A 115343-nucleotide genomic window follows, 5' to 3' on the forward strand; every position below is an offset into this window, starting at 1 on the left:
TAGCCTTGGGGACGATATTCGTGAAGACACGACGATAGCGCCGGGACAGGGGCTTGTGGGCTGGATTATCAGAAACCACGAGCCGCTCTTGATCAACAACTTCGACCGCAAGCGTAGCAAACTGGGCTATTACGCCAACGACGAGGAGAACAAGGTCAAGGCCTTCATGGGCTGCCCCTTGGGACCCAGCGGAGGGGCGTTGTGCGTGGATAGCCGCCGATCGTACAATTTTAGCGGTAAGGATCAAAAAATCCTGCAGCTCTTTGCTGACCTTGCCTGCGACATCCATTGCGGTGCCTCGCAGGTGAAGAAGGATCAGGAAGAGCACCGCTTCTACAAAAGCCTGCAACTCATACAAGGGTTGCGGAAGCAGTTTCCGCGATGGGATGCATTTCTCCAGCACTTTTTGGAGATTGTTGTGGAAGCGACGCGTTTTTCGCATTGCTTTTTGGTGGCGAGGGACGAACGGGGAGAGTCGTACTTCGTCGAAGGGGCCAATATTCCGGTCATTTCCGGCCCGAGCAGCGGGTCCGGGCGTTTTCCCATACGCTCCGGGCTAGTGGGGTGGGTGTTTACCAATGGGCAGGCCGTCCACTCCGGTGATGGCGACGCCTCGGGTGCGCCCCAGCCTCTGCTGGGCAAAAATTCGGGCGCACCGGAATTTCGAAGCTCCATCTGCATGCCGCTTATTATCCACAAGCGGACACGCGGCGTTCTGGTCCTCGCCAATGAGGCCCCAATGGAGGTGACTCCGCCAGTCAGGGAATTTGTCGAGATGGCTACGGACCATCTGGCCCTGTTTCTGGAAAACCTTTTCCTCAAAGGCCGTCTGCAGGAAACCTAGCGGATGGCTGGGGAATCTTCCCCCGGGCGTTGCCGCCACGGGGGGAATCGAGTATAGAGTACCGAGCCTCACATGAGGCATGACGCGGATTCAACCTCTACTACGGCAAAAGAGAGCTGACATAGATGATTTTCAAACGCCTTTTCGGCTTCCTCGGCAAAGACCTCGCCATGGACCTGGGAACGGCCAATACGCTGATATTCTCCCCGAAAGACGGCATTGTCCTGAATGAACCCTCCGTTGTGGCCATGGACGCGCACAACGGCAGCATTCTTGCCGTCGGCAAGGAGGCCAAGGACTTTCTGGGCCGTACTCCGGACAGAATTCGTGCCATCCGCCCCCTGAAGGACGGCGTTATCGCCGACTTTGAAGTGACCAAGGAGATGATCTCCTTCTTCATTAAAAAGGTCATCACCGGCATGTCGCTGGTGAAGCCGCGCATCGTTATCTGTGTGCCCACAGGCATCACGCAGGTGGAAAAGCGCGCGGTTATCGAGTCCGCCCTGCAGGCGGGCGCGCGGGAAGTAAAGCTTATTGAGGAACCCATGGCCGCCGCCATCGGTGCGGGCCTGCCCATTGAGGAACCCATTGGCAACATGGTGGTGGACATCGGCGGTGGCACCACGGAAGTGGCCGTCATCTCTCTGTCCGCCGTGGCCTACGCCGAAAGCGTCCGCGTTGCTGGTGACGAGATGAACGAAGCCATTCAGCGCTATTTTCAGGATGAGCATCAGCTGCTCATCGGTGAAAATATGTCCGAGCGGGTCAAGATGACCCTTGGTACGGCCATGCCGCTGGATGCCCCGCTGACGGGTGAAGTCTCGGGCAAGAACCTTGTCAACGGCACGCCCAAGACCATCCAAATCACCGACGAGGAAATCCGCCACGCCATTCAGGAACCGGTGGCGCACATTGTGCTTGCCGTGAAGCGTTCGTTGGAGAAGACGCCCCCGGAACTGGTGGGCGACATCGCCAACAACGGCTTGCTGCTGGCGGGCGGTGGTGCCTTGCTCAAGGGGCTGGACCGCCTCATCTGCAAGGAAACGAACCTCAACGTCATCGTGGATGACGATCCGCTGACCACCGTTGTCCGCGGAACGGGCCGCAGTCTGGAAGAAGCCAAGCTCTACAGCAAGGTCTACATCAACTAGCCCGAAATACCATATTCATGCATTCTGACAGGCGGCCCAAGTGGCCGCCTTTTTCCTGACCAACGCTCAAGGAGAGAGCCATGTCCGATTATGTGACGCCACTCCTGTTGACCCGCACTCTCGCCGCCGTGCGCGAGGCCGGGCGCATCGTAACCGACGCGTGGAACACCCCGCGCAATATCACCTACAAGGGCCGCATCGACCTCGTCACCGAAACCGATGTGGCCGTGGAAAATTTGCTCAAAGAGCGCCTTGGCGAGATTTTGCCCGAGGCAGGCATGCTGGCCGAAGAAAGTGCGGAAAGCCTTGAACCGCAGGCGTTGACGTGGATTGTTGACCCCGTTGACGGCACCACGAACTTTGCCCACGGCATCCCGCTGTGCGCCATATCCGTGGCTCTGTGGCGTGATGGCCGCCCTGAGCTTGGTATTGTCTCGCTGCCAGTGATGGATGAGCTGTTCTACGCCGTGCGCGGGCAGGGGGCGACGCTTAACGGCGCGCCCATCAACGTCACCACCGAGGCCGACCCGGAGCGCGCGCTGGTGGCGACGGGCTTTCCCTACACCGTCAAGGAAGACCTGCCGCGTATCATTGCGCCGCTGGAGCGCGTGTTGGCAACGTGTCAGGGCGTGCGGCGCATGGGCGCAGCGGCGGTGGACCTTGCCTACGTGGCCTGCGGGCGGATGGACGCCTTCTACGAGCGTGGCCTCAAGCCGTGGGACACCGCGGCGGGTATGCTGCTGGTGGAGGAGGCGGGCGGCCGTGTCAGCGCCTTTGACGCGGGAACGCCCTATACCTTCGGCGGAGGCATTCTTGCCAGCAATGGCCCCCTGCACGAGGCCATGAGTAGCCTTATTACCGAATAGAGACGACAAGACGCGGCGCAGACTGGACGATGTGTCAGCCTGCGCCGCGTCAAAGAGCGCCGGACCACAGGTCGTGGGCCGCACGCGGTGTGGTGGAGAGTGTGAAGCGTGGGCGGGCGCTAGAACAGCATGCCCAGTTCCCAAAAGGTAACGATGGCGGGCGTGAGCTGGTCGCGAAAGTCGCGCACGAGCAGGGCGAGCTCTTCCTCGTCAACGTACATGCCGCCGGAGACTTCTTCGGGATTCGTCTTGAGACGCGCGGTGACGCGCCCGGCGGAGTACAGCGAGACAAAGGCGTAGCCCGTGGAGTGGCTGGCCGGAACATCGTGCACGAAGCGAAGGCCCGTCACACGGACGCCAAGCTCTTCATACAGTTCCCTGATGGCGGCGTCCTCTCGGGATTCGCCAACTTCAACATGGCCCGTGGCGGAGAGGTCCCACCGTCCGGGGTAGAGGGTTTTCTTGCGGGAGCGCTTTTGCAGGTACAGGCGGCCGCGCTCATCGTAGACCAGAACAAGGACGGCCCGGTGCCGCAGGGTCTGCTGGCTGGCGTCGGGCAGTGCTATCACACAGAGCGGGTTGTCGTGTTCATCCACGATTTCCACACTTCCGTGCTTTATGGGCGGGGTCGTATTCCCTAAGGAAAACAAAGTGGTGTTTTGCGTTGACGGCATACGCCGTGTATAGCAGGGGAGAGAGAAAATTCAACTTTCAGACAAGGTTTTTTCGTGACTGAGGTGAAATATGTTTTCGACAGGCTTGGCGCGGACGACGTAGACGCCCTTGTCGCGCTGGAATCCGAGTGCTTTTCCCATCCGTGGGGAGCGGAGCAATTTCGGCTGGGCCTGGAGCGAAAAGTCTTTTATGTATTTGGACTTAGGCACGGCGACGCCCTTGCGGCCTATTGCTCACTCTACCTCGTGGCGGACGAGGCCGAGATTTTGAACATTGCCGTGCGCCCTGGCCTGCGCGAGGCGGGTCTCGGCTCGCACCTGCTGGGTATGATATTGCAAATTTCCGCTAAAATGGGCATGAAAGCCGCGCATTTGGAAGTTCGCGCTTCCAATGTTCCGGCGCAGCGCCTGTACGCCAAGTTCGGCTTTGAGCAAGTGGGCGTGCGCCCCAAGTACTACCCAGATACAGGGGAAGACGCCTTTCTCATGACGCTGGATATGGAAAAATCATCCGGCAGGGGCTAAACTCATCCGGATGCCCGAGCCATACGTACAAAGAAATCTTTCAGGCAAGGAGAGATGCCGTGTTGAAATTTATCGATCAAATTGACCTGAGCGGCAAAAAACTACTTATCCGCGTGGACTACAACGTCCCCATCAAGGACGGCGTTATCGCCGACGACAACCGCATCCGCGCCAGTCTGCCCACGGTGCAGCATGCCTTGGAGCAGGGCGCGGCCCTTATTTTGTGCGCGCACCTTGGCAAGCCCAAGGGGCAGGTCAAGCCGGAATTCTCCCTCGCCCCGGTGGCCAAGCACCTTGGCGAACTGCTGAGCCGTCCCGTGAAGATGGCCCCCGACTGCATCGGCGACGAGGTCAAAGCCATGGTCGCCGACCTGAAGCCCGGCGAAGTGCTGATGCTTGAGAACCTGCGCTTCCATCCCGAAGAGCAGGCCGGTGACGACGCCTTTGGCCGTCAGTTGGCCGAGCTGTGCGACGTGTACTGCAATGACGCCTTTGGCACTGCGCACCGCGCCCACGCCTCCATGACGGGCATTCCTGCCCACGCCAAGGAAAAGTGCGCAGGCTTCCTGCTCAAGAAGGAGTGGGAGTTCCTCGGTGAATCCCTGGCCGATCCCAAGCGCCCCTACGTGGCTATTTCCGGCGGCTCCAAGGTGTCCTCCAAGCTGGGCATCCTGAACAAGCTGCTAGAGAAGGTGGATTCTCTCATCATTGGCGGCGCCATGGCGAACACCTTCCTGCTGGCGCAGGGCGTTGGCGTTGGGGCCTCTCTGGTGGAGAAGGACCTTGTGGACGAAGCAAAGCGCGTGATGCACACCGCCGAGGAGCGCGGCGTGAAGCTGGTTCTGCCCCTCGACTTCGTGCTGGGCGAAGGACCGGACGCCGCAGCAGCGGTGAAGACCGTGGACGCCGCAGACGGCATAGACGACGGCCTGATGGCTCTCGACGTGGGCCCCAAGACCGTCGCCCTCTACCGCGAGGTGCTTCAGGGCGCCAAGACCGTGGTCTGGAACGGCCCGGTCGGCGCGTTTGAGAACCCGGCCTTTGCCGAAGGCTCCATGGAACTGACCAAAATCGTTGCCGGACTGGCCGATGCCATGACCATCGGTGGTGGCGGCGATACTGGCTCCTGCCTCAAAATGGCGGGGCTGGCGGATAAAATGACCTTCATCTCCACGGGCGGTGGCTCCTTCATGGAATTCATGGAAGGCAAGGACCTGCCCGCATTCACCGCACTCAAGGAGTAGCGCAATGAAGCAACTGATGGCTGCCAACTGGAAGATGTACAAGACGGCCGGCGAAGCCCGCGAAGTCGCCGACGAGCTGGTGAAGCTGGTCGGCGAGGTGCCGGAAGGACGCGAGGTATTGGTTATTCCGCCCTTTACTGCGCTGTACGCCGTCGCCGGAGCCATGAACCATGGAACCGGATTCCACCTTGGCGCGCAGAACTTCTATCCCGAGGCCGAAGGCGCGTTCACGGGCGAAATTTCGCCGGCCATGCTGCGCGACGCATGCTGCTCCTACGCCCTTGCCGGGCACTCCGAGCGCCGTCACGTTATGGGTGAAGATGATGCCTTTATCGGCCGCAAGGTGGCCTACGGCCTGGAGCAGGGCCTGCGCATGATTTTGTGCGTTGGCGAGCTGCTGGAAGAGCGTAAGGCCGGCCGTGTGGAAGAGGTTTTGCGTTCACAACTGGAAAAGGGACTTTCCGGCGTACCGCAGGACGTTCCGGCGGAAGATATCGTCGTGGCCTATGAGCCCGTATGGGCTATCGGTACCGGAGAGGTTGCAGGTCCGGACGAAATCGTGCATGCTCACGCCTTCGTCCGGAGTGTCCTCGTTGACCTCTTTGGCGAAAAAGGTCATGAAATCCGCATCCAGTACGGTGGCAGCGTGAAGCCTGCCAACTGCTCGGAAATCATAGCGCTTGACAATGTTGACGGTGTGCTGGTAGGAGGCGCAAGCCTACAGGCTGAAAGCTTCAGCCAGATCGTCAAGGCATAAGCAACACGACCCGCCAAAGATGCGGGATTCAAGGGAGTTTGATTTGGAATCCTTAGTTCTTACTCTGCACATTCTTGCCTGTCTCATCCTTATCGTGCTGGTTCTGTTGCAGTCCGGCAAGGAAGGCATGGGTGTCATCTTCGGTGGCGGCTCCAGCACCGTGTTCGGTTCCTCCGGCGCAGGTGGACTTTTGACCAAGCTGACGGCGTTCCTCGCCGCAATCTTCTTGGTCACCTCGCTGGTCTACAACGTGCTCACCAGCTCCAAGCCCGGTGATGAGTCTATCATGACGAGCGTCCCCGCCGTGACCGAACCCGCTCCCGAAAAGGCCGCTCCCGCTGCCAAGCCGGACGACATCCCCGTCGCCCCGGCCGAGGAAAGCGCAGAGTAGTCTGACATAACGCCGAAGTGGTGGAATTGGTAGACACGCTATCTTGAGGGGGTAGTGGCCGAAAGGCCGTGGGAGTTCGAGTCTCCCCTTCGGCACCAGAGATTACAAAAGCCCGCAGCATACGCTGCGGGCTTTTTTGCGTCTGATGGCAGGGGGGCGTTGAGGCAGGGGGAGTGGAGGGAAGAGTGCCTTCGGCGACTTGAGCTCTTAGGTCCTTCGGCCTGAAAGGACGGAGGGTCTTAGAGATCAAGAGAGCAGAGCTAGTTAAGGAAATAATTTCCTTAACAATCCTTAGGATTTTCTGGGCGGAAGCCGCCCAGAAAATAAGGGTGGGGCACGGGCGGGAGTTGTCAGGGGTGGCGGCAGGCCTTTCTGCGCGCAAATGGGCTGTGCGCATGCAGGATTCTTAAGGACAGTCGTCCTTAAGCCCCCGGAGGGAATATAAGTGCGGCACCAGCACACGGCATCGGAACAGCAGGCTATGGATGAGTCCTCCCGCGCGGTGAATGAGCTTGTACCCCTAGCAGAGAAGTTGAGCGCGGTTATCGCTAACCTGCGCAATCAGTAGTCTGTGTCATACCCTAGGGCGATGCGAAAATCGCCGGATATTCTGCGCCCGTCTTCCTCGCTTGAGGAAGGTGGGCGCAGTCGTTTGGGGATTTTCCCCGTGCTGGGGGGGACTGCCGGGCGAGGGGCCACCGTGGCGAAAAAAGCCGCTGTTTGCCAAAGGCGTTATGACAAAGAGGACTTAGACTCTAGGGCGGTCATGAGCTAGATTCGCGCGTTCGGCAAGAGGCAACCTCCTTAAATGGTCACGGAGGTGTGGAAGTAATGCATAACCCGTTATCCTGGGGGGATGGCGGAGGCAGGGTGAAATGACGAAGAGAGATGGATTTACTTCAAACATTGGCGTGACCCTCGCAACGCTGGGGTCCGCTGTCGGTCTTGGTAATATTTGGAAATTTCCATACATGACGGGCATGAACGGCGGCGCGTCGTTCTTGATCGTGTATGTGCTGTGTACATTCCTCGTGGGCCTGCCGCTGATGGTTGCGGAGATTCTTATTGGCCGCAAGGTGAAGGCCAACGCCATCACCAGCTACAAGAGTCTGTCGCCCAAGGGCCAGCCGTGGTTCCTTATCGGCGTGAGTGGCGTGCTGTCGGCCTTTTTGATTCTGGCATTTTATTCCGACGTGGCGGGCTGGGTTTTCGCCTATATTTTCAAGAGCATCGTGCTGGCCTTTACCGGCCCGGCGACCGCTGACAGCGGAGCCGTGTTTGCCGAGTTGGTGGCCGACCCTGTGCGGTCCCTGCTGTGGCAGTGGTTCGTGCTTATCTTTGTGGGCAGCATCATTATGATGGGCGTCTCCAAGGGTATTGAGGGGACGGTGAAGCGCTTGATGCCCGTGCTGTTTGTGTTGCTGATTGTCATGGGCGTGCGGAGCATGTCTCTTCCCGGAGCCAGCGAGGGCCTCACTTTTTTGTTCTCCCCGGATTTCAGCAAGCTGAGCTTTACGGCTGTTCTTATGGCCATGGGCCTTGCGTTTTTTAAGCTGTCCGTCGGTATGGGCATTATGACGACCTATGGCAGCTACTACCGCGACGACCAAAACGTGCCCGTGACTACGCTGCGCGTGATGGTGGCCGACCTTGTGGTGTCGCTCTTGGCTGGTATCGCCATTTTCCCGGCGGTGTTTGCCTTTGGCATGGCCCCCGAAGCTGGGCCGTCCCTGTTGTTCGTCACCATCCCCAAGGTCTTTGAGTCCATGCCCCTTGGCGGCGTGTTTCAGGCGTTGTTCTTTATCCTGACGGGGCTGGCCGCCACGGGCGCGATGCTGTCGCTTCTTGAGGTGCCCGTTGCCTTTGCCACCGAGACGCTTGGTATGTCCCGCGCCAAGGGCACCGCCCTGACTGTTCTGCTGCTGGCCGCTGCTGGCGCCCCCGCGACGCTGTCCGAAAGCGTGCTGTCCGATGTGACCATCTTTGGGCTGAACTTCTTTAGCCTGTATGATTATATGACGCAGAATGTTCTGCTGCCCCTTGGCGGCGTGGCCGTTTGTGTGTTTGCAGGATGGGTGTGGGGAGCGGAGGCCTTCCGCAAGTGCCTCACCAACAACGGTGTACTGCCCCTTGAGAAGGTGGCAAATAGCTTCCTCTTCCTGCTGAAGTTTGTCACCCCTGTGCTCATCATGATTATCATGCTGAAGGGGCTTGGCATCTTTTAGCAGTCCTATGGAAGGACGCGGTATAAAAACTCGCCCGGCATAGCGCGGGAATGCAGTGGAGCGTTCTGTAGACGTGCGCTCACAGCGCGCGCTTTGCGGTGTGTTTTGCGTCATAAAAAGTCACAAAATTGTGACAATATCTCATAGCGCTTCATGCATGTGAAGTGGAGAACAAGTAGTGCATTGACGAGGGGTGTGGCAGCGTGCCGCGCCCCTCATTTTTGTATTGTACTTCGGGCGGTAAAGAAGTGTGCGTCCTGTAGTGTTGCAGTTGCACGGCGGAGTTATAAAGATGCATCTTTTCAGGGAGTTATGCGAGGCGGGTTGTTTGACTCCAGCGTTGTCCTAGGGTACAAGGCGCAGTTTACTCAAGGTAGGCTCCTTGCATGGTCGCTGGGAGCGTGTACGCAACGTTCAGTCCGTTGTCCGGGGGGGATGACGGAGGTAGGGGTGATATGAGCAACAGAGACGGGTTTACATCGAGCATCGGCGTGACCCTTGCAACACTCGGGTCTGCGGTCGGTCTCGGTAATATTTGGAAATTTCCCTACATGACGGGGATGAACGGGGGCGCGTCCTTCCTCTTCATTTACGTCCTCTGCACTTTTCTTGTGGGGCTTCCGCTTATGGTGGCGGAAATCCTCATTGGCCGCCATGTGAAGGCCAATGCCATCACCAGCTACAAGACCCTGTCGCCCAAGGGCCAGCCGTGGTTCCTTATCGGCGTGTGCGGCGTTATCTCTGCCTTTTTGATTATGGCGTTCTACTCGGACGTCGCAGGCTGGGTTTTCGCCTATATCTTCAAAAGCATCGGCATGCTCTTCTCTGGGCCAGAAAACGTCGATACCGCCAAGATGTTCACCGACTTGGTCAAGGACCCGGTCCAGTCGCTGTTTTGGCAGTGGTTCGTCCTCATCTTTGTGGGCGGCATCATTATGATGGGTGTCTCTAAAGGTATTGAGGGCACGGTGAAGCGCCTGATGCCCGTGCTGTTTGTTCTGCTCATCGCCATGGGCGTGCGCAGCATGACGCTGCCCGGTGCATCCGAGGGGCTGACCTTTTTGTTTACGCCGGATTTCAGCAAGCTGAACTTCACCGCCGTGCTTATGGCTATGGGCCTCGCGTTCTTCAAGCTGTCCGTCGGCATGGGGACCATGACCACGTACGGCAGCTACTACCGCGACGACCAGAATGTGCCCATCACCACGCTGCGCGTTATGCTGGCGGACCTTTCCGTGTCGCTGCTGGCCGGTATCGCCATCTTCCCGGCGGTGTTTGCCTTTGGTATGGCTCCCGAAGCCGGACCGTCCCTGCTGTTTGTGACCATCCCCAAGGTGTTTGAGTCCATGCCCCTTGGCGGCGTGTTTCAGGCGCTGTTCTTCATCCTGACCGGTGTGGCCGCCACGGGCGCCATGCTGTCGCTGCTTGAGGTTCCCGTCGCATTCGCCACCGAGACGCTTGGCATGTCCCGCGCCAAGGGCACCATTCTTACCGTGCTGCTGCTTGCCGCCGTGGGCGCGCCTGCCACGCTTTCCGAGAGTGTGCTGTCCGACGTGACCTTCTTCGGTCTCAACTTTTTCAGCCTGTACGACTACATGACGCAGAACATCCTGCTGCCCCTCGGTGGTGTGGCGATTTGCCTGTTCGCCGGGTGGATTTGGGGGGCGGATGCCTTCCGCAAGGCCCTCACCAACAATGGCCTGCTGCGCCTTGATGGTGTGGCCAAGATGTTCATCTTTGTGCTGAAGTTCGTCACCCCCGTGCTGACAGTGCTCATCATGCTCAAGGGCCTTGGCATCTTTTAGTCAGGCTCTGCCGCGGCAGTGAGCGCATCACGATGATACAACAAGGGGTACGGCGGTTGCTGTACCCCTTTTTTACTGATTCCCCATCTCGGCCAAAGGAAAGCGCCATGATCCGCGAATTCCGCACAGAAGACACCGACGCCGTCCTCGCCATTTGGCTTGATGCGTCCCTTGCCTCGCATGCATTCATCGACGCTGCATTCTGGCGCGGAAACGTCCAAGCCATGCGCGATGTCTACCTGCCCCTTGCCCGGACGTGGGTGTACGAAAAGGAAGGCGAGGTTGTCGGGTTCATCAGCATGAATGGGGAATATGTCGCCGCACTCTTTGTCGCGCCCAAGTGGCAGGGCAGGAGAGTGGGGACGACCTTGCTCAACCACGCCAAGACCCTTTCATCCGTGTTGCGCCTTGCCGTCTACACCGAAAACACCGCCGCGTGCCGCTTTTACGCGCGCCACGGCTTCACTCTGGTGCAGGAACGCCTTGACGAAACAACCGGCCACCGGGAGCAAGTGATGCGTTGGGAACAGCCCGGTTCTACCCGTTTTACGGCTGATGGCGGGAAAAATGACGTTGAACCATAAAAAATGATTGACGATATGCCGTCATATCTTATAGATACCTCTCCGTCAGCGGCGCAGAGCGCCACCTGACAATACCCCGTGCCGAAGTGGTGGAATTGGTAGACACGCTATCTTGAGGGGGTAGTGGCCGAAAGGCCGTGGGAGTTCGAGTCTCCCCTTCGGCACCATAGACGACAAAAGCCCGCAGCACACACTGCGGGCTTTTTTGCGTCTGATGGCAGGTGCGTTGGAGTGTGGAGAGGAAAGATGAGAAGAGAAGATGCCTTCGGCGACTTGAGCTCTTAGGTCCTTCGGCCTGAAAGGACGGAGGGCCTTAGAGATCAAGATAGCAGAGCTAGTTAAGGAAATAATTTCCTTAACAATCCTTAGGATTTTTTGGACGGAAGCCGTCCAAAAAATAAGGGGTTGGCCGAGGCGCGGGAGTTGTCAGGGGTGACGACAGGTTTATCCACACGCAACCGGCCTGTGCGCACGCAGGATTCTTAAGGACGGTAGTCCTTAAGCCACCGGAGGTAAATACAAGTGTGGCGTAACCACCCACAGGAGCGCCAGCGCGGCATCTGCCGCACGAAGTGTTACAGTTTCTTGACGGTTGCCCTGTCTCCGGCGTAGGAGAAAGGGCTTTTTGTTTGTGAATATCGGAGAATGGAATGAACAGCAGAATTGAGCGCATTGTCAATGCGACGAAATACTCCATGCAGGGGCTGCGGGCTGCGCTGGGCAGTGAGAAGGCTGTGCAGGAGGAATTTGCCATCTTGGTCCCGGCGGTGGTGCTGGGGCTATGGATTGGGGAGACGGGTGTTGAGCGGGCGCTTCTGATTGGGAGCTGGATGGTGGTTATCATCACGGAGCTGCTGAATTCCGCAGTGGAGGCCGTGGTGGACCGCTTTGGCTCCGAATGGAACGAATATTCCAAGCTCGCCAAGGACCTCGGCTCCGCCGCTGTGTTCATGGCATTGGCCCTCGCCGCTGTGGTGTGGGGTTGTATTGTGTTTGGCTAAGAGAAGAGAGAGTGAGAGAGTGAGAACCTTACAGACGTGGCTGTTTGGCCTGCTGTGCGCTGTGTCCGCTGCGGTATATAACCCGCAGATTTACAAGCTGGATGCCCTTGGCATTGGGTGGGATGTCGTGGTTGTGGTGGCTTTGCATGGCGCGCTGGCTATGCTCTTTGGCCGCATTCCGGGCGTACGCTGGGCGTACTTTACCCTGATGAACCTTGCTGGCTGCGCGACGACATATTTTTATACCGTATTTGGCGTAACAGTGAATTATGACTCCGTGGCGTGGCTCTTTGAGACCAACTCCATGGAGGTCAACAGCTTCCTGACGTGGCGGCTGTCGCTGCTCATGGGCGTGAGCTTTCTGCTGGGGCTTATACAGGCCAGCCTGTCAAAGCGAGTGCTGGGAGATGTTCCTCTCAAGCGGTACGCCGCCGTGTTTGGCGTGGCGCTGCTTGCCGTTGCAGGGCTGTACAAGGGCAGCTGGGCATTTTTTAAGTACATGGACTGGCAGCCGACGTATGAAGCTATCTCGCTGAGCAGGGTGTCGCCCATTTCCATTCCCAAGGCCATCCGCATGTATATCCATGAGGAGGGCGAGTCCGAAAAACTGTTGGATTTGCCAAACCCGGCTGATGCCCCGTCGCAGCTGGTGGTTGCAGAAGATGAACGTCCCACGGTGGTGTTTATCATCGGCGAGAGCGCTCAGGCCGCGCATTTTGGCATTAATGGCTACGAGCGCCAGACCACGCCGCGCCTTGCGGCCATGCCGAACCTGCTGAATTATGGCGTGTGCCGGTCCTTCGGCAATACCACCCGCGTGTCGCTTATCGGCATGCTGACGGACGCCCGTATCAAAGAGCGTAAGCCTCAGCATGCGTCGTTTATTAACTTATTTAATAAGCACGGCTATGAGACGTATTTCATTTCCCGCCAGAACAAGCTGGGCCGAAGCGGCCACCTGACGGACGCGCTGATTTCGTGCAGCAAGCATGTGAAGTACGTGAAAGGGCGCGATATCGAGCTGGTGCGGCATATGAACGAGGCCATTGGCGACACCTCCGGCAATCTTGTTCTGCTGCATATGGTTGGCTCACATTTTTCGTACAAGCATCAGTATACCGACCAGTACCGGAAGTTTGTCCCTGATGACTACGTGAACGAGGAGCTTTCCAAATATCACCAGAACGTCATCAACGCTTACGATAATTCCATCCTCAAGACGGATGATATGATTGCTTCGGTCATCGACGCGTTGCGGGATAAGAATGCTGTGGTCTTCTACACATCTGACCATGGCGATTCCCTTGGCAAGCGCGGCGTGTTCCTGCACGGCACCACCGTGGAGCAGGAGCAGTACGAGGTGCCGTTCCTCCTTTGGTATAGCGACGCCTTCAAGGCCGCGCGTCCGCAGACCGTGGCGCATATGCAGGCCGCTGTGGGCACGCCTGTGACGCACGACTTCATCTATCATACGCTGGTGGGACTGGCGGGTATCCGCTCCGATGTGCTGGACGCCTCCCTTGACCTGTCCGGTACTATGCAGTCCGGCGTTGCCGAGGTGGCGCAGCCTGAGGCCGCTGCGGCGGTGCAGTAGCGGGCGGCCTTGTGTCTTGCCCGCCGGACGTGGAACTGATACCACTCCCGCTGGCCAGACCTTGCCGGGACGGCGCTGTGGCGTGCGTTTCGGCTGAGATATACAGACAAGGCTCCGGTCACTGTGACCGGGGCCTTTTTCATGCGCGTGGCGGAATTGACGCAGCGCGCCGCGAGGCCCTTTCTCGAAGACTCTCCACCGGAAGGCGCAAGCCTCCTGATGCAAAGAAGGCCGTAATGCTCGATTTTTCCAAGATTAAGACGTTTCCCATCGCTGAACGCGAGAACAAGTTTCACCTTGGCATGATGCTGCGCGCCGGTGACGCCGCCGCGCCGGAGACGGTGCCCAATATGCCGGACCTCGTGGAGCATGTGCTCCGCGCCAAGGCGGAAGGCGGCAAGGTTGTGGTGATGATGGGCGGCGCGGTCATCAAGGAAGGATGCGGCGCATTGCTTATCGACCTGATGAAGCGGGGCGTTATTGATCACATTTCGGGCAATGGCGCGGTGTCCATCCATGACTTTGAGATTGCCCTCATCGGCCAAACCTCCGAGCATGTGCCAAATGGCCTGCGCGATGGCAGTTTTGGCATGGTGGAGGAGACCGGCGCGCTCATGAACCGCGCTATCCGAGAGGCCGCGGCAGAGGGAAAAGGCTACGGGTACGGCATTGGCCGCATCATCGAGGCCGAAAACCTGCCACATAAGGAAGAAAGTGTCCTGTATAATGCCTACAAGCTGGGCATCCCCGCCACCATTCATGTGGCCGTGGGGGGCGACATTATCCACCAGCACCCGGCGTGCGACGGCGCGGCGCTTGGGGCGACGTCCTTCAGGGACTTTGAAATCATTACAGAGACCATCGCCAGCATGGGCCGCGGGGCGCTCCTGAATATCGGGTCTGCGGTGCTTATGCCCGAGGTCTTCCTCAAGGCGCTGACCATTGCCCGCAACCTTGGGCACGACGTGTCCGGGTTCACCACGGCGAACTTTGACTTTCTTGATATGTACCGCCCGCGCACGCGCGTACTCCAGTGGCCCGAGGAGCTTGGCGGAACGGGCATAGATATTCGTGGCGGTCACAGACAGACCGTTCCGGCGCTGTATGGCGGTATCGTCAACCATCCTAGGGCGATAGCGTTGCGCGCCCGTGAGGGCGATGCGGCGTAAAGCGGGCCACTCCAGCCGGTACTTTTTCCAGGCGTATTGCCGCCCGTGACAAATGAAAAGACGGCCACAGCATTGCGCTGTGGCCGTCTTTTTTGCGTCTGGCGTGTTGAAAAATGACGGCTGGCGAAAGGGGCGCGGTGGGGGTGTCATGCTGCCAATTCCGAACTCTCCTCCGCATTTGTCTTTTTATCCTTTCAACAGGGGGGCTTGCCTGTCCGTCTGTGTGCTCCTGTGGACTGGTTCCTTCTCCCATTGAGGGGCCGCCCGCTCGTCTCATGCTCCTGTCTGCCCTCATGCTTTTGGGCTATGACGCCGCCTGCCGCATCTCTTTTCCGCCCCGTGCCGCTTACTGCGGCAACACAGTGCGGGCGTGTTTGACCACAAGCTGGGTCAGGATGTTTACGGCGTCCACGTCCAGCCCCCATGTATGCCAGTACAGGTGCAGTTCCAGGCATTTGTCCGGGGCGAGGTTGATGAGCAGGCCTTGTTCAAGCTCCCGCAGAACCTGCAATTCCGGCACAAGGGTGTAGGCCATGCCGCGTAGGGTTGCCTCTACAAAGGCCTCGGACGAGGGCATGATGTGAAAGGGGATGTCACCCACCCTGAGGCCGTAGTGCTGCTCCAGAAAGCGGAAATGCAGCTCGTCCTTGCGGTTGAAGATAACGGCGGGGGCGCGGGAAAGGGCGTTTTCGCTGACGCCGGCCGGGAACCACATCTGCGCGAAATCCGGGGCCGCGACAAGGATGTAGCGCATACGCCCAAGGGGAAAGGTCTGTCCGCCCTGCACCGGGGATGCGTGCGAGCCAACACAGCCCACCACTTCGCCGCGCTTGAGCAAGAGGTGTGTCGTCTCCTGATCATCCAGCACAAGGTCCAGCAGGATGCCGTGCCGGAAGGCCAGCGGCGCAACGGCCTCCAGAAACCACGTCGCAAGACTGTCGGCGTGCACGCCAATGGACAGCGTCACCGGCCCCTCCACAAGCTGTGGCGACAGCTCCATGAGCGTTTGTTCTTCCAGCAGGCGCACCTGCTCGAAATGCCGGAGCAGTTTATGTCCGGCCTCGGTGGCCGTGACGGGCGTCCCCCGGACCACAAGGGCCTGCCCCATGCGCTCCTCCAGCACTTTCACCCGCTGCGATACCGCAGACTGCGTGATGTGCAGAACTCGGGCCGCGTTGTCAAAGCCCTGTTCCCGTATAACCGTCGCAAGTGCCTCAAGGTGCTTGTAATCGAGCATTGGCGTCCTTCCGTAGTAGTATTAGCAAAACTTATAGGTGATGAAAAAAATGAGTTTTACTGATTTAAACAGGTACCGTAGAGATAGAGGCCAGTCAAACATTTGTAGGAGGACAAGGTACACCAATGTTCATTATGCCGTTTCTTCAGGGAATGGGGACCGGAGCGGGTCTTATTATTGCCATCGGGGCGCAGAACGCCTTTTTGCTGTCGCAGGGGATTCGCGGCAATTATTCCTTGCAGATAGCCCTGCTGTGCAGCATGTGCGATGCCATTCTCATTACGGTTGGGGTCTCGGGCCTAGGGACGCTGGTGGCCAATAATCCCGACCTTGCCCGCATTGCCGGGTGGGGCGGTGCTGCCTTTTTGTTCTGGTATGGCCTTGGCTCCCTGCGGAGCGCCTTTTCCGGCAAGGCGCTGGACGTCATGCAGGAGCAGAAAAAGTCCCTGCGGGCTGTTTTGCTTGCCACCCTTGGCGTGACCTTTCTGAATCCGCAGACCTATTTGGATACCATCGTCCTGCTTGGCGCCATTGGCGGCCAGTTTGAGGGGCACGGACGGTTTGTTTTTGGCGCTGGGGCCATCACAGCGTCGCTGATGTGGTTTTTTACCCTGTGCTTTGGCGCGCGCCTCTTGGCGCCGTACTTCCAAAGCGCCAAGGCGTGGAAGGTGCTGGACCTGTGCACCTGCGCCATTATGTGGGCAATCGCCGCGTCGCTTGTTCGGGGGCAAATCGTCCTCTGAGCGATGTGGAAATGATACAGTTGATTATGGAACCGGAAAGGGCCGTGGCGGACACCACGGCCCTTTCCTTTTGGGGCGTGTGGGTAAGGCGCGCTGGAAGCGGGACCCGAGACGCAAAGCGAACCTTCCATACGCCAAAGGCCCCGGCTCTTGTCGGTCCTTTTTCCGGAGCCGGGGCATATGGCGCCCGGCTGGTGCCAAGCTCCGCCTGTGGGGAGCTGTGGGCGTAACGTGCCTCGCTGGCTGGAGATGTGTCGCGCCAGCTTGACATCGTGGCGCATTCAGCGACACTCGCTTTTTTGCTCCACTCAATCCGCAGAAGGAATCCGTCATGTTCGACAGCACCATCTACGCCGCGCGCCGCGCGCGGCTTGCGCAAAGCGGCCTGTCCGGCGTTGCCGTCTTCCCCGGCAATGTTGAAGCGCCCATGAATTATACCGACAACTGTTATCCTTTTCGTCAGGACAGCACCTTCCTGTATTACTTTGGGCACGATCTTCCCGGCCTGTGGGGCACCCTTGACCTCGACACCGGCGAAGCCGTGCTGTGGGGCGAGGATGCCACCATGGACGATATTATCTGGACTGGCCCGCTGCCCAGCGTGGCGCAGCGGGCGGAGCGCGTGGGCGCGCAGGGCAGTGGATCCCTCCGCGCGCTGATGGACGTGCTGCGCGCGGCCGGAAAGGGCGGGCGGCAGGTGCACACGCTGCCGCAGTATCGCGCCGAAAACCGCGAGCGCATGGCCGCTATGCTTGGTGTTTCGCAGGACGCCGTCAATGCCGCTCCCTCGCGCGCGCTGGCTCTTGCCATCATCGACCAGCGTAGCTGCAAGGCGCCGGAGGAGATTGATGAGCTGGAAAAGGCTCAGCTTGTCTCGCGCCAGATGTATGACGTCGCCATGCGCATGGCGCGTCCGGGCGTGACGGAGCGGGAGATTGCCGGAGCGCTGACAGGCGTTGTGGCGCGCGCCGGGGGCCTGCACTCCTTCCCGACCATCCTCACAACCCATGGCGAGACCCTGCACCAGCACGCCCATGATGGCGTACTTGAAGCGGGGCGCATGCTGCTTATCGATTCCGGCGCGGAGTCATTGGAGCATTACGCCTCGGACATTACGCGCAGTTTCCCCGTGAATGGGCGCTTCGACACGCGCCAGCGCGAGCTGTACGCCATTTTGCATGATGCGCAGGTGGCCGCGTGCGAGGCCTGCGCGCCGGGCGTCAGCTTCCGTGATATTCACCTGAAGACGGCCCGGCGTATTGCCGAAGGGCTGACGGAGCTTGGCATCATGCGCGGTAATCCTGAGGATGCCGTTGACGCCGGAGCGCATGCGGTCTTCTTCCCCCATGGGCTGGGGCATATGATGGGGCTGGACGTGCATGACATGGAAGGCTTTGGCGAGGACCTTGTGGGCTATGGCGAGGGCGTGGAGCGCTCTCCGCAGTTTGGGCTGTCTGCCCTGCGTTTTGCCAGAACCTTGCAGCCGGGGCATGTGGTGACGGTTGAGCCGGGGCTGTATTTCATCCCCGCACTTTTGGACAAATGGAAGACCGAACGCCGGCACGAAGCCTTTATCGACTACGCGCGCGTGGAATCGTATATGGACTTTGGGGGCATGCGCCTTGAGGATGATGTGCTTATCACTGGCGATGGCGCACGCATCCTTGGCCCCGGCATCCCCAAAAGCATTGAGGACATCGAAGCCGCCATGCAGAGTTAACGGCTGGAGTTGCAACGAGGTGTTCATACAGACGCCGCCCGGACCACTGGTCCGGGCGGCGTTTTGCGTTGCGGTCTTTGTCTCGCGTCAAGGCGCAGGCTACAGCCCCGCGGCGGTGGCGGACATGGGGAAGCAGTGCGTGTTGTAGCCCTGCCGCAGGCGCTTCATGAGGATGTATTCGTCCTTGAGCATGGCGCGCAGGCGGACGGATTCCTTGGAGGTGATACTGACCTCAATTTTACTCTTGTTGTAGTTGCCGTTGCGCAGGTTGGTGTTGAACACCGTGGACAGAATGCTCAGCGAGCGTTCAATGTCCTCCAGGAAGAAGTACGCATTGAGCGAGCGGATGCGCTCAAAGGCTTCCTTGACGTTGCAGGAGGGCGAGAACATGTACAATTGCCGGAGCAGGTGCTCCTTGGGGATGTTGTCCAGAAAGTCCGAGAACGTGTCCCCCAGCCATGTGAGTTCCTTTTCCCGGTCCGGGTTGCCGTCCTCAATTTCGCGCCAGCGCAGCAGGTTTTTGTAGTGCGAGACCACACGCTGGCACGGGTCGCGAAAGGAGGTGAAGACGAAGGTCCGTTCGGGCAGTTCGATTTGGTGCAGGGGCGTGTGCGAGAAGGCGTAGAGGAACTTGCCTTCCTTCAGGTAGTTCAGGGTGTGGCCTGAGAAGATAAGGCCGTTGTAATAGACAACATTGCCTTTGTTGATTTCCTGAAACAGGAAGCCGCTTTCGTTGTCGAAGGCATTCAGAAAGATTTTGTTCACCGACGTTCCGCCGCATTTTCTGATGTGGCAGAAGTAGTACCGCTCGTATTGACCCTTGATGTTCAGATACATGCCAAGCCCTCCCGCATGGCTTCGACATTTCCGCAGAGCATTGTCCAAAACGCGCCGAACCGTGCCGCCTGATGGATGCGCCGTACAGGGACGGATTTCCCAGACGTTCACCAAGAATAGCATACGCATCCACGAAAGGGGAGCATCGTGGCGGACTTTTTGAGGAAAGCGCATCATTTCGCCCTGCCTCTTTGCGCCGCGGCTCCTCTATGAAAGCAGAATGCATATTCAGCGCCGGGTGCGTCTTTTCTTCCATATATCCATAGCCTGCGTGTGCGCGGCAACGCCACGCGTCTTTGGCGTGCTCTACGCTGCGCCAAAGCTGTGACGGGCGCAAGTTGACTTCGTCCGTCCTTTGTATGTTATTCTTGGCGAGTGTGTTGTGTGTTCGGGGAATGGGGCCGGTGCGGTGCCGATTTTTCCGGGCCTTGCGCCAAGGTGGCGCGCTGTGGTGAATGCTGGTGTTCTGGCTGTTTGGCAGGGGGATGCATGACAAAGTCCGGTCAGCAGGGAGCTTTTGGCGCCGCCGCGCAAGAGTGGAAGCTGGTTGTGGAGCAGATGCCAGCGCCAGTCTGTGTGGTGGATGCCCAAAACTGGCGCATTGAGTACGTCAATCCAGCGGCCAAGGCGGCCTTTGGCGGCGAGTGTGTTGGCAGCCGGCTGGACGAGGTGCTCGGCGCCCACCGCGCCGCTGACATGCTGCGGGCGTGGAGCGACGGCGATGACCAATCCGGCGTATCGTGGCGCCTTGCCGTTGGGGGTGAGACTTTTGCCTTTACCGCCGCCCAAAGCTCATGGCCGGATGGCCGGACGGTTCTCATTGTGACAGCCGTTCCCGCTCCGGAGGGGCAGGAGTGCGAGGATCCTGATTCGCCGGAAGCGGAGCAGGCGCGGCTGTTTGCCATGGCTGTCGACGCCGTGAAGGATGGCGTGTGGGACTGGCACCTGCCGTCTGGCAGGGCGTTTTTTAGCCCGCGCTACAACACGATGCTGGGGTACGACCCCGGCGAGCTGGAGCCAACGTACGAGACATGGAGTGGCCTGCTCCATCCGGACGACAGGAAGCGCGCGCAGCGGGAGGTTGAGGCCCATATTGCGGCGTCCAAAGCGTATGATGTGGAATTTCGCATGCGCACCAAGTCCGGCGACTGGAAGTGGATTCAGGCGCGCGGCAGGGTGGTGGAGACGGACGACACCGGGGCCGTGGTGCGCATGGTTGGTACGCATAGCGATATTTCGGAGCGGAAGGCCGCGGAACTGGCCCTGCAGGAATCCGAGCATCTGTTTGCACTCTTTATGGATCAGCTTCCCGCCCTTGTCTTCATGCAGGACGAAGACATCCGCCTGACGTACGCCAACGCCTTTTTCCGCGAAGCAACGGGGATAGACGCCCCCACGGGGCTGACCCCGTCGCAGTATTATCCTGAGGATGTGGGCCGTGAACTGGAGGCGCAGTCCCGCCGCGTCCTTGCTGGCGAGAGCATCCGCGGGCAAAAGCGTTTGACCACGCGGGAGGGGGTGTCCTTCGTCCATCAGGTGGTCAAGTTCCCCATCGAGCGGGACGGCCGTCCGCCACTGGTGGGCGGTGTGGCGTGGGATATAACGGACATGGTCGCCCTTGCCGAACTCATGCGCGAGGTGAACGCCGCGCCGGGGTTGGATGAGATGGTGAGTGCCATCCTGCGTTGCGTGAGTGATTCGTTTTCCGTGCCGTTTGTGATGATTCTCCTCAAGGAGAATGGCGCGTTTGTCCCGCGCGGAATGCATGGCTTCAGCCTCTCCCCCGACGCCGCGTCCGAAATTTTGCAGCAGGAGGGGTTGTGTCCGTGCCTTGCCGAGGCGGCGCGGGGCACGCCCGCGTTTATCAATGATGTGCCGTCAACACAGGATTGTACGGGACTGCTCTGTGCGCGCGAGGGGATTGTCTCGCAGGCGTCGCTGCCTCTTATGGAGCAGGGCGAGGTCATTGGCGTATTGGGTATTGGAAGCGGCGTTCCCCGCGATTTTGCGGCCAAGCGCGACACTCTTGAGTCCCTTGCCCTTGTGGTGACCCTTGGCCTTAAGCGTGCGTTTATGTTTGAGGAGCAGGTAAAGCTGGCGGATAAGTTGGACGCCAAGGTTGCCGAACGGACGCAGACACTGGAGGCCGTGAACCGCGAGCTTTTGGCGAGTTTGGATTTGCTGGAAAAGGCGCGTGTTGAAAATCGCTTTAACCAGCAGCGGCTGGAGGCGCTGGTGGAGCTGGCGCGCATGGAGACGGCCTCGGCGCAGGATATTGCGGACTACGCGCTGGAGCAGGCTGTGAGCATGACGCGCAGCCGCATAGGCTATTTGCATTTTGTGGATGAGGAGAGCGGTATAATCAACCTGCACTCGTGGTCCCAAAAGACCCGCGAGCAGTGCTCTATGGATATGAACGAGCACTATTCACTCGACCATGCCGGAATATGGGCTGACTGCGTGCGGAAGCGGAAGCCTGTGGTGCACAATGATTATCCCGCCGCGCTGCACCGGAATGGCTATCCTGAGGGGCATATCCCCATTACCCGGCATATGAGTGTGCCCGTTATTGTTGGCGGGCGTGTGGTGGCAGTGGCTGGTGTCGGCAACAAGGACGTGCACTATACGCCCTCGGACGTGAACCAGCTGTTTTTGTTCGCGGATTCGCTCTTTCGCATTATCCATCGCAAAAAGAGCGAGATGGCCCTCCAGCAGGCCAAGCGCGAGGCCGAAGAGGCCAACGCCGCCAAAAGCGAATTTCTCGCCAAGATGAGCCACGAGATACGTACTCCCATGAACGCCATCCTCGGCATGGCGGAAAACGTACTGCATACGTCGCTGAATGCGGAGCAGCGGCGGATGATGGACATCCTCAAGCGTTCCGCCGGGTCGCTACGGGGCATTATTGACGACATCCTCGACATATCGCGCATAGAGGCGCGGCGGCTGGTCCTTGCGGATGCGGACTTTTCCCTTGGGGACGAATTGCGCGAGGTCACGGACGCGTACCGCACGCTTTTTGACAACAGGGGTCTTAGGCTGACCGTGAAGGCGGAGTGCTCCGCCGCCCCTGTGGTCCGTGGTGACGCGGTACGCTTTCGGCAGATTCTGTCCAACCTGTTGGGCAATGCCCTCAAGTTCACCACGCACGGTGGCGTCACGGTGGTGCTGGCCTCGTCCGAGTCCGCAAGCGGCGAGGATGTGCACGTGGTGCTGGAGGTTCGCGACACGGGCATCGGCATTCCAAAGCACCACCTTGAAACCCTCTTTGATGCTTTTGTACAGGTCCGCAGCGATACCTCGGCGGCGCGCGAGGGGGCGGGGCTGGGCCTTGCCATCGTCAAGGAGCTGGTGACCATGATGCGTGGCACTATCGACGTGGACAGCACGCTGGGCGACGGTACCGCGTTTACCTGCTCTCTGCTTTTGCCCAAGGGCGATGAGGGGGCGGTCCAGGCGCGGCAGGCGGCAAAGCCAGCGCCGCAGGATGAGCCGCCGGTGACAGGACTGCATATTCTCCTTGCCGAGGATAACGAGGAAAATGTGCAGGTGGCGGGGCTTTTTCTCCAGCGCCTCGGGCATACGTGGGATGTTGCCGGCGACGGGGCACAGGCGCTGAAGCTGCTTACGGAGCGCGCCTACGATGTGGTGCTGATGGACCTTGAGATGCCCGTGATGGATGGGCTGGAGGCCACCCGCCGCCTTCGCGCAGGGGAGGCGGGTGAGGCCGCGCGCACGGTGCCTGTTGTGGCGCTGACGGCCCACGCCGTTTCCGGCTACGAAGAAAAGGCCCGCGAGGCCGGGATGGACCACTTTTTGACCAAACCCATGAACTTTCGGGAGTTTGATGCGGCGCTGCGCCTTGCTGCCCCTCATGAGGACGCCGTCAAAAAGGGTGCGGTTATCGACCGCGAGGCTGTGCTCTCGCACCTTGATGGCAACGAGGTGCTCTTTGGAGAATTGATTGAAATCTTCCTGCGGAATATGCCCCCGCGCCTTGCGGCGCTGCATGCCGCCTGCCGCGCGCGCGATGTTGAGGACGCCCTGCGGGCGGCGCATTCCCTTAAGGGCAACGCCGCGACCATTGGTGCGGGGCGTCTTGCGGAGTTGGCGGAGAGGGCGACGGGACTTATCCGGGACGAACAATGGGGAGAGTTGGAAACCGTTTTGCCGCAGCTTACCGAGTGCTTTAGCCATGTCCAGCTGAGCCTGCGGGAAGAAATGTGAGGGCAGGATGGGGCATGTTCTCATCGTCGATGACGACGAACTCATAGGGCATCAACTCTCACGCACTGTGGAGCAGATGGGCTGTACGCCATTTTGGGTGCAGACGCTGGCCCATGGGGAACGCGAGGTGCTGCGCGGCGTGTATGATGTGGTGCTGCTTGATGTGTCGCTCCCCGACGGCAATGGGCTGGAGGCGCTGCCCCGTTGGGTTGGGCTGCCTGCCGCACCAGAGGTGGTCATCATCACGTCTGCGGAGGGCGGCCGCGCGGCTGAGCAGGCCATTACCAGCGGCGCGTGGGACTATATCCGCAAGCCCGTGGACCTTGCCGAATTGCGCCTGACGGTGCTGCGCGCGTTAACCTACAAGGCGTCCAAAACGGCGCGGCGAAGTAGTGCGGCCTTTGGGCGTGATGCCATTATTGGCTCCAGCCCGCGGCTGCTTGCCTGCATAGAGCGCGCGGCAGAGGCCGCCAGCGGCGACGCCGCCGTGCTGCTGCTTGGCGCAACAGGGACGGGAAAGGAGTTGTTCGCCCGCGCCATCCACGACAATAGCGCGCGGGCGAAGGGGCCGTTTGTTACTGTGGACTGTGCCGCGCTACCGCCAACCTTGGTGGAGAGTACGCTGTTTGGCCATGCGCGGGGCGCGTTTACCGGAGCGCAGGAGCCACGGGAAGGGTTGGTGGCGCAGGCGGACGGCGGAACGTTGTTTTTGGATGAGGTGGGCGATTTGCCCATTGATGTACAGCGTCTGTTCCTGCGCGTGTTGCAGGAGCGCCGCTTTTTGCCCGTGGGGGCAGATTTGGAGCGGCGGAGCGATTTTCGTCTTATTGCCGCCACCAATCAGGACATGGACGCGCTTGTGAGCGCGGGGCGCTTTCGGGCCGATGTGCTGTTTCGCATACAGGGATTTGTTCTGGCCTTGCCGCCCCTCACGGAGCGCGAAGGCGATATTGAGGACCTTGCCGTGCACTGGTGCGCCGAGTTTTGCCGCCGCGCCGGGGTGGATGTAAAGGGGCTGTCGCGTGCTTTCATCGCGTGCCTTTCGGCGTACCATTGGCCCGGTAATGTACGCGAATTGGTCCAAACTATGGAGCGGGCGGTCTCCGCCGCGTACGACGCGCCCCAGCTTCGCCCACAGCACTTGCCGAGGCCTCTCCGCGCGGCTGTGGCGGGCAGGACGCATGGCGCGGAGCCGGAAAATGGCAGGCACCAAGGTGCCGAACGCAGCGCGTTGCCTTTGTTTGCAGAATTTCGGCGCGAGATTGTTAGCCGGGGCGAGAAGGACTACCTGCGTATGCTTGTGGACGAGGCACAAGGCTCGCTTGAGCGGGCGCTTGGCCTTTCCGGGCTGTCCAAGACCCGGCTCTATGAACTGCTTCGTGCGCACGGTTTGCGGCTGCGCCCTTAGCCCGGCGTAGCGTTGCCTAGCGCCGTGGGAGTGGTGCGTCATGGCGATACGCCTTTCCGATTGGAAAGTGCAGTCTTCCGGTTTTTTCGGAGTTTGTGCGATTTTCTCGTCCGTTTCCGTTTTTATCGCACTTTCGTCACACGAATGAAACACTGTGGAAGGCGCGTCACACGCGCAAGATGTTGACATTCAAGAACGTGTGGAAATGTACCGTGGACACGAAAAGTGGCACCGTTGTTGCTTTTTGAAAGATGATTGACCAGCAGTGCATGCAAGAGGGACAGCGCCATTGTGGTGCTGGTGAACTCTGAAGAAAACTGCAGATGGTAATGGATGCGCCGCAGGTCAGTACCCTTGGGAGGGGATCATGCTTAAGGATTTGTCGATTTCCAAAAAGGTAACAGGTGGTTTTGCCGTCGTTCTTGCCCTGATGGTCGTCATGGGCGTTGTGGCGTTGCAAGGGCTTGAACACGGAGCCAAGGGGTTTGAAACCTACAGAAACTGGGCGCGGAATTCCAACCTCTCCAGTGAGGTTCGCGACCATCTGGTCAACGCGCGCCTTGCTATGAAGGACTATGGCCGTGGCGAAGACGAGGTTTTGCCGACGTTCAGAGAAAACTGGGCGGATATGATGGAGCATCTTGGAGAGGCCCATGAGCGCATCACCAGCCCGGAGCGCGTTCGCCTGCTGAAGGAATTTGAGACCTTGGCCAAGCAGTATGCCGCATCTGTGGACCGTATGACCTCTGCCGCAACGCAAAGCGAGCGAGAAGAGATCCTTCACGGCAGTTTGGATGCTCTGGGGCCTCAGCTCCTTGACCGCATTGAACAAATTCAGACCAGTTATGTGAAGAATCAGGACGCCTTGGGGCCTGCTCTGCAGGCGCAGAACAGCCGCACCGTCACCCTCGCCACAACAACTGGCATCGCGGCATTAGTCCTCGGCATTCTGTTTGCCGTGATAATTTCCCTCGCCATCACGCGGCCTTTGCGCAAGTCCCTTGCGTTTGCCGAGGCCGTGGCCAAGGGCGACTTTCGGGCGCACCTTGATGTGGACCAAAAGGACGAGACCGGCCGCATCGCCGTTGCTATCCGTGACATTGCGAACACAGTAGGTGGCGTGACCGAGAAAATGGACGTGATGATGCAGGAGGTCTCGCACGGGAAGCTCCATACCCGCACAGATGCCAGTGGGTATTCGGGCGGATTCAAGCAGCTTGTGGATGGGGTGAATAGGCTTGCAGATCGCCTTGTGGGCCTTATTGACGACTTGCCGCTTCCGGTTATGGCCATCGACAAAAACTACAACGTTCTCTTTATGAACGAGGTAGGCATCAGCCTTGGCAATGCGGAGCGCGGTGATGTGGAAGGGCGGAAGTGTTACGACTTCTTCAAGACCTCCGACTGCAAAACAGCCAACTGCTCTTGCACCCGCGCCATGGATTCGCTGGAGTCCGCCACATCGGAAACGGACGCGCATCCTGGCGGCAATGACCTTGAGATTAAGTACAGCGCATCCCCCATCTTGAACGACGACGGCAACGTGGTGGGTGCATTTGAGGTCGTGGTGGACCAGACGGATATCGTGGAAGCCTATAGGCGTATGGAAAACATTGCAGGCCGTGCGCAGGCCATTTCCTCCCGTATGTCCGAACAGGCCGAGGATCTTGCCGTACAGGTGCGGCAGGTGACCGAGGGCGCAATGACCCAGCGCGACAGAATGACTGAAACCGCAACAGCCATGGAGCAGATGAATTCCACGGTTTTGGAAGTGGCGCAGAACGCCAGTTACACGGCGGAGAGCACAGGCAAGGCCCGCGAGCACGCCGAGGGCGGCGCAAACGTTGTTGGCGACGCGGTGTCTGCCATTAAGGAAGTGCACGAGTCCGCCTCGGAGCTGCAGGAGAGCATGCGTTCCCTCGGGCAGCAGGCCGAAGCCATCGGTCAGGTGATGAACGTGATTACCGACATTGCGGACCAGACGAACCTGTTGGCCCTGAACGCGGCCATTGAGGCCGCCCGCGCGGGCGATGCCGGACGCGGATTTGCCGTGGTGGCGGACGAGGTGCGCAAACTGGCCGAAAAGACCATGAGCGCCACCCACGAGGTTGGCGTCAGCATCAGCGCCATTCAGGACTCCGCGCGTCTGAATGCGGCCAGCATGGACCGGGCTGTGTCCAGCGTGGACCGGGCAACGAAGTTGGCCGGCGAGTCCGGAGACGCCCTGTCGCGCATTGTGGAACTGGTGGTGGATTCCTCCAGACAGGTGGACGGCATCGCCACGGCCAGCGAGGAGCAGTCCTCGGCCAGCGAGCAGATCAATCAGGCCATTGAGGAAGTCTCAACCATTGTGAATCAGACCGCAGACGGCATGTCGCAGTCTTCACGCGCCTTGGAGAGCCTGGCGGACATGTCCGGCGAGCTGAATGACCTCATCGCCGAACTGCGCACAAACGGTAAGAATTAGCCGCGCTCTTGGCGGCATCCCTTCCCTTCCCTTCCCGCACCCGCGCGGAGGGTGGTGCATGGGCACCGCTCTCCGCCGGGCAAGCGGCCCATGAAGACCTCGCAGGATGATGCATATGGCAGATTGTACCCCCCATATATCCATGAGCCGGTTCCTCGTTATTGATGACGACGAGATGAGCCGCCACCTTTTGGTCGCGGTACTCACGTCCCTTGGGGGCACGGTGCATGCCGTCCCCGAAGACGATGACATCCCCGAAAGCATATCTGAAGATGTGGACATTATTGTGATGGATGCCGCTATCGCCAGCGAGAAACGGGAGCACATTGTGGAGCATCTCCGTGCGCATAAGGGGGCGCATAACGGGGGCCACAACGGTGAACAATCCGGGGAGAATGAGGAGGAATGCGACCTCATCCATTCCCCGGGCCTTTTTATCACGACGGCCGTTGTGGATGACGAAACCCTGCGTCAGGCACTTGCCCTTGGCGCGGATGCCGTGCTGCAAAAACCGGTGAACAAAACCGAAATGTCGCTCCGCATAGACGCCGCCCTCAAGCGGCGGGCGGAGCAGATGGAACTGCTTTGCCTGCGCGGCGAGTGCGAGTCCCTCCGCCGCCGCGTGCAGGAACTGGAAAAGCAGCCCCGCGCGGCGGCCCCGGCTTCGCACCGGCCGTCCCCCGCCAACTGTATTGCTCCGGGCCCGTGGGCGCCGGAGGGGCTTGAATTGCCCGAGTCCTATGCCCATTCGCTGGAGCAGGAGCGCCAACGCTACAGCGCCATCCTTGCTTCATTGGACACGGGTCTGACACTCCTTGGTCAGGACATGCGCATTGAATGGGTCAACGATCATGTCCGCGCCATGTTTCCGAATCGTCAGCCGGAAGGCGAGCTGTGCTACCGCTTTTATTACGGCATGGAAAAGCCGTGTGCGACCTGCGGCGTCCGCGAGGTGTTCCGCACCGGTGAACCAACGACATTTGAGCGGTATTCCCCAGAAACGGAACGATGGTTTTCCGTCTATTCAGCCCCCGTTTTTGGCGAGGGTCAGCGGGTGACGCATGTGCTGGAGGGTGTGACGGACATCACCGAGCGCAAGACTCACGAACAGCAGCTCCTTTCGGCACTGCACAAACATGAGCAACTGGCGTTTATCCTGAACAATAGCCCTCTGTACGCCTTTGTGTGGAAAAATGAGCCGGGCTGGCCTGTTGAGTTTGTGTCGGACAACATCACGGACCTTGGCTATGCCCCGGAGGACTTTTTGGGCGGACATATTGCCTACGCCGACATTCTGCATCCCGATGATGTGGACCGTGTGGCCGCGGAAATCCGCCAGCATAGCGAGGCGAAGCGCTCCGAATTTAAGCAGGAGTACCGCGTTGTGGCACGTGATGGAGATATGCGCTGGATGGAGGATATGACGTGGATAATCCGCGACGAGCGGGGCGACATAACGCACTTTCATGGCATTTTATATGATGTCTCGCGCCGCAAGCGCGATGAAACCCAGCTCCGCAAGCTCTGGCGCTCCGTCGAAAACAGCCCCACCACCGTGGTCATTACCGATACGCAGGGCATTATTGAGTATGTGAATCCGGCTTTCACCACGGCAACGGGCTATTCCCGCGAGGAAGCCCTGGGGCAGACCACGGGCGTCCTGCGCTCCAATGTGCACGACGACGCCTTCTACGCCGACCTGTGGACGACGATATCCGCCGGGCAAACGTGGCGCGGCGAGATTTGCAACAAGCGCAAGGATGGCTCCCTCTTTTGGGAGCAGGCGTCCATTTCGCCGGTGGTGGACGACGCAGGGCGCGTCACCCACTATGTGGCGGTCAAGGAGGACATCTCCGACAAGAAGGACTTTGAGCAGTTGAAGCAGGACGTGGAGCGCATTATGCGCCACGACCTCAAAACCCCGCTCAATACCCTCATCGGCCTGCCGCAAGTACTGATGATGGACGAGAACCTCACCGAGGAGCAACTCGAAATCGTCCGCGCCATTGAGGACTCCGGCAAACGTATGCTGCATATGCTGGATATTTCCGTGGATCTGCTCAAGATGGAACTGGGCGAGTACGAGTACATCCCCGGCGATGTGGATATCCTCGCCGTTATCCGTAAGCTGCTCGGTCAGTCGCAGCAGAAGCTGGTGGTGAAGCAGCTGGAGACTACCGTGCAGTTGGACGGCGCACCCATCACGCCCGCCATGCGTCTCTATGCCTGTGGTGAAGAACGCCTCGTCTACACCATGCTCTCCAACCTGCTGGACAACGCCATAGAGGCCTCACCCCGGCAGGGGACCATCTCCATCAGTATTACGCAGGGGCAGGAGATACTCACCGCTGTTGTCCGTAACAGCGGCGCTGTGGCGCAGGAAGTGCGCACGCATTTCTTCGAAAAATTCAAGACTTACGGCAAAACAGGCGGCACAGGCCTAGGCACGTATTCCGCCAAGCTCATGGCCGATGCCATGCAGTATGACATCGCTATGGAAACGTCCGACACAACAGATGAAACATGGCTTACAATAACGATGCCCGCATCCTGCGCTGGCTTCATTGAGGGCGCACCATGACCAGACACAGCCATACCATCCTTGTGCTGGATGATGAACCGCACAACGTTTTGCTGCTTCGGGAGCTGCTGCGAAAGCAGGGCCATAAGGTGGTCGGCACAAGTTCGCCCATTGAGGCGCTCCAGATTGTGGACCGCACCTTCGACCTTGTGCTGTCCGACGTTATGATGCCGGAAATGAACGGATTTCAGTTTGTGGAGCAGCTACGCAGCAATCCGGAGACTGAGGACATTCCCGTCATTATCGTAACCACGCTGTCCGACAAGCCGGACCGGCTGCGCGCCGTGCAGTCTGGCGCCAATGACTTCATCACCAAGCCTGTGGACGCCTTTGAACTGGAGGTCCGCACGGCCTCCATGCTGCGCCAGAAGCGCCAGCAGGACGAGATCAAGCTCTTTCAGCAGGATCTTGCGGGCATGGTGGAGGAGCGCACTTCCGACTTGCAACGCACGCTGAACCAACTGCATACGTCGCACATCGAGAGCATCCTGCATCTTGCCGCCGCCGCGGAGTACAAGGACGAGGACACCAGTACCCACATCAAGCGCATGAGCCGCTATTCCGCGCTTATCGCCAAGAGTTTGGGGCAGGATGACCATTATGTGGACCTTATCCTCAGGGCCAGTCCCATGCACGACGTTGGCAAAATCGGCATTCCGGACGACATTCTGCTCAAGCCCGGTCCGCTGACGGCGCAGGAGTGGGAAACCATGAAGACGCACACCACCATCGGCGGCAAGATTCTTGGCGCGGGCAGTTCAGAGTATATGCTTATCGGCACCAGCATTGCCCTGACCCACCATGAAAAGTGGAACGGCACCGGCTATCCGGCGGGATTGTCCGGGGAGAATATCCCCCTGTGCGGGCTTATCTGCGCGGTGGCAGATGTGTTTGATGCGCTGACCAGCAAGCGTCCCTACAAGGATGCCTTCCCCGAGGACAAAGCCTTGAGCATTCTACGCGAGGGCAGGGGGGTGCACTTTTCACCGCGGGTGCTGGATGCCTTCCTTGATAACTTGGATGCGGTCCGAGATATCCGTGCCAAGTACTGCGACGACCACGCCAATTAAGACAAAAAGGCCCCTCCGTGTGCAGCGGAGGGGCCCAGAGGGGTTGTGACGCAATAAAAGAGTCACAAACTATAAACGAATCACCGTGCCGGGGGCGGCGTCGGTGTTTTCGCCATTTTGGACCACGGCCTCGCCATTGACGAAGACATGCGGGATGCCTTCAGGGTACTGGCAGGGGTCCGTAAAGGTGCCCTTGTCCTCGACGGTTTCGGGGTCGAAGATGACAAGGTCGGCAAAGTTGCCGGGGCGCAGGACGCCGCGCTCGGGAATGCTGAAGACGGACGCCGGGCGGCCGGTCATCTTGGTGACGGCTTCCTCAAGGCCAAGGCTGCCGCGCTGGCGCACGTAGCGGCCAAGGACGCGCGGGAAGGAGCCATACACACGCGGATGCGGCTTGCCGCCAAGCAGGCCGTCCGTGCAGACGTTCATTTCCGGGCGGCGCATAAAGCCTTCCACATGCTCTTCCAAACCGTAGAAGTCCACCATGCCCACGGCGTTATCTTCCTGCAGCAGCAGGTCAAAGGTGGCCTGATACGGGTCCATGCCACGCAGCTCGCCAATTTCCGTCAGGTTCTTGCCAATGCAGTCGGCGTTGGCCTCGGTCTTTACGTCCGTGACGTAGATGCCGTCCAGCCCGGCAAACTGCACAAAGTTGTCCCAGCCGTCGATGCCGTTTTCAATGTCCTGAATCATGCGCTGGCGGGCTTCGGCGTCCGCAAGGCGCTGGAGCAGGTTGTCCGTGCCGCCGTCATGCGCCCACGGGGGCAGAATGACGCCCAGCATGGTGGAACCGGCCACGTAGGGGTACTGGTCAAAGGACACGCGGATGCCCTCGGCCTTGCACTTGTCCAGCAGTTGCAGGACCTTTTCGTACTTGTCGGCGTTGTTCTTGCCGCAGACCTTAAAGTGCGAGAAGTGCACCTTGACGCCGGACTCGCGGCCCATGGTGATGACTTCTTCCATGGACTCCAGAATGGTGTCGGCCTCGCTGCGCTGGTGGATGACGAGGGGGCGGTCAAACTCCGCGGCGGCCTTGCACAGGGCGACCATTTCGCGCGTGTCGCTGTAGGCGCAGGGCATGTAGATGAGGCCGGTGGACAGGCCCATGCCGCCCGCTTCAAGCTCGCGGCGCAGGATGTCCTGCATGCGCAGCAGGTCATCGTCCGTTGCTTTGACGTTGCCAAGGCCAAGGGCCTCCATGCGCACGTTGCCGTGGGGGATGAGGTAGCCCTCGTTGGGGGCGCTGCCGTTGGCTTCCAGCAGCTTCAGGTAGCCGTCCGTCGTCTCGTAGGACCAATCCAGCTCCTCCACATCGCCGTCCAGACCGGCAAGGTTCTTGCGCCACGGGCTTTCGTACTTGGTGGGCATGGGCGCGGCGGAGATGCCGTCCTGTCCCAGAATCTCGGTGGTGACGCCCTGGCGGGTCTTGGCCGGGACGTGCTTCTGGCGGAAGATGAGCAGGTCGGAGTGGCTGTGGGTGTCGATGAAGCCGGGGCAGAGGACCTTGCCCTGCGCGTCCAGCTTTTCGTCAAAGTCGCCTTCCACGCTCTGGCCGCGCACCACGTCGATGATGCGTTCGCCCTCGGTGATGACGCAGCCGTCAAAGCGCTGCTGGCCGGTGCCGTCGATGATTGTGGCGTTGTGGATGAGTCGTTTCATGGTCGGTCTCCTTGGGCGGGTGGTCCCGCTTTCTGGTCCTTTGCGGCGCGTGGACATGCGCGGCCTGCAAGGGGAGGTGGTAAAATATGTCCGGCGGCTGCTTCCTGCCGCCGGAGGGTGCCGCCCCGGCGCGCTCTGGTGCGCCGGGGCGGCTGGCTGGGCCGGATGTCTGCCCCCGCTGTCTGGCCCTGATAGAGGGCTGATGCAGAGGAGACATTCCGGCGGGGTGGACTATTCTCCGGCTGCGGCGGCTTCTTCATGCTCCTTGGTGATGGCCAGCGGGGCGGGCTTGCGGCCCATGGCGATCTCTATCTTGGAGATGAGGAAGAACGACAGCGTACTGACAACGGAGCCGAAAACGATGGCCATGATGCCGTACGGTTCACCGGCCTGCTGCCACGCGATGGCGGCAACGGAGCCGAGGATGATGGAGTACAGGCCGCCGTTGACGGTGGCGTTGTTGTACATCAGGCCGAACACAAAGGCCGCGAACGGACCGGCCGCACGCATGGTAAAGGCCAGAATGAGCAGCGAGATGATGGAGTAGTTGCCAAGGGCGATGATGACGGAGCAGGTGCCGACGAACAGGATGGCGCCCTTGCTCCAGGTCATAAGGTCCTTATCCGTTGCATTGGGACGGATGTAACGCTGGAACACGTCCTTGGTGAACAGGGTGGACACGGCCAGCATGTTGCCCGAGGCGCTGGACATGGTGGCGGCGACCACGGAGGCCAGCACCACACCCGCGATGATGGTGGGCGCGAAGTGCTGCGCGGCCGTGGGCAGGGCGCTGTTGGGGTCGATGTCGGGGAAGTGGGACAGGGCCACAAGGCCGATGACCGCCGGGATAAAGCCATACAGCGCCATCAGGCAGGAGCACATGAAGGAGCCCATCTTGGCGACCTTGGCATTGCGTGCGGCAAAGTAGCGCTGCACGGCTTCCTGACCGGTGGAGAAGGTCATGAAGTACATCAGGATAAGGCCGAGGATGGTCTTCCAGCCAACGTTGGTTAAGCTCATCTGGTGTGCTGGCAGAGTGGACACCAGATGGTCCCAACCGCCTGCATTGTGCAGGATGATGGGCATTGCGATGGCCATGCCGATGGTGATCACGAGAATGTGCACGATGTCCGTGAACGCAACCGACATAAGCCCGCCCATCAGGGTGTAGGCGGTGACGACGCAGCCTGCAAGGATGATGACCTTTTGCAGTTCAATGCCCGTCACAACGTGGATGATGGTGGAGGTGGCGATGACCTGCGCCGCAGTGGCGAAGAACAACGCGGAGATGGACAAAAAGGTCGTCATAATGTGCGAGGTCCGGCCGTAGCGGCGGCCGAGGATTTCCGGCACCGTCGTCGCCATGGATTTGCGCAGGTACGGCGCAACAAAGGAGACGAGGAAAATGCCGATACCCGCGCTGACAACGTACCAGCCGGCGGAGAACCCCCACTCGCCATAGGCCTTGGCCGCGACACCCAGGGTACTGCCGCCGCCGATTTCGGCGGCGGCGAGAGTCCCTGCCATCATGGCCGGGCCAAGCTGGCGACCGGCGAGGAGAAAGTCCTCGGATTCACGAATCTTGCGCTTGGCAACCCACAGGCCGATACCGATCATGCACGCCATGTAGGCGAGGATGACATAGAAAGTGCTGGTCATGGCAGGAACTCCCTCTTAGGTGTGCAGCAGTGCGCGGCTGATGGCCATGTAGCCTTCAACGGCCTTGTGCAGTTGATCAAGCTCAATGTACTCGTCGTCGGTGTGGGCCAGCGTCTCAAGGGACGGACCGTAGCCGAAGGTCTTGATGCCCGCTTCACCGGCATAGTGACTGCCGTTGGTGCAGAAGGCGTAGTGGTCGATCTTCGGGCTTTGGCCGATGCCGCGCAGCGCCTCAAGGGTGCTCTGCACAAAGGCTTCGTCCTCGCTGTATTCCCATGCGGGGAAGAACCGCTCCGCGCTGATGGTCTCGCCGGTGTGGCACGGGGCCTCATCAATGGCGAGGCTTGCCGTGGCTTTGAAGTCCGGGTCTTCGGCCTTCAGGGCGTTGATGGCGTTTTGGATGGGCTCAAGGATGCTCTCCTTGGTCTCGCCCACCAGCGTACGGCGGTCGTAGGTGACGCGGCAGCCGGAGGGCACCACGGATGCACCGGGATAGGGGGACGACTTGATGTCCGTCAGGGCGTTGGTGCCCTTGCCGAGCATGGGATGCTCCGGCGGAGTCAGGGCTTCTACGCGGCGCACCAGCTCCATCATCTTGTGGACGGCGTTGATGCCTTCGTCCGGAGAGGCGGAGTGCGCGGGCTTGCCCTCGGTCTCCAGCACGATTTCGGCGCGGCCACGCTGGGCAATCTTGACGTTTAGCTGCGAGGCTTCGCCAATGACAACGTAGTCCGGCTGCACGTTCTTGCTGATTTCGCGGCCGGCCACACCCTCAAAGCACTCCTCGTGCACCACTCCTGCGACGTAGATTTCGCCAGCAAAGTTGCGGTTCTCGGGCTTGGCCATTTCGGCGGCGGCAACGGCCATGGCGGCGACAGCGCCCTTCATGTCCGAGGTGCCACGGCCGTACATGCGGCCGTCCTCAATCTCCGCGCCAAAGGGCTTTTTGGTCCAGCGGCGCTCGTCCACGGGCACGGTGTCTATGTGGCCGTCAAAGAGGATTTTGGGACCGGGGGCGTTGCCCTTAACGCAGCCGATGATGCTGCCGTAGCGGTCGATGGTGACTTCGTCGAAGCCCGACTCCTTCATGAAGGTTTCAAGGACGGAGACGACGCCGGCTTCCTCGCCGGAGACGCTGGGCTGCTGGATAATATCGGCGCACAGGGCGACGACGGCGTTTTTTGCTTCCTCGTGTATCACGTGCCTCTCTCCTTATTCGTCCACTTCGGGGTAGGCGCCGTACCAGGTGATGCGGCGGTACATTTCGGGGTCGGTGTCGCCTTCCGTGCTGATGACCAGAACGCGGGAAGATTCGTCCAGTTCCAGGTTTTCACGGATGGCGGCAAGCTCGGGGCGGTGCATGATGCACTCCACGATGCCGGTGGTCACTGCGCCGGACTCGCCGGAGATGACCTTGGGGTCGCTCCCCTTGGGCGCGGCCAGCATGCGCATGCCGTTGGCGGCAACCCAGTCCGGGCAGGAGATGTAGCCGTCGCTGTAGTCGCGGAGGATGCCCCAGCCCACGGTGTTTGGCTCGCCGCAGGCAAGACCGGCCATGACGGTGGCCATGTCGCCCGTGACAAAGTGCGGGTCGCCGTCTGCGGCCTGCGCAGAGCGGAAGATGCAGTCCGCAAGCTCCGGCTCAACGATGACGGTCTTCGGCCTGTCGTCGCCGTAGCGCGCGGCCAGAAGGCCCTGCACGCCGCCGGCAAAGGAACCGACGCCAGCCTGCAGGAAAACATGGGTGGGACGCGCGCCTTCCTGCTCCTCAAACTGCTCCAGCGCCTCAAAGGCGAGGGTGGTGTAGCCCTGCATGATCCAGCCGGGAATCTTCTCGTAGCCGTCCCATGCGGTGTCCTGCACCATGACCCAGCCCTTTTCCTGCGAGTTCTGCCAGGCAAGGCGCACGGCGTCGTCGTAGTTCATGTCCGTGATGCTGGCGTCTGCGCCTTCTGCGCGGATGTTGTCCAGACGCGCCTTGGCCGAGCCTTTGGGCATGTAGATGACGGACTTTTGCCCCAGCTTGTTGGCGGCCCAAGCGACGCCGCGGCCGTGGTTGCCGTCCGTGGCTGAGACGAAAGTGATTTCGCCTACAGCCTCGCGCACTTCGGCGGAGCAGAGCTTTTCCATGCTCATCTCGGAGATGGGCGTGTCCAGCACTTCGCAGATGTGGTTGGCAATGGCGAACCCGCAGCCCAGCACCTTGAAGGCATTGAGGCCAAAGCGCTTGGACTCGTCCTTCACGTGGAAGCTGGCCACGCCAAGGTCGGCGGCGAGGGCGGGCAGGCCCACCAGCGGGGTGGGGGCGTAGCCGTCAATGGTGCTGAAAAAGTCGCGCGCCACTTTGGCATGCTTGACGGACAGAAAATCGACATCGACCTTCTGTGTGGCCGCACGGGCCGTTTTGTTGGCAATGAAACGTGTTGTGCTCATGTGTCCTGAATCCTTAAAGGTCCGCGATGACTTCAATCTCGACCAGTGCGCCCTTGGGCAGCGCGGCAACCTGAACGCAACTGCGTGCGGGATAGCCGCCGGTGAAGTATTCGGCATAGATGTCGTTCATGGTGCCGAAGTCCTTCAGGTCCTGCAGAAAAACGCCCACCCGGCAGACGTTGTCACAGGTGGCGCCAGCCTCGTTCAGGATGGCCTTGACGTTTTCAAGGCTCTGCCGTGTCTGGGCCTCGATGCCCTCGACCAATTCGCCCGTGGCGGGGTCGACCGGAAGCTGGCCGGAGACGTAGAGGGTGCCGTCCTTGATGACGGCTTGGGAGTAAGGTCCGATGGCGGCGGGGGCCGCATCGGTATTGAGTACGGTTTTCATTGTACCTCCTTGGATTTCAACGTGATGTGAAACTCTCTAAGGCAAGGAGGGTGCCAACATGGAGCGATTTCTAAAAAGTGTATGTATTCCAGAGCGTTGCTGGATTATGCCGCATCTGAAGGCCCTACGTTGCTGCGGTTTTGCTTCTCAAACTGAAAAATAATTCTCGTATCGAGAATAAACTTTTGCTATAGCCAAAATGCCTTGTTTGACAGGGCTTTTCATCCACTACCCCGAGGCGGAAGCCTCCATCCAGCAAAAAATGTCGTGAAAGCTATTTTCATTTTGAGAAGCGGAGCCAGAGCATGATTGAGACCATTGAGCCATCCATCCGCCGCATTGCGGAAGTTATATCCATTGTTATCGGGCTTGATGTGGAGGTGGTGAACTCCTCCTTTACCCGTGTGGCGGGGACGGGGCGCTACGCCCAAGGGGTGGGGACCAGCATCATTGATGCCGGGCAGGTTTACCGCACGGCGCGGCGCTCCGGGCATCCTGTGTATGTGGAGAAGCCGCGCTTTCACCCCATCTGCAACGGCTGCAAGAAGCGCGATACCTGCGAGGAAAAGCTCACCCTGTGCGCGCCCATCATGGTGGACGGCAAGGTGGAGGGTATTATTGGCATTATCTGCTTCAATGAGCAGGACAGAGCGCGGATTCTGGAAACACGGGATTCGTTCCTGACCTTTATTGAGCTGATGTCCAACATGGTTGCGGGGTCCATTGCGGATACCAAGCGTCTGCAAGCCATGTCGCAGACGGTGGAGATGCTGCAGGGCGTGGTGGATGCGTATTCCGATGGGGTGTTCGTGTTCGGCAGGGACGGGGAGATTACGTATGTGAACTCCCACGCGCGGCGCATGATGAAGCTGCGGCAGGACGTTTTGCCCCGCGCGGTGGACATGACGCCCACCGGCAACACCGTGGAGGACGCCGAGGAATACGACCTGCGCTGTAACGGCGTGGAACTGACGGTTATGGCGCGGACCGTGGAGCTTGTGGGCGACGATGCGCGCTTTGCCAAGCTGGTGATCTTTGAAAGCCAGCGCGACTATATGCGCCGGATGTCGCGTATCAGCTCGCAGCCGCACGGTGAGGGGCTTGGAGCCATCCTTGGCGAGTCTCCGGTCATTACCAAGTTGAAACAGCGCGTGCAGAGCATTGCCACGTCGTCTTCAACGGTGCTCATCACGGGCGAGAGCGGCACGGGCAAGGAGCTGTTCGCCCGCGCCATCCACAAGGAAAGCGACCGCCGCGACCAGCCGTTTATCGCCATCAACTGCGGGGCCATTCCGGATACGCTGCTGGAAAGCGAACTGTTCGGCTACACCAGCGGCGCGTTTACCGGGGCGCGCTCGTCCGGACGCGTGGGCAAGTTTGAACTGGCCAACGGCGGCGTGCTGTTCCTTGATGAAATCGGCTCCATGCCGCTGTATTTGCAGGTGAAGCTGCTGCGCGTTTTGCAGGAGCGCACCGTCATCCGCCTTGGCTCCAACAAGCTCATCAACATCGACATCCGCGTTATCGCCGCCACCAACGACAATCTGCAGGAGCAGATTGCCAACAACACCTTCCGGAGCGATTTGTTCTACCGCCTCAACGTCATCCCCTTTGAGATTCCGCCCCTGCGCGACAGGCTGGAGGACGTGGACATGCTGACGGAGCACTTTTTCCGCAAATACGGGGAGCGCTTCAACAAGCGCCTTGAGCACATCTCGCCGCAGTGCATGGAGATGCTGCGCAGCTACCCGTGGCCCGGCAATATCCGTGAGTTTGAGAATGCCATTGAATTTATTGTCAATATGATGCCCGCCAGCGGCGAGGTGACGCCGGACTGCCTGCCAGCCTTCCTGCACGCCATCAAAACCGACGCCCCGCGCCTTGAGGTTGCCGATGATATCCGCCCGCTGGACGAAGTGGAGCGCGAGGCCATAGCCAAGGCTTTGGAGCGTTTCGGCACGTCCACCAGCGGCAAACGCCTCGCCGCCAAGCGCCTTGGCATCGGTCTGGCGACTCTCTACCGGAAAATTCAATTGTACGGGCTGTAGGCGGGGATCTATTTGTTTTTGTTAAAGAAGGCTTCTATAATAGTCTTTTGGAGGTTTGGACCGAGTCTACATGTCACGCTATTTCTATTTGCTATTCTAAAATAACATCTGGATGATTTTAATTTTAGATGAGCATACAATTTATTCTTGCACATTTTGTCTTCTGATAAATTCTCGATGAAGAATTCCATCTGTTTATCTTTAAAATCCTCGATCGAGAGCATTGCAAAAGATTCATCCATAGGTTCTATTGTTGTGCATAAATTTTGAAATTGAGGTCCGTTTGTTTTTACTATGGCATGCTTTTTCCTGAAAAAACCAATTGAATAACCATATGTTACTATTCGGGCTTTTTTCTCACCAAGGTTGGCGACCTTAATAAGGAGTACCTCTTGAGGTTGTCTTCCTCCAGATAGTGCATACCTAATATCGCACGTGCCCTTGAGGTGGGGCGACAATTGTCTCCATACAGTCCATGCCGCAATGGAGGTTGCCCCTACCGTTCCGAAGGCAGTGAATACACCAGTGATACAGTTGATGAGTTCATAGGATGGCATCTCTAGCTCCTTTGCTTTGTGTCTTGACGCAACAAAAAACCCCTTCCGCCGAAGCGAAAGGGGTTTGATAATCATGGTAGCGAGGAGAGGACTTGAACCTCCGACACTGCGGATATGAGCCGCATGCTCTAACCACCTGAGCTACCTCGCCATTTTGTTGGTGTGACGTGTTCCGTCACCCGCGGAGAAGACGTCTACGCACTTCTCAGGATATTGCAAGCACTTTTCGGGAAAAAGTCCAAAAAAGTTAGTCCAGTGCCCATCCTTCGCCGTTCGGGCCGCAGGTCATGACCTGAGCGCCGGCGGCGGTGACGGCGATGGTGTGCTCAAAGTGGGCGGAGGGACGGCGGTCCTTGGTCACGATGGTCCAATGGTCCGAGAGGGTCTCCACGTCCTTCACGCCAGCATTGATCATCGGCTCAACGGCGATGACCATGCCCTGCTTGATGCGGAAGTCCGTGCAATTGCGCGAGAAGTAGTTGGGCACCTGCGGCGGCTCCCACATGCTTTCGCCAATGCCGTGCCCCACAAGGGATTCCACGACGGAGAAGCCGCAATTACGTGCGTGCTTGGCCATCTTCTTGGCGATTTTGCTCCATTTTACGCCGGGGCGGATGTCTTTGATGGCGATGCGCAGGCACTCTTCGGTGGCGTCCATGAGCGCGCGCTTTTCGTCGTCAATGGTGCCAATGGCGTGGGTGCAGGCGCAATCCGCGCACCAGCCGTTAATCTTGAGGCCGATGTCTACGCTGATGATGTCGCCCTCCGCCAACTGGCGGGACGAGGGGATGCCGTGCACAACTTCCTCGTTCACGGACATGCAGCACGTCGCCGGGAAGGGCACTTCGCCGGGAACACCCTTGAACAGGGGAACAGCGTTGTGACCGATGATGAACTTTTCAACCTCGGCGTCGATGGCCTCGGTGGTGACTCCGGCCTCCGCCATGTCGGCGGCAATCATGTGGGCCTGCCACAGCAGCTGACCCGCCTCGCGCATCAGCGCGATCTCTGACTTCTTCTTGAGCTTCAAAGTAGCACTCCGGTTTTTTCCATACGCAAAGGGCAAGCTCATACTCCAACGTGCGGCCATGTCAACCATAGGCGGCATGAAGCCTGTATTCCCAGCCTCGCCCTCGGATTTTTGCTCTTGCGGGCCGCTGCCCGCGTTGCGCCCCTATGGTACGCGCACAAGCGCCAAGACGCCATGCCCGTGCGGAAGCGGCAGCGGACGCCGGGCCGTGTTGACACGGCGCAGTGGATGCCTATAGTTCTCGTTTGCTGGCAGGGCATACGTCACGTTGGCCGCCAAAGTTGAACCTGTAACGTAAAGAGATAGTGCCTCATGAATCTTGAAGAACTCACTCCGTCCGGCGCGGCCCAGTCCGCGCAGGAAGCCGATACCGCCAAGGTCTTTGTCCCCAAGGGCGTCTGCTCCAAGATGATCCGGTTCGAGGTTGAAGACGGCAAGCTCCATAACGTGGAATTCACGGGCGGCTGTCCCGGCAACCTCATCGGCATCGGCCGTCTTGTGGAAGGCATGCCCCTGACCGAAGTGGCGGAGCGCCTGCGCGGCATCCGCTGTGGCCGCAAGTCCACATCCTGTCCCGACCAGCTCGTGGAAGCCATTACGCCCTACATCGAGGGCTAATGCGCCTCGCGCGCTGCTGACGACGTGTCTCCAAGCCCCCGGTCTCCGGGGGCTTTTTTTTGCCCAATGGCGCGGAGTGAGGGCGAGTGCAGGGGGCAAGCTCACGCCGTTTCCGTGGCGCAGGAGCGCGGAATCTGCTATGTGTGGAGAACGCCCCGGCGTGCGCGCAGCGCCTCCCGGCGGCGGAAACCTCCCTCAAGCACAAGGAGAAAGCGCCATGACCATCCTGACCGGCATTTTGATGCTGTTTATCCTTGTCCTTGTGTATGGCTCGCGCAATGTTTTCCTCGCCGTTGTCGTCTTTACGGGCGGCGTGGGCGCGGGGAGCATACTGCTCATTGGCGTTGGCCGTCTGTTTTTGGAGTTTGCGGGCACGGCGGGGGAGACGAATTTCCTGTCCATCACCCTGTGCGCCGCTTTGGTGATGCTGCTCGCCGCCTCGGGAATAGGGCTTTTACGGCGCTTGCTACGCTGGTAGCGCCTTTTTTCAAGACGTATCCATAGCCATTCATTGGCCGTAAAAATCCGCCTCCGGCACTGCTGGAGGCGGATTTTTGCATTCATGGCCGCTCCTTATCCGACGCATTGACTCTGCGCCGCTTGGCGCATCCACCAAAAAAAAGCCGTTTTTCGCCATGCTGGGGCGTGTTCGCCCACAGAAGGAACATGGGCGCATCTGCCCGCCCTTGCTTTTGATGCACGGATTTGCATGCGCCGCTTTGCGCGCCGCTGTTCGGTCTTTCTGCATACCCACCGTGGTGAATTTCCCTACACGTCAGTGTGTTGCCCTGATTGCCGCTGTGGCGTGGCGCAGGGTATAGGCCTGTCTATATCTCGGGGTTCCAGAAATTGCACGACGGATATTTAATGCAGTCAGTACGGCACATCAATCCAGAGGCGCAATACAGATATGCAGAAAAAGAACTCACATCACAATCGAAGATGGACCCGGCTGGAGGAAGCAGCGTTTCGCATTATGAATGCACGGGACGATGAGCTTTCTCAAATGACAGTGCAGAGCCTTGCGGATGATATCGGCATTACGCCGACGCATCTCTGCCGCCTGTACAACAAGCGGTGCGGCGAAAAGAAAAGACACCTCGCGCGGCTGTCCATTGAGTGGGAAAAAATGCGCAGGGCGCGCCGTCTTTTGGAGTGCAACAGGGAAATCCGCGTGGAGCAGGTGGGAAATCACTTCGGCATTGCCAAGGAAGAGGACTTTTGCCGCAAGTTCAAGGAGCACTTCCACGTCACACCCGGACAATATCGAAAACACTATTTTCTGCAGAAAAAACGAGTGGAGGAGATGCAACAAGGAGAGTGCGTATGAAGTGATACCCCCATGCGGCACGTGGAGCAAAAAGCAACCGAAGGCAAATGACAACAACCCTACAAGGAGACAACACCATGCAGTATTCCATTCAGTTCGTGAACAATTCCACCAACAGTGGCGACTTCTGCGTTTTCCAAACGCCGCCGGACATGAGCAACTCCAACATTCTGTCCTTGGCGTGGCTGACCAAGCGCTGCCATCCCAAGAACTACCGCCTGAAATTCACGTGGAGCATCGACTACAACTTCACGTGGAGCGAAGTGGGCGAGCTGATTCCCGGCGTGGTCTTTGACGCCCAGCAGCTGTGGCCCGCCGACCTCGTCACCGCCAACCATGTGGACTTCACGCGTTATGACGGCGCGTACACCTTCCTGGACCAGCGCAAGGGCGCGCAGGCCGGCAACCTCTACATCCATCAGGACGACACTATCCCGCTGCGCGAGGCCTCCGTTGGCATCGCCATGGGTGGCAAGGCGTCCTTCGCCGTGGAGGCGCAGCCCAACCTGACGGAAGTCTTCATCCCGCATCCCACCTACTGGGTGGCCTTCGGCGATTACGTGGAAGGGCAGGTGCTGGACGTTGAAACCATCACCAACAAGGCCGTGGTTGAGTTCCCGCCCAACGTCTACAACATGACGGCAACCCTTGGCGCGGACAACGCGTGGACCATTACCCCCGCGAAGTGCTAGCAGCCGCCGCGCGGCCCGGCCTGTACCGGGCCGCGCTTTCCAACACGTCATAATGCCGGAGGCGCGCCACCCGGCGTCAGCGCCGGCTTGGAGGGACCATGCGAAAACTCATCGGGAGTCTGCTTGCCCTGTGTGCGCTTCTGGCGGCCTGCTATGCGTCGATTCAGGCGCAATGCTTCGATGTCGCAACCCGGAATCTGTACCCGCCGGCTGTCATCCTCGCCTACACCGAGGGCAATGGCACAAAGCTGCGCACCGCGCTCAATACCTTCATCCATCAAAACACAACATTTGGGAGCTATGCTTCAACGTGGAATTCGCTGTTCTGGACGGACGGCTATCCCAATGCCACGGTGCGTCTTCTCTATAGCCGCAACATCCTCCCCACAGGCGACAAGTGCAGCGATACCTACACCAGTCCGTACTGCTGGAACAGAGAACACCTCTGGCCAACCAGCAAGATGCGCAATGACAACAAAAAAAGGAAGTGGATTGAAGGGCATGTTAAAGCCGCGGTGGACCTGCATCACTTGTATCCCGCCAACAGCAAAATCAACCGCGACCGTGATAGCCACGATTTTGCGCCGGGCGGAACCAGCTTTGTGTTCAACGGCACAACGTACAAGATGACGGCAACGACCTTTGAGCCGCCTGACGAGGTCAAGGGCGACGTGGCGCGGGCACTCTTCTATATGGATGTGATGTATGATGGAGCATTCGGCAACACCGGCAACCTGACGCTTGTGGACTCGAATGCAACCAGCACCAATGACACCAATCTGGGCAACCTTGCCGAGCTTCTCACGTGGCACACGCAAGATCCCGTCAGCGATTGGGAGCGGACACGGAACTCGCGGGTCCACTTCACGCAGGGCAACCGCAACCCCTTCATCGACTGCCCGGAATTCGTCAGCATCATTTGGCCACCTGCAAACGCCACCAACTCCACCCCCTAAGCGCCTTGGCTCCCAAGGCATCCCAAACCGGGCAGACATATGTCTGTCCGTTTTGGTGCTGAGGTGGGGCCTTGAGCGAAAGGGGCAGGGCAGGCGTATTCTCGCGCCTTTGCCTCGCTTGTGAGGGGGCATGGGCGCGTTGCGCTGGAGAGGGGAGGAGGGACTGGGCACCCAAATACAGAAAAAGCCCCTTCCGCTTTCGCAGAAGGGGCTGTGCAATCAGTGGTAGCGAGGAGAGGACTTGAACCTCCGACACTGCGGATATGAGCCGCATGCTCTGACCACCTGAGCTACCTCGCCACTTTATGGGTGCCGCGCTGTGAGTTTTGCCTCACCGCGTCGGGAATTGGCTTATAGGGAGTTTCAAAATTGAATGCAAGGGAAAAATACGATTTTTTCAAAAAATCCCCATCTGCCAGCAGACAAGAACGATTGGCGCGATGGCGAGACGGTACCATGCGAAGGGCCGCAGTGTCACCTTGCCAAGCAGGCTGATGAAGACCTTGATCGCCAGCCACGCGGAAATGAAGCTGACGACGAAACCAACGGCCATGAAAGGAATATCCGCCGCGGTGAACAGGTCGTAGCTTTTGAGCAGGTCGTAGCCGGTGGCCGCGAACATGATGGGCACAGCGGCGATGAAGGAGTATTCTGCAGCAACGGTACGCCGCGCCCCCAGAATCATGCCGCCCATGATGGTGGCGGCGGAGCGCGAAAAGCCCGGCCACAGGGCAAGGCACTGAAACGCGCCAATGCCGAGGGCCAAGAGTGGCGTCACCTCGTCAAGGGTGTTGGTATGCGCGGGGCGCTGTTTGCGCTCCACCCACAAAATGGCCAGCGCGCCAACCCCAAGGGCGAGGGCGACGGTGTAGGGGCCAAAGAGGTGGGTTTTTATGAAGTCGTGGGCGGCCAGTCCGGCCAGCCCTGCGGGCAGCGAGGTCAAAAACAGCAGCCACAGGCCGTATATTCCGGAAAACCGGCGCTCCTCGGTTGGGCGGACAAGCCCCCAAAAGCGCTCCCAGTACAGAACAACCACCGCGAGGATGGCGCCAAGCTGGATGACCACCTCGAACGTGTTGGCCTTTTGCCCCGTGAATCCGAGCAGGTGCCCGGTGATGATAAGATGCCCTGTGGACGAGACGGGCAAAAACTCTGTCAGCCCCTCCACAACGCCAAGGATGGCGGCTTGGACGATGGATTCCACATTCGTCTCCTTGAGAGTATATGTTATGTGCGGCGGTTATGCGCCGTCACCAGCGCCTAGCCCATGCGTGGACAAGTTGCAAGCACCCCGGTGATGGTGTAGATGCCAGTGAACCCCGCAACCCGGCGGGAAGGAGGGACTATGACGACGATTATGCCCGAGAGTGAACTTCTGCGCCGTGCGGTTCGTTGGTTGAGTGAGCAGCTTGAGGATGAGCCAAAGGACATTCACGCCCTTGTGCAAGAGGCCTCTATGCGGTTCAACCTTGGTCCAAAGGACGAGGAACTCCTCGTGGAATTCTACAGAAAGAACCTCAAGAAACAGGACGACTCCCCTGCGTAATCCGCTATTTCCATCACTTTTGCAACGACAGATGTTCAAGGAACTCGCCACGCTCTTTGCGCTGTGTGCGGGGTCGCTTCTGTCGCTTCTTCTTATAGGCAGACTGCTTCAACTGCGGGATATCCTTATCAGTCAGAGCCTTGGTTTTGTGGACATCCTCAAAATGTTCGCCTACCTCAGCCCGTTCTTTCTGCTGTTGCTCATACCCATCGCGTGCATGCTGGCCGTGTTCCTGACGCTGCTGCGTATGAATACGGACCTCGAAATTACGGCGTTGCGCGCGTCCGGCGTGAGCCTGTACCAGCTTTTGCCCGCGCCGCTGCTTCTTGCGCTGCTGTGCACCGCCGCAACGTTTTGGATATCCTTTTCCGGCCTTGCTTGGGGTATGGAGAACTTCCGGTCCACTATGCTGGAGCTGGCGCGCTCCAAGACGCAGCTTGTTCTGCAACCCGGCGTCTTTAATATGGATTTTCCGGGGCTGACCCTCTATGCCCAAAATGCGGACACCAAGAGCGGCAAGCTGAAAACCGTGTTCGTCAAGGACGCCTCCAGCGGCGAGCGCGCGTCAACCATCCTTGCGCCCACAGGCGTTATCAAGACCAACAAGGATGAGGGCGAAATCGTCTTCCAGCTGGAAAATGGCAAGATTTACCGCCACGAAAAGGATGGCCTGAGCGTTATTGGCTTTGGCACCTATCAGGTGCGCATGGACCTTTCGCGCATGTTCCATGGCTACAAGCCCGGAGACGTCCGCCCCAAGGAAATGTCGTGGACACGGCTGCATGAGCTGGATGACAAAAACATCAGCGAAGGCGTGGACGACAACTGGGCGCGTAAAATTCGCGTGGAAATCCAGAAGAGGGTGGTTCTGCCGCTGGCTTGTCTGGTGCTTGGGCTGTTCGCCATTCCCATGGCGTCCATGTTCAGCGGCCTGCACAGACACTGGGGGCTGCTCCTCGCGCTGGGTTTCTTCCTTGCGTACTACACGCTGTTGTCCCTTGGCCTGTCCCTTGGCGAAACCGGTGTTTTGTCCCCCGTTGTGGGGCTGTGGCTGCCGGATGTGCTGTTCTTCTTCGCCGGACTCTACGGCCTGCGGCAAGCGGCCAATGAACGCTCCATCCCCGTGGTGGAGTGGATGCGACACCTGAGAACGCTGGGACGGAAGGCCGAACATGTTTCATAAGACGCTCAATACCTATCTGCTGCGGCAGAACATGTTCTATATCCTTACATGTCTTGCCGTTGGTGCGGGCCTGTACCTGCTGACCGACGTGTTCGACAGGTTGGACGACTTTCTGGAGGCGGGCCTTGGCCTGTCCACCATCGCGACGTACTTCGGGGTGAAGCTGCCGCTGATTATCTCGCAAATTCTGCCTGCGGTGTTTTTGCTGTCCGTGGTGTCCCAGCTGTGCCTGATGGCGCGCCACCGCGAGCTGCTGGCCCTGCGGGCTGGGGGCATTTCTTTTGGCCGCCTGTCGTCGTTCTACATTGCCTACTCCCTGCTGTGGTGCGTGATTCAGCTTGTTTTCGCGCAGTTTGTGGGCGTGTATGGGCAGCAGATGTCCAGCCGTATCTGGGCCGAGGATGTGCGCGGCAATGTGGTGGAGGAAACCACCATGCGCAACCTGTGGCTGAAAGAGGGCGATTATATTGTCGAAATTGCCGAGGCCGTGCCCGCGCTGCGTCAGGCGCGCGGCGTTCACATCTATCAGCTGAGCGAAGACCGCCGCTCCCTCACCCATCAATACGACGCCGCTTCCGCCGAAGCCAAGCCCGGCCACTGGGTACTGCAGGACGCAAGCGTGCTGAACCCCCAGACCTTCCGCTATGAGAAGCACCCGGAAGTGACCGTGCCCATCAAGCAGGACCTCAAGGCCTTTTTGGCGGTGGACCCGGACATGGACCCGGCCCAGCTTCCGCTGTGGCAACTGAGCGATACCATCTCCAAGCTGGAGGAATCCGGCTCCAATGTGGAGGTGTTGCTCACCTCGTGGCACAGCAAGTGGTCGTACGCATTCTCCATCCTTGCCATGGGACTTCTTGCCATGGCGCTGGTGACTATGTCGGAGAATATTTACCTGAACATTGCGCTGTCGCTGGTGCTGACCTTTGCGTATTATGTGGTCTTTATGATTGGCATGACGCTGGGTCAGAACGGCGTTTTGCCGCCTGCCATCGGCGCTTGGCTGGGCAATATTGTCTTCTGCACCCTTGCCGGGGCGCGCCTTATATGGTGCGCTATCCCCACACGCCAAAACGCGTAGGGCGCGCCGTACGATGAACCAACAAAAAACGCTGCCGGAGTGATGCTCCGGCAGCGTTTTTTTATGTCGAATTGCGCAGTGGTGTCGCGCGGCGGGGTGGACTACTCGTCCTGCGCGGCCTCGCGGAGGGCCGTCCAGATTTGGTCCTGTCCCATACCGGTCTTGGAGGAGCTGATAATGGGCTTGGCGCCGCCAAGAATGTTCTGCCACTGATTCTGGCGCTGGGAGCGCTCCTTCTGCTTGACCTTGTCGGCCTTGGTCAGGATGGGGATGATGTCGATGCCCAGTTCCTGCAGGTAGCCCACCAGTTCAAGGTCAATCTTCTGCGGAGTCAGGCGCGAGTCCAGCAGCACGGCCACGGCGCGCAGCCATTCGTTGCGCTTCAGGTACGCGTCGATGAGCTTGGCCCATTTTTCGCGCTCCGTCTTGGAGCACTTGGCGTAGCCGTATCCCGGCAGGTCCACGAGGTAGAAATCGTCGGGCTTGACCTTGTAAAAATTCAGACTACGGGTTTTGCCGGGAGTGGAGCTGATTTTCGCCAGCTTCTTGCGCCCGGCAAGGCTATTGATGAGCGATGATTTCCCAACATTGGAGCGTCCGGCCATGGCGACCTGTGGCGCGGGCATTTCCTCCAGCTGGTTCATGAGGTAGATTGTCTTTTCAAGTTCGAGCATCGGGTGCATATGGGCTATCCTGCGCGTGGTGCGCTTTCGTTAGGTTCTATGGTTTGCGGCCAGTCGCGGGGCGCGAGTATGCCCGGATTCTTTGGATTTGCCAACCACAGGGGAAACATATAATACAGAGGCGCTTAGGACGGACGCATCATGCGGCCGTCATTGTCGTTTTCCAAAGGATACCCGAACATGGCAAAATATTCGATACTCGTGCTCAACGGCCCGAACCTCGGGCATCTTGGCGTGCGCCAGCCCGAAATCTACGGCAGCCACGGCATGGACGACGTCCCGGACCTTGTCGCCTCGCTTCTTGGCCCAGCGGCCAGCGAGGTGGAGCTGACCTTTGACCAAAAAAATGGCGAAGGCGAACTCATCGACAGGCTGGAGGCGGCGCGGGAACAGGGTATTGACGGTGTGGTGCTCAATGCCGGAGCGTATACGCACACCAGCCTTGCTTTGGCGGACTGTCTGGCGTGGATTGGCATCCCCTTTGTCGAGGTGCATATTTCCAATGTTTGGGCGCGGCAGGAACCGCTGCGCCACACGAGCCACATTGCCAGACACGCCCTCGGCATCATCGCCGGTTTCGGTATCGAGTCCTACGCCCTTGCGGTGGCAGCCGTCGTGCGGCGGCTCTCGCAGGGTGATGTCTAAAATTTTTTGTGATATTCCGCTATATTGGGAGGATGAATGTACTCAACGACTGATTTTAAGAACGGCCTGAAAATCGAAATGGACGGAACCCCTTACGAGATTCTGGAGCACCAGCACCACAAGCCCGGTAAGGGGGCCGCCGTCATGCGCACCAGACTGCGCAACCTGCTCAACGGCCGCGTTATCGATAAGACCTTCCGCTCCGGCGAAAAGGTCGCCAAGCCCGATCTGGAAACCCGCGGCATGCAGTTCCTCTACCGTGAGGGCGCTTCGACGCTGGTCTTCATGGACATGACCTCCTACGAGCAGATGGAAGTGCAGGCCGACCAGCTCGGCCCCAGCGCTGGCTTCCTCGTGGACGGCTCCGAAGTGAAAATCATGGTCTACCAGGGCCGCGCCATCGACCTCGATATGCCTGCCTCCGTGGTGATGGAAGTTATCGAGACCGAACCCGGCATCAAGGGCGACACCGTCAGCGGCGCAACCAAGCCCGCCACGCTGTCTTCCGGCGTTAACGTGCTGGTTCCGCTGTTCATCAACATCGGCGATTCCATCAAGGTTGACACCCGCTCCGGCTCCTACATCGGCCGCGAATCCTAAGCAAAAGGAATGAAGCGGCGCGCCGTGATGCCATGGCGCGCCGCCCCCCGCATATATCATGGAGGAACGCACACAAAACGGCGCCAAGCTCCTGAAGGAGATTATGGCCCTCGCACTCGCCTTTTGGGCGCTGTTGCTGTTTATTTCCCTTGCGACCTACAGCCCGCTGGACCCCAGCCTGAACCACGCGGTGAGCAGTGGGCACAAGGTCCACAACGCTGCAGGGCTCATTGGCGCATATCAGGCCGATTTGCTGGTCATGCTGTTTGGCGTGGCAAGCTACCTGTTCCCCATCGCCTTAGCCGCCTTGGCCGCAGGCAATTTTGTCCATCGGCTGTTCCCTGTGTGGTGGCGCTGGGTCGGGGTTTATCTCTTCTTTGTGGCGCTCAATAGCTTTGGCGCGTCGGACTGGGCACGCGAGCACATCCGCATCGGTGCCATTTCGGGCGGCGGCCTGCTTGGCGCCGTCCTGTATAACGAAGCCCAATACTATCTGCGCCCCCTTGGGGCGTTTCTTGTCTGGCTGTTCACCTTTTTGGTGTCGCTGCAGCTTATGGCCGGCCTCACGTGGGCCGGATTTGCCAAGCGCATCCGCATGCGCTGGCTGGACGCCATCGCCAAGCTGACCGAACGCGCCGCGCGCCGTCGCCGCAAGCGTGAAGACGACGCAGCGGCAAAAGCCGAAAAGGCCGATACAAAGGCAGAGAAGAAGAGCAAGGGCCGCAAGTTGCTGACGCCAAAGTTTGGCAAAAAGAAAAAGGCCGAGGCTGAGGGCGAGGACGAGTACATCCCGTCCCTGTCCGCCACCCAAGCGGAGGCGCAGGGTGAGCCGGAAGCGCAGGCGAAGCCTGCGACCAAGGCCACTGCGGCCAAGAAAGCCCAGCCTCAGCCCGTTAAGAAACCTATCGACACCTCCGGCCCGCCCAAGGTGGACTTCCTCAAAGCGCCCCCGGCGGACGCGGAAGTCATCCCCAAGGACGTGCTGGAAACCAAGGCCAACGACCTTGAGACCTGCCTCTCGGACTTCGGCATTCAGGGCGAAGTGAAGGGGGCCGATCCCGGACCGGTGGTCACGATGTTTGAATACAAGCCCGCCCCAGGCGTAAAAATCAGCAAGATTGCCAACCTTTCCGAGGACTTGGCCCTTGCCCTGCGCGCCAGTGCGGTGCGCATTGAAGCGCCGCTGGCCGGCCGCGACACCGTGGGCGTGGAAATCCCCAACGAGAACCGCCAGACGGTCTTCTTGCGGGAAATTATCGATTCCAAGGCGTTCAAGTCCTCCAAGTCGCTGTTGACCCTTGCCCTTGGCAAGGACATCTACGGCAAGCCCTGCGTGGCCGACCTCGCCAAAATGCCGCATTTGCTGGTGGCTGGCGCGACTGGTCAGGGTAAGAGTGTGTGCTTGAACTGCCTGCTCCTTAGCTTTTTGTACAAGGCGTCACCGGAGCAGTTGAAGCTGCTTCTGGTGGATCCCAAGCGCATTGAGCTGTCTGTGTACTCCAAGCTGCCCCATCTGGTGCACCCGGTGGTCACGGACATGGCGCTGGCCAAAAACGCCCTCGACTGGGCCGTGTACGAAATGGACAAGCGCTACGACGCCATGGCGCGCCTTGGCGTGCGCAATATCGAGGGCTACAACAACAAGCTGAAAAAGCTGGGTACCGAGCGCCCCGAGGGCTGCGAGGACCTAGAGCCCATCCCGTACCTCGTTATTGTCATTGACGAGCTTGCGGACCTGATGCTCACGGCGCGTAAGGAAGTGGAAACGTCCATCGTGCGGCTGGCGCAGTTGGCGCGTGCGGCGGGCATTCATATGATTCTGGCAACGCAGCGCCCCTCCGTGGACGTTGTGACCGGCCTCATTAAGGCGAACTTCCCCAGCCGTATTGCCTTTACCGTGACCTCGCCGCAGGACTCGCGCACCATTTTGGACAGCGTGGGCGCCAACCATCTGCTGGGCAAGGGCGATATGCTCTTTAAGCCCGGTGGCGGCAAGCACAACCGCGTGCATGGCGCACTGGTGGACGAGGACGAAATCGGCAATATCATTGAGTATTGGGAAGCCAAGGCCAAGCCCGAGTTTGATCTCGACTTCGGCCAATGGTCCAAGGACGGCGACGCGGCCAACGGTGGCGCAGGTGGCAACGGCGGCGGTGGCGGCGACGGCATCCCCGACGACCCCATCTACGCCGAGGCCGTGGAATTCGTGATGGAGCAGGGCAAAGCGTCCATCTCCCTCATTCAGCGCCGTTTCCGCATCGGCTTTAACCGCGCGGCCCGCTTTGTCGAGCAGATGGAGCAGGACGGCGTGGTTGGTCCCGCCGACGGCAGCAAGCCCCGCAAGGTTATTGTGGGACGCGAATAAGCGCGCCGCCCCGCGGCGGAGCTTTGGAAAACACATAAAACGGCCCGGTCACCCTTTGTATGGTGGCCGGGCCGTTTGCTGTTTTGGAGGGGGCGCTTGGCGCATCAGGAGCGGGGCGACTTCCCACAGTGTGGGAGCCGCTGTGCATGCTGTGTTGTGTACGGCGCGGCGCTTTGGCTCCGGGCTGTTTGGGATGGGTGCTCAGTGTCCTGCCGGAGACCGCCCGTATGGGCCGCGCTTTCGCCTAGCTTGCCGGAGGCGAGGACGAGGACGAAGCCGCGCGCGTGGGCGGGACCTCGTCGCTAAAGGTGCGGTCCTCGGTCCAGACATAGCGGAAGGGACACATGCCCCCGCCCGTGCTGATGGTGGTGGCGCGGGCCAGTTGCAGATGCGGGGAATAGCCCTTGGCAAAGGCAAGGTCGCGACGGCACGAGATGGTCCATGCCAGCTCCGGCGAAAGCCCCATTTCCTTGATGTACATGTGCGCGTATTGGCAGCGGGTGATGTCCAGCGCAAAGACGTCGCCTTGGATTTCGCGCCTGTCGATATCCAAGGCATTCCCGGCGCGCATAAGGTCGATGAAGGTTGCAAAGTGCTCAAGGCTGGGGCCGTTGGGCGCGGCGGCGGCGAAGCGCTTTCCGGCGGCTTCCGCCTCGGCGTCCACGGCTTCTCCGATGAGGGCGAGGGCCTTTTCGTCCCCGAAGCGTTGTGACAGCACGGCAAACATGCGCGCCATCATTTGGGCCTCCACCCGGCGACGCTCCAACTGGGATAGCGGCGGATGTGTCATGGATTCCCTCCGGTTGCAAATGCACAAGACCAATCGAAGTGGCGCGGGCCACCGTCCTTGCGCCATGCCACGTGGTGTGGCATCTGGACATTTGGACGAAACCCGTGCATTCCTGTCGGGAAACACACTGTAATTTTTACAGCTTTTCACTATGAACTGCAACAACTCAACGAACTTCGGAGGACACATGCGCCAACGCAGTATCGTGGCGATACTGGTCGCGCTGATGCTTTGGGCATCGGGCGGGGCCGTTTGTGCACAGCAAAGCGCGTCCGCTGACGATGCAGCGGAGATAACCGCACGCATGCAGGAGAAATACGAGGCCCTGACGGGCTTCTCTGCGGACATCGTGCAACGCCTTACCAACGCGGCAAACGGTTCAACGCAAACGCGCACCGGCGCGCTGGCCTTCAAGAATCCCTCGCTGGTGCGCTGGCAGACGGCCACCCCGGAGGAGGAACTCCTCGTGGTGGGGCAGGACGCCGTGTGGGATTATTTCCCCGAGGAAGGAACGGTCTACCGCTACACGGTGGAGCAGGTGCTCGGCTCCAAGACCATGCTTCGCTTTTTGTCCGGAAAGGCCCGGCTGGACGAGGAATTCTACGTGACGCCCCAAGGCCGCGAGGATGGCTACATTAAGCTGGAGCTCATACCGCACACGCCGGAATCCAACCTTGTGCAGGCCTATCTGTGGCTGACGCCGGAGAGCTTTTTGCTGCGCCGGGTGGTTATTGTCGACTTTTTTGGCAACGAGAACGACGTTACCCTCACCAAGCTGCATCTGAATCCAGATTTCCCGGACGGACATTTTACCTTCACGCCGCCGGAAGACGTGGAAATCGTGGAGAACAGCAAGCCATAGGACGGTGCGCCCCTGCGTGTGCAAACTTGATTTGACCACGGCCTATCCGCAGTACTACTCGGCGGAGCCTCGCCCGCATTTGGTTGATTTTCCGCCTGCTGCCTACCTGTGCGTCAATGGACAGGGCAGGCCGGGCGGGCACGAGTTTGAGCGGATGGCCGCCGCAGTGACGGCCCTTGCCTACGGCGTGAAGCATCTGGCGCGCGAGGAAGGCCGCGATTTTTACATGCCCAAGCTGGAGTCCCTGTGGTGGGGCGATGGCGGGGCGGATGTGCTGGAAACCCCGCCGGAGCGCTGCAACTGGAAACTCCTGCTGCGTATGCCGGAGTTCGTTTCCTCGCCCAGTGTGGAGGCCGTGCGTCCGGAGGTCGTCCTGCGCAAACAAAACTCGGACATCCTCGACGTGCGCTTCGAGTACTTGGAGGAGGGGGCATCAATGCAGATGCTCCACGTTGGCCCGCCGGACAGCCTGCCACAAGCAGTGCGCGCCCTGCGCGCCGCACTTGCTGAACGCGGTTTTACCCCATGCGGCCCCTTGCACTGCCTCTACCTCTCAGACCGCAAAAAATCCTCCCCCCAGCGCCGCCGCATCATCATCCGCTATCCGGTGGGGTGAATTGTGTGCGGCGCCGTTTCGCAGAACGTTTTGCATAAACAAAAGGCACCCATTCCGGGTGCCTTTTGTCGTTTGGATGCGTGAAAAGTGAGGAGCGGACGGGCTAGCGTTCGCCGGAGCGCTTGCCTTTGGCCGGGCGTGTAGGGCGTCCGCCGCGTGGGCGGCCACCGCCAGAATCGCCGGGGCGGTCTGCGCCGCGCCAATTTTCTGTGTTTGGCCTGCCGGAGCGTGGGCCTGCGGGACGGCCTTTGCCTCCGCGTGGGGCGTCGCCATACGGACGGCTGTCTCCTGAAGTGCGGCGTGGTTTGCCGCCTCGGGGACCTGCGCCCTGTTTGCCGCCGTGGCCGGACTTTTGGGGCGACGGCGTACCGGCGGGAGAGCCGCCCTGAGCCGGGGCCGGGGCGGGCATGTCCACGGCTGTCAGCAGGGCCGTGCGTTCGGCGTGGGTGAGTTCGCGGGCCTTGCCCTTGGGCAAACGGCCAAGGCGGACCGGGCCCTGTGCAATGCGCTCCAGCCGGAGGATGGTCAGGCCAAGGTCGCGGCACATACGCCGGATTTGGCGGTTTACGCCCTGAATGAGCGTCATGGTCAGCAGAATTCCCTCGCCGCCGTCGCGGCTGGCCTCAACAGGCACTGGCGCAAGGCGTTCGCCTTCGGCCAGCGTCATGCCTTTGCGCATCACGTCCAGCTTGTCTTCGGTAACGCCGCCGCGGACGCGGACGTTGTAGACCTTGGGCAGATGCCAGCGGGGGTGCGTGAGGCGGTTGGTCAGCTCGCCATCCGTGGTGAGGAGCAAAAGTCCCTGCGAGTAGTAGTCCAGCCGGCCAACGGGAAACACGCGGCGTCCCCTCTGGGCCGGGGGCAGCAGGTCCAGCACTGTTCGGCGGCCCTGCGGGTCGCGCGCGGTGGTGACGACCTCCACGGGTTTATTCATGACGAGGTAGACGTGTTCTTCCTGTCCGGGAACGGGAATGCTCACGGGGGATCCGTTGACCTCCACCACGTCGGTGGCGGGGTCGATACGCAGACCGGGCTGGTCCGCGGGCTGACCGTTGACGCGCACGGCTCCGCTGGCCACTAACTCGTCGGCGGCGCGGCGGGAACAGACTCCGGCCATGGCTAAGGCGCGGTTGATGCGCAGCAATGTCGGGGAATCGGAAGAGGGCGTCTCCGCAGAGGCGGGACGCCCGGAAGATTTCGGGGTGTTCTTGGGCATGCCCCGTAACTAGACGTTAATGACCTTGGTGGCAAGCTGAAGACTTGTCACCACGTCCAGCATGTTGGTGGTTTCGCCTACGGCCTTCTGACTCAGCAGGCCAAAATGGTCCAGACAGGTGCCGCAAACCAGCACGGTTGCGCCCATCCGTTCCAGCTCCTGAATCTTTTCGCAACACGGATTGCCGGCGATGGCCAGCTTGACGCCGCCGTTTACGAGCACTACGCGCCAGAGTTCCTCGCCAAACTCAGGCAGGGTGGCCAGAAAGTTTAGCATCAGCTTGGAGCCAAGCTCGTCGTCACCGCCGCCCAGCACGTCGCGCTGGATGAACACCGTCACCTTTTGGTCCACGGCGGCAAGCTCGGCGGAGCTCATAATCTGGCAGGCTTCGCATTCTGCGCCATCCTGCGCGGCGGCCTCAAGGCGTCCGGTAATCATCCAGCCACCCTCGGTCTCCGAGACGGAAGCCGCATAGCCTTTGGTTCCAATGAACCGGCTTACGTTCTCCTTGGCGGCTTCATTATCAACAATAACGGAGAATTCGGCCGGAGCTTCGGCTTCTATGTGCTTTTTGGCGGTCAGGACAGGTTGCGGACAGGGTAGGCCTTTGCAGTCGAGTATATTCTTTGTCATTATGCGGGGTCTCCTTAATCCATGTATGGAAACGCGAGAAAGCCAGCGGGTCAAATTGATAGTTCCGATTGCAATACGCCAAATGCATAGACAAACCTGCTAACAGCGCCAAGCCCTACGGCGCGGGCGCTTGTCTGAAACTCTGAGTGGTTGGGCGTGGCGAAGCCGCCCTACGCACCAACGCGTGACAGCCCGGAGGGCAGGGCGCGAGCACGCGTAGGGGGACACGGGGCAGGGATATCCCCGGCTGGCGGCGGATGCGCCGGTTGCGCCGCGAAGCCTCTTTTATCTAAGGACATGCCCGCTACGCCCTCGCGTGGCCCCTCGCGCACAAGCTCGCACCCCAAAATGCCCGGGCGTAGCGGGCGTGCTCCGGAATTTCCTCTGGATTTCGGGGCGGGAATCCTTTATCTGTACGCGTTTGCGCGCGTTGCCGCATCCTGCGGTTCTCGCACAAAGACAAGATCATCCTTCGGGAGTATACGTGGCAAAGCAATACGATAGAAAGGTCAAGAGCATCCCGCTTCTCAAGCGCTCTCTGGGATATTTCACCCCATACAAATTCCGCATTTTTCTGGCCGTAATCTCTATGGCCATCGTGGCCGCCTGTTCCGGCGCGGCCGCATATCTCGTCAAGCCGGCCTTCGACGATATCTTCGGCAACAAAAATGAGCAGGCCCTGCTTATTATCCCCGCTGCATACGTTGCGGTTTTCCTCATTAAGGGTGTTTTCCGTTACCTGCAGAACTTCGAAATGCGTATGTGTGGCCTCAAGGTGCTGGAAACACTGCGTAATGAGCTACACGACAAGATGATGCATCTGCCTGTTGGCTTCTTTGAGGAACAGCAGGTGGGCAACCTGATGTCGCGCATCACCATGGACGTCTCCATGATTCGCAACAGCCTGCCGTCCATCGTCATGCTTATCCGGCAGGCGCTGGAGATGGTGGGGCTTATCTGCGTGGCGTTTTATCAGGAGCCGTTTTTGGCCTGCATCGCGCTTGTGGGTTTTCCTCTTGCCGTTTATCCGGTTGTTTTCTTTGGTAAAAAGCTGCGCAAAATTGGCCGCAAAAACCAGAGCAAAATTGCGGATATCAACGTCATCCTGCAGGAAATCTTTAACGGTATCCGCGTGGTCAAAGCCTTTGCCAACGAAGAGCGCGAAACCGAAAAGTTCGCCAAGGAAAATAACAGGCTGGTCAAGATTGCCGGAAAGGAAGTCGTGTTCAGCGAGCTGTCCTCCCCGGTGATGGACCTTGTGGGCGCTGTAGGGACCGCATTTGTTATGTGGTACGGCGGCACGCAGGTTATTGAAGGCGCGACCACGCCGGGTTCGTTCTTTTCCTTCCTCGTCGCGGTGGGCCTCATGTACGCCCCGGTAAAGAAGCTGAACAGCGCGAATATGGAGATTCAGCGCGCCCTTGCCGGCGCAGAACGCGTATTCGACATCCTCGATTCCCCGGAGTACACCATTGAGCAGGACGGCTCCGCCATTTTGGAGGGAGACTTTAAGGAACTCCACCTTGAGGGCGTGACTCTGCATTACCCCGGTTGCGAGGCTCCTGCGCTGGACAACGTGACGCTGTCCGTGAAGGCGGGCGAGCAGGTGGCCCTTGTGGGCCCAAGCGGCGCGGGCAAGACCACGCTGGTCAATATGATTCCGCGCTTCTACACGCCGCAGTCCGGCCGCATTATGTTAAATGGCCGCAATGTGGACGAATACACGCTGGCCTCCCTGCGCCGGAACATTGGCATTGTCAGTCAGGATACGTTCCTGTTCAATGCCTCGGTCTTGGAGAACATCGCCTACGGCAACGATTCTCCGGATCCGGACGTGGTGCGAAAGTGTACGGAGATGGCCTATGCCGACGGGTTTATTCAGGAGTTGCCCTCAGGCTACGATACCGTGCTTGGCGAGCGCGGCACCAAGATTTCCGGCGGCCAGAAGCAGCGTTTGACCATCGCCCGCGCGCTCTACAAGGACCCGCAGCTCCTCATCCTTGACGAGGCCACCAGCGCGCTGGACACCCACGCCGAGCGCAAGGTGCAGGCCGCCCTTGAGAACCTGATGCATAACCGGACCAGCATCGTCATTGCCCACCGTCTGTCCACCATCCTTGGTGCGGACAAGATTGTGGTGATGGAGAGCGGGCGCATTGTGGCGCAGGGCACCCATGCCGAGCTTTTGGAATCCTGCGGCCTGTACGCCCAGCTCTACAACATGCAGTTCAAAAACGCCGGGCCTTCCGGCGAAGCCCCGGACGAGGCCGAATAGCCCATGAAAATCCCTCTCAATCCTGAAGTCGTCTCCCTGCCGTTGTCGTGGCTGTACCGTTTGTGGACGGCCACCATTCGGGTGCGTACGGAGAACATTGAGCCGCTGCAGGACATTTGGGAGCGCGAAGGCTCCATTGTGCTGGCGTGCTGGCACAACGAGCTGTTTATCTTCCCGAAGTTGCGCGCACGTACGCGCAGCAGGTGGGTGGGCATTGTCAGCCTCAGCAAAGACGGCACCATCGCGACGCGCATGCTGAACCACCTTGGCGTGGACATTTGCCAAGGCTCATCCAGCCGCGGCGGAGTGCGCGCGCTGATGGGCGCATGCCGCATGGTGCGAAAGCAGGGCAGGCAGGGCTTTATCACCGTTGACGGCCCGCGCGGTCCCCGGCACGAGGTGAAAGACGGCGTGTTCTATCTGGCCCAAAAGGCGCGCTCGCCCATTGTTCCGGCGCGCGTTGTCCCTTCCCGGGCCAAGGTTTTTGACCGCTCGTGGGACAAATTCATTCTGCCGCTGCCGTTTTCCAGTTGCCGCATCATCTTTGGCGAGCCGTATCACGTGTCCGAGGCCAAACTCACCGACGAGGTGCTGGCCGAGGAGCGCCGTAAACTCAAGGAAAAACTGGATGCTCTGGTCTAAGTGTGTTGGGCGTTCCTCCGTGCCGGTGCTGTGCTATCACAATATTGATGGCAACGGCATGCCGTGGGCCGCATTTATGCGCCAGATGCTGTGGCTCAAGGCGCATGGCGTCCGCACCATCAGCTTGGACCGGCTGGAGCGCTTTTTGGATGGCGAGGCGCTGTCTGCGCCATCGGTCTGCGTCACGTTCGACGACGGCTTTCGAGACCTGTACACCCGCGTCGCGCCGTTTTTCCGTGAACATGACCTGCACGCCACGGTTTTCATCATCAACAACCGCATCCGCCCGGAGGATGAACCCGGAACGGACGAGCCCATTACCGCCCACGAGGCGCACCGGGAGTTTTTGGTCTCCGGCGCGCGCGGGGCGTGGATGAGCGAGAGTGAAATCCGCTCCATCATAGCGGACGGCACCTTTGCCATCGGGAGTCATTCCACAACTCACGTCATGGGCGTTATGCCCCCATGGCAGAAGCCGGAAAAGCCCGACCACTGGGCCTATGCGCGCTGGCATGCCGGGCTGGAGCAGGGCGAGCCGCCGCGCATGGTGCCGGAGTTCACCGCCCATCTGTATCTGGCGGACAAGGAGCGTCTGGAAACGGACGACGAATTCTTCGCGCGCGTTCAGGATAACCTCAGCGCCAGCCGTGGCGACCTTGAAAAGCGCTTTGGCACGCAGGTGACATCCCTTGGCTGGCCGTGGGGCGCCGCGCATCCTATTGCAGTGGAAGCCGCGCAGGCCGCAGGTTTTCGCCTGCTCTTCACGTTGGAGAATGGCCCGGTCGCGCCCGGAACGTCGCCCGCGCACATCTGCCGTTTGGAAGTTCGCCGCAAAAAAGGCCCTAGCTGGTTCAAAAGCCGCGTTGCCATCTACAGCCGCAAGACCATAGCGGCCCTCTACGCATGGATGAGAATCTAGATGAAAGAGATTGTTTACCAGGGGCTTGCCCGGGCAGGGCAGACCATGAGCTTTGAGACGGCGGCCCGTGCAGGAGAGCGTCTTGGCGACCTGCTGTGGACCGTGCTCCCCGAGCGCCGCAAAATGGCGACGGAAGGCATGATGCGCCACCTCGACCTGCCGCGCCCCATTGCGGAGGCTACAGCGCGCCGCAGTTTCCGCAACAGTGGCCGATCGTTTTTGGAGATTTTCCTCTCCAGCCGTGTGGATTGGCGCTTTGTGCAGGACCGGCTGAGCATCGCCACGCCCGAGTCCTTTCAGAAGATTCGCGATCTCGACAGGCCTGCCATCGCCGCTACGGCCCATATGGGGGCCTGGGAGCTTCTTGCGGGCATTTTCCAACTCTTTATACGTCGTAGCCCCAAACAAATCGTTGTGCGGCGTCCTAAGGACGAAGCTCTGCATAGATTGATGACGGAATTGCGCAGCAAGCCCGATGTGGACGTGCTGGCGCACCGCATGGCGGCGCCTAAGGTGCTGCGTTGTCTGCGGCAGGGCGGAATGACGGGTTTTTTGGTCGACCATAACTGCAGTACCAGCGAAGCCGTGTTTTTGCCCTTCCTCAAGGACTTCGCGGCGGTGAATATGGGGCCGGCGCTGCTTGCTGTGCGCGCCAAGGCCTGCATTTGTCCCATTTTTATGCTCCGCGATGAGAAAGGCGGCTATGTTATCCACACTGAGGATTACCTTGATACCCGCGACCTGAAAGGGTCCAGAGACGAGCGTGTCCAGAAAGCCGCAGAGTTTTACACAGGCGCAGTGACGCGGATTATCCGCAAATTCCCCGATCAGTGGTACTGGATGCACCGCAGATGGAAGACCCAGCCCCCGGAAGGCTGGCAGTACTCCGGACCACTGCTTCAAAGTTGAAGTTCCACTTGAAAGAAAAGTATAAGGCGGCCAAATGGCTGCCTTTTTTTGTGGCACAGCGCGGGCGAACGGTTGTGATGGGGCGTTTGCCGCCGACGAAGGCAACGCCTCCTGCTCTCCGAGCCAAGGGGTGCCCTTTGGCGCGGGGAGTGGTATGCTGAGGCGTCTTGGTCTGTTGGGCGATGGCACTCGTGGACTGACGCCACTGTGGCCTGCTGTCACTGCCGGATGGACGCCGCATTGGCTGCGAAAGCCCTCAGGGGCTTGACTCCTTGCGTGAGGCAGTGGACCCCTGCGCGAAGACAATGCCTCCGAGAATCGCCACAAGCCAACGTTTTTCACCTTCACCCCAGTCGATGAGGGGGCATCATGACCGAGAAGGGGCGCTTCAAAACGGTGCTGAAACGTCTGCTGGGCGGGCGGTTGCCCGTTTTTATCACAGGCCTTGCGTTTTCCGTGCTTGTGGCGTGGCTGTACGTGCGTCAGCCGTATTTTCTTAAGCTGCTCGATCTTAAGCTTTATGACGCCATGCTCCAGCAGACGCATACCCCGGCGACAACGGGTGTGCCGGTTGTGGTGGACCTCGATGAACGGACGCTATCGAAGTATGGCCAGTGGCCGTGGCCGCGTTACCGCGTGGCACTGCTTTTGGCGCGGCTGCGTGATGCCGGGGCGCGGGTGGTGGCACTGGATATCCTCTTTGCCGAGGCGGACCGTACCTCCCCCGTGGTGCTCAAAAAGGACCTTCGGCGTGATCTGAATGTGGAAGTTGAGTTCTCGGGCATGCCTGAGGCGCTTATGGATAATGACAGGGTCTTTGCCAGTGTATTGGGGCAAGGGCCCTTTGTTTTGGGCTATTTCTTCAATTTTGCCGGGCAGGCACAGGGTGCGGGCTCGCAGGACTGCGCCTTGCACGAACTGTCCCGCGCTGTGATTCGCTCCTCAGGTGCCGGCGAGTATGAGCAGTACCTGACGGGCGCGCCGTCTGTGGTCTGCAACCTGCCTGTTCTGGGCCGGGCCGTGGATATGTCCGGCTTTATCAATACAACAACGGATGCTGACGGCGTGGTGCGCCGGATTCCTCTTTTGGTGCATTACGCGGGAGAAATTTATCCGAACCTTTCCCTTGCTGCGCTCATGAAGGCCTCTGGCGTGCGCCAAGCCACACTCAAGGTAGGAGCAAACGGCCTTGAGAGTGTCAAGATAGGGCGCACCATTGTCCCCGTGGACACATCCGGGCGATTTTTGTGCAATTATCGCGGGCCGCGTCACACTTTCCGCTACATCTCCGCCAGCAAAATTTTGGACGGAAGCCTTGGAAAGCATGAACTGGAGGGGAAAATCGTTTTTGTCGGCACCAGCGCCGCAGGGCTTTTGGACCTGCGCGCCACCCCTTTTGACGCCACGCTTCCGGGCGTGGAGGTGCACGCCAACGTGGTGGACAACATCCTTACGGAGGACTTTCTGCATGTGCCGGAATGGGCGCGCGAGATGGAGCTTTCGCTAACGTTTGGCGCGGGCGTGTTTGCGGCTGTCCTGCTGACGTGGGCCAGCGCGGCCCTGAGCGTTATCCCCCTTGGCGTCTGCGTGGCCGGGGCGTGGTATGGGGCGCTGTGGTCCATGGGTGAGCGTGGGTTTTCCATATCGCCGCTGTATATCTTTCTCGCCATTGGCGGGAATTTTGCCCTGCTGACGCTGATGAAATATTGGCGCGAAGAGGGGCAGAAAAAGTTCCTGCACAGCACCTTTGCCAGCTACCTGTCGCCCGAACTTATCGACGAGATGTTCGAGAACAAGGAAATGCCGGAACTCGGCGGCGAGGCACGGACAATCACGGCGTTTTTCTCCGATATTCAGAGCTTTTCCACGTTTTCCGAGAAGCTCTCCGCCCCTCAGCTTGTAGAACTGCTGAATGAATACCTCACCGCCATGACGGATATCCTTATCGCGGAGCGTGGCACCCTTGATAAGTACGAAGGCGACGCCATTGTGGCGTTTGTGGGCGCGCCTATGGACGTGCCGGATCACGCGCTGCGGGCGTGCCGCATTGCCGTGCGCATGCAGGCCAGCATTCTGGAGCTACGCGCCAAATGGCAGGCGGAGCGCATTTTGCCCGGCGAGCCAGAGCGTAACCTCAAGGGATTTCCGCCTGAAGAGTGGGCCCCCGGCGATAAATGGCCCCGCGTGGTGCACGAGATGAAAACGCGCATCGGCCTCAATTCCGGTGAAATTGTGGTGGGCAACATGGGCAGCACCATGCGCATGAACTACACCATGATGGGCGACGCCGTGAACCTGGCAGCGCGTCTGGAATCTGGAGCCAAACAGTACGGCGTGTATAATCTCATCAGCGAGTTTGTGCTTGAACAGCCCGCAGGGGAGGGGGCTGTGGTGCGCGATATGGTGGAGGTGCGCTTTATCGACACCATCGCCGTTGTGGGCAAGGACGAGCCTGTGAAAGTGTACGAATTGTGCGCCATGAAGGGCGAATTGACGGAGAAGGAGAAGCGCCTGTTTACCCTCTTTGACGAGGGAATGGAGCTTTATTTGAATATGGACTGGGAACCCGCAAAAAAACGCTTCACCGAGGCGCTGGAATTCGAACGCGTTCCGGAAGGCAAGACCACGCCCTCCGAGGTGTATGTGAAGCGCTGCGAAGAGTACGCGCACAATCCGCCTGTTCCGCCTGGTGAAAGCTGGGATGGCGTGTATCGCATGACGAAGAAGTAGCCCAGAGGGGGGTCTGCGCGGCTTTTGATGCTTAAAGTTTTACTTTAAGTTGGTCATATCATTCTGGGATATCTGTTTTTTTTGAAGCAGCTCCGAGTTCCTGACACCCAGAAGGGCTCATGGAGTAACGAAGGTGCAAGGAACTGAGCAGTGTTTGCGTGGCGGACTTGTCGTGCTGTCGCAGCCGAATATGCGCGCAGGAGATGTGGCTTGTGAAGGAGCTTGGTCCACTCCCGAGGAGTAAAGCAAAGTTTACGCTTGAAATATGCCATAATATTCAAATATTCCTCAAGAATAACGTGTAGAATCAGAAATTCAACCGAAACTTGGAGAACATCGCAAGAGTTTGTGATCATAAACAAAGGCATGCGGTATCCTCTTTATTGTGGCAATGAGCAATCTCCGCCCGAACGCTTCGTACGAGGACGGCTGAGCATGCTGGAAGGGGAGTGGAGCGAGAGGGCGTGAAGCGGGTGTCTGTGCAGTGTGAGTGATGAATAAAAACCAGTAGAATCGAGGCCTTATTGGTCTTGCTTTAAGTAGAACTTTAAGTTTTGAAAAGCGGTACAAACCGCCACCATGCTCCTTGCAGACTGAACGGCTTTGCAAAGAAGAGGTTGTGCAACTGGCAGCGTGGAGCACTGCTCGCATGACCACGACATCCCCTCCTTCTCGTCCTATCTGACCATCCTCCCTTAGGATAAATTCGCCTGCCTTATCGACCAGTCTTTCCTTCATCTTTTGTGCGGAGAGCGCGTGCGAGGCGTTGTAAAGCCGTAAGGTGTGCTCTGGCCGTTGTTTGAGCCTTGAGAGGCCTCCCACTGGACTTCGAGTGGCTCCGGCATGGGGCGAGCCGAAATGCAGAGTATTCCCGCTTGCGTGGGGCTTGGAGACGCAAAGACACAGAGAGCGGACACAGAAGGAATGTTTGCCTGACCCTGCCGTGTCTTTGGCTGGGAAATAACTCCGTCACCGGGGTGGAGATGTCACGCCTGCCTCTCGTCTCGGCGTCGTTCAGGGCTTGCGTATGCGCTTCATATGGATTTGGAGGGCTCAAGGTGCCTAGAGGGTTCTGGCGGCTCCTGAGGGGCTTCATCGCGCGGAAACGGGGCGGAGTGCCGCCGCGGCTTACCTCCCTTTGTCCAGCCGCTGAAGAAAGCTCCACGCATAGTGTGGGGTGACGCCGAGCAAGAAGGCAAGAGCATCGGTTCGCCTACGCAGAGGCCGTCTTGCGACAGGCGGGATTAAAAGGCGTGTTCCTGGGTAAAAAGGGACTCATCCGAGCGCGACTTATGGCTCCTGCTGGAACTGTGAGGAGGCCGTGTTTCACACCTTGATCAGTTGGGAAATGCGTAGTGATTCCGCTGGCTGAGGCGGGAGGTCTGTGCATTGCTGACTGCGGTGAAGCCAGGGGAGAGAGCCTGAAAGGAAAGCGATCTCCTAACGCTCTGTGGGAGAAATCGAGGCGCGACTCCCGTGCATGTGGCCTCAACGTGTGGCTAAAAGAAATGCGCATCCAGGCAGGAGTCCTCAGGCGAAATATGCCTACTCCTGGCGGCGTAAAAGACGAAGCCGCAGAGGTGTTGGAAGGGAGATGGGTGTCGAATTCGAGTGGTGTTTCTGTCCGAATGGCTGGTGAGGCAGGTCAGCACTTAGCAGGTTTTCCGTCCGGGGCAGTGGCTGCAGGACCAAAAATCCTTCAACCTCAAGCGAAACGTGTGAAAAGTGTTTCACGAACAGGGCCAAAAGTACAAAACCCGCATGAATAAAAGGCTTCCGCATTTCCTTCCGTTTATTAAAGTTAACATAATTTACATTATGAGACTTTTATTCAAGTCGAAAACGGGCCTCGTTCGAACTCTCACCCTGGCATTTTGCCCCCGTATTTAGCGGCTTCGTCAGGCGCGTTTTTGCCATGATTCGGTCCCTGAGTTTCAGGTCTTTGACTTCGGAGAGTTTCTGATCGAGGGCTTTTCCTGCTGAATTCCACAGCTTTCACAGCATTGATATGCGACTTACTAGGCGGATTACGCCCAGAACCTGGCGGCTCTTTCTCGCCGGAACTCCGCGCCATATTGGACCGTGGTGCACAGCCTTGCAGACTTGTGCGCCTCGTTGTTCAGAGGCGCGGCTTTGCCACTCAATGCCGCGTGCTGTCTCATCTTTCTCGCTTCACAGAAGGTGTCCTTTACGTCTTTTGCGCCGCCTTTGGTGGTCGGTCCTAAGTATGTTTAGGCCTCCTTTCACCATAATGTTTCACGGCGTTTTTGAGGCCTTAGGCAAGCAGCGCCGAGGTGGTTTTGTGACTGTCTTTTCCACGGTTCGTCGACAGGTTATTCACACGCCTTGAAGGGCTTCGAGGTGCTGATTTGATGCAGCTCCCCTTTCTTTGACGGCTTCGTGGCGCTGCGTTGTTGCCTCTTTGCCGCATTGGCATCGGGTCTGCGTCAGGATTTCCTTTTGCTGACTGTGAATATGTCGCCTGTTTCTCGTTAGCGTGTGCTTTCCTACGCCTTTTGCGCTGTAATGTGGTTTCTTGTGATGATTACTGCCAGCTCTCAATGGCTGTTTTGTGTTGGTATCATTGTGCCTTTCGCTTTTTCGTTGCTTATTGGACCTTTGGTCGTCACGTTGCACGCATTCTGCGTCAAGAACACTCGAATTGGGCCACTAGTTGGTGTTCTGAGCCATGTTGCCCCCCTTTTTTCTGGCGAAAGGCTTTGGAACGGCGGTTGTTCGCCCTTTCGAGGCTGCCTCCCCTCCCCTACTGGCCTGTCTGCCCATCCTTTTTTGACTTTGACGACGTTCTTTGTGCGTCGTGAGTGCTTGGTGCAGCTCAAAACGCGCAAATTCGCTTTGTGCGGCGTTTTCAACGTCTATGTGACGTGTTCCTTGCTGCGGGAGGGAAAAAGCCCGCACAGGCGTTGCTGGGCGAGTGAGGGGGGATGGTACGGGGACTCTTTAGTCTGTTTCTGCTTTGGACGCAGAGGGAGGGAGTCAGGAGAGTTCGTTGTACTGTTTGGTGAGGTTGCCGCCGTCAACTCTTCGCACGTTCTCTGCCATCAGTGTCCATTGGCGACACAGATTCGCCGCATGCACCTCTCGCAGCATGGTCTTTTCTTGCTTCTGCTGGCACAATGCATAAAAGAGCATCGCAATTCAGCAAATTATGCGTATGTATCGGCTATCGCGGGAGGAAATATGATTCTAGGAGTAGAAGGAAGCCCCAGAAGAAAAGGGAACTCGCACGCACTGCTCGACGCCGTTTTGAGCGGTGCGGCCGACAAAGGGCGGCATATTCATTCAGCGCATCTGCGTGATTACCGCTACGAATCCTGTGTCGGATGCGAAAAATGCCGCAAAGACAAGATTTGTACACGCCTACAGGATGGAATGACCCTTTTGTACCCACGCATTCAGGAATCCAAAGGGCTGGTCCTCATCTCGCCAGTGCATAACTACAATGTTACCGCATGGATGAAGGCCTTTATTGACAGGCTGTACTGTTATTATGACTTTGAGGACACCCGCCCGCGCGGTTGGTCCAGCAGGCTCGCAGGACAGGGGCGCAAAGCCGTCATCGGTATCATTGGCGAGCAACCCGACGAAAAGGAACTCGGCTTCGCCCTTGACGCCCTGCGTTTGCCGCTTGAAGCGCTCGGCTATGACATCGTCTCCGCCATGTCCGTGCCCTCGCTGTTCGATCGTGGCATCATCTCCTCACACCAAGACCTTATGGAAATGGGCTACAACGCCGGCGAAACCCTTGCCGACGCGCTCAAAGGGTAGCGAAGGGGTGTCTTGGGGCAGGCCGGGTCGTCGTGCCGGGGTCAAGAGGATATCTCCGATGGCTTAAGGACTACGTCCTTAAGAATCCTTAGGTTTTCGGGCTGGAAGCCCGCCCGAAAAAAGGGGTTGGGCGGCCTCTTCCATGCTTAGGCAGTTGCCCGCGGAGGCGTGGCGCCAACGCCGGGGCCTGATAGAGACCGCTCGTCTGAAACGCATCACTGGCGTATAAACGGGATTGTTGAGGCCCACGGCCCTTAACCCTGCGGAGCCTCTTCTTTTTTGCCGGGGTGGTCGTCGCGCTCGCTCCCCCACCCTCCGCCTCTCTCTGATCCTGCCACACATAAAAAAGGACGCCTCCGCTTCGCGCGGGGGCGTCCTTTGCTCGTTTGTATTCGCCACTCGGGGCGTTAGGAAGCTCCGGGGGCTTTTTTCCAGTCTTCGAGGAACTTTTCCAGCCCGATATCCGTGAGTGGGTGTTGGGACAGGCTCTTGAGAACCTTGAAGGGGATGGTGGCAACGTCTGCGCCCATGAGGGCGGATTCCACAATGTGCATGGGGCTGCGCACGCTGGCGACGAGCACCTGTGTTTTGAAGTCGTAGTTGCGGTAGATGGTGACAATCTGGTTCACCATTTCCATTCCGTCGTAGGACATATCATCCACACGGCCGACAAAGGGGCTGATGTAGGTCGCACCGGCCTTGGCGGCGATGAGCGCCTGAGACGGCGAAAAGCATAGCGTGACGTTGGTGGCGATGTTCTCTGACGACAATTGAGCCACCGCTTTCATGCCTTCGAGGAGCATGGGAATCTTCACCACCACGTTGGAGGCGATGGAAGCGAGGTCGCGCGCTTCTTTTATCATTTCTTCAGCCGTTGTTCCGACGACTTCGAGACTGACCGGACCGTTGACTTCCTTGCAAATTTTCTCTGCCAGAGTGCGCCAGTTTTCGGACTCCTTGGCAAAGAGCGACGGGTTTGTGGTAACGCCGTCAATCAGGCCATAACGCTTGGCCTCCCGGATTTCCTCAAGATTTGCCGTATCAATAAAAAAACGCATGTATGGCTCCCTTGTGAGGTTAAAAAGCGGAAACTTCCCGCCAACCTAGCATAAAGGGCGCGGTTTTCAAATGCAAAACGCCCCGGCCGGACGCTGACCCCGTGGGGCGTCGTCTGGTCGGGGCGTTTGAAGGCCTACGGGCGCGGCGCGCGATGCCCTCTCGGGCGCGCAGTCGCACGCGCTATGTGTTCCCTTCACGCACGGGGTGCGATGGAGGATACGAGTAGAATTGGCACGGGGCGCGGAGGCAATGCCCTGCCCGCGCGGATGCCGTGGCGGCGTTAGTCGCCCTCGGGCGCGCCCTCTTCGCCTTTGGCGGCGCTGGACTGGGCCGGAGTGGCCTCAATCTGCTTGAGGTACTTGTCGCGGCACTCGTAGCTGCAAAAACAGTGAACGCCGCTGCCGTCTTTCACGCGGATGTTGGCGTCACTAGGCACATACGTGCCGCAGATGGGGTCTTTGACGGTCTCGCCAGTGGCGGACATAGTCTCCTTTTCCTTCTGCTCCTTGGCGACCTTCTTTTTCTGGTCGCCCTTGATGAGCTTAAAGAGGAGAAAGGCGCAGACGATGACGATGAGGAATTTCAGCATGTTCGCACCACTTGGCCACAACGCGGCCTGTCGCTAAAGGGGTTGAAAAAGCGCGCAGCAGGAGCGCGGCGGCGCTAGTCCTGCCAGATTTTGGCTTCATCCACGCGGTAGTCAAGGCGCCCCAAGGCGTCGCGCAGGGTGTCGCCATCCGGAAAGAGCAAGTCGCCTGCCAGTTCCGCAAGGGGAACCAGAACAAAGGCGCGGTCCTTCATACGCGGATGCGGCACCTCAAGCGTGGGAGTGATGAGCACTTCATTGCCGTAGAGGAGCAGATCAATGTCGATGATGCGCGGGCCGAAGCGGACTGCCGCCTCGCCGCGCTCACGTCCAAGGTCCTTTTCCGCGGTCAGCAGTGCATCAAGCAGACGATGCGCCGAAACATCCGGCTCGCATACCACGCGCACAACCTGATTGGCAAACCACGGCTGTTCCTTCACATTCTGCGGCTCGGTAAAGAAGACCGACGAGGTCTTGTCCACGCGAACACCGGAAATCTCGCCCAGGCGCGTGATGGCCCGGGCGAGGTTGTCTTCGGTGTCGCCAAGGTTGGAACCGAGGCAGATATAGGCTGTTACAGGCTGGAGATACGTGATGCCGCCTCCTCAAGCCGCTCCGTGGGCACGGTGAGGGAGATGCGGAAGAAGCCTTCTCCCGGCTCGCCAAAGCCGCTGCCGGGGGTGATGACCACGCCCTTCTCCTCAATCATCTTGGTGACGAATTCGGCGGAGGTGTAGCCTTCCGGCACCTTGGCCCACAGGTAGATGGTGGCGTCGGGCACGCGGCATTCAATGCCGGCCTTTTCAAGGGCCTTTACCATCACGTCGCGGCGCTTGCGGTAGACCTTGCGGTTTTCCTCAACGGCGGCGTCGCCCTCGTTCAGGGCGAGGATGGCGGCTTCCTGTACGGCCTGGAAGCAACCGGAGTCCACGTTGGTCTTGATGTTGCCAAGCGCGCCGATGAGCTGCGGATTGCCCACGGCCATGCCGACCCGCCAGCCGGTCATGTTGTAGGTCTTGGACAGGGAGTGGAATTCCACGGCAACGTCTTTGGCGCCCGGCGTCTCAAGGATGGACAGGGGCTTGTTGTTGTCGTCGTAATAGATTTCCGTGTAGGCGGCGTCATGCACGATGATGGTGTTGGTCTCGCGGGCGCGGTCCACCAGCTTCTGGAAGAACTCCGGCGTGGCCATGGCGGCCGTGGGGTTGTTCGGGAAGTTGACGTAGATGGACTTGGCACGCTGCCACATCTCGTCGGACACGGAGTCCAGCAGGGGCAGAAAGTTGTTGGATTCCGGCTGCGGGATGAACACGGTTTCGCCGTCGGCAAAGTCCGTGGCGATGGGGTACACGGGGTAGTTGGGCGTGCACACCAGGTTCACGTCGCCGGGATCGGTGACGGCCAGCGCAAAGTGGGCGATGCCCTCCTTGGAGCCGATAAGGTTCACCACCTCGGTTGCGGGGTCGAGGGAGACGTTGAAGCGGCGGCCATACCAGTTGGCCACGGCGCTGCGGAACTCGTCCAGCCCCTCATAATCCGGATACCGGTGGTTGGCCGGCTTCCGTGCGGAGCGGCACAGTTCGTCGATGATGAAATCCGGCGTCGGCAGGTCGGGGTCGCCGATGCCGAGGCTGATGATATCTACGCCGCGGGCGGCAACTTCCTTTTTCACCTTATCAATACGGGCGAAAAGGTACGGCGGAAGGTCGGCCACACGACGGGCAAGCTTGAATTCAGACACGAGATGTCTCCTTCAAAGGTGTTTTCCAGTTCAAGCGGTATCCAGTTATTCCCTGTGGTAAAGGGCGAAAAGTAACCGCCCCCCGCAGGCTATGTCAACTGCGCCGCGCGCCGCAAAACCCGCGAGTGCTGAAAAGACGCCCCTTTGCGGGCCAAGACATGCGCAAATTCTGCCCCGCTGCGCTGTATTGCGCCGTTTTCCGCGCCAACGCGGCCTGCGTGATTGTCATCGTCGTTTTGTGACGGACAGCCGCCGCTTTTCGGGTGCGCCCTCCCCTGCGCAAAAGCTCCTGCCGCCACTTGAGGAGCGCCGCGCGTGTGTGTATCGTCGCGGAGCACATGGGAAAACCTGCAACCACAACGAAAATTATGACCTCCACACCCTCCGAAACCGCCCCGCGCCGTACGGCGCATCCCTGGCTGGACAGCTACCTTGAGCACCTGCTGGTGGTTCGCGGCCTGTCCGAGAACTCGCTCAGCGCCTACGCCGCTGACCTTACGGCATTTACGGACTTTTTGGATGAGAAAAAGGCTCCCCTTGAGGGCGTGACACAGCAAAGTCTGTCCCTGTACCTCTTCCACCTGCGGCGAAAGGGCGTGAAAAGCCGCAGCCTTGCGCGGTATCTCTCCACCTTGCGCGGGTTCTTCGCGTGGTTGGAGGACGAAGGGCTGGTGCAGGGTAATCCGTCGCAGTATCTGGAAAACCCCAAGCTCCCCCGCAAACTGCCGGAAGTGCTGTCCGTGGAGGAGATGTCCGCCATTCTGCAGCGCCCGCGCACCGAGGAAAAGCTGGGCTACCGCGATAGAACCATGCTTGAACTGCTCTACGCGGGCGGGCTGCGCGTGAGCGAGCTTATCGCCCTCAAGGCTTTTGACTTTGACCCGCAAGTGGGCGTGTTAAAGATATTTGGCAAGGGCGCGAAGGAGCGGCTGGTGCCCATTCATTACGCCGCGCAGGAGTATCTGGAGACATATCTGCGCCATTGGCGCCCCCAGTTTTCGCCAAAGCAGGATTTCGTTTTCCTGAACCGCTCCGGCAAGGGGCTGTCGCGCCAAGCGGTGTGGAAATGCGTAAAGCGCTACGCCCTTGAGGCAGGCATCACGCGCGATATTTCGCCGCATACGTTCCGGCATTCCTTTGCCACGCATTTGTTGGAGGGGGGCGCGGATCTGCGCACTGTGCAGATCCTCCTTGGGCACTCCGATATCACGGCAACGGAAATCTATACCCATGTGCAAAGTGGCCGCCTGAAGCGTATGCACAGTCAATTTCATCCACGTTCCGGCATGAAAGCGAAAAAATAGAGGGCTTTGCGACAGCCCCCGTGGTGTGGTACGGTCCTCCTGCGCTGGCTACGCCAATCCGGGCGGGCCGAGACCTGCCACACCTCAGGGAGGAGAGACATGGCCGTAGCCTTGACGTTTGATGCGGATTGGGCACCGGAACCCGTGTTGGAATACACGGTGCGCCTTGTAGAGTCCTACGGCATCCCTGCCACGTTTTATGCCACCAACGACAGTCCCGCGCTGCACTGGGCAGCCAAACAAGGGCACGAGGTTGGCCTGCATCCCTTCTTTGGCCAGCCGGACGCGTCAGACCGCGACACCTTGCATCATCTGCTGGACCTGTACCCGGACGCCGCCGGCGTGCGAAACCATCGCTACCGGATGGACAGCACCAGCATCTATCTGTTTGCCAAGGCTGGGTTGTCCTACGATTGCAACATCATGGCGCACGATTCCCCCGAAGTGCCGCCCTACGTCCACCACACCGGGCTTGTCCGGTTTCCCATCCACTTTGGCGACGGCGCCAGCCTGCAATATGGCCTGCGTACTCCGTATGACCTCCTTGCCGACGCCGACAGGCAGGATCCGGTGGTTCTGCTCTTCCATCCCATCCATATCTATTTGAATACGCAGAGCATGGCGCATTATGCCTGCGCCAAGAAGGACCAGCACGATATGGCCGCGCTCAATAGGCATGTTGCTTCGGGCAAGGGGCCGGGCGTGCGGGAGTGGTTCCACGAGGCCTGCGCGGCGGCGCAGCGCGGCGCGGTGGTGATGCGGGATGCGGCGGACGCCATAACCAACGGCCAAAGCAAGGCCGAGGCCCTGCCCTCAGACGAAGCGGGCGCGTACACTGCGCCGCAGTAGCGCTTTGGCCTCGGCAGGCGTTTTTCCTTCCATACCGGCTTCTTCAATCTCCACCATCTGGCGGGAATCGCCGCAGGCGACGACGGGATTTTCCCCTTCCACACGGCACACATGGCCGGGCACGGCCAAAAACGGCTGGTCCGGGCGGTGTGGCCGTGCGCGCCATACCGTAACGCGTTCGCGCCCTTCGTATAGGCTAAAGGCTCCGGCAAAGGGGCGCGATGTCGCGCGGACAAGGCGGCAGATGGCCTCGGCGGACGCTGTCCAGTCGATGCGGCCATCCTCGGGGCGGCGCGGATAGCACCGGAGCGCCTGCCCAGGGTCCGCCGGTTGCGGCTGGGGCGTGATGTCCCCGTGCAGGAGGCCCGTAGCGGCATTGGCGAGGAGGTCCGGCGCGCACGCCTCGTACCACTGCATAATGTCGCCGATATAGGTGCCATCCGAGATGGGAAGGTATTCCTTGAGCAGTATGGGCCCGGCGTCAATGCCGTTGGCCATCTGATGCACCGTCAGCGCCACGGACGTCTCCCCCTGCAAAATGGCCCAGTTGGCGCACGCACTCCCCCGGTAACGCGGCAGGTCGCCGCCGTGGCAATTGAGGATGCCGTGGGGAAACAGCGCCCGGACGGCCTCCGGGATGCGGTAGAGATAGCCCATGGAAATGGCGACATCGCACCGCGCCGCGGCAAGGGCCGCCTGCGCCTCTGGGGCCATAAGGTCAGGGCTGAGGCGGTAATCCGCCCCGGCTTCGCGGGCAAAGGCGGCAAAGGCTTCTGGCGGCGTGCCTTCGTAGTCCTGCGGGGGACAGGTCCAGACCACGGGAATCCGCGCGCCCTGTTCGTGCAGGCGGCGCGCCGCCGCAAGGAGTTTCCCGGTTCGCCCAATGACTGCAATGCGCATGCGGTGCCTCCGGAGCAAAGGTGAACAGCCTGAAATGCGGGACAATTCTGTGCCATACTAGAGGACGGGCGAAGCACAAAGCAAGGCCGTGGCGCAAAAAGTTTGCCCTTAGGTGCTTGAAAAAAAAGCTGAAATCCATAACCCTCGGCAGGTCTCCCCTTTTCCGGGCGTTTGGTGGCTTCTCGCCCCGAAGCGTGTACGGTAAGGGAGTCCGCGCACCCTCCCCGCGCGCCTTATGTTTTGCGTGGACGCGGCTGCGCCATCCCCGCATCAAAGCCTTGCAGCAACGTATGACAACACCGCGCCACTGCCGCGCATGAAAGCAGAACCACAGGATACCATGTCCAATAAAATCAGCGCCCCAACCATCATCACTACGCATATGAATGCGGACTTTGACGCCCTTGCCGCCATGATAGCCGCAAGCCGTCTGTATCCCGGAGCTACGCTTGTCTTCCCCGGTTCGCAGGAGCGCAACCTGCGCAATTTTTACATCCAAAGCGCGATGTACATGTTCAACTTCCGCAACGTGAAGGAAATTGACCTGTCCACGGTGAGCACCCTTGTGGTGGTGGACACCCGCCAAAAATCGCGCGTGAACCACGTGGCCCCGGTTTTTGAAAACGAGGGCTTGATTGTCCACGCCTACGACCACCACCCGGACACTCCGGACGACGTGGAATACTCGGAAGGCATCGTCAACAACTGGGGCTCCACCGCCACCATCCTCTGCCACGAGCTGAAAAGGAAAGGCATCACCGTGGAGAACCGCGAGGCGGACATCATTGCCCTTGGCATCTATGAGGATACCGGCTCCTTCACCTTTAATTCCACCACCGTACATGACTATATGGCTGCGGCGTGGCTGCTGGAACAGGGCATGGACGTCACCTTTGTGTCGGACCTCATCACCCGCGACCTCAGCGCCGATCAGGTCGCCCTGCTCAACACCATGCTGGAGGCCGCACAAACGCACGACATCCGCAACACCGCCGTGGTGGTCACGGAGGTCAGCACGGAGGAGTACGTCAACGACTTCGCCCTGCTGGCGCACAAGATGCTGGACATGGAGCACATCAACGTGCTGTTCGCCCTTGCCCGCATGGGCGACCGTATTCAGCTTGTGGCGCGCTCGCGCAGTCCAGAGGTAGACGTCAGCCAGATTTGCGCATCATTCGGCGGCGGCGGACATGCATCCGCGGCGTCTGCCAGCATTAAGGACAGAACGCCCTCGCAGGTGAAGGACGAGCTTTTCGCCCTGCTGCTGTCGCACATTGCCCCGCAGGAACGGGTCCGCCAGCTTATGTCGCACCCGCCCATCCTCATCGAGAGCGACAAGACCATCACCGAAGCCAGCGAAATCATGACGCGCTTCGGGCTGAAGGCCGCGCCTGTGGTGCAGGCCGAAACGCGGGAATGCCAAGGGATTTTGGAGCATCAAATCGCGGACCGCGCGGTTGCCCACGGCCTTGGGCATCTGCCCGCCACGGACTACCTGACCCGCAGCAACGCCACCGTCGCCCCGGAATCGGACCTGTACAACGTGATGGAAATCGTGCTGGGGCAAGGGCAACGCCTTGTTCCCGTCATTGAAAACGGGCTGGTGATTGGCGTGCTGACGCGCACGGACCTGATCAACATCCTTATTGAGGAGCCTGCGCGTATTCCGGAGTCCCTGCAGCCGGAGAAGCGCCGGGAGCGCAATATCCGCATCATGATACGCGACAGACTGCCCAAGGAACTCTTCTCCATCCTGCGCCGCGCCGGTGAACTTGGGCGTGACATGGGCATGGAGGTCTACGCCGTGGGCGGCTTTGTGCGCGATATCCTGATGCATACGCCCAACTCCGACCTTGACCTTGTGGTGGAGGGCAACGGCATCGACTTTGCCCGCGCCCTTGCGGCCAAGCTGGGCGGGCGCGTCCGCGCGCACCATAAATTCCGCACCGCCGTGGTCATCCTTGAGGACGGCCAGCGTATCGACGTGGCCACGGCCCGCCTTGAATACTACGAGTACCCGGCGGCCTTGCCCACGGTGGAGCTTTCCTCCATCAAAATGGACCTGTACCGGCGCGATTTCACCATCAACGCCCTTGCCGTGCAGCTCAATCCGGACCGCTTCGGCAAGCTGGTGGACTTCTTCGGCGCCCAGCGCGACATCAAAAACCGTGTCATCCGCGTGCTGCACTCCCTGTCCTTTGTGGAGGACCCAACGCGCATCCTACGGTGCATCCGTTTTGCCAAGCGCTACAATTTCCGCATTGGCGGCCAGACGGACCGCCTTATCCGCAACGCTATGCAACTGGACATGATCCCGAAGCTTTCCGGAACACGCCTTTTCCACGAAATGAACCTCATCTTTGACGAGGAAAACGCCGTGGAATGCCTCAAACAGATGCGGCATTACAAGATTCTGGAGACCATGCACCCCCTGCTGACGCTGACCCCGGCGCAGGAAACGCTGCTGGAGGAAATCAAAAAGGTGCTGGACTGGCACCGCTTGCTCTACCTTGGCGACCTGCCGCACAACTGGATGCTTTTCTTCATGGCGATGCTCAACGGCATGCCCGAGGAGGACGTGCAGTCCGTTGCCACGCGTTTTAACCTGACCAAACGGCAGTCCACGGAGCTTTTGGCCCTGCGCACGCAGGTGAACAACACCGTGTACGCCTACAAAAAATGGAAGCACCGGGGCGGGCCTGCCAGCGAACTGTATTTTATGCTGGAGACGTTGCCCCTTGAGGGCATCCTGTACATTATGGCGCGCTTTAATCAGGAGGACATCCGCAAGAGCATGTCCTTGTTCCTGACCCAGCTCAAGACGCAGGAGCTGGAAATAGACGGGCACGACCTGCTGGCCATGGGCCTCAAGCCGGGGCCGGAGTTTGGCACTGTGCTGAAAAAACTGCGCGCCGCCATGCTGGACGGGCAGGCCTCGTGCCGCGAGGATCAACTGGCCCTTGCCCACCGCTTGGTGGACGACCCGGATTATCTGGGCCTTGAAATGGCCCCCGCTACGCCGGGTGGCTCACAATCCGGTGAAGTTGCCGCAGGGAATTCCTCATCAGCAGGTGACGCTGAGGGGGCACCTGAGGGCGAGCCGGAGGGCAAGTCAGGGGAGAACACGTCAAAGGATGCGTCAGACAGTGCGGCAAAGACCGACGCGGAGTAATCCGTGCGGCGCACGGGGCAATATGGCCGGCGCGGCGCATGCCTCATGCAGGGCGCTGGCAACGACGCCGCAGTGTCGCGCGGCGGACACGCTGGACACGCCGCAGGTGCGTGGTGCATTTCGGTCTGTGCCGGGGAGAGTGTGGTTTCTCCACAGTCTTGATGCTGTTCTCAGGTACTTTACGCCGCCTCTCTGGCCGGGGACCACAGCGCGCCCCTTGCCCTTGCGGCCTATGCCGTGTAAATGTTTCGCTTTCACGGCGTATGTGACGCACAACATGCCGGTAGGATGACAAGACTATGAAGCGCCGCCCACGGATTTCCGTTATAGGGTCCGGCCACTGCGACGAAACCACCGCCGCAGTCGCCCGCGAGGTTGGCCGCCGCATCGCTGATGCGGGGTGCGACCTTGTCTGTGGTGGCCTTGGCGGCGTGATGCATGCCGCCGCCAAAGGCGCACAAAACCTCGGTGGCCGCACCATCGGCATTCTGCCTGGGAATAGCCCGGACGATGCAAACAGCGCCATCGACGTGCCCATAGCCACCGGCCTTGGGCAAATGCGCAACGCCCTCGTTGTCGCCAACGGGGACGTGGTCATCGCGGTGGAAGGCGGCAGCGGCACTCTGTCCGAGGTGGGCTTTGCCCTCAAGGCCGGCAAAGCCGTCATCGCCATTGGCACCTACGCGGACATGGCAGGCGTCATAGCCGCGACATCGGCGCGGCAGGCCGTGGACCTCGCTTTGCGGCATATTGCGGACGACGCCCACTAACCGGGCGCAATCACAACCAAGAGGTACGTCATATGGAAGTACTATGGGCCCCGTGGCGGCTCGATTACATCCTCGGCCCCAAGCCGGACACCTGCCCTTTCTGCCTGCCCAAGCACACGGACGAAGACGCCGCGCGCCGCATCCTGTACCGGGGGCGGTATTCCTTTGTCATCATGAACATTTTCCCTTATAACAACGGCCACCTTATGGTGACGCCGTACCGCCACGTCATGAGTCTGGTGGACCTGCGTCCGGAAGAACACCATGAAATGATGGACCTCATGCACGAATCCACCCGCATACTCACAGCGCACTTCTCCCCCCAAGGCATCAACATGGGGGTCAACATGGGCGAGGCCGCAGGCGCTGGCATTAAAGAGCACCTGCACTTCCATCTCGTCCCCCGATGGGTCGGGGATTCCTCCTTCATGGCATTCGCCTCGGAAACCCGCGTCATCCCAGAACATATTGATCACACCTATGCCAGCCTCAAACCCTATTTTGACGAGTTTAAGACGAAACAATCCGCCAAGGAGGAGGAAAGTTAATGCGTTACTTGAAAGTTCTGGCCCTGCTTGTCCTGTTTTTCCTGACCATGGTGCTGTTTGCACAGAACATGGAGTCCCTGTCGCAGCAGGTTGAGCTTGGCCTGACGCTGTTCGGGCAGGATTTGTTCCTGATCCATCAGCCCATCTATTTCATTCTTCTGTCCGCTTTTGTGCTGGGTGGCATTCTGTGTACGCTGTACTTCCTGTATGAGAAGTTCCGCACCTGTGCAGAGCTGCGCCGTTGCCGCAAAAAGCTCAGAAACCTTGAGAAGGAAGTGACCTCCCTGCGCAATCTGCCGCTGGAGGACAAAAACTTCCCGGCAGAGACCCCGGCCGCAGAAGCCGAAACTCCCGCAGCACAGTAAAAAACGGCCGCAGCGGCCAAGGGATTTGCATGAACTGGCTCACTCGCCTCTTGCCCTTGCGTGGTGGCAAGAGCTTCTCCGGCGGCACCGAGGTCGCGGACCCCGGCAGCTTTGCTCCGGTCTCTCGTGATACTCAGGCCGCCATTGCGGAACTGAGTCAGGTTGCAAAGGACAATCCCGACGCCGTTGAAATATATCTGGCTCTTGGGAATCTGTACCGCTCGCACGGCGAAATTGAGCGGGCGGTACAGATTCGTCAAAACCTCATCGTCCGCCCCGGTCTGGACGACGCCGTCAAGGCCAAAACATGGTACGAACTGGGGCTGGACTACAAGCGCGGCGGCTTTATCGACCGCGCCCTTGGCGCCTTTGAGCAGGCGCGCAAAATTTCCGGCGACAACCCCGCCATCGTTGACGAACTGGCCCGCATGACAGCCGACACAGGCGACTTTGAACGCGCCTCGCGCTATTATGCCCAGCTTGGCAACGACATTGCCGAGGCTCACTACATGGTCCGCCTTGCGCAGGACCACTTCGACGCCGACAACGTCGCAGCCGGGAACAAGTGGCTCAAAAAAGCCCTCAAGACCTACCCCGGCTCCGTTGAAGCGTGGCAGGCCCATCTGCTGCACGACCTCGCCAACGAGGACTGGCCCACCCTGTCAAGGCACCTGCACAAGGCGCTCAGTAAGGTGGACGACAGCCTCGCCTTTGTCCTGTTTGAAGGCATCCTCGCCGCCGCCCGCCAGCACGACGCGCTGGAAGGCGAACTCGACACGGACAAACCCTTCAGTTATCACCCGCCTAGAGAACTGTGCGACGCGGTTCTCTCCGTTTTGGAAAAACGCGACCCGGACCTCTTGGCGCAGTTTTACGCCGCATGGATGGTCTGTAGCCACGACAGCGAAAAGTCCCGCGCATGGCTGGAAAAAACCCTTGTGCTCAATCCGGACTTTTGGCCCGCACGCCTTGAACTTTTGGCCATTAGCATGGACGATCAGCCACTGTCCCCGGCGTTTCGCCAGCAGCTTGAGTTCTTCGTCAAACATGCCCGCGGGCTGAAACGCTTTGTCTGCCGACGCTGCGGCCTGAAACGCGAGCAGGTCTTCTTCCGGTGCCCCCGGTGCCAGAGCTGGCACTCCATCACGTACCGCACCCTCATCAACGAATAACCCGCGTCCGGCTCCTCCCGTCCCGGAGTGCGCCGGGCATATAGAAAGAGCACGTGAGCAAAACAAAACTGACGCCAATGCTCGAACAATATTTGAGCATTAAGGCCGAATATCCCGATGCCCTGCTGTTCTACCGCATGGGCGACTTCTACGAGCTGTTCTTCGAGGACGCGGAGATCGCCGCGCGCGACCTTCAGATCGCCCTCACCTCCCGCAATCCCAACGCTGACGCGCCCGTGCCCATGTGCGGCGTGCCCTACCACTCCTGCGACGGCTACCTCTCCAAACTGCTGGAAAAGGGCCACAACGTCGCTATCTGCGAGCAGGTGGAGGACCCCAAGCAGGCCAAGGGCCTCGTCAAGCGCGAAGTCACACGCATCCTTACTCCGGGCACCGTGGTGGAGGACTCTAACCTCACGTCCAAGACGCACAACTATCTGACGGCCCTCTTCTGGGACGCCAAGGCAGGTGCCGGCGGTCTGGCGTGGGTGGATTTTTCCACGGGCGAATGGTCCGGCATCCAAAGCACCAAAGAGGTCGAACTCTGGCAGTGGATGGAAAAGACCGACCCGCGCGAAATTCTGCTCACCCGCGAATACGACGTGCCAAAGCGCTTTACCGACCTTGAGTCCAAGGTCCACTTCGTGCCGCTCCAGTCATTCTTTGACCTGCCCGGCTCCAAGCGCCGGGTTATGGATTCGCAGGGCGTGGCCGACCTGGACGCGCTGGACCTTGACGACAAGCCCCAGCTGACCCAGTGCTGCGGAGCCATCCTCGCCTACCTGCGCCAGACCCAGAAGCACGACCTCACCCACCTTGCGCCATTCCGGCCGCTGAGCCTCAGCAAGCATCTGCTGCTGGATGAAGTCACGGAACGCAATCTGGAGATTTTTCGGCGTTTGGACGGCGGACGCGGGCGCGGCACGCTGTGGCACGTTCTGGACCGCACCATGACTCCCATGGGCGGACGCCTGCTGGCGGAGCGCCTGCAACGCCCGTGGAAGGACGAAAAGCCCATCATGGCTACGCAGGAGGCCATCGCCTTCCTGTTCCACGGCGAAGAGCTGCGCGAGGACCTGCGCGAAAAGCTGGACAGCGTGTATGACCTTGAGCGCCTGTCCACGCGCATTTTCCTCAACCGCGCCACGCCCAAGGATTTTCTCGCCCTGCGCAACTCCCTTGCGGTGCTCCCCGATGTGGAAGACCTGCTGGAGCAGGCGCGCGGCACCGAAGGCGACGCCCTGCCCCGCGTCATGGACCAAATGCTCAAAGGCTGGGACAGCCTTTCGGACTGGGCACAGCTTTTGGCTACCGCCCTTGCCGATAATCCGCCCCACCTCATCACCGAGGGCGGCCTGTTCCGCTACGGCTACAATGCCGAGTTGGACGAGCTGATGGACCTGACCGAGCATGGCGAAGGCCGCCTCAAAGCGCTGCTGGAGGAAGTGAAACAGGATTCCGGGCTGGAACGCATCAAAATCGGCTTCAATAAGGTTTTCGGCTACTATTTCGACATTCCGAAGACCCTGTCCGACAAGGTGCCCTACCACTTTGAGCGCAAGCAGACCCTTGTCAACAGCGAGCGCTATATCACGCCCCAGCTCAAGGAGCTGGAGGACAAGCTCCTGTCGGCCTCGGACCAGCGCAAGATGCTGGAATACCGCCTGTTCAACGAGCTGCGGGAAAAAGTCGCCGGCGCGCGGCACCGCTTCATGGACATGGCCGGGCGCATCGCCGCGCTGGACTACTGGCAGGGACTGGCCGAAGCCGCCGCCCAAAACGACTGGAACTGCCCGGAGATGCATGACGGGCTGGAGCTGTCCATCACCGCCGGACGACACCCCGTGGTGGAGGCCGTGCAAGGTAGCGCCAACTATATCCCCAACGACGTGCGCGTGGACGAAAACAAGCGCCTGCTGGTCATCACCGGCCCCAACATGGCGGGTAAGTCCACAGTGCTCCGTCAGGCGGCCATTATCACCATCATGGCGCAGATTGGCTCCTTCGTCCCGGCGCGCAGCGCCCGCATCGGCATTGCGGACCGCATTTTCTCCCGCGTTGGCGCATCGGACAACCTTGCGCAGGGCCAGAGTACCTTTATGGTTGAAATGATGGAGACGGCGCGCATCCTGCGGCAAGCCGGGCGCAGAAGCCTCGTCATTCTCGACGAAATTGGCCGCGGCACCAGTACCTTTGACGGCCTCGCCCTTGCCTGGGCGGTGGTGGAGGAGCTGTGCGCGCGCGGCAAGGGCGGCGTCCGCACCCTTTTCGCCACCCATTATCATGAGCTGACCGTGCTTGAGAGCAAAATGCCGCAGGTGGCCAATTTCAACATCGCGGTCAAGGAACACAAGGGCGACATCATCTTCCTGCGCCGTCTGCTTCCCGGTCCGTCGGACCGAAGCTACGGTATCGAGGTTGCCAAGCTCGCAGGCGTGCCCCGCGGCGTTGTTGCCCGCGCCAAGGACATTCTGCATGACCTTGAACGCCGCTCGCGCGAGTCCAACGGCAACCGCCCGCCCCAGCCGGAGACCAAAAGCGTCCTGCTCCCCGGCCTTATCCCGGCGGATGCGCCCATCCCCGACGAGGAATGCGGCCCGGGCATAGAGCCGGAGCGGCTTGCTGTTCTCAATGAGCTGGACGGACTGGACGTGAACGCCCTGACGCCCCTTGACGCCCTGAACCTCTTACACCGGTGGAAGGCCACCGGTACCAACAAGGACTAACCCCATGCGCACGTCTCGACTGCTTCTCGGCCTGATGGCCGCCCTGCTCTGCGCCGTCATGCTTGGTGGCTGCGGCAAAAAAGTTTGGCCCGAGCCGCAGACCTCTCAGGACACCTTCGCCATCGAAAATGCCACAGCCACGCTGAAAAACGGCTGCGTTACCGTCAAGGCCGACGTCACCGGCAACTGGCGCAAGGTCGCTGCCGTGTATCTGGAGGTCTCCTCCGCAGACTGCCCGGGGTGCCCTTTTACGCCCGAGCGCCGCATCGAATTTACCCGTGCTTCCAAGGACATGACCCTCAGCGGTGGCAGCCTCACCCTGCGCGCCTGCGGTATGGGCGACCAGCCGCTTTTGTGGCGCGTTACCGCCGACAATGTCCACACAAGCATCCGGGGCACCTCAACCAAGGTCCAGATGGTTCCGTAACCGGCGTCTGCCGCGCCGCACAGGGCCGCTTGCCACATTGGAAGATGTGCGCCATCCTTTCGCAGTGGCGCACGATGGCGTTCGATGCCGGCGGAGAAGCCGGGGCGCAGCCCCGCCACTGGCACAGCAACACCGCCATGACACTGCTTCTTTGAATCTTCAATCGTTATAGGGATATCAGGAGAACGGCATGCATTTCTTCACTCTTAAGGACGGAGAACTCCACGCGGAAGACCTCAAGGTCGCCGACCTTGCCAAGGAGTACGGCACCCCGCTGTACGTCTATTCCGCCGCCACCCTGCGCCGCCATTTTAAGGCGTATGATTCGGCATTTACCTCGCTGCGGCACATGACGTGCTATTCCGTCAAGGCCAATTCCAACCTCTCCGTGCTGAAGCTGCTGGCCGAAATGGGCGCTGGCATGGACATTGTCTCCGGCGGCGAACTGCACCGCGCCCTCGCCGCTGGCGTGGACCCGCAGAAAATCGTCTACTCCGGCGTTGGCAAGCGTACTGCCGAAATCCGCGAGGCGCTTGAGGCAAACATCCTCATGTTCAACGTGGAGTCGCAGCAGGAGCTGGAGCGCATCGGCTCTGTGGCGCAGGAAATGGGCAAAACCGCCCGCATTTCCGTACGCATCAACCCCGATGTCGACCCCAAGACCCACCCCTACATCTCCACCGGGATGAAGAAAAACAAGTTTGGGCTGGACCTTGAGACCTCCCTTGCCACCTACCGCCGCGCCAAGGAACTCCCGGCTGTGGAGGCCGTCGGCATCGACTGCCATATCGGTTCCCAGCTCACCACCGTGGAGCCGTTCCTTGAAGCGCTGGAGAAGATTCTGAGCTTCTATCAGCAGCTGTGCGACATGGGCCTGTGCATCGAGTACATCGACCTTGGCGGCGGCCTTGGCATCACCTACGACGAGGAAGAGCCGCCCCACCCTGCCGAGTTCGGCGAAGCTCTTGCCAAGCGCCTTGCAGACCTGCCCATCACACTCATTTTGGAGCCGGGCCGAAGCATCGCGGGTAACGCGGGCATCCTTGTGACCGAGGTCGTCTACACGAAGCAGACGCCCAGCAAGCACTTCGTCATTGTGGACGCCGCCATGAACGACCTTGTCCGTCCCTCGCTGTACGGCTCCTTCCACCGCATTGCCGAAGTCGCCCCGGCCGGGCGTCCGGAGGAAGATGTGGACGTGGTCGGTCCCATTTGCGAATCCGGCGACTTCCTCGCGCGCGACAGGCAGCTGCCGCGTGTGGAGTCCGGCGAATTCCTCGCCTGCTTCTCTGCGGGCGCATACGGCTTCACCATGAGCTCCAACTACAATTCCCGCCCGCGTGCGTGCGAGATCATCGTAGACGGCGAAAACGTCACCGTGGCGCGCCGCCGAGAGACCTACGACGACCTGACTGCGCTGGAGCGCTAAACGCCTCCACGCACAATGTGAGCCACAAAATGAGGGCGCGTCTGCGAAGAAGCAGGCGCGCCCTTTGTGTTTTGATGAAGGACTGTAGGGCACGAAACGCGAAGCCCCGGCCGCTGGAGTCCCGATGCGGCCGGGGTATTCACGCTTTCGGCGGGCTGGAACGCCGAAAGCAGGGAGCATATGCCCCCCTGCCCACTTGTGGACCCAACCTGCGAACGCAGGATGGGGAGTTGGTCACATACTACACGCATCCTGCCGGAAGGAATACCCCTTATGCAAAATTCCCAGAGCGTCACATCCTCCCGGCACACAAAGAATTTTACCGAACTCCCCACGACCCCCTTGCCAAATCTTGAAAAGTCCCTATATTCCCCCTAGCTCTTTGATTGGGGGCGACCTGGTTTCGACGGGGATGGTTGAAGCCAAGGTTGCAGGCCGAGGCGCCGCTGGCCTCGTAAAAAAGCGGCAAGGCTATAAATGCCAATGATACCGAATACGCTCTGGCAGCTTAATTAGCCAGCACTTAACCGATGGATGCCTGATAAATCGGAGCGGTGACACCCCTTTCAGGCTGGCTACTGATTCGTGTTCGCCGGAATCAGGGCGAGAACCAAGGTGAACTGGCCGTGCGCAAGCCTGTCCGTCGGCGGGCAATCGGTAAGACACAAATGATGGACTAAGCCTGTAGACGCCTTGTGTGGAGCATTCTCGGACGGGGGTTCGATTCCCCCCGCCTCCACCAGATACCCCAACAAAATCAAGCCCTTGGATCCGTCCAAGGGCTTTTTTTGGTGGTGAATCGGTGGTGAATGGCATTTCACGTAAGTTGAAAAAACGAAAATCAACTTACGTGCATTTCGACTCCCAAAATGAAGCGAGCCGAAGCTCCTCCGACTCGCCTTCACGTGCCCTCTGAGTGATCACTCATTCAGGGCTATTCCTCTCCCCTTGCACTTCTCATCATATTATCAAAAAGGTTTTTTTCTTGGTGTCAAACATTGCGTAAGCAATGAGTTGGGAATTGATATAGCGTTTCAAAAGATATATCGTCCTTAACTGGTACGGGAAGGCCATCCCGTATAGCCTTGCTGACGCAACTGCCCGGCAGTCTCTTCGTCGAGGAGCTGAGACTGCCCTTCATTCTGATTCTCCTCGCAAGGACCAGTTCATGCCGACCCGACGAGACGCCATCAAGCTCTTCACCGTTGGCGCCATAGGAGCACCAATGACCTGCACGTCTGCGCCGCTTCCTGACGGCGTTGCCGCCACCCTTTCAGAGATCACCCTGTCTGAACTGCATGCCAAAGCACGTGAGCTTCAGAGCGGAGACCGAATTCTTGCCGCTCCAAGGGACATTTCCGAAAAGCTCCTGCTTCGGACCTATGGCTTTGAATACATAGATGACGCCGACCAAGGGCTTCTCTTCCAGTTTCTGCCAGCCAGAAACAACAGCATCGAAACAATCTCGTCCATTCTTTACGACGACTACAAGGTCGCCACATACAAAATCGCCCTACTTCGCGCCCTCGTGGACATCGCATCGGGCCTGAGCAGCGAGCTTGTCGAGTTCCATACCGAGGATGGGCAGGACTATGCCTTCATCCCCTACGGACTCGTCTGTCTTCAGTGGATCAAGTATTACTGGCCACTCGTGGAGAAAGGCATTCCACAGATTACCCGCAGAACGAACATGGCCTTTGAGGATGAACTGCGCGAAGTAATGAAGCTTGCCAAGTCGCAGTTCGGCCTCTGCCCCATGACGCAGTTCATCGCGGAGTTCAAGAAAGGATTTGAGAAGTCCTCACCGTTTTACGGCCTTACGCGTGAACTCATGACCAGCCTGCGCACCGTCATCATGACGGGCCCCGTGCGGCACGCCGGAAGACCGGAAACTTTCATCAGCTCCGACAAGCATTTCTACGCGAGCCCCTGCAATCTTTCATCATTTGCCGATTATATATCCACCCGCGGAGCCATTCGGGTGCCCGTGGATCTCTTCTTCGAGATGAAGGTCTTCGGCAATATCCTGTCCGACGCAATCGCCGTAAAATGGGCTCAGGAGAGCGTTCGCCTCTCAGCGCGACGTGATACCCCCAAAAGCCTTACGGACATCCTCCCGGCGATTCTGACCGAGGAAATCGAGTCCAGAGACCAAAGCCTCGCCCGTGAAGTCGCCCTGGAGTACCTCGACCGAACCGGGCAGCTTAGCTGCGTCTACTCAAATGCCCAGCTCCGGGCGAGCACCTTCGCCATGGACCACATCCTGCCCTACTCCATCTTCTACAATAACGACCTCTGGAACCTCATGCCGGCCAAACCCAGCATAAACACCCAGAAGTCCGACAAAATCCCCAGTATCGACACCCTTAAAGCTGCGCGCACGCACTTTAACTCTTTCTGGGACTTCGCCGCCTCGGCCAAGCCAAGAATCTTCGCCGGAGAGCTGCGGTCTACGCTTGGGATTAAGGTAGGCGATGGAGACTGGAAAGAACCTCTCTTCGGGGCTCTTGCGCGGCAGGCGGACATAACCGCGGAGCATCGGGGGATGGAGAGGTGGGGACTGCGTCCAGGCTGAATCTACCTTTCGTACCTTCAAAACGTAGTTCATCAGGCATCGAGAGTTTTCAAATAGGGAAAAAGCCCAAGAGGCCTTCTTTGAATATATAAAGCATATTGCAACAGTCGAAGAAGGCCCTCCGGAAACAGGTAAAGGCATTGCCAGAATTTTAAACACGTTAGCTCATGGAGAAAGTGGCTTAACTGACTATCCACTTTTGTGTGGCAGGATTATTTCGGTCGACTTGGCAAGAAGTAATGTCACAAAGAAACACTTAAATCGCTCTAGGTGAAATAGTATGAACGATCGCGACTTCAAGGCTTTATGTGATAAAAGTGAAAGCTTTCAATTAGACTTCAAGGCCGAAATGTACGATTTTTCCGGTGCAGACAAAAAAGAGAAGCGGTACAAGCGATCAAAGTTTGTTAAAGATATTCTCAGCATGGCCAATACGCCTAGAGACTCTGAGTCCCGAATCATTCTGGGCGTAAAGGAGCACCCAGATGGTAGTAATGACCTCTTGGGAATTGAAGATTACATCGACGATGCAGATCTTCAAAGTAAGCTTCATAGATGTGTGCATCCGATGCCGCAGTTCGCATACGAAACGGTCATAATTGACGGATGTACTTTTGGAATAATCACGATTCCTCCGTACCGCGATCATGGACCTTTCTTCTATACGGGGAGAGCAAATAACATCCTCAAAGAAAGGACTTTGTATCTACGGAGGGGAACTCAGAATGACATCGCAACATATGAGGAAGAAAAAGATGTGTTCGCGTGGTTTTTGCATAACTCAGAACCACTAGAAGCCTTGAGTCAATACGCTTCCAATACATGGGATCCATTTGTAAATGCTGTAGACTGCTTCGACCCTAGGCGGTCATACATATTGACCACAACAGCACTTTCCCCACAGGAAGCAAACGGCCACCTGTCATATTTAGGGTCTATCAATTGGGCTTTCGTTGCAGATTTTGACCACAAGAGCTCCTCTTCCGGAGCCTTAAAACACGTCAAGACAGATTTTGAAAAGCGAAGAGCCTTACACCAGATGACAATTGAAGACGATGTGAATTACTGTCCGACCACTTCAACATATTGGTATTACACACGAGGAATCGATGGTCGGGACAGCACGATTTCGATAGGTCGATGGATCGACTGGAAGGCGAAATACGTTAAAGATATCAGACTCAAAATGTCCAAGGTATCTAATGTCGTAAACAGGCCAATTACTATTGTTGTCTTACTGTACGACGAGCAAATGCACGAACATATGAGGTCTTTTCTCGAAATTGCATACGAAGAGTTATCGGACGGTCTCGATGTTGTTATTGTATCTAATAATTCTGATGAAGCAAAAAATATTGCCCAATTGTTTGATGCTATCCATTTCTCCTTACCTCTTCACCAATTACTTGGAGGATTGCATCAATTTCGACCTAAGGACGCATTAACAGAAGATTCGTCCATACCGTCGAGCTCAGGTGCTCCATTGGTATTGGATCACGAAGAAATAGCTTGGCTTAGTGAAGAATTAGAAATTGTACACATGGGGATAGGGAATAGCCCTGAACCAGAGACAGAGACAACCAATGATTATAGGCGTGGAAAAACTGTCTCATGGTACGACTTAGCTTTGAGACTTGATATAGATCGAGACCTGTCAAGAAAGCTTGAAAGAAAAGTCCGTGAATCTTTAACGCGAAGAAGGGCTGAAAGAATTAATTTATACCATGAGCCAGGAGCAGGCGGCACGACCATTGGTTGCCGGTTGTTATGGGACATGAAACATGAGTACCCTTGTGTACGATTGAACAGCAGTTCTTCCTCACAAAATACTGCGGAACGTATTGGGAAATTGTATTCAATTTCTAAGTTACCTGTTTTAGTCCTGATTGATGGGAACAAAGTCTCACAGGCACAATCGAACGACTTAAACAAGATTCTTGCGTCAAGAAATGTACCGACAACTTTCGTTATCGTTCAAAGGCGTTACGAAAAAACAACAAGGGGCGACAACCTCCTTTTTCTACCTGCGGAACTGTCAGATAGAGAACTGCCCATTTTTACGCATGTACTATGCCGAGATGTTCCGAAACGAGCGGACGACATACAGCGGGCCGCGCAAGGCTCTCAAAAAGCTGAAAAAACTTTATTTTATCTGGGTCTAGTTGCTTTTGAAAAAGAGTATGTTTCACTTGAAGATTTTGTTCGCCGTCATTTAGCTAAAATGAACGAGAAACAAAGAACCATTTTGATTTGCCTGGCGATGGCACATTATTACGGCCAGACCTCAATGGAAGCACAATTTTTTGCGGATTATTTAGGTCTCCCTCCAAACAAACCGGTCGATCTTCAAGGTGTCTTTGATGCTGCTGCGCTTAACCTGATTACATATGAAAAGGGCTCTAAATGGCGGCCTTTGCATTACCTTATATCTGAAAAAGTTTTAGAAATTGGAATGCAGCCAAAGGGTTTTGAAGGGCGAACGTGGAAACAGTTCATAGTTATTTGGGCAAAAAAATTTATATCCATCTGCTCGAGAGGGGAAAAGGCTTGGGCACATATTATGGAGCTGTTACAGCAAGTTTTTATCTATAGAGATAACAACACTATGCTGGGAACTGAGCAGTCCGGTAGGGAACTGTTTTCAAGAATAATATCCGATATTCCAAACGATGAAGGGAAATTAAGCATCTTTAAGCGTTTGACGGAATCATTTCCTGAAAACCATCACTATTGGGCTCATTTGGGTAGATTCTATAGTCACCACATGGGAGACTACGCCAATGCTATAGCCGCCCTGGAGCGAGCTTTAGAAATTGATGATTCTGACCACGTGATACACCATATGAAAGGTATGGCTCTTCGACGTCAACTAGACGATATGATTCAGCAGGGAAGTGACATCAAGGAGGTTGTGGAAAAAGCAAAACAGGCCTCTGATAGCTTTACTGAGTCAAGGGAAATCAACCCTGAAAATGAGTATGGCTATGTAAGTGAATCGCAAACGATTATTAGACTTTTGGATTATTGTGGAAAAGAGGCTTCTAGCAGGCCGCTACTTGCCGCTGCAAATTCGAGCGACGAGTGGGTGAGGGGGGCTTTTGAACGAGCAGAGAATCTTTTGTCCGAACTGAGACTCCTGCGACAAACTGAGCAACCAAGCGATCACGAATTACGATGTCGAGCTAACCTTGATGCCCTTTATGGCGACCATGGGGAGGCGTTGCAAGCGTGGCAGAACTTGCTTGATAAGCAAGTGACATATGCTCCGCCGATACGCCGTCAAATTGTCTGGACATTGTTGTCCAAACACAAGCGAGACTGGGGAACCATGGCAAAGCGAGATGTAGACCGCATCGTTAATCTTTTGAAAGCCAATATTGAGGAAGAACCTGGCAAAGCTAATAACTTGCGACTTTGGTTACAGGCTGTAAGGGAGTTAGATCTCCCCCCTTCCATTGAGACAGTCATTGAAAAAGTTGCATACTGGAGCGCGGTCAGCGACGACTTGGATGCATCGTACTATTTATATGTTTTGTATGCGCTTCAAGCCTTTTCTGGTTCTACCGTTGCTGTGAGCAAGTCTTATGAGCACCTTGAGAAGTGCAAACATCAAGCACAACGCAGGCGGGATCGCCTGAGAAGTTTTGAGTGGGCCGGAAGTGGGGCAGGAATCAAACAACTGGTCCATCAAAGCTCACTGGGAGAGTGGAATCGCGACTTAGCTTTTTGGCGCAACACAACTAAGTTAGTGAAAATGGAAGGTGTTATTTCGGAAATCCGGGGACCAGAAAAAGGGACAATCGAAGTTGGTGGGATGAAAGCATTCTTTGTTCCTAGTGTTGCTGGGTATTCAAGTGGACAGTCCGAGAATCTGCGAGTTAGATTCTACGTTGGGTTCAGCTACGATGGCCTTAGAGCATGGGACGTAGAGGATGCTTGATTGTTGCTACAATGTAGGACCTAGGAGGTAGTTCCTACTACCTCCTAGAAGGGGCTTCACTTCGGATACTCATATGCATACCCCGGTCAAAATGGGGCCTACTTCAGTATGAGCCAGTCTGCAATCAAATCGTTTTCAGCCGAGAGTTTCGGCTCATAGCGATAGCAGGTCTGGCTGATGTCAAACGCCTTAAGAATCCCCAAGATCTGCGAGTCTGTGTAACGCGATTTCTTCATGTCGAATCTCCTCGGTTAGTTTTACGAGAAAATTCTACTTTTCAGAACCACTCTTTTCCGGGGGGATTACCGGTCCAGTTTGACTCAATTTAACATAGTTTCTGTCAACCATTGATTCTTACGCCGTCACAGGTTAACAAGCGCCAAAGCGGTAGGGTATTCTCTTCTGAATTCCAGTCTTTCCCTTTTTACAATTATTCGAAATTTATGGAAAAAATAAAGATTATTGATCTTTTTTGTGGCGCAGGCGGCAAAACTTTGGGCTTTGTCGACGATCGGTTTTGCGGCAATTTTGAATCAATTTTTGCCGTAGACTCCGACAAATCAGCAATTGAAACCTATAATAAAAACTTTAAACATAAAGGTATTCTTGCTGAGATAGAAGAAATTCTAACGAGTGGCGTCTCAATTCCTCAAGCCGATGTGGTTATTGGTGGTCCACCTTGCCAGGGGTTCAGCCTATTAAATCGAAACCGTAAAGAAGATCTTAGGCGAGCGTTATGGCAACCGTATCTAGAAATTGTTGAAGCTTCTGGTGCGTTATGCTTCGTTATGGAAAATGTTCCAGCCCTGCTGAAGTCCATAGAGTTCGAAAACATAACAAATCAAGCTCAAAAGATTGGTTTTTCAATTAAATCAGGAGTATTAACCGCGGCAGACTACGGAGTACCCCAGCTGCGAAAACGAGCCTTTGTTATTGGTTGGAAAGCCAACAAACTAATGCCACCTCTTTTCCCTCCTACTCCCACACATGCAGCTCCGGAAAAAAATTCCACCTTACCCAAATGGCCAACTGTCAAAGAGGCTATAGGGGATCTAGCCCCGCCTGTCGGCACGAGTATTCGCGATGTACCTCCCCCTTATGATTTGCAGTTTGGTCGTAATCCCACTGAGTTGAGTTTAAAGCGCTACAAGGCTGTACCTCCCGGAGGAAACCGTTTTGATTTGCAGCGAAATGCTCCTGAAATCACTCCGAATTGCTGGTTGAAAAAAAAATCTGGTGGGACTGATCTTTTTGGACGAATGTGGTGGGACAGGCCTTCTCCAACGATTCGTACTGAATTTTTCAAACCAGAAAAAGGCCGGTATCTTCACCCAGCCCAAGACAGGCCCATTACACATCGAGAAGGAGCTCGGTTGATGGGTTTTCCTGACGACTTTGTTTTTGAAGGCTCAAAAATAGAAATTGCAAAGCAAATAGGCAACGCGGTTCCGCCACGACTTGCTGGCGCAGTTGCTAGATGTCTTTTTGATATGCTCAAGAAGTCTAAATAAGAAGTTCACAGAACCCCTCGAGAGTGCAGTTCAAAGGGGCGCCCGCTGTGAAATATGACTCTATTCATCGCATTCTTTCTTCAAAATATTTTGAAGAAAACGGATTATATCCTTCTTGTTATCAAATTTTGATTGCAATTTTCTATTGATAGCATCGGGGATTGGCAACATTGTAATTACACCAAATTTTTCAGGAAAAGCCCAAGGGCATTGCTCACAATCATCAGTGCACTCCGCGCAAGCTTTCCTTTTACCAACGTTACAAACATTGCATAACGGTTGCCAGTTCCCTAAGCTATGCTTTCCTCCCCGAATAAGTGGAATTTTATGATCAGCTTGTAGTCCTCTTACGCCAGCTTCTATCCACTTGCCACATATGGCACAAGTATACTCATGTTTTTGAAAGAGAAATTTCTTTTCTTTTTCGCCAAGATAAGTTCGGATATGTGCATTTTTAAGAATGCTGGATTTTAATCTGTAAGAATGCTGGCCATTAACAGGTTGACTTTCAATGTCACACCCATTTTCATCTCTTAATTCTCTAATTCTACGATCAAAATATTTTTGAGATGTCAATTCGAGTAGCTCTGAGCTCGCTACCCAACTCTTGGGGAAGGCATCATCACTCCCCCAAAGACTTTTGATTATCGTTTTTTTTACAGCACTTAATTTTTTTGAATTTTCCTCAATCTGCTGGATATACTGTTCGTAAGTCATTCCCTCTTGCCTCGGTTAAATTCAATAAAGGCAAGAGGTTATTACAAGAAGAACAAGCTATTGTAAACATTAAAGCATTTCAAAATATTGCAAACCATCCACGATCATATGATAACCTAGGTGTGTTTTTTGTTGGAGATTACTGTAATATTGAAGCGATGTTGGTCAAGTTCTTAACTTGCTCTCTATTACTTGGTCCATTTATCGACAATATAGAAAATATGATTTGGTTTTTTTATTCCAATAAAACTTGTTCTTCTTTGATTCATGATAACTCTCTCCCGCCTTATGCACACTCAGTAACAATGTTCCAGTGTCTGAATCTCATCTTCATACGTGAGCACAAAATGCAAGTGCGCTAGTCTATACAAGGAGTCCCCCTGACGCCTCCTCTCGCATCCGAACATGCTTCACCTCCCCCGCACCAACCCCGGTAGCGGCTTGATCATGAACTGCTCCTTCCCGGCCTCGTGCATGCGCCTGTTCCATTCAAGGCGCTCGCGCATGGCTTTGCGTCGTGCTTTTTCGTCGCCTGATCTGACGGCCTGTAGGTAGTCGTAGACGAGCTGTTTCTGTTTGCTTTGCCGGAAGTTCTTGAGGTCTTCGGCTGTGGAGTAGGCGTCCCAGCTTTTGGCGCGGCTGAGGGGTTGGAAGCCGATGGCTTGGGCTATGGCTTCTTCTGCGGTCAGGCGGTGGGCTTTGGTTTCGCCGGGGAGTGCTATGGGGCGGCCTGAGCGGGTGTAGGCGCCTTTGGTGGTGAGGCGGTGGGCCTTGAGGATGTTGGCGAGGCCTGCGGGGAGTATTTCTTCCAGCGCCCTGCCCGTATTGCCCTGGCGCAGGTATCCTGCAGCAAGGCCGATGTCCTCTATCAGCGCCACGGGGACGCCGAGGATTTCGAGGCTGTTGTCGAGGACCTGATCCGTGAGCTGTTGGTCGTATTCGATGCGCTCAAACACCGGCAGTTCCATGCCCAGCGATCCGGACAGGTTGACGCCAAGCAGCGCGGGCACGCCGTAGGTGGCCGCGTCGCGCGCCTCGGGGCTCTCGAAGTGGCTCCGGACCATCTCTGTCGGATCTTCTCCGAAGAACTGGCACGCGATGGACGCAAACATCTTGTAGAGCGGCAACGCCGTGACACCCCCGAACAGCGCCGTCGCGCCAAGGGACATGGCCACTGCCCTTTTCCCTCGCCAGCCCTTCTTCATGAGGAGATTCCGCCACAGGCTCAGCAGCCCGTGGGTGAACGTCCGGAAGGTGTACGCTGTGCTCAGAAACTTGTTGCCGGTGCCGCCCCGAAACAGCTCCGGCCGGTTGGATTTGCCGTAGAGGAAATGCGAGTCCAGCACCACGGTTTCTGCGTATTCACGGGCATCCTCGTAGCGCCACTTCTGCCCTTTTCTGTACCCTGCCGCCTCCAGCACATCCTTTGCCCGCACCTTCCCATCCCGCGCGATGCGGTACGCCGCCAGCGCCAGCGAACACCGGTTGAAGCGCTCCGCCACGGACATGGGCAGGCCCGCCGTCTGCACGATTTTTCCGTAGAGGCCATACGCCTTCCCAGCCACCTGCCCGCGCAGTTCACGCATCATGAGGTCATTGGTGATGCCGGTGTAGTACAAGTCCTCAAGGAGCTTGCGCTCATCCTGCTTGAGCGCTCCAGCCCGCCCGACCTCCTTCACAACGTAGTCCATGGCCGACGTGAAATACGAATGCGCCGTGGCAAACGACGTATCCGCCGACAGCCTCGGAACGCCAGCCACCATGTTCTGGGTGAAGTTCAGTGTCGCGGTTTTGAGGTTGTAGCCGAGGTACTTGAGGAAGATGAGCGACTTCACACCCTGAATGATGTGGTCCACGCGGTCGGAGTTCTGGAGCATGTCCTGCACGTACCGCGCGGCGTAGCCGTAGAGCCGCGGTTGTTTGGCGGCGTCGATGTTGTACAGCGCATCCGTAAACGCCCGCGCCGCATCCATTTTGGTGAGCCAACCGTACAGCCCGCTCTTGTGCTCCCACAGAATGCGTTCAATGTCCTGCGTTTCAAAGCCCGGAATATCCATGCGGCGGATGGTATGCCGCCCCCACCCGCGCATTTTGAGGACGTCGGACACGGACTCATGGAGCAGTGAGCGCAGTTCGTCCTGCTTGTCCTTGTCCGCGCCCGTGCGCTGGACAGCGGCCCCAATGACCTGCTCCATGGCGTCCACCGGGATAGCGTGGTCGTACACATCCTCCGGCAGACTCTGCGCCTTGCCATACTCCCACTTTGCATTCGGATATTCGCGCGTTACCTGACGCATGAGGCGTGCGGCCTTAAAGTCCGGGAGCAGGCGCGCATAGAAGTGCTTTCGGTACAGCGTCTCCCCGGTTTGCGGGTCGGTGGCGCGGATAAAGTGCGTGCCTCGCCGTACGTGCGGGAAATAGTTGTGGATGCGGCCCATGGTCGTCCGGTAGCCCTCGATGGACTCAGGGGCGCTTTGCATCTCGCGCATAGCGCGCAAACGGTTGTAGACCACGAGCTGGTCGGCGTCCAAGGACCGGCGGATCGCCACCACAGCTTGCGCAATCTTCATGGGCACGCCCCGGTTGATGAGCACCTGCCCGAGCTGGCGGTAATGCTCCGGGTTCTCGCGGCGGATATCGTGTCCGTTTTCGTCCTTGCCCACCACCTGCGTGCGCGGCTTTGTGACGCCCTTGAGCTTGCGGCCCTCAATGGCCCAGATAACGCGCGAGAGCAGCTCCCTGTCCTTGCGGCCAAGCCCTGCGAAATGCTCGCGCACGCCCTCCCAGGAACGCAAAACCGCCTCGCTGCGCGCCTCCTCCCGGCGCAGTTCAATCTGCATGAGGGGCTTAAACTCCGGATGATCCTTAGCCACCCAGTATGGCTGGCGGATGACGCGCTCAAGCAGGCCCATGTCCTTGTCATCCAGAACCCGCTGACGCCGCAGCTCCCGCGCCGCCTGCCAGAAGCTCCCCTCCTCGGCCTCCGCAACATGAAAGACAAAGTCCTCAGCTTCGAACGACCGGGAAAAGCGGTGCGCCCCGCTCATGCCCATCGCCTCGCGCGGGCCATGCACCGTCCAGCGCACGGCGTCGGCCACAATCTGCCCCATCTCGCCTTCGGAAAGCGGCATCCGGTGACGGCCCACCAGAGCCCGGACGGCGCGCCTTAGCGCGGCCTTCACGCGTTGCCACAGGTTCTTCTCCTGCTGAGCGAGGACCTCGCCAAGGCTGACCCGCTCCGCGATGCGCGCGAGGTGTTCCTCTGCGGCTTCCCGGCGGCCGCTGGGCGTATTCTCCAGCCCGTGCTCCTGAATGATGCGACGCATGGCATCACGCGGCGCGGAGCGCGCTACAGCGTTGAGCATGCGCCGGAGCTGTCCGGCGTCCGGGAACAGGCCGCGTAGGCCGTGGTGCAGGCCCTGTTCGTGGAGCCACAGCGCCAGCGCGCGGTTCTCCGAGGTGATGTTCTCTGCGATGAAATAGGTTGTGCCCGCCTCCCCGTCATACACGGCCTCTACAAGTCCTAAGCCGCGCTCACGCCGGGCTTTGGCCTGAATATCCTCCGGCAGATCCGAAACGCTTTGGACGACCTCAAGGGGCAGCGCATTCACGGCCCTCGCCTGAAGAGCAACCACCGCCCGCCGCACGCGCCGCGCGCCAATGCCCTTGCCCGCGGCAGGATCCCAATGGCGGCGGCTGAAGCGTTTCTTCTTGTCCCCGAACTCGCGTTCAAAGGATTCCTCCGCCGTGGGCGTCTCCACGCCGGGCAGTCGCCCCTGCCCGCGCACACTGGCGACGGCATCCTTGGCGTACCGGTCCCATGCGGCCTTGAACGCCGTGGGTTTCATACCGTCGAGGGCATACGCCAACCGCACCACATAACGGTCGCCCTTGGACGTATCATCCTCCAGCAGGCTCCCGGTGGCGAAATACTGCCGCAGGTCCGCCATGCCCTGCGCGCGCATACGCACGATTTGCCGCAGCGCGTGCTTAAGCTTGTCCGAGATGTCCCACTCGTCGCCGCGCACCTGCACCTTGGCGACGGCGGGGAGCACCCGGTCTATCTTGCTCAGGGCGGCCGCCGGCGCGGCGTCCAGCAGGTCGAAGTCGTCCACGACGCGCCCGCGCAAGGCCAGCTCCACCTGCCGCTTGCCCTCGTCGCTCAGAAGGCCCGTTTCCTTATTCAGGATGCGCCCTCTTTGGGACGCCTCCAGAACGCCGTCGGCCTCAAGGGATTCGATGAGCTTTCGCGAGCCGGGCTGATTCAGGTACTCCCGGAGCGTAGCGTGCCCCTCCAGAGCTTGGGCCAAAATACCCATGGAGCGCTCCGACACCATGCGCCCACGGCTGACGCCCTCGGCCTTGGCGTCCAGCCCCTGCGTGAAGGCCTGATTGTACAGCCGCGCCCGGCGCGCCATGGTCTGCGCGTCCATGTCGCCCTCCACAACGCGCACGAGGACGGGCCGTTCAAAGCCGTCCACGGCCTCAGGCTCCAGCCCGAACAGTACGGCCTTCTGCCGCAGGGCGTCGCGGTACGTGGTGGCACCGCCTGCGTCGTAGGCAAGCTGGATGGACATGGCGCGGGAGTTGCCGCCAAGGACAACGCCCGCATCCGTGACGATGGGCGGGCCATTTATGGCGTCGGGATTGTCGGAGACCACAAAGCGCGGATCGAGGCTGGCGGCATTCCGCCGGACCTTCTGCTGCTCTGCCGGGTCCAAATGGTAGGGGCGTTCCTGTACGCCGTCGGGATAGCTGGGATTCTTTTGGAAATTGTGCAGGGCACTATGGGAGGGCACGATGTCCGCGGCGTCGCGAACCTCGTAATGGGCAGGGTCTTCACCCTCAGCATGAAGGACTGTTACTGCTTCGCCTTGGTGGGCGGCTCGGCGTCTTCCAGTTCCTTCTGCTGCCTCAGTTCGACTTTCTTCTCGTCCTTCGCGTCGTGAAACGACTGGTACAGCGCGTCCGGGCTGCTCCAGTCGATCGACTCCATCAGGTCGAGAAACTCGTCGCGTTCCTTTTCGTCCTTGAATCTGCTCATGGCCGGAGTCTACCACCGGATTTTCCACGCCTGCAACGCTTTTCGCCACTTCAAGGGCGCGCGGGGAGCGCACGCGCTGCCACGCGCCAACGCTTCGCGCCCAGCGAAAACCGCTACGCTTCAGCCGGCCACGCATCTCGGCGTCCGGCTTGTCGTCAAAGAAGATTTGCACGCGGTTGTCTTCGGTACTGTCCACGATGCGCCCGCCGTCAAAGCTCCATTCGCCGCCGGGGGTGCTGTCCGAACGCTGGAGCGACGCAAGGCGCTTTTTGGCCTGACGGATCTTTGCGGAGTTGTTGCTCAGGGCGTAGCCGGGGAAGGGCTGGTCGCCCTCCCAGTCCCGCTTATTCTCCTTCCACTTGCGCACCACGGCCCGCATGCTTTCAGAAACATCCATTTTCGCCACGTCGCCCTTGGCGCGGCGGTAGGCCTTGTTGATGGTCTTCATGCGCTCCTGCAGGTCCTCAAGGGCGGCAATCTTCTCCTCCAGCCGCACCAGCGCTTCCGGGTCATCGGACGAGATGGCGGTGTTCGCCTGAGCGGATGCGGCTTTGTCCGCGTAGTAGTCCGCCTTGCGCCCTTCGGCCACGGCCTTGTCCATTTTGAGGCGCGAGCGCTCCAGCGTGCGCAGATGCCCCTTACGGGAATGGTGCCCCACCGGCTGTACGGGCTGACCAAGGGGAATGCCCGAAACCAAATCGCTGGACGCCTTGAAGCTCGCCTCGCTCCGGTCCTTGGCGCGCTCGGCCGCGCGCTCGTACTTCTCTATGCGGGCCTCACGGCGGTAGTGGTAGTCGGCGCGGCCTCTGGATGGTGGGGTGTCCGAGGCGTCGTCAGCCTTGATGCGCACTGGCGCGGTTCTCTTGAGCGAGTCCACGGCATCCTCAGCGCTCTTCCCGCTGTAGAGGGACTGCGTGAGCTGCTGCAGCACGGCCTTCAGCTCGGGGGAGTTGGCCGCCTCCACGGACAGCACCAACTGGCCCTGCCCTTCCTCTCGTGCCTTGCGCGCAAAGAGCTCACCCTGCCCCTTCTCGGCGTTGTAGCCGTAGGACACAGTAAACGACCCCGGCGGCAACTGGTGCGGATGGATAGTGATTGCCTCTATCTCAGTCACAGCCTCCGGCTTATCCAGCACCACAAGGTGTGTGGAAACACCGGTACCGCTCTCCTTGAATGCACCGTCCGGCAGCGCCTCGTGAATGCCGCCCTGCTCCTCCAGCCAGTCCCGGAAGGCGGCGTCGGCCTTCTGCTCGCGGAAGAAGGGGCCAGAGCTCATGACGGACACCAGCCGCCCGCCGGGCTTCAGCAGGGAATAGGCGTGGCGTACATGCTCGCGTTCCTGCCCGTTTTCAAAGGGCGGGTTCATGATGATGCGGTCATAGGGCGCGCCGCTGTGCTTGAGGAAATCACGGCCAACAAGGGTGTGCCCTTTGCCTTCAAGAATGCTGCGCAGCGCGTCCACTGTCTCCACCACGTCGAGGTGGGCATCCGGGTGCGCCGTCTTCACGGCGTCGGCGATATTGCCCTTGCCCGCGCTTGGTTCAAGCACGCGCATGCCGCCCCTGATGTCGGCGGCCTCCAACATTTGACGCACCACCGGGGCGGGCGTTGGGAAGAACCCCGGAATCTTGCGGCCGACCAGCTCGCGCTCGGCGCGCCGCGTGGGGCTTTCCTGTCCCGGCGGCACATAGTGGCTGAGGAATTCGCGCAGAGTCGCCCGGAGCGCCTCGTCTGACGCAATGCCCATACCGGAGAGGCGCTTTCGCACCTGCAGGGGCTCGCGGAGCTGCCAGCCGAGGTACTTGTCCCCAAGCGGGGCCAGCTTGGCTACCACCTGCCGGGCAAGGTCCAGTTCCTGTTCTCCCGCAAAAGTATAGGTACCTTGGTCATCGGTGCGCGCAGCCCGCGCCCGCAGGCGCTTGGCGAGGCCCTTGCCACCACGGACGCCGTTCAGACGCTCTGCGAGGCTTTGCAGGATTTCGCGGTGCGCCTGCACCTTGGGAAGCTCGGCAAAGGTGATGTCCTCAGCCTCGAACCGTTCATCGCTCCGGTCGGAGCGCTTTCCCGACGGACGTTTGTATGCGGCGCGTTTTAGCGCGCTCACAAGGGTCTGGACCTGCACCTTTTGACTGATGCCCCCCAAATGCGTGGTTTCGCCCCGCTCTATGGCGTCCGCGATGCTCTGCATGGTTGCCGCAAGGGCCAGTTCGCGCCGTGCGGAATCCTCCTGCGCGGCGGCCTCGCGCGCCCGTTTGGCGGTGTTGGTCCTGCGCTCTGCGGCAAGGGACTGCGTCGCCGTTTCATGCAGCCGCCCTGCGACCTCGCGCAGGCGGGACGCCCGCTTGGCGCTGGCTGGCGGCGCTTTCTCCTCCTGTCTCTCAGCCTTTGGCGCGCCCTCCTCCGGCGCTCTTCCCTCTGCGGTAGCCATGAACTGCTCCGCCGCATCCTGCGTCTTGAACTGGAAGCCGGGAATTGCGCCGCCCTTGGCGTAGCGCGAATACCATCCGCCCAGACGCTTGGCCCGCGCGAGGAGTTCCCGATACGCGGCGCGGTCCACGCGGCGGTCAAGGCGCACTACAAAGAGGTCGTAGCCGTCGCGGGTGTGTTTGGTGCGCTGCATGGACATCTGCGCGCCTTGCGTCCCGGCGGCGTCTTGCACGGATTGCGGGCGCGCTACGCCCCGCTTTTCGCGCTGGGCGCTTGCGACCAATTCGTCGTATCGCTCACGTTGTTCTGGCGTCATGGCCTCCTCGCCGCGCAGGCGAAAGAGCATGCGGAAGTCGTCCAGCGTCTGCGGGTCGTCCATGGCGCGGCGATAGCGCTGGTAAAGCTCCTGCCCTTCCTCGCGGCGCTTTTGCACGCGCTGTGCGTAGGCGGCCACGTCCTCATCGGTATAGTTCGCGGCCTTGTCACGCAGGGCTGTGGCCCGGCTGGTGGGCATATCGCCAAGCACCTGATAGCTCAGGGAGCCGTCCAGCGCGTAGTCCATGAGCATATCGCCATACACAGCCTGCACCACGTCGCGCTTGCGGCGTGCGCCGCGCCGGGAATTGAGGCCAAGGCGCTTGCGCAGTGTCTCCACGGTTTGGCGGCCCAGCTCCGCCTTGATGGCCTCCTCCGCTTCAAGCAGCCGGTTCACCTGCCCGCGAACATCCTCCGCCGAAACCTGCCCCTCGCGCAGGCGCTGGAGAAAGGCGTCATGGGCGGCCACGGTGTAGGGCGTGGCGTCGTCAACTGCCGGAGCTTCCGGCGTGGGGGATGCTTCTTGAACCGGCAATTCCGCCGGAGACGTTTCCGGCTCAACCTGCGTGGGCCTCGCTTGCGGAACGCCTTCAGCGTCGCCAAGGGAAAGCGGTTCAGGTTGTTGAGGCGTCTCCGACGTAGGCGGGACGGGCATGTCCGCAGGCACGTCCTGCACCGCCTCCACCTCTGGCGCTTCAGCCTGCGGCGCGTCTTCGGCGGGGCCGAGGGCAATGGCCTGTGAGGGCACGGGCAGGTCGCGGCGTTTCCAATCCGGGACAAGGTCAAAGCCCTGCCCGGACGGGAGCGCCGTGGGCGTGGCATTGCGGATATGCTCCAGCTCCCACAGCGCGTGGGCCAGCGTGCGTTCCTGCTCCTGCGTACGGTCCTGAATGCCGGAAAGTTGGTGCACCACGTCGCTCAGTGCCTGCGCGCGCTGTGCGGCCTCTTCGCTCAGGCGCACGGTTTCGGCTCCGGCCTGCTCCGGCAGGGTATCCAGACGGGCCGGGAAGACGTCGGCGTGGGCGTCCTGATAGCGCCGCTGGACGGCGTTTTCCTCGTAGAAGCCCGCTTCCTCGCGGCGGCGGAGCAGGGCGCGCGCGATGGCCGTACGCGGCAGATTGCGCGAGCCTTTGCGCGTGGCAACGCCGTGATGCGAGGCAATGCGGCGCACCTCGGCCACGGGCAAGGCGTTCAGGCCTTCGGATGTGAGTTCCTCCAGCGCCGGGACAGGGGGAGCCGTTGGCTCTTTGGCTGGCTCCTCCTGCCGGGGGTGGAGCGCTTCTTCAAGGCGCTCTCCCGCCCTGCGGCCCGTTTCGGTTGGCGCGGGCTCCGGGCGCGTTTCGTCCTGCTCCAGCCAGCGGCGGCGGGCAACGTCCTGCCGCGCGGCGTCAAAGTCGTAGTCAATATCGGACGCTTCGGGCGGCTCCACATCCGGGCCAATCTCGGGGCCACGTCTGCGGCGCTCAAGCTCCTCCTCGGCAAAGGCGGACACCATGTCCGGCCCGCCGTCGCGCTTGTCCGCAAGGGGGAACAGGGCTTCAATGCGCCGCCGCGTCTCGCCCTTTGCCTCGTCCTGCCGCGCCCGCTCCTCTTCAGCGCGGTAATGCTTGCGCAGGGCGCCAAGGTCAGCATTGCGGATGCGGTCCTGTGTGAGGGGAATGGCCGGGCGCTCCCGAGGCACCACGTCCACAAGGTCCACCACCTCGGCGGGTGCGTCTGGTGCGTGTGGCTCGTTCTCCGGCTTTGCCACCTCGGGCGTCTGCCGGGGCTGGTGGTGCATGGAGCGCACAGCCGTGCCCGCACCAGCAAAGCCGCCAGCCGCCACCGCCGTCGGCCCAAAGACCATCCGCGCGCCCTGCCCCGGCTCCAGCGCGTCCATCCCTGCGCGCCGCCGTGCGGCCTGCTGCACCTCTGCGGTGGTCATTTCGCCCGCCTCTTCGGCGGGGAGCACCTTGAGGTAGTTCATCGCAAGGGTTTTCAGCGTACTCCGGACGGAATCAAAGGCCGGACGCGACCACGGCTTCGTTACTTTAAGGAGCGCCCCGCCGATGAGGTCCGAAAGCGCCTCCCCGCCGCCCTCGGCCACGGCGGACGCCAGGGCTTCGGGCTTGACGTCCTGCGGGTCCAGCCCCTGCTTTTGTGCTTCCTCCAGAAACTGATCGTACTCCGCCGCGCCAAGCACGGTGCCGCCGCCAAGGGCGTACCCCACAAGGCTTCCTGCAGGACCGGCCGGAACAGCCGCCACCGCGCCGGGCAGGCCTGCGGCAATGGAGACCGGTGCGGACGCCGCGCCCTCGTACAACGCGCGCCGGACCTCACTCTGGCGCGCCTGCGTGGACGGCTGGAAGAACGGCAAACGCTCGGCCCGCTCCGTGCCAGCAATAACGCGGGACGGCAGGCCGCTCTGCGTATCGTCCCCGGCTCTGCCAAGGGCCGTGCGCGCCGCGCGGGCAAAGGTTTGCGGCGTATCAAGAACAAGGCCACGCGCCAGCGCCGCGCCCACATCCTCGCCCACGGTGCGGCGCGGCGGAGCATCCGCCCCCGGTTCCGGGGCTTCCAGCTCGCCGCGTCCCCACGCGCCAAGGCCGATGCCAAGGGGCGTTACGGGTCGGATGCGCCCAAGCAGCCGCGCCGCGGGCTTCACGTAGGCATCAAGGAAGCCTCCGGCACTGTCGTCCTGCGGCGCAGGCTGTTGTTCGCCCTGCGGCTCGCCCTGAAAGCCGTCGAGCCCGGCAACATACTGCCGGGACGCCGCAACCATCTCCTCCCTGCTCATGGAGTCGGGGAACGCCACCACCTTTCCGTCCGGCATGCGTACTCTGACCATCATTCAAAGGTCCCGGTCGAAGGATTGAATACAAAGTCGGCCCCGCCCGCCTGCGACATGGTCAGCCCCTCGCCGTCCTGCGCAAAGGGGCTCATGCCTGCGGCGATGCGCTTTCGCGCGTGGTGGACGGCCTTTTGGAGAATCTGGGGCGTAGCCTTGTCGCCGCGCAGGAGCAGGTCCACTTCCTCGCGGCTGAGCGTTGGCACCAGAAGCGGGATTTCGCGCTCTTTGCCGTCGAATTCCACGCCGACGGAAAGCTCCGTGGAGATGCCGCCGCCGGGGCGCTCCAGTTCGCCGAGGAAGCCTTTCCCCTTGGGCGTACCGTCCACGCGCAGGCCATAGCCACGCTCCCGCTGTGGGCGCTCCTGCTGTGCTGGCGGCTGCTCACGCACGGGCATGGGCGTGGCCTGCTGAGGCGTGCCACCCTGCGGCTTTCGCACCTTGGCCCGGACCATGGATCCGCCGCTGATGCCGGGGTCTTGAAGCTGTGGCTCCAGCCCCTTGCCGCGCATTCCATCGGGCAGGAAGCGGATGCCGAAGCGTTTCATGTTCTCCGGCGAGGCCGCCACGGTGACGGGGTTGCCCCAGACGTCCTTCTGCCCCGTGTTGGCGATGGCGTCCCATGCGCGCTTAAAGTCCACCCACGAGGACACTGTGGAGCCGTCGGGCATAATCCACACGCCACCGGGGCTTTCGGCTGTCTTGGGTTGTGGCGCCGCAGGCTTTTGGCCGCCCTTGACCGGGACCGCACGCGGGCCGTCCTCACCGGGCTGGACCGTGTAGAGCGAGCCGCCCACGGTGTAGATTTTCGGCGGTTTATCCTCACGCGGGGCCTGCGCGCCGGGGATGGGCACCGCGCGCATTCCGCCTGCGTCGTCGCTGACGATGTTCACAAGGCTTCCGCCCACATTACGGATGAGCGGGTCCTTCTCCTTGGCCGTGCCAAAGCGCGCGTTGAGCCAGGAGCGAAAGCCCTCGGGCGAGCGCATGGCCGCGGCCTTTTGCACCGCGTCGCCGGGTCCGGCAAAGCGGATGTCGCCGCCCTCCACGTACTGCTTGGCCCCGTCCTCGCCCTGACGGTAAGGGCGCAGGGTAAAGGCCTCGCCCTCACCCGTGACGGCCTCGTAGCGGTAGTCGTCCGGGAAAATCTCCGAGGCCACCTGCGCCACCACCTGCGGGTCGCCGTCGGACAGGATGACCTTGCGCACGGCGTCATCGCGCTGGCGCGAGAGCTGCGTCATCTCGTGGCGGAGCTTGGCGGCGTCGTACCCAAGGCGCTGGGCGGCCTGCTCAAGCTGGGCAGACTGCGCCCTGCCATGACGCCGCGCGGCCTCGTCCCACACCTTGGGGCTGACGTCGTCCGGGCGTTTCTGCGGACCATAGCCGCCGCTGTGGCGCTGCATAAGGTCGTCCACGTCGCGCTCAAACATGCCGGCCTTGGCGTCCTTCACCACCTGACTGCCCACCATTCCCAGCTTTACCCAGTCGTCAAATCCCATGGCTAGCTTCCTCCCAAAAGGCCGAGGCCTGCCCCGCCCATGGCGCCAATTGCGGTGCCCCAGCCGGGCATAATCTGCGTGCCGATCATCGCGCCGCCCATGGCGCCGCCTGCGGCATTGCCTGCTCCGCCGCCCTTGCCGGTGGTTCGGACGCTCACCGGCTGCATGCCGGAGTTGTTGGCGGCCATGGCCTGCGAGGACAGCCCAAGGGCCATGTCCCCGGCGTTATGCACGGGCATCCGCTGCATATCCGCGCGGGTGCGGGGCATCGCGGCCAGCGCCATGCCGCCGGTATCCCCCGTCCCCGGTAGGCCCGAGGCCCGGCCACGCACCTGCATGGCCGTGGTCATCTTGGAAAACGCCCGGTCCTTCTCCTGCTCCCGCGCTACGGTGCGCGCTCCGCCCATGGCGCGGGCCTTGTCCAGCCCGGTATCCGCAAGGAGCGCCGCCGTACGCCCGCCCGTGAGGCCCATGCGCGCGGCGCTCCGGCGTACGGCACCGCCCGCGTCCTTAAAGCTTTGGGCAACGTCCGCGGACGCGCGCCCCATGGCTCCGGCCACATCCGGGCCTTTGGCGGCCTCGGCGTAGAATTTTTCCGTGACCGGAGCGGCGGCCTCCAGCTCGCTAAGCTGGGTTTCACGCAGGGCGTCCTTGACGGCGCGGCCTTCGGTGATGTCGCGCATCTGCTCCTGAAGCCCAAGGCGCGCCGCCTCCGTGCGCAGGGGCAACAGCTCCGACTGCGACGAGAGTTCAGCGCTGCGAAGGCCCTTTTCCTGCGGCAAGAGGTCGCGGTGTGCGCCCACAACCTGCTCCTCATAGGGCAGGAAGTGGTCCAGATAGATATTGAACAGGTCATCCGCGCGGGCGTCCTGCTTCTCCGCAATGCTCGCCATGCGCCGCGCGGCCTGCGGGTCCTGCGCCGTGTATTCAACGTTTTTGCCGGTATCGAGACTCATGACCGCTCCTCCAGATAGCTCCCGAGGCTTTCGTCATGGATCATGCGCCGGATCTCGGGACTGACCGTGCGCATCCAGTCGTAGCCGCCCACGATGTAGGCGCACATGTTCACGATGTCCCCGGCCATGTCCCGCAGGACAAAGGCCACGTGCATCTCATGCCCGCGCCCGCTCTCCTCAAAGCGGTTGGCGTCGAACCACGCGTTTATATAGCTGGCCATCAGCGGCACCAGCTTGGCGTAATGCCGCGCGTAGAAGGGATTTCGCGGCAGTTCCACCAGCGCGTACCAAAAGGCCCGGTTCACGGCTTCGGACGGGACGTCCCGGTCGCCGTCGATAATGTCGTCCCACACCTGCGAAATGTGGCTGACCATATGCACAAGGGCGGCGGCGTCCGTGTCGCCGCGCAGAAAATGCAGAATACGGCGGGACTGGCGGCGCTGCGCGAGGGTTTGGGGCATGGTCAGTCTCCTATGGCGATGATGTTCACGTCTCCGCTGGCGAGGACCGTGGCGCTGGCAAGGTGAAAGTCGAAGGAATCAAATTGGATATCGTTGGTGGTCTGGGACGGATTGGTTGCGTAGCGCCACATGGACACGGAAACGCTCACGCTGGTCAGGGTCAGCGACGCGGACGCGGCACAGTTGGAGAGCGAGGTGAAGGCCAGCTCAAAGGACGAAGACGACAGCACCGAGCCCGCGCCATCGTTTTCACTGCGGCTGACGGACGTGGAGCCGCCGCCAAACGTGGTGTACCACTGGCCCACGCCGGACAGACGCACTTCCGCGATGACGCTGGCCCCGCCGCCGTCCACCGTGGCCTGCGTGACGTCCACCTGCCCGGAGAAGGTCCACGTGTAGTCCACGGAATGGACGTTCCAGCCGGCCGTATTCACCGAAGGCATGGACACCCCAGCGCTGGTGGACGTGGGGCCATTTGCCGACGAGCCGTTGAGACTAAGCGCCGTGCCGGGACTGACCTGCGCGGTGCGCGTGGTCCAGTCCTTTTCGGGTTCGGAGACGGTGAACGTGCCGCCCGCAAGCTCGCCGCGCGCGTCCACGCGGATGTCGTGTTCCCCGGCAGTAAGTCCCTCGGTGGCGGCGTCGCTGACGTAATCCAGACTGGGGCCGATGGTGACGGTGCGCCATGCGCGGGGACTGCCATCCACCACCACGCGCCACTGGATGCGCTTGGCGTAGAAGGTGTTGCTGGTGCCCGTTGGCGTCACGGATTTCAGACGCACATGCACGGTGACTTGGTCGCAATTGGCGGGCGTTCTGGCGGTGCCGGACGAGAAGGTGACGCCATCCGAGGTCGAGGAGCTGGACAGGCCCACGGACTGGTTGCCGCCCGCCGGATCCAGCGTGAGCTGCGCCACGGGCCGGACCTCCCAGAAGTCCGTGAGTCCGGCCTTGCGGCGCTTCTCGAACCCAAGGTGGAAGAACTGGTTCTGGTTGCCGTACGCGCCGTCGTAGCACTGCAGGTTGGCCGGAGAGACCATAACGCGCGGCTCCGCGAGGAAATAGCCAAGGTCCGCCCACTGATTGTTGGGCACGGCGGTGAGGTGCTCCACGTTCTTGACGGACTTGAACAGCCGGTGCTGGCCGTCGCGCCAGCGGTAGAAGAACAAATCCCCGGCGTCGAATACCGCAAAGTCGAACCCCTCGTTGACGCTGCCGTCCTCGTTGATGGCTCCGTCCGGGCCGCACAGAATCTTGCCGTGGTTGTTGCCGGCGTTGCCCGAGGTCAGGTGCAGGTTTCCGGCCCCCACATGCAAAAAGCCGCCCTCAGCAAGGCGTATGGCCGCAAGGGCGCTGATTTCGCCGCCGGTGAGGGTTCCGGCCTCCAGCATGCGCGAGACAATGGTCCCGTCTACAAACATATCCCCGGCAATGCCCACGCTGGGCTCGCCGTCAATGTCGCCCACCACAAACACGGCCTTGGGCTCGGCAACGCCCGCCTCGGGCTGGAGCACCATGAAGGAGTCCGCCACAACCTTGTGGACGGTTTCGTAGCGCGTATCATCCGCCAGTGTGGCAAGGGCCTTGTTGATGGTCTCGGGAAACGACGCCGGGACCACGTAGCCGCCCTGCGCGTCCGACGGCGTCCACACGCTGTACCGCCCGCTCCACGTCACGGCGCGGATCCAGTACCAGTAGTCCTTTTGCGTGGAGATGCCCGTATCGCGGAATACGGCCACCGGCGCGGTGGCGATGCCCACCCGCGCGGCGTCATCCCGCGAGGCGGTCTCGGAGCGCCAGACCTCCACAAACCACAGGTTCGGGTCCGTGGGGTTGGTCCATGAAAGGCGGTTCACCAGAATCTGGTTCTGCACGGAGAAATCACGCGGCGGGTTGGGCACGGTGTCGTCCGTGGCTTGCCGCGCAAAGTCGAACATAGCGCCCGTGGCGCGCACAAAGGCCGACGGCTGGACGCCAATGGTGGCAAGGTCGCGCACAAGGAGCGCCCGGTTTCGCTCGGCGTTGGGGAGCGTTCCGGTCAGGGTGTTCACCACGGCGGCCACGGCCTCCATCCATGCGCGGACGTCTGGCGCGGCGCTGGCCGGAATGGCCGGGAGCGCAGGCAGGGCGAGCTTGCGGTCAGCCATGGAGCAGTTCCTCCACACTGGCGGCAACGCGCACGGCGTCCACCTCGGCCAGCCCTTCAAGTTCCACTTCAACTTCCCGCGCCGCGTAGCCTGCAGGGAGCCGGAAGGGTTCGCTTGAGGGCACGGCGGCCTCATGCCGCAATGCCCCGTCGCCGTAGAGGCGGAACGTCACCGGCGTGGTGGAATCCTGCGCACCCACCACCTGCGCCGCCGTGGGGTTCCATGCGCGTTCCTGCCGGTCCGTGTGCGAATGCCAGCGGTATTCCAGCGCGGCAGTGCCGCCCTTCCAGCGCTCCACCCGCCAATCTGTGCCGTCAAAGGTAAGCAGGTACAGCGCCTCGGCGGGTTCGTGGTGCAGACCATGCACGGTGCGCGGCAGACGCAGTTCGCGCACGTCGCCGGTGGCAAGCTCCACGGCGATGCCCGTCCCCGTGCCCGCAAAAAAGGCCATGTACGCGCCCTCGAACACGCAGGCGATGATGTCCTGCGGCCCCAGCACCTGCCACTGCTCCGAGGTGTAGGTCTCCTGCGTCAGGATGCGCCCGCCCTCCGGGCCGATGAAGGCCAGCCCGTCGGTTCCGGCGTAGAGCACGCCGCCGGGCACGCTGACCACACTGCGCTTGGAAGCGCAGGCCTGCTCAAAGGAAAGGGGCACAAAGGCCATGGCCGCAGGCTCAATGCCCGTGGCAATCCACGGCCGCCCCGTGGTGCAGGCCACCACCGTGGTGCCGTAGTAGCCGATGCCCACGATGTCCTCGTCCGCCTCCAGGATCCACGCCTCGGGAAAGGCGTAGGGAATGCCCGTTTCGGACACAAAAAGCTCCCGCCCGGCAAAGCCAAAGCAGATGCCGTTCTGCGCAAGGAGCAGCCCCTGCAGGGCGTCCGGCGGACGCGTCCAATCCTCCGTAACCAGCGCCTCGCCAAGCTGGTCATCGGTCTTGGCGTCGTCGTACTGGGTGATTCCGGCGTCCGGTTCGCCCACAAGCTGATAGTCCGCCGCGCCGCCAGCGCCCGTGACAAGGCGGTACACGCGGTACGAGGCCGCGCTGACGCCGGGGAGCGTTGGCGCGGCAAAGCCCGTCAGGCGCACGCTTTGCCCGTCCGACACATCCAGCACCGCCGACGGCGGCGAGGGCGCGGACTCCTGCCCCCATTCATTGACGTAGGTGTAGACATAGCTGGTACTGCGCGCCACCTCCTCCCCTGCCGCGCCCAGAAGCTGCACGCTCAGCGGCGAGGGCGGCTCTTCAATGCCAAGGCGCAGGGTCTGCGTGGGGAAGCTCTCCGGCGCGCCGGAAAAGGCCATGTCCGCATCCGTCTGGCGCGGGTAGCCGTCGCCCGTGAACATGATGCGCCGGGCGCTTGGGTACGGCGAGGCCACCACGTCCACATCCCCCGGCCACGCAAGCCATTTGCCCTCAAACAGCGCAATGCTCCCCAGCTCGCCGGGTTGCTCCAGCACGTCAATGGTCTCCAGTCCGGCCATGGGGCGCAGGGACGCGCGGGACAGATCGCAATTGCGGGCAAGGCGCGCCTGTCCGGGGTCAAGGTCATGGCCGCGTCGGCGCGGACGCATTCCGCGAAAGCCCGGTATGACGATGGGGCGCGGCATTACAGCTCCCCAGCGCACTCGGCAAGGGGCGTCCCCTCGTCGTCGTAGCCGTCCGCGATAACGCGCGCCCACGCCTCCACCTCGCTCTCCCCAGTGCCGGGTATGACCTCGGCGCGCGGATACTCGCTCCGGTGCCGGTCCACGGTAAAGGACTCGGTGCGCGCCTCCAAATGCGCCATAATGCCCGCCGTGTCGCCTTCAAGCTCCGCCGGGACGTCGCCGCACCGCCACGCGCGCCCGTCCAGCGCAAACTCCACATGGAGCCGGTCTCCGTCCGGGCGCTCTCTGATGCTGACCACTTCAATCATTTCGGCCTCCTATCGCAACTGCACGCCCAGAAAATTCAGGGCGCTGACGTCGAAGGTATTGGAGCCGGACGCGTTGATGTCGTACTGGATCTGTCCGGAGAGGTCGCAGGATGCCCAGCCGGACAGGAGCTGGGGCGCGTCGTTGGTGCGTCCGGCCACCATGCAGGCGAAATCCGCGCTGGTGTTGGCCCCGCGCAGCAGAAAGGAATAGTTGCCCGCGCCGGCGCTGCCCGAGTCCCGGCAGTTCACGTACATGAACACGGCCTTGGCATGGGCCGGGAGCCTGCCGCCCGCCTCGGCCTGCACGCTGGTCTGGTTCCAGCCATCGGAGCTGAAGGTGCCGCCGTAGAGTGAGGCAAAGGGTACAGGCGTTTCCAGCCACAGCACCTCGCCGGGGACGGGCTCATACGCGCCCGCGCCAAGGGAATCGGCAAGGCCAAACATAGGACAGCACGCGCTTACGTCCCCGGATGCCTGCGCCAACACAAAGCCCACACACACCCGCGTGACGCCTTGGGGGATGGCGCGCGTCACTTCCAGCCACTCCCAATTCCCCGAGCCGGAATGCTGGGCGCTCATGGTGCTGCCGTTTGAGTCCAAAATCCGCAGGCTGGCGTGCCCGGCGACGCTGGTCTTCACCCACGCGCCAAGGGTGACGGTACGGCCCCGGCAGTGCTGGGGCGGAACGTCGGAATTGAGGACGTCCCCGGCCTGCGAGGGGTGCATGATGACGCCGTACATGGCGTTGCCGGTGACGTCCTTGCGCGTGCGTTCCACCGCAAGAGTGTTGCTCTTGCTCCAGCCGTCCAGCGCCTTGGAGTTCGCCTCCGCGCAGTGGGGGACCATTTCGTAGGCGGTGCAAAAGTCGCAGGTAATGGGCCTATCCAGCGTGAATCTCACATTCGGCGTCACGGCCACCACCTCAAAGGCGCGGCCCGCGTAGGTCCCGGTGACAAAGTGGACAAGGTCGCCCACAGTAACGTCGCGGGTATTGGACGTTGTGCAGACTCCGCCCGTGATGCCATCGGCCATGCTGAGTGCCCCGCCGAAGGTCTTGGCCGTGGCGTTGCTCCACACGCCAAAGCAGGCGTTGGGAAGCAGGTTCCGGGGGCGCGCCGTGGTGCTCAAGGCCGCGGCCTGCGCCTCATCGCGCGCGGCTTCGGCCCCGGTGCGGGCGGTGGCGGCGTCTGTGGCGCTTTGGGCGGCGGCGCCGGCGGAAACGGCCGCGTTACTTTCGGAGAGGCCTGCGCTGCTTGCTGAATCCTGAGCGGCGGTTGCGGACGAGGACGCGGCGCTCGCTGAAGACTGCGCCGCATCACGGGCGGCAAGGGCGTCATCCTTGGCCGTGACAGCCACATCCCGCGCCGTTTCCGCCGCGTCCTGCGCGCTTTGCGCTCCGTCTCTGGCGGCTTCGGCAAGGCTTTGGGCGTCCGTGGCGGCTGTCTGCGCCGCCTGCGCCTCATTTCGCGCCGTGACAGCGGCATCATGGGCGGCCTGCGTGCTGGCCTCCAGTCCTTCCACCGCGCTCTGCATGGCCGCCACAGCATCGCGTACGGCCTCGGTTTCGCCCTGCGCGGTGGCCGCGCTATCCCGCGCTGTCTCCGCTGCGGCCAGCGCGTCCTGCGCGCCTGCTTCCGCCGACTGCGCGGCGTCGCGGGCGCTATGCGCCTCGTCACGTGCGGCAAGGATCTCCGTGGTGAAGGCCTCTGCCGCGCCCTGCCGGGCATACGGCGGAAGTCCGGCCACGTCGTGCAGTTCGCAGTTCGTATTGGGGATAGCGCAGGTGACGGCCACCACGCTGGTGGCGCCGCCAGTGGGCAGAATGCGGATGCTCCATTCACTGCCGCTGGAGCCAAGCTCATTAGGGAAAAGATCGAGGACGCAGACGCCCGCGGCATCGGTGACGCCCTCAATGAGCTTGGGCACCACAAAGCCCTGATACCGCTCCACAGCGGTGAGCCGGGCAATAACGCGCGCACCGGCCATGGGCTGGCCGTCGTCGGTGCTGGCCCGGATGGTGACTGCCACGGTTGGTGCGGACATGGTCTGCTCCTTTACATGAACCCGTTCCGTGAACGCCTTCGGTCGGTATTGCGGAAGAAATCCTGCGCCGCGCGGGCGCTGGCCCGGCCTATCTCGCGGTCGAACTGCGCCTTGTGGTAGAGCGCGCCCTCGGCGTTGGTCCACTGCTGCCCGGCCCGGCTCATAAGCCGCCATAAGGCCCCGTGGAAAATGGCTTCGGACCAGCGCGCGTACAGCGCGTCATCCATGCGCGTAGCGTGCGGGTCCGGGCGCAGAACAACGCGCGCCTGCGCTTCAAAGTCCTGCTGTGGCGGCTGGCGAAGGACGATGTCCCGCCCGGAAGGGCTGTACTCGTGCGGCTCCAAAGGCGCGCCCTGCCGCCGCAGCCAAACAATGCGGGCAATGGACGTTTCCGGCGGGAGCTGCGCCTGCCCCTCGCGCACGCCGCGCACAAAGTAGACCGGCGACTCAAGGGTCATGCGCCAGATGCCGGAGCGGTCGCAGAACTCCGCATGGGCGCGGCGTATGGCGGCAAGCACCGTCTGCTTGGGACATCCGGCCACATCCGCGCGGACCTCGGGGACAAGGATGGAAACCTCCGGCATCTACATGCCCTCCTTGGCGACCTTCACCGGGAAGAACAGGTCCGCCTTCAGCTTGACGCCAAGGGCCTGATAGAACGCTTTGAGGTAGGTCTGCGCCTTGACGAAATTCGCTTCTGAGTTGTCGCCGCTCATGATTTCCCACAGCATCCACAGCCGCGCTGGCCCGGCAAAGGTGGCGCTCAGCGGAAAGGCGTCCTCCGGTCCGGTGACGGTGACAGGCTCGGCGCTGTAGGTGGCTTCCACATAGATGGTCGCGTCAGCGGCCACGGCAGGATGCACAAGGTAGACGTTGGGGTCGGCGGTCTTGTCGTAGGCGTATTCGTCGATGTCGCCAGCCGTGGTCAGCGTCCAGTCTGCCGCGGCAAGGGCGCTGCGCTCCACGCGGAACACGGGCTCGCCGGGTGTTTCGCCGTCTGCGCCCATGTTCTGCACCAACTCCAGCAGGCACAGGGAATCCCGGCTTGCGCCGTGGGTGGCGACGTTTGGGATAATCTGCCGCCCGCCGGGCTCCAGCCGTATGGCCTCAGTCACGGCAGTGGCGTCGGGCCTGTTGAGGGCAATCTCGCGCACGGCGGCGTTCATGAGGTCCACAAGGCTCACGCGCCCCGGCGTCAGCTCCCACGGCCAGCGCTTTTCCGCGCCAAGGTCCTGTAGCTCGCCGGACACAAGCAGGAAGATGTCCTTGACCTGCACCGCCTACTCCGCCTCGGCCTTGTCCAGCATCTGCTCAAGGGTTTCCAGCTTCTTCACCGTGCCGGGCACTTTGATGCCCAGCTCCTCCAAACGGCAACGCACGTAGGCTTCGCGGCCCTCCTCCGGGGGCGTGTCGTCGTTGGACTCCCCCTCCTCGTCGCCCTGCTGGTCCTCGCCATTCTGTGACGCCACAAGGTCTTCCACGTCAGGCGTCTCCACCACCTCGAACATGCGGGGATTGGCGTCCTGCAGCAGGCGGGCATCGGCGGCGCTGACGGCGCAAGTCAGGCTGTTTTCCGGCAGGAATTCGTATTCGGCCTCAAGGGCGGGAAGGCGCAGATGCAGGGACGCCTTGAACCCACGGTATTTCAGAAGGACATCAGGCATATCGGCCTCCATGGGAAAGGGGGCGGAGCCAAGGCCCCGCCCGCCTTGGCTAGATGGTGTTGGGGTCCTTGCAGTAGGTGTCCACGGCGATGACGCCGTAGTCGATGGGGTTGGCCCCTTCCTTGTCGGTGTAGACGGTGCGCTTGGTGCCGTAGATGGCGCTGGCCGCGATGGCCAGAGCGTTCCCGCGGTCCACCTCTTCCTCGTACCAGTTCATGCGGTTGATATTGCCGTTCTTGGCCCACGCGATGATGCCCGCATGCGCGCCAAGGAAC

Annotated in this window: 87 protein-coding genes, 4 tRNA genes and 1 other RNA gene (2 of these 92 only partly in view); 56 read left to right on the forward strand and 36 right to left on the reverse strand. The window is 59.9% G+C overall.

Going from position 1 to position 115343, the window contains the following annotated elements; all coding sequences use genetic code 11:
• The 3 genes from ACI3L3_RS09680 to ACI3L3_RS09690 all read left to right on the forward strand — a co-directional run.
• On the forward strand, positions 1–844 hold the 3' portion of the coding sequence (locus ACI3L3_RS09680; RefSeq protein WP_404844907.1) for a GAF domain-containing protein. 119 nt of this gene lie to the left of the window's left edge; 844 of the gene's 963 nt are visible here — the last part of the coding sequence; its start codon lies beyond the left edge, outside the window; its stop codon occupies positions 842–844.
• Positions 845–969: 125 nt separating this feature from the next.
• On the forward strand, positions 970–1995 hold the full coding sequence (locus tag ACI3L3_RS09685; protein ID WP_404844908.1) for a rod shape-determining protein: 1026 nt from the start codon (positions 970–972) through the stop codon (positions 1993–1995).
• 80 nt (positions 1996–2075) lie between these two features.
• Positions 2076–2861 (forward strand): inositol monophosphatase family protein, encoded by a 786-nt coding sequence (locus ACI3L3_RS09690; protein ID WP_404844909.1) that lies wholly within the window; start codon positions 2076–2078, stop codon positions 2859–2861.
• 119 nt (positions 2862–2980) lie between these two features.
• Here the strand turns inward: ACI3L3_RS09690 and ACI3L3_RS09695 are convergent, their stop codons facing one another.
• Positions 2981–3457 carry an NUDIX domain-containing protein gene (locus ACI3L3_RS09695; RefSeq protein WP_404844910.1) on the reverse strand — a complete coding sequence of 159 codons (477 nt, stop codon included), beginning with the start codon at positions 3455–3457 and terminating at the stop codon, positions 2981–2983.
• A gap of 132 nt (positions 3458–3589) precedes the next feature.
• Between ACI3L3_RS09695 and rimI the strand changes: the two genes are divergently transcribed.
• The 12 genes from rimI to ACI3L3_RS09755 all read left to right on the forward strand — a co-directional run bounded on the left by rimI (position 3590) and on the right by ACI3L3_RS09755 (position 14830).
• The gene (gene rimI, locus ACI3L3_RS09700; protein ID WP_404844911.1) at positions 3590–4060 is read left to right on the forward strand and encodes a ribosomal protein S18-alanine N-acetyltransferase; all 471 of its coding nucleotides are present in this window, start codon (positions 3590–3592) and stop codon (positions 4058–4060) included.
• 62 nt (positions 4061–4122) lie between these two features.
• On the forward strand, positions 4123–5304 hold the full coding sequence (locus ACI3L3_RS09705; RefSeq protein WP_404845220.1) for a phosphoglycerate kinase: 1182 nt from the start codon (positions 4123–4125) through the stop codon (positions 5302–5304).
• A gap of 4 nt (positions 5305–5308) precedes the next feature.
• Complete coding sequence (tpiA, locus tag ACI3L3_RS09710) at positions 5309–6061, forward strand: triose-phosphate isomerase (protein WP_404844912.1); 753 nt, start codon at positions 5309–5311, stop codon at positions 6059–6061.
• Positions 6062–6104: 43 nt separating this feature from the next.
• Positions 6105–6452 carry a preprotein translocase subunit SecG gene (gene secG, locus ACI3L3_RS09715; RefSeq protein WP_404844913.1) on the forward strand — a complete coding sequence of 116 codons (348 nt, stop codon included), beginning with the start codon at positions 6105–6107 and terminating at the stop codon, positions 6450–6452.
• A gap of 11 nt (positions 6453–6463) precedes the next feature.
• Positions 6464–6550, forward strand: a tRNA-Leu gene (locus ACI3L3_RS09720).
• Positions 6551–7327: 777 nt separating this feature from the next.
• Complete coding sequence (locus tag ACI3L3_RS09725) at positions 7328–8677, forward strand: sodium-dependent transporter (RefSeq protein ID WP_404844914.1); 1350 nt, start codon at positions 7328–7330, stop codon at positions 8675–8677.
• A 455-nt stretch (positions 8678–9132) separates the two neighbouring features.
• Positions 9133–10482 (forward strand): sodium-dependent transporter, encoded by a 1350-nt coding sequence (locus tag ACI3L3_RS09730; RefSeq protein WP_404844915.1) that lies wholly within the window; start codon positions 9133–9135, stop codon positions 10480–10482.
• A gap of 107 nt (positions 10483–10589) precedes the next feature.
• A complete protein-coding gene (locus tag ACI3L3_RS09735; RefSeq protein ID WP_404844916.1) occupies positions 10590–11066 on the forward strand; it encodes an N-acetyltransferase in 477 nt (158 codons plus the stop codon).
• 80 nt (positions 11067–11146) lie between these two features.
• Positions 11147–11233, forward strand: a tRNA-Leu gene (locus ACI3L3_RS09740).
• Between the two features lie 483 nt (positions 11234–11716).
• Positions 11717–12067: a diacylglycerol kinase gene (locus ACI3L3_RS09745; RefSeq protein WP_404844917.1), complete on the forward strand. Its 351-nt coding sequence runs from the start codon at positions 11717–11719 to the stop codon at positions 12065–12067.
• 19 nt (positions 12068–12086) lie between these two features.
• Positions 12087–13661, forward strand: a complete 1575-nt coding sequence (locus ACI3L3_RS09750; RefSeq protein ID WP_404844918.1) for a phosphoethanolamine transferase — start codon at positions 12087–12089, stop codon at positions 13659–13661.
• Between the two features lie 236 nt (positions 13662–13897).
• Positions 13898–14830, forward strand: coding sequence for a hypothetical protein (locus ACI3L3_RS09755; protein WP_404844919.1), 933 nt, complete (start codon positions 13898–13900; stop codon positions 14828–14830).
• A gap of 346 nt (positions 14831–15176) precedes the next feature.
• Here the strand turns inward: ACI3L3_RS09755 and ACI3L3_RS09760 are convergent, their stop codons facing one another.
• The gene (locus ACI3L3_RS09760; RefSeq protein WP_404844920.1) at positions 15177–16067 is read right to left on the reverse strand and encodes a LysR family transcriptional regulator ArgP; all 891 of its coding nucleotides are present in this window, start codon (positions 16065–16067) and stop codon (positions 15177–15179) included.
• Between the two features lie 125 nt (positions 16068–16192).
• Here ACI3L3_RS09760 and ACI3L3_RS09765 point away from each other — a divergent pair, with 125 nt between their 5' ends.
• Together ACI3L3_RS09765 and ACI3L3_RS09770 are read left to right on the forward strand one after the other, a co-directional pair.
• The gene (locus ACI3L3_RS09765; protein ID WP_404844921.1) at positions 16193–16810 is read left to right on the forward strand and encodes a LysE/ArgO family amino acid transporter; all 618 of its coding nucleotides are present in this window, start codon (positions 16193–16195) and stop codon (positions 16808–16810) included.
• 331 nt (positions 16811–17141) lie between these two features.
• Positions 17142–18530, forward strand: a complete 1389-nt coding sequence (locus tag ACI3L3_RS09770) for an aminopeptidase P family protein (protein WP_404844922.1) — start codon at positions 17142–17144, stop codon at positions 18528–18530.
• A gap of 99 nt (positions 18531–18629) precedes the next feature.
• Here the strand turns inward: ACI3L3_RS09770 and ACI3L3_RS09775 are convergent, their stop codons facing one another.
• Positions 18630–19367 carry a sulfotransferase family 2 domain-containing protein gene (locus ACI3L3_RS09775; protein ID WP_404844923.1) on the reverse strand — a complete coding sequence of 246 codons (738 nt, stop codon included), beginning with the start codon at positions 19365–19367 and terminating at the stop codon, positions 18630–18632.
• A 489-nt stretch (positions 19368–19856) separates the two neighbouring features.
• Here ACI3L3_RS09775 and ACI3L3_RS09780 point away from each other — a divergent pair, with 489 nt between their 5' ends.
• The 5 genes from ACI3L3_RS09780 (at position 19857) to ACI3L3_RS09800 (ending at position 31120) form a co-directional block, all read left to right on the forward strand.
• Positions 19857–23594, forward strand: a complete 3738-nt coding sequence (locus tag ACI3L3_RS09780) for a GAF domain-containing protein (RefSeq protein WP_404844924.1) — start codon at positions 19857–19859, stop codon at positions 23592–23594.
• Positions 23595–23601: 7 nt separating this feature from the next.
• Positions 23602–25002 (forward strand): sigma-54-dependent transcriptional regulator, encoded by a 1401-nt coding sequence (locus tag ACI3L3_RS09785; RefSeq protein ID WP_404844925.1) that lies wholly within the window; start codon positions 23602–23604, stop codon positions 25000–25002.
• Positions 25003–25369: 367 nt separating this feature from the next.
• Complete coding sequence (locus tag ACI3L3_RS09790) at positions 25370–27469, forward strand: methyl-accepting chemotaxis protein (RefSeq protein ID WP_404844926.1); 2100 nt, start codon at positions 25370–25372, stop codon at positions 27467–27469.
• Between the two features lie 115 nt (positions 27470–27584).
• Positions 27585–30050: a PAS domain S-box protein gene (locus ACI3L3_RS09795; protein WP_404844927.1), complete on the forward strand. Its 2466-nt coding sequence runs from the start codon at positions 27585–27587 to the stop codon at positions 30048–30050.
• Positions 30047–31120 (forward strand): HD domain-containing phosphohydrolase, encoded by a 1074-nt coding sequence (locus ACI3L3_RS09800; protein ID WP_404844928.1) that lies wholly within the window; start codon positions 30047–30049, stop codon positions 31118–31120. Before ACI3L3_RS09795 ends, ACI3L3_RS09800 begins: the two co-directional genes overlap by 4 nt.
• A 69-nt stretch (positions 31121–31189) precedes the next feature.
• Here ACI3L3_RS09800 and ACI3L3_RS09805 read toward each other — a convergent pair whose 3' ends face one another.
• The 5 genes from ACI3L3_RS09805 to ACI3L3_RS09825 all read right to left on the reverse strand — a co-directional run bounded on the left by ACI3L3_RS09805 (position 31190) and on the right by ACI3L3_RS09825 (position 37259).
• Complete coding sequence (locus ACI3L3_RS09805; protein ID WP_404844929.1) at positions 31190–32779, reverse strand: amidohydrolase family protein; 1590 nt, start codon at positions 32777–32779, stop codon at positions 31190–31192.
• 231 nt (positions 32780–33010) lie between these two features.
• Positions 33011–34438: a sodium:solute symporter gene (locus tag ACI3L3_RS09810; protein ID WP_404844930.1), complete on the reverse strand. Its 1428-nt coding sequence runs from the start codon at positions 34436–34438 to the stop codon at positions 33011–33013.
• A gap of 15 nt (positions 34439–34453) precedes the next feature.
• The gene (locus tag ACI3L3_RS09815; protein ID WP_404844931.1) at positions 34454–35638 is read right to left on the reverse strand and encodes a YgeY family selenium metabolism-linked hydrolase; all 1185 of its coding nucleotides are present in this window, start codon (positions 35636–35638) and stop codon (positions 34454–34456) included.
• 12 nt (positions 35639–35650) lie between these two features.
• Positions 35651–36871 carry a diaminopropionate ammonia-lyase gene (gene dpaL / locus ACI3L3_RS09820; RefSeq protein WP_404844932.1) on the reverse strand — a complete coding sequence of 407 codons (1221 nt, stop codon included), beginning with the start codon at positions 36869–36871 and terminating at the stop codon, positions 35651–35653.
• Positions 36872–36884: 13 nt separating this feature from the next.
• Complete coding sequence (locus tag ACI3L3_RS09825; RefSeq protein WP_404844933.1) at positions 36885–37259, reverse strand: RidA family protein; 375 nt, start codon at positions 37257–37259, stop codon at positions 36885–36887.
• A 305-nt stretch (positions 37260–37564) separates the two neighbouring features.
• On the opposite strand from ACI3L3_RS09825, the gene ACI3L3_RS09830 reads away from it, so the two are divergent.
• Positions 37565–39307: a sigma-54 interaction domain-containing protein gene (locus ACI3L3_RS09830; RefSeq protein WP_404844934.1), complete on the forward strand. Its 1743-nt coding sequence runs from the start codon at positions 37565–37567 to the stop codon at positions 39305–39307.
• A gap of 8 nt (positions 39308–39315) precedes the next feature.
• Here ACI3L3_RS09830 and ACI3L3_RS09835 read toward each other — a convergent pair whose 3' ends face one another.
• The 3 genes from ACI3L3_RS09835 to map all read right to left on the reverse strand — a co-directional run bounded on the left by ACI3L3_RS09835 (position 39316) and on the right by map (position 40894).
• On the reverse strand, positions 39316–39864 hold the full coding sequence (locus tag ACI3L3_RS09835) for a hypothetical protein (protein WP_404844935.1): 549 nt from the start codon (positions 39862–39864) through the stop codon (positions 39316–39318).
• A gap of 74 nt (positions 39865–39938) precedes the next feature.
• Positions 39939–40015 (reverse strand) — tRNA-Met (locus ACI3L3_RS09840).
• Between the two features lie 96 nt (positions 40016–40111).
• Positions 40112–40894 carry a type I methionyl aminopeptidase gene (gene map, locus ACI3L3_RS09845; protein ID WP_404844936.1) on the reverse strand — a complete coding sequence of 261 codons (783 nt, stop codon included), beginning with the start codon at positions 40892–40894 and terminating at the stop codon, positions 40112–40114.
• Positions 40895–41206: 312 nt separating this feature from the next.
• On the opposite strand from map, the gene ACI3L3_RS09850 reads away from it, so the two are divergent.
• The 5 genes from ACI3L3_RS09850 to ACI3L3_RS09870 all read left to right on the forward strand — a co-directional run bounded on the left by ACI3L3_RS09850 (position 41207) and on the right by ACI3L3_RS09870 (position 44490).
• Entirely contained in the window at positions 41207–41512 is a 306-nt protein-coding gene (locus ACI3L3_RS09850) for a TIGR03905 family TSCPD domain-containing protein (RefSeq protein WP_404844937.1), read from the forward strand.
• 217 nt (positions 41513–41729) lie between these two features.
• Positions 41730–41990 (forward strand): hypothetical protein, encoded by a 261-nt coding sequence (locus ACI3L3_RS09855; RefSeq protein ID WP_404844938.1) that lies wholly within the window; start codon positions 41730–41732, stop codon positions 41988–41990.
• A 432-nt stretch (positions 41991–42422) separates the two neighbouring features.
• Positions 42423–42842, forward strand: a complete 420-nt coding sequence (locus ACI3L3_RS09860; protein ID WP_404844939.1) for a helix-turn-helix domain-containing protein — start codon at positions 42423–42425, stop codon at positions 42840–42842.
• A gap of 77 nt (positions 42843–42919) precedes the next feature.
• A complete protein-coding gene (locus ACI3L3_RS09865) occupies positions 42920–43534 on the forward strand; it encodes a protein RhiA (protein WP_404844940.1) in 615 nt (204 codons plus the stop codon).
• Positions 43535–43632: 98 nt separating this feature from the next.
• Positions 43633–44490, forward strand: coding sequence for an endonuclease I family protein (locus ACI3L3_RS09870; RefSeq protein ID WP_404844941.1), 858 nt, complete (start codon positions 43633–43635; stop codon positions 44488–44490).
• Positions 44491–44713: 223 nt separating this feature from the next.
• On the opposite strand, the gene ACI3L3_RS09875 is transcribed toward ACI3L3_RS09870, so the two are convergent.
• A tRNA-Met gene (locus ACI3L3_RS09875) sits at positions 44714–44790 on the reverse strand.
• Positions 44791–44887: 97 nt separating this feature from the next.
• Positions 44888–45694, reverse strand: coding sequence for an undecaprenyl-diphosphate phosphatase (locus tag ACI3L3_RS09880; RefSeq protein ID WP_404844942.1), 807 nt, complete (start codon positions 45692–45694; stop codon positions 44888–44890).
• Between the two features lie 141 nt (positions 45695–45835).
• Between ACI3L3_RS09880 and ACI3L3_RS09885 the strand changes: the two genes are divergently transcribed.
• Genes ACI3L3_RS09885 through lptG form a run of 3 tightly spaced genes read left to right on the forward strand, consistent with a single transcriptional unit; the run spans position 45836 to position 48300 of the window.
• Entirely contained in the window at positions 45836–46036 is a 201-nt protein-coding gene (locus ACI3L3_RS09885) for a hypothetical protein (protein ID WP_404844943.1), read from the forward strand.
• 19 nt (positions 46037–46055) lie between these two features.
• Positions 46056–47219: an LPS export ABC transporter permease LptF gene (gene lptF, locus ACI3L3_RS09890; RefSeq protein WP_404844944.1), complete on the forward strand. Its 1164-nt coding sequence runs from the start codon at positions 46056–46058 to the stop codon at positions 47217–47219.
• Positions 47209–48300 (forward strand): LPS export ABC transporter permease LptG, encoded by a 1092-nt coding sequence (lptG, locus tag ACI3L3_RS09895; RefSeq protein WP_404844945.1) that lies wholly within the window; start codon positions 47209–47211, stop codon positions 48298–48300. The genes lptF and lptG overlap by 11 nt, the downstream gene beginning before the upstream one ends.
• 101 nt (positions 48301–48401) lie before the next feature.
• On the opposite strand, the gene yihA is transcribed toward lptG, so the two are convergent.
• Positions 48402–48983, reverse strand: coding sequence for a ribosome biogenesis GTP-binding protein YihA/YsxC (yihA, locus tag ACI3L3_RS09900; protein ID WP_404844946.1), 582 nt, complete (start codon positions 48981–48983; stop codon positions 48402–48404).
• Positions 48984–49163: 180 nt separating this feature from the next.
• On the opposite strand from yihA, the gene ACI3L3_RS09905 reads away from it, so the two are divergent.
• Genes ACI3L3_RS09905 through ACI3L3_RS09915 form a run of 3 tightly spaced genes read left to right on the forward strand, consistent with a single transcriptional unit; the run spans position 49164 to position 52593 of the window.
• Positions 49164–49628, forward strand: a complete 465-nt coding sequence (locus ACI3L3_RS09905) for a type II 3-dehydroquinate dehydratase (RefSeq protein ID WP_404844947.1) — start codon at positions 49164–49166, stop codon at positions 49626–49628.
• Positions 49629–49664: 36 nt separating this feature from the next.
• Positions 49665–50228 carry an elongation factor P gene (gene efp / locus ACI3L3_RS09910; protein WP_404844948.1) on the forward strand — a complete coding sequence of 188 codons (564 nt, stop codon included), beginning with the start codon at positions 49665–49667 and terminating at the stop codon, positions 50226–50228.
• Between the two features lie 58 nt (positions 50229–50286).
• Positions 50287–52593, forward strand: a complete 2307-nt coding sequence (locus ACI3L3_RS09915; protein ID WP_404844949.1) for a DNA translocase FtsK — start codon at positions 50287–50289, stop codon at positions 52591–52593.
• Positions 52594–52837: 244 nt separating this feature from the next.
• Here ACI3L3_RS09915 and ACI3L3_RS09920 read toward each other — a convergent pair whose 3' ends face one another.
• Positions 52838–53383 (reverse strand): L-2-amino-thiazoline-4-carboxylic acid hydrolase, encoded by a 546-nt coding sequence (locus tag ACI3L3_RS09920; protein ID WP_404844950.1) that lies wholly within the window; start codon positions 53381–53383, stop codon positions 52838–52840.
• A gap of 187 nt (positions 53384–53570) precedes the next feature.
• Here ACI3L3_RS09920 and ACI3L3_RS09925 point away from each other — a divergent pair, with 187 nt between their 5' ends.
• Positions 53571–54245 carry a LolA family protein gene (locus tag ACI3L3_RS09925; RefSeq protein WP_404844951.1) on the forward strand — a complete coding sequence of 225 codons (675 nt, stop codon included), beginning with the start codon at positions 53571–53573 and terminating at the stop codon, positions 54243–54245.
• Between the two features lie 16 nt (positions 54246–54261).
• Complete coding sequence (locus ACI3L3_RS09930) at positions 54262–54861, forward strand: hypothetical protein (RefSeq protein WP_404844952.1); 600 nt, start codon at positions 54262–54264, stop codon at positions 54859–54861.
• 103 nt (positions 54862–54964) lie between these two features.
• Here ACI3L3_RS09930 and ACI3L3_RS09935 read toward each other — a convergent pair whose 3' ends face one another.
• The gene (locus ACI3L3_RS09935) at positions 54965–56077 is read right to left on the reverse strand and encodes a pseudouridine synthase (RefSeq protein ID WP_404844953.1); all 1113 of its coding nucleotides are present in this window, start codon (positions 56075–56077) and stop codon (positions 54965–54967) included.
• 9 nt (positions 56078–56086) lie between these two features.
• The gene (yedF, locus tag ACI3L3_RS09940) at positions 56087–56710 is read right to left on the reverse strand and encodes a sulfurtransferase-like selenium metabolism protein YedF (protein WP_404844954.1); all 624 of its coding nucleotides are present in this window, start codon (positions 56708–56710) and stop codon (positions 56087–56089) included.
• 484 nt (positions 56711–57194) lie between these two features.
• On the opposite strand from yedF, the gene ACI3L3_RS09945 reads away from it, so the two are divergent.
• The 6 genes from ACI3L3_RS09945 to ACI3L3_RS09970 all read left to right on the forward strand — a co-directional run bounded on the left by ACI3L3_RS09945 (position 57195) and on the right by ACI3L3_RS09970 (position 67974).
• Positions 57195–58985, forward strand: a complete 1791-nt coding sequence (locus ACI3L3_RS09945) for an ABC transporter ATP-binding protein (protein WP_404844955.1) — start codon at positions 57195–57197, stop codon at positions 58983–58985.
• A gap of 3 nt (positions 58986–58988) precedes the next feature.
• A complete protein-coding gene (locus ACI3L3_RS09950) occupies positions 58989–59627 on the forward strand; it encodes a lysophospholipid acyltransferase family protein (RefSeq protein WP_404844956.1) in 639 nt (212 codons plus the stop codon).
• The gene (locus tag ACI3L3_RS09955) at positions 59614–60546 is read left to right on the forward strand and encodes a polysaccharide deacetylase family protein (RefSeq protein WP_404844957.1); all 933 of its coding nucleotides are present in this window, start codon (positions 59614–59616) and stop codon (positions 60544–60546) included. The genes ACI3L3_RS09950 and ACI3L3_RS09955 overlap by 14 nt, the downstream gene beginning before the upstream one ends.
• A complete protein-coding gene (locus ACI3L3_RS09960) occupies positions 60547–61455 on the forward strand; it encodes a lysophospholipid acyltransferase family protein (protein ID WP_404844958.1) in 909 nt (302 codons plus the stop codon).
• Positions 61456–61824: 369 nt separating this feature from the next.
• The gene (locus ACI3L3_RS09965; RefSeq protein ID WP_404844959.1) at positions 61825–64185 is read left to right on the forward strand and encodes a CHASE2 domain-containing protein; all 2361 of its coding nucleotides are present in this window, start codon (positions 61825–61827) and stop codon (positions 64183–64185) included.
• 3201 nt (positions 64186–67386) lie between these two features.
• Positions 67387–67974 carry a flavodoxin family protein gene (locus tag ACI3L3_RS09970; RefSeq protein WP_404844960.1) on the forward strand — a complete coding sequence of 196 codons (588 nt, stop codon included), beginning with the start codon at positions 67387–67389 and terminating at the stop codon, positions 67972–67974.
• Positions 67975–68381: 407 nt separating this feature from the next.
• Here ACI3L3_RS09970 and fsa read toward each other — a convergent pair whose 3' ends face one another.
• From fsa to ACI3L3_RS09990, 4 genes are all read right to left on the reverse strand, one after another.
• Positions 68382–69032 carry a fructose-6-phosphate aldolase gene (fsa, locus tag ACI3L3_RS09975; protein WP_404844961.1) on the reverse strand — a complete coding sequence of 217 codons (651 nt, stop codon included), beginning with the start codon at positions 69030–69032 and terminating at the stop codon, positions 68382–68384.
• A gap of 281 nt (positions 69033–69313) precedes the next feature.
• A complete protein-coding gene (locus ACI3L3_RS09980) occupies positions 69314–69622 on the reverse strand; it encodes a transcriptional regulator (RefSeq protein WP_404844962.1) in 309 nt (102 codons plus the stop codon).
• Between the two features lie 74 nt (positions 69623–69696).
• A complete protein-coding gene (gene folK / locus ACI3L3_RS09985) occupies positions 69697–70215 on the reverse strand; it encodes a 2-amino-4-hydroxy-6-hydroxymethyldihydropteridine diphosphokinase (RefSeq protein ID WP_404845221.1) in 519 nt (172 codons plus the stop codon).
• Positions 70194–71360: an LL-diaminopimelate aminotransferase gene (locus ACI3L3_RS09990; protein WP_404844963.1), complete on the reverse strand. Its 1167-nt coding sequence runs from the start codon at positions 71358–71360 to the stop codon at positions 70194–70196. Before ACI3L3_RS09990 ends, folK begins: the two co-directional genes overlap by 22 nt.
• 368 nt (positions 71361–71728) lie before the next feature.
• On the opposite strand from ACI3L3_RS09990, the gene xerD reads away from it, so the two are divergent.
• Both xerD and ACI3L3_RS10000 read left to right on the forward strand, forming a co-directional pair.
• Positions 71729–72664 (forward strand): site-specific tyrosine recombinase XerD, encoded by a 936-nt coding sequence (xerD, locus tag ACI3L3_RS09995; protein WP_404845222.1) that lies wholly within the window; start codon positions 71729–71731, stop codon positions 72662–72664.
• 99 nt (positions 72665–72763) lie between these two features.
• Positions 72764–73513, forward strand: a complete 750-nt coding sequence (locus tag ACI3L3_RS10000) for a hypothetical protein (RefSeq protein WP_404844964.1) — start codon at positions 72764–72766, stop codon at positions 73511–73513.
• Here ACI3L3_RS10000 and ACI3L3_RS10005 read toward each other — a convergent pair.
• Entirely contained in the window at positions 73478–74413 is a 936-nt protein-coding gene (locus ACI3L3_RS10005; protein WP_404844965.1) for a methionyl-tRNA formyltransferase, read from the reverse strand. The two genes, ACI3L3_RS10000 and ACI3L3_RS10005, sit on opposite strands and share 36 nt — an antisense overlap.
• Before the next feature lie 340 nt (positions 74414–74753).
• Between ACI3L3_RS10005 and ACI3L3_RS10010 the strand changes: the two genes are divergently transcribed.
• From ACI3L3_RS10010 to ACI3L3_RS10060, 11 genes are all read left to right on the forward strand, one after another.
• Entirely contained in the window at positions 74754–77585 is a 2832-nt protein-coding gene (locus ACI3L3_RS10010; RefSeq protein ID WP_404844966.1) for a CBS domain-containing protein, read from the forward strand.
• Positions 77586–77884: 299 nt separating this feature from the next.
• On the forward strand, positions 77885–78355 hold the full coding sequence (locus tag ACI3L3_RS10015; protein WP_404844967.1) for a TIGR00725 family protein: 471 nt from the start codon (positions 77885–77887) through the stop codon (positions 78353–78355).
• A 32-nt stretch (positions 78356–78387) separates the two neighbouring features.
• A complete protein-coding gene (locus tag ACI3L3_RS10020) occupies positions 78388–78903 on the forward strand; it encodes an HIT family protein (protein WP_404844968.1) in 516 nt (171 codons plus the stop codon).
• Positions 78903–79268 carry a lipopolysaccharide assembly protein LapA domain-containing protein gene (locus ACI3L3_RS10025; protein WP_404844969.1) on the forward strand — a complete coding sequence of 122 codons (366 nt, stop codon included), beginning with the start codon at positions 78903–78905 and terminating at the stop codon, positions 79266–79268. The genes ACI3L3_RS10020 and ACI3L3_RS10025 overlap by 1 nt, the downstream gene beginning before the upstream one ends.
• 29 nt (positions 79269–79297) lie before the next feature.
• Entirely contained in the window at positions 79298–80440 is a 1143-nt protein-coding gene (locus ACI3L3_RS10030; RefSeq protein ID WP_404844970.1) for a tetratricopeptide repeat protein, read from the forward strand.
• Positions 80441–80517: 77 nt separating this feature from the next.
• A complete protein-coding gene (gene mutS / locus ACI3L3_RS10035) occupies positions 80518–83166 on the forward strand; it encodes a DNA mismatch repair protein MutS (protein WP_404845223.1) in 2649 nt (882 codons plus the stop codon).
• A 4-nt stretch (positions 83167–83170) separates the two neighbouring features.
• Positions 83171–83593, forward strand: coding sequence for a hypothetical protein (locus ACI3L3_RS10040; protein WP_404844971.1), 423 nt, complete (start codon positions 83171–83173; stop codon positions 83591–83593).
• 190 nt (positions 83594–83783) lie between these two features.
• A complete protein-coding gene (gene lysA, locus ACI3L3_RS10045) occupies positions 83784–85022 on the forward strand; it encodes a diaminopimelate decarboxylase (RefSeq protein WP_404844972.1) in 1239 nt (412 codons plus the stop codon).
• A gap of 388 nt (positions 85023–85410) precedes the next feature.
• Positions 85411–85764, forward strand: a transfer-messenger RNA (tmRNA) gene (gene ssrA / locus ACI3L3_RS10050).
• Between the two features lie 426 nt (positions 85765–86190).
• Positions 86191–87597: an HNH endonuclease domain-containing protein gene (locus ACI3L3_RS10055; protein ID WP_404844973.1), complete on the forward strand. Its 1407-nt coding sequence runs from the start codon at positions 86191–86193 to the stop codon at positions 87595–87597.
• A 280-nt stretch (positions 87598–87877) separates the two neighbouring features.
• A complete protein-coding gene (locus ACI3L3_RS10060; RefSeq protein ID WP_404844974.1) occupies positions 87878–91537 on the forward strand; it encodes an RNA-binding domain-containing protein in 3660 nt (1219 codons plus the stop codon).
• A gap of 98 nt (positions 91538–91635) precedes the next feature.
• Here the strand turns inward: ACI3L3_RS10060 and ACI3L3_RS10065 are convergent, their stop codons facing one another.
• Positions 91636–91773, reverse strand: a complete 138-nt coding sequence (locus tag ACI3L3_RS10065; protein WP_404845229.1) for a hypothetical protein — start codon at positions 91771–91773, stop codon at positions 91636–91638.
• Positions 91774–91980: 207 nt separating this feature from the next.
• Between ACI3L3_RS10065 and ACI3L3_RS10070 the strand changes: the two genes are divergently transcribed.
• Positions 91981–93048: a DNA cytosine methyltransferase gene (locus tag ACI3L3_RS10070; RefSeq protein ID WP_404844975.1), complete on the forward strand. Its 1068-nt coding sequence runs from the start codon at positions 91981–91983 to the stop codon at positions 93046–93048.
• A 60-nt stretch (positions 93049–93108) separates the two neighbouring features.
• On the opposite strand, the gene ACI3L3_RS10075 is transcribed toward ACI3L3_RS10070, so the two are convergent.
• From ACI3L3_RS10075 to ACI3L3_RS10135, 13 genes are all read right to left on the reverse strand, one after another.
• Entirely contained in the window at positions 93109–93765 is a 657-nt protein-coding gene (locus ACI3L3_RS10075; protein WP_404844976.1) for an HNH endonuclease, read from the reverse strand.
• Positions 93766–94175: 410 nt separating this feature from the next.
• On the reverse strand, positions 94176–104381 hold the full coding sequence (locus ACI3L3_RS10080) for a PLxRFG domain-containing protein (RefSeq protein ID WP_404844977.1): 10206 nt from the start codon (positions 104379–104381) through the stop codon (positions 94176–94178).
• Positions 104378–105877: a hypothetical protein gene (locus ACI3L3_RS10085; protein WP_404844978.1), complete on the reverse strand. Its 1500-nt coding sequence runs from the start codon at positions 105875–105877 to the stop codon at positions 104378–104380. The genes ACI3L3_RS10080 and ACI3L3_RS10085 overlap by 4 nt, the downstream gene beginning before the upstream one ends.
• 2 nt (positions 105878–105879) lie before the next feature.
• Entirely contained in the window at positions 105880–106833 is a 954-nt protein-coding gene (locus ACI3L3_RS10090) for a hypothetical protein (protein ID WP_404844979.1), read from the reverse strand.
• Positions 106830–107294, reverse strand: a complete 465-nt coding sequence (locus tag ACI3L3_RS10095) for a hypothetical protein (protein ID WP_404844980.1) — start codon at positions 107292–107294, stop codon at positions 106830–106832. Before ACI3L3_RS10095 ends, ACI3L3_RS10090 begins: the two co-directional genes overlap by 4 nt.
• A gap of 2 nt (positions 107295–107296) precedes the next feature.
• The gene (locus tag ACI3L3_RS10100) at positions 107297–109441 is read right to left on the reverse strand and encodes a hypothetical protein (protein ID WP_404844981.1); all 2145 of its coding nucleotides are present in this window, start codon (positions 109439–109441) and stop codon (positions 107297–107299) included.
• Positions 109434–111053, reverse strand: a complete 1620-nt coding sequence (locus ACI3L3_RS10105) for a hypothetical protein (RefSeq protein WP_404844982.1) — start codon at positions 111051–111053, stop codon at positions 109434–109436. Before ACI3L3_RS10105 ends, ACI3L3_RS10100 begins: the two co-directional genes overlap by 8 nt.
• Complete coding sequence (locus ACI3L3_RS10110) at positions 111053–111361, reverse strand: hypothetical protein (protein WP_404844983.1); 309 nt, start codon at positions 111359–111361, stop codon at positions 111053–111055. Before ACI3L3_RS10110 ends, ACI3L3_RS10105 begins: the two co-directional genes overlap by 1 nt.
• A gap of 9 nt (positions 111362–111370) precedes the next feature.
• Positions 111371–113404, reverse strand: a complete 2034-nt coding sequence (locus ACI3L3_RS10115) for a hypothetical protein (RefSeq protein WP_404844984.1) — start codon at positions 113402–113404, stop codon at positions 111371–111373.
• A gap of 11 nt (positions 113405–113415) precedes the next feature.
• Positions 113416–113988 (reverse strand): hypothetical protein, encoded by a 573-nt coding sequence (locus ACI3L3_RS10120; protein ID WP_404844985.1) that lies wholly within the window; start codon positions 113986–113988, stop codon positions 113416–113418.
• Positions 113989–114681 (reverse strand): DUF6682 family protein, encoded by a 693-nt coding sequence (locus ACI3L3_RS10125; RefSeq protein WP_404844986.1) that lies wholly within the window; start codon positions 114679–114681, stop codon positions 113989–113991.
• A 3-nt stretch (positions 114682–114684) separates the two neighbouring features.
• Entirely contained in the window at positions 114685–115068 is a 384-nt protein-coding gene (locus tag ACI3L3_RS10130) for a hypothetical protein (protein ID WP_404844987.1), read from the reverse strand.
• Positions 115069–115117: 49 nt separating this feature from the next.
• On the reverse strand, positions 115118–115343 hold the 3' portion of the coding sequence (locus ACI3L3_RS10135; protein WP_404844988.1) for a N4-gp56 family major capsid protein. The gene runs 878 nt beyond the window's last position; only the last 226 of its 1104 coding nucleotides appear in the window; the start codon falls outside the window, past its right edge; it ends in the stop codon at positions 115118–115120.

Origin of the sequence: Desulfobaculum sp. SPO524 (assembly GCF_044987625.1) — a bacterium.
Classification (GTDB): Bacteria; Desulfobacterota; Desulfovibrionia; order Desulfovibrionales; family Desulfovibrionaceae; genus Desulfobaculum.

Coding starts and splice junctions, on each gene's coding strand:
- ACI3L3_RS09685 (WP_404844908.1), top strand. CDS start 970: ATGATTTTCAAACGCCTTTTCGGCTTCCTCGGCAAAGACCTCGCCATG.
- ACI3L3_RS09690 (WP_404844909.1), top strand. CDS start 2,076: ATGTCCGATTATGTGACGCCACTCCTGTTGACCCGCACTCTCGCCGCC.
- tpiA (WP_404844912.1), top strand. CDS start 5,309: ATGAAGCAACTGATGGCTGCCAACTGGAAGATGTACAAGACGGCCGGC.
- ACI3L3_RS09725 (WP_404844914.1), top strand. CDS start 7,328: ATGACGAAGAGAGATGGATTTACTTCAAACATTGGCGTGACCCTCGCA.
- ACI3L3_RS09730 (WP_404844915.1), top strand. CDS start 9,133: ATGAGCAACAGAGACGGGTTTACATCGAGCATCGGCGTGACCCTTGCA.
- ACI3L3_RS09735 (WP_404844916.1), top strand. CDS start 10,590: ATGATCCGCGAATTCCGCACAGAAGACACCGACGCCGTCCTCGCCATT.
- ACI3L3_RS09745 (WP_404844917.1), top strand. CDS start 11,717: ATGAACAGCAGAATTGAGCGCATTGTCAATGCGACGAAATACTCCATG.
- ACI3L3_RS09755 (WP_404844919.1), top strand. CDS start 13,898: ATGCTCGATTTTTCCAAGATTAAGACGTTTCCCATCGCTGAACGCGAG.
- ACI3L3_RS09760 (WP_404844920.1), bottom strand. CDS start 16,067: ATGCTCGATTACAAGCACCTTGAGGCACTTGCGACGGTTATACGGGAA.
- ACI3L3_RS09765 (WP_404844921.1), top strand. CDS start 16,193: ATGTTCATTATGCCGTTTCTTCAGGGAATGGGGACCGGAGCGGGTCTT.
- ACI3L3_RS09770 (WP_404844922.1), top strand. CDS start 17,142: ATGTTCGACAGCACCATCTACGCCGCGCGCCGCGCGCGGCTTGCGCAA.
- ACI3L3_RS09775 (WP_404844923.1), bottom strand. CDS start 19,367: ATGTATCTGAACATCAAGGGTCAATACGAGCGGTACTACTTCTGCCAC.
- ACI3L3_RS09780 (WP_404844924.1), top strand. CDS start 19,857: ATGACAAAGTCCGGTCAGCAGGGAGCTTTTGGCGCCGCCGCGCAAGAG.
- ACI3L3_RS09785 (WP_404844925.1), top strand. CDS start 23,602: ATGGGGCATGTTCTCATCGTCGATGACGACGAACTCATAGGGCATCAA.
- ACI3L3_RS09790 (WP_404844926.1), top strand. CDS start 25,370: ATGCTTAAGGATTTGTCGATTTCCAAAAAGGTAACAGGTGGTTTTGCC.
- ACI3L3_RS09795 (WP_404844927.1), top strand. CDS start 27,585: ATGGCAGATTGTACCCCCCATATATCCATGAGCCGGTTCCTCGTTATT.
- ACI3L3_RS09800 (WP_404844928.1), top strand. CDS start 30,047: ATGACCAGACACAGCCATACCATCCTTGTGCTGGATGATGAACCGCAC.
- ACI3L3_RS09805 (WP_404844929.1), bottom strand. CDS start 32,779: ATGAAACGACTCATCCACAACGCCACAATCATCGACGGCACCGGCCAG.
- ACI3L3_RS09810 (WP_404844930.1), bottom strand. CDS start 34,438: ATGACCAGCACTTTCTATGTCATCCTCGCCTACATGGCGTGCATGATC.
- dpaL (WP_404844932.1), bottom strand. CDS start 36,871: ATGAGCACAACACGTTTCATTGCCAACAAAACGGCCCGTGCGGCCACA.
- ACI3L3_RS09825 (WP_404844933.1), bottom strand. CDS start 37,259: ATGAAAACCGTACTCAATACCGATGCGGCCCCCGCCGCCATCGGACCT.
- ACI3L3_RS09830 (WP_404844934.1), top strand. CDS start 37,565: ATGATTGAGACCATTGAGCCATCCATCCGCCGCATTGCGGAAGTTATA.
- ACI3L3_RS09835 (WP_404844935.1), bottom strand. CDS start 39,864: ATGCCATCCTATGAACTCATCAACTGTATCACTGGTGTATTCACTGCC.
- ACI3L3_RS09850 (WP_404844937.1), top strand. CDS start 41,207: ATGAATCTTGAAGAACTCACTCCGTCCGGCGCGGCCCAGTCCGCGCAG.
- ACI3L3_RS09855 (WP_404844938.1), top strand. CDS start 41,730: ATGACCATCCTGACCGGCATTTTGATGCTGTTTATCCTTGTCCTTGTG.
- ACI3L3_RS09860 (WP_404844939.1), top strand. CDS start 42,423: ATGCAGAAAAAGAACTCACATCACAATCGAAGATGGACCCGGCTGGAG.
- ACI3L3_RS09865 (WP_404844940.1), top strand. CDS start 42,920: ATGCAGTATTCCATTCAGTTCGTGAACAATTCCACCAACAGTGGCGAC.
- ACI3L3_RS09870 (WP_404844941.1), top strand. CDS start 43,633: ATGCGAAAACTCATCGGGAGTCTGCTTGCCCTGTGTGCGCTTCTGGCG.
- ACI3L3_RS09885 (WP_404844943.1), top strand. CDS start 45,836: ATGACGACGATTATGCCCGAGAGTGAACTTCTGCGCCGTGCGGTTCGT.
- lptG (WP_404844945.1), top strand. CDS start 47,209: ATGTTTCATAAGACGCTCAATACCTATCTGCTGCGGCAGAACATGTTC.
- yihA (WP_404844946.1), bottom strand. CDS start 48,983: ATGCACCCGATGCTCGAACTTGAAAAGACAATCTACCTCATGAACCAG.
- ACI3L3_RS09905 (WP_404844947.1), top strand. CDS start 49,164: ATGGCAAAATATTCGATACTCGTGCTCAACGGCCCGAACCTCGGGCAT.
- efp (WP_404844948.1), top strand. CDS start 49,665: ATGTACTCAACGACTGATTTTAAGAACGGCCTGAAAATCGAAATGGAC.
- ACI3L3_RS09915 (WP_404844949.1), top strand. CDS start 50,287: ATGGAGGAACGCACACAAAACGGCGCCAAGCTCCTGAAGGAGATTATG.
- ACI3L3_RS09920 (WP_404844950.1), bottom strand. CDS start 53,383: ATGACACATCCGCCGCTATCCCAGTTGGAGCGTCGCCGGGTGGAGGCC.
- ACI3L3_RS09925 (WP_404844951.1), top strand. CDS start 53,571: ATGCGCCAACGCAGTATCGTGGCGATACTGGTCGCGCTGATGCTTTGG.
- ACI3L3_RS09935 (WP_404844953.1), bottom strand. CDS start 56,077: ATGCCCAAGAACACCCCGAAATCTTCCGGGCGTCCCGCCTCTGCGGAG.
- yedF (WP_404844954.1), bottom strand. CDS start 56,710: ATGACAAAGAATATACTCGACTGCAAAGGCCTACCCTGTCCGCAACCT.
- ACI3L3_RS09950 (WP_404844956.1), top strand. CDS start 58,989: ATGAAAATCCCTCTCAATCCTGAAGTCGTCTCCCTGCCGTTGTCGTGG.
- ACI3L3_RS09955 (WP_404844957.1), top strand. CDS start 59,614: ATGCTCTGGTCTAAGTGTGTTGGGCGTTCCTCCGTGCCGGTGCTGTGC.
- ACI3L3_RS09960 (WP_404844958.1), top strand. CDS start 60,547: ATGAAAGAGATTGTTTACCAGGGGCTTGCCCGGGCAGGGCAGACCATG.
- ACI3L3_RS09965 (WP_404844959.1), top strand. CDS start 61,825: ATGACCGAGAAGGGGCGCTTCAAAACGGTGCTGAAACGTCTGCTGGGC.
- ACI3L3_RS09970 (WP_404844960.1), top strand. CDS start 67,387: ATGATTCTAGGAGTAGAAGGAAGCCCCAGAAGAAAAGGGAACTCGCAC.
- fsa (WP_404844961.1), bottom strand. CDS start 69,032: ATGCGTTTTTTTATTGATACGGCAAATCTTGAGGAAATCCGGGAGGCC.
- ACI3L3_RS09980 (WP_404844962.1), bottom strand. CDS start 69,622: ATGCTGAAATTCCTCATCGTCATCGTCTGCGCCTTTCTCCTCTTTAAG.
- xerD (WP_404845222.1), top strand. CDS start 71,729: ATGACCTCCACACCCTCCGAAACCGCCCCGCGCCGTACGGCGCATCCC.
- ACI3L3_RS10000 (WP_404844964.1), top strand. CDS start 72,764: ATGGCCGTAGCCTTGACGTTTGATGCGGATTGGGCACCGGAACCCGTG.
- ACI3L3_RS10005 (WP_404844965.1), bottom strand. CDS start 74,413: ATGCGCATTGCAGTCATTGGGCGAACCGGGAAACTCCTTGCGGCGGCG.
- ACI3L3_RS10010 (WP_404844966.1), top strand. CDS start 74,754: ATGTCCAATAAAATCAGCGCCCCAACCATCATCACTACGCATATGAAT.
- ACI3L3_RS10015 (WP_404844967.1), top strand. CDS start 77,885: ATGAAGCGCCGCCCACGGATTTCCGTTATAGGGTCCGGCCACTGCGAC.
- ACI3L3_RS10020 (WP_404844968.1), top strand. CDS start 78,388: ATGGAAGTACTATGGGCCCCGTGGCGGCTCGATTACATCCTCGGCCCC.
- ACI3L3_RS10025 (WP_404844969.1), top strand. CDS start 78,903: ATGCGTTACTTGAAAGTTCTGGCCCTGCTTGTCCTGTTTTTCCTGACC.
- ACI3L3_RS10030 (WP_404844970.1), top strand. CDS start 79,298: ATGAACTGGCTCACTCGCCTCTTGCCCTTGCGTGGTGGCAAGAGCTTC.
- mutS (WP_404845223.1), top strand. CDS start 80,518: ATGCTCGAACAATATTTGAGCATTAAGGCCGAATATCCCGATGCCCTG.
- ACI3L3_RS10040 (WP_404844971.1), top strand. CDS start 83,171: ATGCGCACGTCTCGACTGCTTCTCGGCCTGATGGCCGCCCTGCTCTGC.
- lysA (WP_404844972.1), top strand. CDS start 83,784: ATGCATTTCTTCACTCTTAAGGACGGAGAACTCCACGCGGAAGACCTC.
- ACI3L3_RS10055 (WP_404844973.1), top strand. CDS start 86,191: ATGCCGACCCGACGAGACGCCATCAAGCTCTTCACCGTTGGCGCCATA.
- ACI3L3_RS10060 (WP_404844974.1), top strand. CDS start 87,878: ATGAACGATCGCGACTTCAAGGCTTTATGTGATAAAAGTGAAAGCTTT.
- ACI3L3_RS10065 (WP_404845229.1), bottom strand. CDS start 91,773: ATGAAGAAATCGCGTTACACAGACTCGCAGATCTTGGGGATTCTTAAG.
- ACI3L3_RS10070 (WP_404844975.1), top strand. CDS start 91,981: ATGGAAAAAATAAAGATTATTGATCTTTTTTGTGGCGCAGGCGGCAAA.
- ACI3L3_RS10075 (WP_404844976.1), bottom strand. CDS start 93,765: ATGACTTACGAACAGTATATCCAGCAGATTGAGGAAAATTCAAAAAAA.
- ACI3L3_RS10080 (WP_404844977.1), bottom strand. CDS start 104,381: ATGATGGTCAGAGTACGCATGCCGGACGGAAAGGTGGTGGCGTTCCCC.
- ACI3L3_RS10085 (WP_404844978.1), bottom strand. CDS start 105,877: ATGGGATTTGACGACTGGGTAAAGCTGGGAATGGTGGGCAGTCAGGTG.
- ACI3L3_RS10090 (WP_404844979.1), bottom strand. CDS start 106,833: ATGAGTCTCGATACCGGCAAAAACGTTGAATACACGGCGCAGGACCCG.
- ACI3L3_RS10095 (WP_404844980.1), bottom strand. CDS start 107,294: ATGCCCCAAACCCTCGCGCAGCGCCGCCAGTCCCGCCGTATTCTGCAT.
- ACI3L3_RS10100 (WP_404844981.1), bottom strand. CDS start 109,441: ATGGCTGACCGCAAGCTCGCCCTGCCTGCGCTCCCGGCCATTCCGGCC.
- ACI3L3_RS10105 (WP_404844982.1), bottom strand. CDS start 111,053: ATGCCGCGCCCCATCGTCATACCGGGCTTTCGCGGAATGCGTCCGCGC.
- ACI3L3_RS10110 (WP_404844983.1), bottom strand. CDS start 111,361: ATGATTGAAGTGGTCAGCATCAGAGAGCGCCCGGACGGAGACCGGCTC.
- ACI3L3_RS10115 (WP_404844984.1), bottom strand. CDS start 113,404: ATGTCCGCACCAACCGTGGCAGTCACCATCCGGGCCAGCACCGACGAC.
- ACI3L3_RS10120 (WP_404844985.1), bottom strand. CDS start 113,988: ATGCCGGAGGTTTCCATCCTTGTCCCCGAGGTCCGCGCGGATGTGGCC.
- ACI3L3_RS10130 (WP_404844987.1), bottom strand. CDS start 115,068: ATGCCTGATGTCCTTCTGAAATACCGTGGGTTCAAGGCGTCCCTGCAT.